Origin of the sequence: Amycolatopsis sp. NBRC 101858, assembly GCF_030269325.1 — a bacterium.
Lineage (GTDB): Bacteria > Actinomycetota > Actinomycetes > Mycobacteriales > Pseudonocardiaceae > Amycolatopsis > Amycolatopsis ponsaeliensis.
Genome location: NZ_BSTD01000002.1, coordinates 507,553 through 619,272 on the forward strand (window position 1 = coordinate 507,553; position 111,720 = coordinate 619,272).

Here is a 111,720-nt window from a genome sequence, read left to right on the forward strand (position 1 = left end):
CTCGGCCGGCAGTAGATCCGGGTGGTCAGGACCGCGCAGTAGAACCACCCGTCGAACCGGGCGTCCTTCGCCTGCACGGCCCGCACGCACCGTTCGAAGTCCTCGTACACGCCCCCAGCATCGCCGACCCCGCGGGCCGCGGCTAGCGGAAATGCGACATCGCCGTGCTCAGCCGAGCAGGGCGGCCAACGCCGGCACGTCGATGCCGACGAGGGAGTCGCGGAACACGCGCCGCTCCCCCGGCTCGACCGGGACGTCGTTGGGGATCACCAGCACCGTGCAGCCCGCCGCGACCGCCGATTCCGTGCCCGGCGGCGAGTCCTCCACCGCGACGCACCGCGCCGGGTCGACGCCGAGCAGCTCCGCGCCCTTGAGGTACGGCCGCGGGTGCGGCTTGTTGAAGCCGTCCACCTCGTCGCCGCACACCGTGACGTCGAAGAACTCGCGGCCGATGGTGTTCAGGGCGAGTTCGGTGAGGTCCCGCTCGGTGGAGGTGACCAGGGCCGAGCGCAAGCCCGCTTCGCGCACGGCGGTCAGTGCCTCGCGGGCGCCCGGGCGCCACGGCAGCGCGTCGTCGAACAGCCCGGCCGTGCGCCGGCGGATCTGGTCGCCGGTCGCGGCGATCGCCTCGGCCGTCGCCGCGCGGCCCACGACCTCCAGCAGGTACGCCGACGTGTCGTCCATGTTGGACCCGACGAGCGTCATCCGCTGTTCCTCGGACAGGGTGCCGCCGAGGGCTTCCGCCGTCTCGTAAAGCGCGACGTCCCACAGCTTCTCGGAATCGACCAGCGTGCCGTCCATGTCCCACAACACGGCGTCGAGACCGTCCACAGTGGATTCCCCCTCCAGGGTCAGGTGTTGAAGTACTTCGCTTCCGGGTGGTGGCAGACGATCGCGTCGGTCGACTGCTCGGGGTGCAGCTGGTACTCCTCGGACAGCTTCACGCCGATGCGGCCCGGCTCGAGGAGCGCGACGATCTTCGCCCGGTCCTCGAGATCGGGACAGGCGCCGTAGCCCAGTGAGAACCTCGCTCCACGGTAGCCGAGCTTGAAGAAGTCCTCGACGTCGTCCGGGTCCTCTGAGGCGACCGCCACACCGCCGGGGAAGGTCAGTTCCTGGCGGATGCGGCAGTGCCAGTACTCGGCCAGCGCCTCGGTGAGCTGGACGCCGAGGCCGTGCACCTCGAGGTAGTCGCGGTAGGCGTCGGCGGCGAAGAGCTCGTTCGCGTAGTCGGCGATCGGCTGGCCCATCGTGACGACGGTGAAGGGCACGACGTCGACCTCGCCCGCCTCCCGCGGCCGGTAGAAGTCGGCCAGGCAGAGCCGCCGGTCGCGGCGCTGCCGCGGGAACGTGAAGCGCAGCCGCTCGGGCGCGGCCGACTCGGGCTCGGTGAGCACGACCAGGTCGTCGCCCTCGGCGACGCACGGGAAGTAGCCGTAGACGACGGCCGCGTGGGCCAGGACGCCGTCGGCGGTCAGCCGGTCGAGCCAGTACCGCAGCCGCGGCCGGCCCTCGGACTCGACGAGTTCGCCGTACGTCGGGCCGGCGCCGCCGCGGGCACCCTTGAGGCCCCACTGCCCCATGAAGGTCGCGCGCTCGTCGAGCATCGCGGCGTAGCCGGCGAGCGGGACTCCCTTGACCACGCGCGAACCCCAGAACGGCGGGACCGGCAGCGGGACGTCGGTGGCGACGTCCGAGCGCGCGGACGGCAGCCCTTCGAGGGCTTCTTCGTCCGCCTTGCGGGCTTTGCGCGCCTCGGCGATCCGCAGCGAGCGTTCGCGGCGTTCCTTGCGCTCCCGGCGCTTCTCGTCCGCGTCGGCGTCCGCCGGCGGCGATTCGCCGCGCTTGGCGGCCATGATCGCGTCCATCAGCCGCAGGCCCTCGAACGCGTCGCGCGCGTAGCGGACGTCGCCGGTGTAGAGCTCGCTCAGGTCGTTCTCGACGTAGGACCGCGTGAGCGCGGCGCCGCCGAGCAGCACCGGCCAGCGCGCGGAGACGCCCCGGGAGTTCATCTCCTGGAGGTTCTCCTTCATGATCACCGTGGACTTGACCAGCAGCCCGGACATCCCGATCGCGTCGGCGCCGTTCTCCGCAGCCGCGTCGAGGATGGTCGTGATCGGCTGCTTGATGCCGAGGTTGACCACCTCGTAGCCGTTGTTGGACAGGATGATGTCGACGAGGTTCTTGCCGATGTCGTGCACGTCGCCGCGGACGGTGGCCAGCACGATCCGGCCCTTGCCGGCGTCGTCCTCCTTCTCCATGTGCGGCTCGAGGTGGGCGACGGCGGCCTTCATCACCTCGGCGGACTGCAGCACGAACGGCAGCTGCATCTGCCCGGAGCCGAACAGCTCGCCGACGGTCTTCATGCCGGACAGCAGGGTGTCGTTGATGATCTGCAGGGCGGGGCGTTGCTCCAGGGCCGCGTCGAGGTCGTCGGTGAGGCCGTTTCGCTCGCCGTCGACGATCCGGCGTTCCAGGCGTTCGAACAGCGGGAGCGCGGCCAGCTCCTCCGCGCGGGACGCCTTCGTGGAGGCCGCGCTGACCCCCTCGAACAGGGCCATCAGCTCCTGCAGCGGGTCGTACCCTTCGCGGCGGCGGTCGTACACGAGGTCGAGGGCCACCGCGCGCCGGTCGTCCGGGATCCGGGCCATCGGCAGGATCTTCGACGCGTGCACGATCGCGGTGTCGAGCCCGGCCTGGACGCACTCGTGCAGGAACACCGAGTTCAGCACCTGCCGCGCGGCCGGGTTGAGACCGAAGGAGATGTTGGACAGGCCGAGCGTGGTCTGGACCTCGGGGTGGCGCCGTTTGATCTCGCGGATGGCCTCGATCGTCTCGACGCCGTCGCGGCGCGACTCCTCCTGGCCGGTGGCGATGGTGAAGGTCAGGGCGTCGATGATGATGTCGGACGTCCGCAGCCCCCATTTCCCGGTGATGTCGGCGATGAGCCGGGACGCGATGTCGGCCTTCTTCCGCGCGGTCCGCGCCTGGCCTTCTTCGTCGATGGTGAGCGCGACGACGGCCGCGCCGTACTCGCTTACCAGCTCCATGACCTGGGTGAACCGCGATTCCGGCCCGTCGCCGTCCTCGTAGTTGACGGAGTTGACCGCGCACCGGCCGCCCAGGCGCTGCAGCCCGGCGCGCAGCACCGGGACCTCGGTGGAGTCGAGCATGATCGGCAGGGTCGACGCGGTGGCGAGGCGGCCGGCGAGCTCGGCCATGTCGGCGGTGCCGTCGCGGCCGACGTAGTCGACGCACAGATCCAGGAGGTGGGCGCCGTCGCGGGTCTGCTCGCGGGCGATCTCGACGCAGTCGTCCCAGCGGCCCTCGAGCATCGCGGTGCGGAACGCCTTCGAGCCGTTGGCGTTGGTCCGCTCGCCGATCATGAGCACGCTGGCGTCCTGTTTGAACGGGACCGCCTGGTACAGCGACGACACGCCGGGCTCGGGCCGCGGGCGCCGCGGGACCGGGGCGGTGTCCGCGACGGCGGCGGCGAGCTGCCGGATGTGCTCGTCGGTGGTGCCGCAGCAGCCGCCGACCAGGCCGACGCCGAACTCGCGCACGAACCCGGTGAGCGCCTCGACCAGCGCTTCCGGGCCGAGCGGGTAGACGGCACCGGCCGGGCCCAGCTCCGGCAGGCCGGCGTTCGGCATCACCGACAGCGGCACCCGGGCGTGCTTGGCCAGCTGCCGCAGGTGCTCGCTCATCTCGGCGGGCCCGGTGGCGCAGTTGAGCCCGATCACGTCGATGCCCAGCGGTTCCAAGGCGGCCAGTGCGGCGCCGACCTCGGTGCCGAGCAGCATGGTCCCGGTCGTTTCGACGGTGATCGAAGCGAGGATCGGCACAGACCGGCCCTCGGCCGCCATCGCCCGCTTCGCGCCGAGGATCGACGCCTTGGTCTGGAGGATGTCCTGGGTGGTCTCGACGATCACGGCGTCGACGCCGCCGGCCAGCAGGCCGCGGACTTCCTCCTGGTAGGCGTCCCGCAGGGTGGTGAACGGCGCGTGGCCGAGCGTCGGCAGCTTCGTGCCGGGGCCGGCCGAACCGAGCACGAACCGCGGGCGGTCCGGCGTCGCGAACTCGTCGGCGGTCTCCCGGGCCAGCCGCGCGCCGGCTTCGGCGAGCTCGAAGATCCGCCCGGTGATGTCGTACTCGGCGAAGTTCGCGAAATTGGCCCCGAAAGTGTTGGTTTCGACGGCGTCCGCGCCCGCCTCGAGGTAGCCGCGGTGGACCGAGCGGACGACGTCCGGCCGGGTGACGTTGAGGATCTCGTTGCAGCCTTCGAGGCCGTCGAAGTCGGCCAGGCTCAGGTCGTGGGCCTGCAGCGCGGTGCCCATCGCCCCGTCGGCCACCAGCACGCGCGAGCGAAGCGCTTCGAGGAACGGCGACGACACCCGGTCGGACATGCTGAACAGGGTAAGGCCGGTGGTCGTAGGCTGGGTTGGTGAGTGAGCCCGTCGACGAGACCCCGCGGCCGCCCGGCGACCGCACCGAACCCTCCCGGCCGCTGATGGTGGTCGCCTTCGAAGGCTGGAACGACGCAGGTGACGCGGCCAGCCGGGCGGTCGAGCACCTGCAGCTGAACTGGGACGCCACGCCCCTGGCCGAACTGGAGCCCGACGACTACTACGACTTCCAGGTCAGCCGCCCGACCGTCCGGATGGTGGACGGCGTCACTCGACGGGTGGACTGGCCGACGACAACGCTGTCGGTGTGCCGCCCGGACGGGTTCGACCGCGACGTGGTGCTGGTGCAGGGCCCCGAGCCGAACATGCGCTGGCGCGCCTTCTGCGCCGAGCTGCTGGAGCACATCAAGCAGCTCGACATCGCGACCGTGGTGACGCTCGGCGCGCTGCTCGCCGACACCGCGCACACGCGGCCGGTCCCGGTCACCGGGACGGCGTACGACAAGGACACCGCGTCGCTCTACGGGCTCGAGATGAACAACTACCAGGGCCCGACCGGCATCGTCGGGATCCTGCAGGACTACTGCGTGCAGGCGGGCATCCCGGCCGTGTCGATCTGGGCCGCGGTGCCGCACTACGTGTCGCACCCGCCGTCCCCGAAGGCGACGCTGGCGCTGCTGCACAAGCTGGAGGACATCCTCGACGTCGAGATCCCGCTGGGCGCGCTGCCCGAGCAGTCCGAGGAGTGGCAGCGCACGGTCAGCGAGATGGCCGACGAGGACGAAGAGATCAGCGAGTACGTCCGCAGCCTCGAAGAGCGTGGTGACGCGCAGACCGAGGTCGCGGAGCAGGACGTCAGCGGCGACAAGATCGCCGCGGAGTTCGAGCGCTACCTGCGCCGCCGCGGCCGAGGCGGCGGACAGGAAGGCTTCGGCCTGCGCTGAGGCGTTACTTCGGCCGGCTGGTGGCGAACGCCCGTGCGGGGTTCGCCACCAGCATGGCCGTCACGACGTCGCCGCCGAGCAGCTTCGTCAGCCGCGGCGCCAGGGTCGTGAGCAGGTAGGACGCGCCGGGCTGGTGGCGGGCGGCCGCGGTCGTCGTGTCGCCGCCCAGCAGGATCCGGCCGCCGTGGCCCGCGTCGACGAGTGCTTCGAGCCCGTCGAAGAGCCGCCAGTCGGTGGCGTGGTTGGCCCGGGACGGGCCGTCGAAGCCGAGGAACACGCCGGTTTCGGCGACCGCCCGCTGGATCCGCGGGTCCGGGTTGCGGTTCAGGTGCCCGAGAATCACCCGGTCGGGCGGGACATCGAGCTTTGCGCAGAGCAGCTCGGCCACTTCGAGGGCCGCGGTGCCGAGTTCGAGGTGCACCGCGATCGGCGCGCCGGTCTCCTGGTGCGCGACCGCGGCGGCGGTCAGCGTCAGCCGGGCGTGCGGATCGACGGTGTGGAACGCGCCGGCCACCTTGACCAGCCCGGCGCGCGGGCCGGTCCGCGGCTCGTCCGGGTCGTCGGTGGGCTGGGTGCCTTCGGTCAGGTCGGCGACGAAGACGCGGACCAGGTCGTCGACCACCCGGCTCACCGCGGCCGGCGCGTAGTGCTCGGCCCGGTGCAGGCCGGTCGCCGCGACGAGGTGCACGCCCAGCTCTTCGGAGAGCCGGACGAGGTCCCGCGTGCGGCGGCCCAGCCCGAACGGCGTCCACTGCACGAGCGCGGAGCCGCCCGCCATCTTGAAGTGGGCGAGCGCCTCCTTCGCGGCCATCACGTCGTCGAGCTCCTGGCCGGGCAGCAGCTCGGAGGCGAAGAACAGGTGGTCGTGCGCGTCGGTCACGCCGAGCTCGGCCGGGTCGATGTCGCCCAGCACGGTGCGGACCTTGGGTTCCCCAGTCACGAACGCGAGTGTAACGGTTGAGCCGTTACGATGGCGAGGTGTCCGATGACTTCCGCCTCGACATGGGGGCGCCCTGGCTGAACCTGCTCGCCACCCGCGGCCGCCACTTCGGCCCGCGGCCGGTCGAGCGGATCCCGACGGTGGAGCGGCTGCGCGACTGGCTCGCGCTCGCGGAGCTGACCCCGCTCGCCCCGGTCACCGGCCCGGACCTCGACGCGGCCCACCGGCTCCGCGAAACGCTGCGGCCGCTGGCCCTGGGCGCGGTCGACGGCGTCGCGCCAGAGCCGGACCAGGTGCGTGCGCTCACGGCTTTCCTCGCGCCGGAGCCGGTGCACCTGGCCGCATTCGACCGGCTGCACCGCAGCGCCCCGCCAACAGCGTCGGACGCGTGGGCGCGGCTGGCCCACCAGGCGGCCGACTGGCTCACCGGCCCCTTGCGCGGTGACCTGCGCGCGTGCCCGGAGCAGGACTGCCGGGGCGTGTTCGCCGACCCGGGCGGGCGCCGCCGCTGGTGTCCCTCCCCCGCCTGCGCCAGCCGCGGCCGGGTCCGCGCACTCAGGGAACGACGACGCGCGGAATCATGACGACCGGCGAGGAATCCCAGGGCCGTTCCGGCTCGCGCTACCGCAGTCGGCCCGCGGAATCATGACGGCCACAGGATGCGGCGCATCGGCACCGCGCCCCGGGCCCGCTTCCGCCACTCGCGCGGGTAGCCGAGGGACACCTCTTCGAACCGGACGCCGTCGGCCTCGGTCGTGCGGGGGATGTGCAGGTGGCCGTAGACTGCGATCTCCGCGCGGTAGCGGATGTGCCAGTCCTCGGTCTTCGTGGTGCCGCACCACAGGGCGAACTCCGGCCAGTACAGCGGCGCCGTCGGGTGGCGGTGCAGCGGCCAGTGCGACATCAGGATCGTGCCGTGGTCCTCGGGGATCGCGTCGAGGCGCTCGGTGCTGATCTTGAGCCGGTCCGCGCACCACGCCTGGCGGCTCGGGTACGGGTCGGGGTGCAGGAAGTACTCGTCCGTGCAGACCACCCCGGCCGTCCGGGCCTGGCTCAGCGCCTCCTCCAGGGACTTGCCCTCGGCCTCGGGCGTCCGCCAGCTGTAGTCGTAGAGCAGGAAGAGCGGCGCGATCGTGAGCGGCCGCCCGCCCTGGTCCCACACCGGGAACTCGTCCTCGGGCGTGAGCACGTCGATCGCCCGGCACTGCTCGACGAGGTACTCGTAGCGGGCCTGGCCGCGAAGCTGGCATTCGTCGTTCTTCGTGGTCCACAGCTCGTGGTTGCCCGGCACCCAAACGACTTTCGCGAACCGCTCGCGCAGGGTCTTCAGGGTCCCGATGGTGGCCTCGGCCCGCTCGGCGACGTCCCCGGCGACGAGCAGCCAGTCACCGGGGCTCTCCGGGACGACGTCGTCGAGGATCGGGCCGTTGCCCTCGTGGGTCACGTGGAGGTCGCTGGTGGCGAAGAGGTGCGGCACCCCTCCACCGTAACCATCGAAGACGGGGAAGTTCCGCGAATCCCGCGCTTCCGCACCAGCATGAGCACTCCGGCGAAGACGTACACCCCGGCCTGGATGTTCAGCAGCAGGGCCGGCCCGGTCGTCGCGACCAGCGTGCCCGCCAGCAGCGCCCCCACCGTCGTGAACGTCGCGATCGCGGCGAACGCCGTGCTCAGCACCCGGCCCGCGCGCTCCGGCGCCACCGCGCTCTGGATCTCCGACAGCACCCCCGCACCCGCCGCCACGCCCGGCGCGCCGACCAGGACGAACAGCCCCACGTACAGCCCGAGCGCCGTCGTCACCAGCCACAGGTTCCAGATCACCGCCGACACCAGGCCCAGCGCGATCGACCCCCAGCCGAGCAGTGCCGCCGGGGCCACCCGCCGCGCCACCGTGGCCAGCGCGAAGCCGGCCGCCAGCCCGCCGATCGCCTGTACCCCGCGCAGCAGGCCCGCGTCGGCTTCGCTGCCGCCCAGCACGTCCAGGACGTACACCACGAACAACACCAGGAACATGCCCTGCGCCAGGGAGGTGAACACGACCGCGAGCCCGGTGCGCCACAGCCGGCGGTTGTGGGTGAGCTCGCGAAGGCCGTCGAGCCAGGCCCGCACCACCGGTTCGGGCGCGGCGGCCGGCACCGGCGCGCTCACCCGGCGGAACGGCTTCGCCAGCAGCGCGGCCGCCACCACCAGCACCGCCAGGTAGCCGGTGATGACGTGCCCGAGCCCGCCGAAGCCGAGCAGCGCACCGCCCGCCCAGCCGCCGGCCAGGCGCGCGACGCTGCCGTTCACGCTCATCAGCCCGTTCGCGCCGGTCACCTCCTCGACGCCGACCAGCTCCGGCACCAGGGCGTTGCGCGCCGGTTCGAACACCGACGCCAGCGCCGCCTGGGCGGCCATCACGGCGTACACGACGGTCACCCCTGGCGAAGCGAGCAGCGGCAGCGCGACGACGGCCAGCCCGCAGCAGACGCCGAACAGCACCGCCCGCCGGTTCCAGCGGTCGGCCACCACACCGGCGACCGGGCTCAGCAGCACCGCGGGGAGCAGGCCGAGCACGATGCTCAGCGCCGTCGTCGCGGCGGAGCCGGTGCGCTGGAAGACGTACACCGGCAACGCCACCTGCAGCATCCACTCGGCCGTCTCGCCGAAGAAGGCGGCCACCCACAGCCGCGCGAACCCCGGAACCCCCAGCAGCTGCTTCATTCCTCCGCCTTCCCCGAGTGTTCGATGCGCGGGAACGCCCGCAGGCCGACGTGCACCGGGCGGGCGTCCGCCGGCGCGTCGGTCCGGATGGCCCCGACGTAGGGCCGGACCAGGGCGTCGATCGCGTCGGTCAGCCGGGTCAGCTCAGCCGGCGTGACGCGCAGCGAGTAGGAGATGAGCCCGGCCGCCGCCCGCCAGGCCGGGTCCAGGTCGTCCATCGAGTCGAGGTACCGCTGGGTCAGCTCCTGCTCGTTGGCCAGGCTCGCGCCCACCACCCCGAGCTGGGCCGCGCGGCGGACCGGGTCGTCGTCGATGTCGCCCAGGTCGAGCCCGACCTGCCGGGCGCGCCACGGCCGCTCCCGGCCGTCGTCCCCCTCGGTCCGCTCGACCAGGCCGAACTGCGCGAGCTGACGCAGGTGCCAGCTGCAGTTCGAGGCCGTCGAACCGACCGCCTCCGCGCACTCGCTGGCGGTGCGCGGGCCGACGGAGGTCAGGTGGTGCAGCAGCGCCGAGCGCAGCGGGTGGGACAGCGCGCGCAGCAGCTCGACGTCCTCGATCCGCTTGCGCGGTGGCAGCTCGGCCATCGATCGTCCTTATCTGAAAGAGTCATTTCGAAAGTTCTCTTTCATACTTGGTCCCGCCTGCGGGTTTGTCAAGCGGCTCCGCTATCGTTCGCGGGGCAGTCACTGCGCAAGGCAGTGACTGCTCAGTTACCCGACCTTGGATGGACGTTGCCCGACCAGCGCGAACTCGCCACCTCCGCCGCCCTCGCCCTCCCCCGTTTCGTGGGGTCGACCGCGCTCTTCCACGCCGCAGTCGCCGAGCGGATGGCCGTCACCCCCACCGAGCTGCACTGCCTGCACCTGCTCCACGGCGGGGTCAGCGACTCGCCGTCCGAGCTCGCCCGGCTGCTCGGGATGTCCACCGGCGCGTTCACGCGCCTGCTCGACCGGATGGCGCAGCACCGGCTCGCCGAGCGCGCCCCGGACCCGGCCGACCGGCGCCGGCTCGTCGTCCGGCCCCTGCCCGACCGGATGGCCGAGCTCGCCGAGCTGTACGCGCCGATGGCCCGGTTCGTCGGCGAGCGGCTGGCGCGCCTGGACCGCCGGCAGCTGACCGCCCTCGTCGGCTTCCTCACCGACGGCACCGCCGCCGCCGAACAGGCGTCGGGAAACCTGCCGGATGTGACCCAGGCCATAACCAGTTGACTAACTCTACGGATGTTGCGTTAACCTGGCTTCACTATGAGGAACTGAACCGCGCCCATCCCGCTTCCGAGGCGGCACCCGGTCGAGCCTGACGCTCCCGCGTGCCACGACGCCCGGCGGGATTTCCGCTTCTTCTCATCCGGGCCCGGTGATCGCACATGTCTACCCTTTTTCCCTTGCAGGCCAAGGACGTCGTCTTCGGTTACGGCACCCGCGTCGTCCTCGACGGCGTCACGCTGACCGCGTCGGCCGGGCAGCGGCTCGGCCTGGTCGGCGAGAACGGCACCGGCAAGTCCACGCTGCTGCGGCTGCTCGCCGGGCTCGAGGAACCCCGCTCCGGCGAGGTCCGCCGCGGCCCGGACGTCGGGTTCCTGCTGCAGGAGCTGCCGTTCGCCATGGACGCGACCTTCGCCGACGTCCTCGACGACGCGCTCGCCGAGATCCGCGCGGCCACCGCCCGGCTCGACGAGCTGACCGCGGCGATGACCGACCGGCCCGACGACCCGGCGATCCTCGACGAGTACGGCCGGGTCCTGGAGTGGGCCCAGGCCCACGACCTCTGGGACGCCGACCGCCGCGCGAAGCTCGTCTGCGACGGGCTCGGCCTCGGCGGCGTCGAACCGCACCGGCGGCTCGGGACGCTGTCCGGCGGCCAGCGGTCGCGACTCGGGCTGGCGGCGCTCCTGGTCCGGCGGCCGGAAACCCTGCTGCTGGACGAGCCGACCAACCACCTCGACGACGCCGCGATGGACTTCCTGGAACGCCACCTCACCGAGCTGACCGGGATCGTCGTGCTGTCGTCGCACGACCGGGTGTTCCTCGACGCCGTCTGCACGGACATCGTCGACCTCGACCCGGCCGCGGCCGACCGCCAGGCCGGCGGGGCGGTCCGGTACGGCGGCAGCTATTCGGACTACCTCGGGCACAAGAAGGCCGAGCGGGCGCGGTGGGAGCAGCGCTTCGCCGAAGAACAGGAGGAGCTGAAGGAGCTGCGGGAGACAGTCGCGGTCACCGCGCGCAACGTCGCCTACGGCCGCGCCCCGCGCGACAACGACAAGTTCATCCACCACTTCAAGGGCGCCCGCGTCCAGAAGACGATCTCGCGGCGGGTCCGCGACGCCGAGCAGCGGCTGGAGAACCTCGAACGCGACCAGGTGCGCAAACCCCCGGCGCCACTGCGGTTCCAGGCGTCGCTCACCGGCCACGCTTCGGGTGACGGGCCGGCGATCTCGGTGCGCTCACTGGAAGTCCCGGGACGGTTGAGCCTGCCTCGGCTGGACGTCGACGCCTCGGCCCGGCTGCTCGTCACGGGCGGGAACGGCGCCGGGAAGTCGACGCTGCTGTCCGTGCTGGCGGGCCGGCTCAGCCCGGCCGACGGCGCTGTCCACTTCGGACACGGCGTGCGCGTCGGCTTGCTGGAGCAGGACGTCGTGTTCGCCGCCCCGGAACGGACGGCGGCCCGGGTGTACCGGGACGCGCTCGGCGAGGACGCTCCCCCGCTGAGCCGGCTCGGCCTGCTGGCATCTCGGGATCTCCGACAGCCGGTGGGGGCGCTGTCGGTGGGCCAGCGCCGGCGGCTCGCGCTGGCGGTACTGCTCGCCGAACCGCCGGACGTGCTCCTGCTCGACGAGCCGACGAACCACATTTCGCTGACCCTGGCGGAAGAACTGTTCCAGGCCCTCGAAACGGCGCCGGGCGCGGTCGTCATCGCGTCCCACGACCGGTGGCTGCGCCGCGACTGGGCGGGTGACCACCTGGAGCTGGCCGCCGGCCGACCCGCGGCGGTATAGGTCGTTATACACAGGGAGGGCTCGGCATGGCGCCGGGCCCTCCCTGTGGTCGTCAGAGGGTGATGCCGAGGAGGGCGTCGACCGCGATGCGGATCAGGCCGGGCGCGGCCGGGTCGGTGCCGTCGCGGCGCAGGGCCTCGCTCGCCCACGCGTCGATCGCCGCCAGGGCCTTCGGCGTGTCGAGGTCGTCGGAGAGGTGGTCACGCAGCCGGGAGATCGTGTCCTCGGCGGACGGACCGGTCGGCAGCGAAACCGCCTCGCGCCAGCGGGCCAGCCGGGCTTCGGCCTCGGCGAGCAGTGAGTCCGTCCAGGGACGGTCGGCGCGATAGTGGCCGGCGAACAACGCCAGCCGGATCGCGCCCGGGTCGACCTGGTCGGCCCGCAGCCGGGAGACGAACACCAGGTTCCCGCGCGACTTCGACATCTTCTCGCCGTCGAGGCCGATCATCCCGGCGTGGACGTAGTGGCGGGCGAACTGGCCGTCCTTGGCGACGGCCTCGGCGTGGGCCGCGCTGTACTCGTGGTGCGGGAAGATCAGGTCCGAGCCGCCGCCCTGGAGGTCGAACCCGAGGCCGAGCCGGTTGACCGCGATCGCGCTGCACTCGATGTGCCAGCCCGGGCGGCCCGCGCCCAGCTCCGACTCCCACGACGGCTCGCCCTCGCGGGCCACGCGCCACAGCAGCGCGTCCAGCGGGTGGCGCTTGCCGGCGCGGTCGGGGTCACCGCCGCGCTCGGCGAAGAACTTCGTCATGGTCGGCTCGTCGTAGTTCGACTCGTAGCCGAACTTGCCGGTCGCGGTGTGGTCGAAGTAGACGTCGGGGAACTCCGGGTCGTCCGCGCGGTAGGCCGCGCCGTTCGCGAGCAGCTTCGCGATGACCTCGACGATCTCCGGGATGCTCTCCACCGCGCCGACGAACTGCTTCGGCGGGAGGACCCGCAGCGCGACCATGTCCTCGCGGAACAGCGCCGTCTCGCGCATGCCCAGCACGACCCAGTCGTCCTGGTCGCGCTGGGCGCGCTCGAGCAGCGGCTCGTCGATGTCGGTCACGTTCTGCACGTAGTGGACGTCGTGCCCGTTGTCCCGCCACACGCGGTTCACCAGGTCGAAGGCCAGGTACGTCGCGGCGTGCCCCAGATGCGTCGCGTCGTAGGGCGTGATGCCGCAGACGTACATCCGGGCGGTGGCGCCGGGCGCGGTCGGGCGGATCTGCCCGGTGGCCGTGTCGTGGAGCCGCAGCGGGCGGGGGGTGCCGGGGATGCGGGGCACGTCGACCGATGACCAAGTCTGCATACCCTCGACTGTAAGCGTTCGCTCCGCCACCCTCCCGCCCGGTGGGACTCCTCCCCCACGTGGAGCAGCGGCTACTGCCGGCGTGCGACGTTCGCCACGATGGCGTCGCGGACGAACTCCCCGACGCCCGGCCGCTGCTCGTCCTCGCGGATCAGGAACCCGAGCTGCACCGGTTCGGTGACGTACAGCTCACCGATCCGCCGCTGCGTCTCGTACGAGCACTCACCCATGACGCGGGCGAGCATCGCCCGGTGCTCCTCGGCGAGGTCCGTCGCCTCGGTCCCGTCCGGCGCGCCGCCCGCGTCCAGGACGGCCTGCAGGCGGCGGACCCAGTCCTGGCGGGCCGCCTCCCCGGCCGCCAGGTCCTCCTTGGACGGTGCTGCCGCGCCCTGCCACTCGGGTGTGTCACCCCAGCGCCGCGCGGCCTCTTCCGCGTAGCCGTCGGGCTCGCGGAACCCGCCGAACACTTCGAACTTCTCCTCGGGCGTCAGTGCGCTGCCCATGGCTCTCGCCTCCATCACGCGATCGACGGCCGCGACCATCCGCCCCAGCTCGCCCATCCGCGCCACCAGCAGCTCGCGCTGCTTCTTCAGGTGCGCTTCGGCGTCGATACCGGGGTCGTCGACGAGGGTCGCGATCGTCTCGAGGGGGAACCCGAGCTCCCGGTAGAACAGGATGCGCTGCAACCGGTCGAGATCTTCGTCGTCGTAGCTGCGGTACCCCGAGCTCGTCCGCCCGCTCGGGCTGAGCAGGCCGATCTCGTCGTAGTGGTGCAGCGTCCGGACGGTGATCCCGGCCAGTGCGGCGACCTTGCCCACGGGATGCCCCATCGGTTTCCCCTCCTCTCCGGCCGGTGTGGCCCTTGCGGTGATCACGGTGGCGCCTCACGCGGCGTGAGGGTCAAGCGTCACCCTTCCGTAGCCGTCGTCCCCGGGCGAGCGCGGTTAGCCTGGCTCGATGAGCACCGAGGTCGTGGTGGGCATCGCGGGTGCGGTGATCGCCCTGGTCGCGGCGGTCATCGCGTACCTGCAGCTGCGCCGGACCCCGGCGGCCGGGGCGGCGCGGCCGCCGGCCCGGCTCACCCTCGGCGACGTCCCGCGCGAGCCGCTTTCGGCCGTCCACCGCGGATCGCTCCTCACCCGGGTCGACGAAACGTTCGCCGCCGGCCGGTTCTGCGTGCTGCTCGGCGGCCGTGGCGTCGGCAAGACCCACCTCGCGGCCGCGTTCGCCCGGGCGGCGGCCGCGAAGTCGACCGTGGTGTGGGTGGCGGCCGAGGACCCGGCGAACACCGTCCAGGCCTACGCCGAGCTGGCCCGCCGGGCGGGGGTGGCCGACGTCGTCGCCGACGCGGAAGCGGCCGCCCGCACCGGCCTGGCGTGGCTGGACGGCCTCGACCGCCCGCTGGTGGTGTTCGACAACGCGACCGACCCGGACGCCCTCAACCGGTGGCTGCCCGCCCGCGCCCGGGTGCTCGTCACGACGACCGTGCAGGACTTCGAAATCCTGGGCGGCACGGTACCGGTGACCGGGTTCGGCGAGCAGGAAGCGGTCCGGTTCCTCGCCGCCCGCTCGGGCCTGGCCGCCGACGACGCGGCGAACGGCGTCGCCCGCGAACTGGGCTGCCTGCCACTGGCGCTGGCCCAGGCGGGCGGCGTGATCCGGCGCCAGCGGCTGACGTTCGCGACCTACCTCGACCGGCTCCCGCACACGCCGCTGCAGGCACTGCTCGAACGCGTCCCGGGCGAGGGTTACCCGGCGTGCGTCGAGGACACGACGCTGGAGTCGCTGCGCGCGGTGACGGCCCGCGACGGGCGGGCCCAGCCCCTCGCCGAGCTGCTGGCGGTGCTGTCGGCCCGGGGCGTCCGCCGCGAGCTGGCCCACCGGGCGGGCCCGGACCCGGTGGCGGTCGACGCGGCACTGGGCGGCCTCGCGGGCGCGTCCCTGGTCGGCTTCGACGTCACGGGCGAGGTGGTGACGATGCACCGCCTGACCCAGCGCGCGCTGCTGGGCCGGCTGCACGCGGAGGAGCGGCTGGCGGAGGCCCTGGACCGGGCGTTCGCCGTGGTGGAGACGGACGATCCGGCACCGGACTTCGTCGACCACGTCGCCGCGCTGTGGCGGCACTTCCGCGCGTTGCCGTCGGCCGAGCTCGCGCCGAGGCTGGAGCGCATCCTGCGGCTGCGGCGCCGGACAGTCGACCTCCTGGTAGACGCGAGCGCGTTCGCCCAGGCCCGCGGCCTCGGCCGGGAGGTGCTCGCGGACCACGACGCGTACCTGCCCACCGACCACGACGACACCGACGAAGCCGCGCGATCGCTGCGCCGGGCATGCATGGCGAGCGAGTGGATGACGGAGGCGGTCACGCTGTCGGAGCGGATCTTCGACCGCCGGTCCCGGGTGCTCGGAGCCCGCTCGGACGGCACGATCGGTGCCCGGAACACCTTCGGCTACTGCTGCGAGTGCGCGGGCCAGCTCGACCGGGCCCTGAAGCTGCACCGGGAGAACCTCGACGAGTCACTGGCGGTGCTCGGCCCGGACCACCAGACCACGCTGTACGCGCGCATCAACGTCGCGAGCACGCTTCGCTCGGCCGGTCGGCTCGACGAGGCGGTCGCCGTGTTCGAAGAAGACCTGCGGGAGAACCTGCGGGTGCACGGACCGGACCACGCCTCGACGATCAACGCTCGCGGTGAGCTGGCCCGCACCTACGTGCGGACCGGCCGCGTGGCCGAAGGCATCGCGCTGCACGAGGCGAACGCCCGCCTCGGCGGCGAGCTTGCGACCTCGATGTGGTGGTCGCAGTACCGGGCGGCGGCATACCAGGCCGCGGGACGGCACAAAGAAGCCCTCGACCTCCTCCGCACACTGCGCGCCGACACCGAACGTGAACAACCGGCCGACAGCCTCGACGCGGTGCGAGTCCGGCTGTTCCTGGCGCGGGCGCTCCTGGACGCCGAACGCACCGCCGAGGCGCTGGAGCTGTTCGAACGGACCGTCGCCGACCGCGCCCGGATCCTCGGGCCCGACCACACCGGCACCCTCAACGCCCGTCGCAACCTCGGCCTCGCCCAGCTCCGCGCGGGCGAACCCGAGGCCGCCCGGGAAGCCCTCACCGCCGTCACGGCCGACTACCGGCGGGTGCTCGGGCCCGGGCACCCCTACAGCCGGCAGGTCGAGAGCGATCTCGCCGGCCTGCCGGCGCCGGCTCAGCGCCGCCGGGTGCGGAGGTAGTCCCCCACCACCGCGGCGCCCAGGCCGTCCAGGTCCGGTGCGACCACCCGGCCACCCGAACGTCGGGCGATGACGTCCACGAACGCCGTCAGCCGCGGGTCGTCGCCGAGGCGGAACACCGTCACCGACGCTCCCAGCTTCGCCAGCCTGTCCACTTCGGACAGTGTCTTGTGGAGGGTCCGCGGCTGGGGCGGGTAGTCGAAGACCGCTTCGCCGTCCGGCTCCAGGTGCGCCGTCGGCTCGCCGTCGGTGACCATCAGGACCACCGGCTGGGCGTCCGGGTGGCGGCGCAGGTGCTGCCCGGCCAGCAGCAGCGCGTGGTGGGCGTTGGTGCCCTGCTCCCACGCGCCCTCCAGCCCGATCAGCTCCGGCAGCTCGACGGACATCGCGTGGCGCCCGAACGTGATCAGCTGCAGCGCGTCGTTGCGGAAGCGCGTGCTGATCAGCTGGTGCAGGGCGAGCGCCGTGCGCTTCATCGGCAGCCAGCGGCCCTCCTGGACCATCGACCACGACGTGTCGACCAGCAGCGCCACCGCCGCCCGCGACCGGTGCTCGGTCTCCACCACTTCGACGTCCTCGACGTCGAGGCGGACCGCGCTCTCCCCCACCGACACCGACCGCAGCACGGCGTTGCGGATCGTCCGCGGCACGTCCCAGGGCTGCATGTCCCCGAACCGCCACGGCCGTGACGCACCCGTCGGCTCGCCCGCCGCACCCGCCGACTCGGTTTCGCGGTCGCCGGCCTTGCCGCGCAACGCGTTCACGATGTCGGACAGCGCCGTCTCGCCCAGGCGCCGCAACGCCTTGGGCGACAACCTGAGCGTCCCGTCGGCGGCCCGTTCGAACAGGCCCTGGCGGCGCAGCTCACGCTCCAGTTCGGACAGTCGCCGCGCGTCGACGCCGGCGTCCTTGCCCAGCTGGCGTTCGAGCGCCTCCAGGTCGATGTCCTCCAGGCGCGCGCCGGGGTAGGACTGGCCGAGCTGCTCGGCCAAGGCGTCCAGTTCGGCGAGATCCGCCATCGCCTGGGCGCCTTCGCCCATGCCCAGCGGGTTCTTGCCGCGGAAGCGCTCGGAACCCGTCCAGTCCTCGCCCGGCCGCGCGGCCCGCAGCTGACTGTCCAACTGGGACAGCTGCTGCGCGAGCCGCGGGTCGCCGAACGCCTGCTGGGTCAGCTCGGCGAGCTCGGCCCGCTGCTCGGCCGACATCGAGTTGAGCATCCGCTGCGCCGCCGCGGACCGCTCGGCGAGCGCGTCGATCAGCTCCTCGGCGGTGCGCGGGTTCTCCGGGAAGAACTCGCCGTGCTTGGCCATGAAGTCGTCGAAGCGCTCCTGGATGTCCTCCGCGCCCTGGGCGTGGGCGGACAGGAGGTCGTTGAGGTCGGAGAGCATCTCGTTGATCCGCTCGACGTCCTCGGGCCCGGCGTTCTGCAGTGCCTGCTTCATGCCCTGGAAGCGGGACTCCATCAGTTCCTGGCCGAGCAGGTCCCGGATTTTCTGGTAGTTCTCCCGGCCCTGCTCGGAGCGCCAGTCGTACTCGGAAAGCTCGTTGACGGCTGCGGCCGTGCCCGGCGGCAGCGCGTCGAGCTGGGCCTCCCGGAAGCGGGCGTCGTCGTCCGGGTCCGGGAAGAGCTCCCGGCGCTCGGCGTCGAGCGCTTCCTGCAGCAGCCGCTGGACCTCCTGGAGGGTGCCGTCGAGGTTGTTGCGGCGCTGGATCTGCGACCGGCGCTGCCACAGGCGCCGGGTGAGCTCGTCCAGGCCCGACGTGCGTTCGGTGCCGCGCCGGAGCAGTTCCTCCAGCGCGGACCGCGGCGACGACCCGGCCATGACCTCGCGGCCGATCTCGTCGAGCGCGTCCCGCAGGTCGGCCGGGGGCGCGAGCGGGTCCGGCCCGTCGTGCCACGGGCCGTAGGAGTAGCCGTCGGGAAGCGGGACCGCGGTCATCGGCCGTAGACGGTCGTCGTGTCGTCGGAGTCCTTGGCGAGCCGCCGGGCCAGGAACAGCGATTCGAGGGCGAGTTCGACGGCGGCCGCGATCCGGCCGGCGGGTTCGTCGGCTTCGACGCCGGCGCGCCGGGCGACCTCGTGCAGCACCGGGAGCTCCGGCAGGGCTTCGAGGACGTCCTTGCCCGGCACGCGCTCGCCGGTGGCGACGAGGTGCCCCTCGGCGACGGCGTCGGCCAGCGGCCGCAGGTCGAGGCCGGCGAACCGCTCGCGGGCGGTCTCGGCGATCGCGCGGCGCAGCAGGTGCACGAGGTGCTCGATCTCACGGCCTTCTTCGCCGGGCTCGAACTCGATCTTGCCGCGCAGCACCGACGGGACGGCGTCGAGGTCGACCGGGCGGGCCACCGCGGGCTCTTCCCCGGTCAGCGCCGAACGCCGCAGGGCCGCGGCCGCGACGGTTTCCGCCGCGGCGACGGCGAACCGCGCCGACACGCCGGAGCGCTGGTCGATGACCGGCGATTCGCGGAGGTTCCGGACGAACCGGGCGATGACCTCCAGCAGCGGCTCGCCGACCTCGGCGACCAGGTTCGCCTCCTGCCGGACGACGGCGACCTCGGACTCGACGTCCAGGGGGTAGTGCGTGCGGATCTCGGCGCCGAAGCGGTCCTTGAGCGGGGTGATGATCCGGCCGCGGTTGGTGTAGTCCTCCGGGTTCGCGGTCGCGACGAGCAGGACGTCCAGGGGCAGCCGCAGCGTGTAGCCGCGGACCTGGATGTCGCGCTCCTCCATCACGTTGAGCAGGGCGACCTGGATGCGCTCGGCGAGGTCGGGCAGCTCGTTGATGGCGACGATGCCGCGGTGGGCGCGCGGGACCAGGCCGAAGTGGATGGTCTCGGGGTCGCCCAGGCTGCGGCCTTCGGCGACCTTCACCGGGTCGACGTCGCCGATCAGGTCGCCGACGGAGGTGTCCGGTGTGGCGAGCTTCTCCGTGTAGCGCTCGGAGCGGTGCCGCCAGGCGACCGGCAGCTCGTCACCGAGCTCGGCGGCGCGCCGGATCGACGCGGGCGTGATCGGCTGGAGCGGGTGTTCGCCCAGCTCGGAGCCCTCGATGACGGGCGTCCACTCGTCGAGGAGGCCGGCGAGGGTGCGCAGCAGGCGGGTCTTGCCCTGGCCGCGTTCGCCGAGCAGGACGACGTCGTGCCCGGCCAGCAGCGCGCGCTCGAGCTGCGGCAGCACGGTGCGGGAGAACCCGACGATGCCGGGCCAGGCGTCTTCGCCGTTCTTGAGGGCGGTCAGCAGGTTGTCGTGGATCTCTTGCGCGATCGGGCGGGGCTCGTACCCGGCCGCGCGCAGGGCCCCGGCGGTGCGGGGAAGAGCGTCTGGAACTGCGTTCACCCGTTCGACGCTACTGCGCGATCGGCGGTGCGTCGATGTGGAGCGACTCCAGCGTGGGCGCGCTGCCGGAGTGCGGGACGGCCCGGTAAAATAGGGCGTCGTGTGCCGTCCCAGTGCGACTTTCGCCGTCTGGTCGTCCGCGTGGCTGAACGGAGCCGCGGCGTCCGACGATGTCCTCGACGCCCTGCTCGCGTGGGGTGAAGCCCACGACGTCGTGGCGGCCGACGCGGCCGCGGCGGAGGCGTTCGCGCTGCCGCTGGCCTTCAACCGCGCGGCCACCCCGGTCCAGCTGCTGATGGCGTTGCGTTCGCAGGGAGCGAAAAGCATGCGGCTGGTCCTCCCGGTCCCGGGCGACGTCCGCGGCCTCGGTGGCGGCGGGCCGTTCACGGAGGCGGCGTTGCGCGCGGGTGACGCCGTGGTGCTCCCGGAGCTCGGGTTCGGGCTGGTCCCGCAGCCGATCGCCGAGGGCCTGGTGCGCTGGACGGTGTATTCGCTGGCGTCGAATTCGGCGCCTGAGTACGTCGGGCTGGGCGAAGCCGAGCACGGGCTGACGGACGCGATCCGCAACAGCGCGGGGGCGTTGCAGGCCTTGGACGTGGCCTCGGACCGGCCGGGGGTGCGGGCGGAGCTGTCGGCGCACCTGCGCGCGCGACCGGACGTGGACTGGCCGGCGGGAACGCCCGGGCGGGCGTTGCGGGTGCTGCAGCGGGCGGAGGAGATCGCGGCGATCTTGGTGATCGCGTCCTCCGACGACCCTGGCGGGGCACTGTCGGCTTCGGCGTCGTCGTTGCGGGCCCAGGCTTTGCGGCCGTTGTCGGACGCGGTCCGGACAGCGCAGTGCGCGGCGGTCAACGAGGCGGTCCGGGTGTTCGCGGAGCAGACGGCCCGCGAGGGCTGAGGTTTCGAGAGCGCCCCAGTGTGAGCTTCGGTGCAATCAAGGCGGCCCAGGGTGCGGTGAACGCACCCCAAGGCCGCCTTGGGACGCCGGTCAGCGAGCCGGGCGCTTCGCCGGCTCGCAGCAGCCCACCGCGCATGGTGCGCCGTTGATCGTGCAGCCCGCCGAGGGGAACGGGGACAGCTTCCGCGGCGCCACCCCGTGTGTGTGCTCGCGGACCAGCTCCACCACCAGCTCCGCGAACCGCGGGTCCGAACCCGCCGTTGCCGCGCGGGCGAAGGCCATTCCGTGCTCCGCCGCTCGCTCCGCCGCCTCGTTGTCCAGGTCCCAAATCACCTCCAGGTGATCCGACACGAACCCGATCGGCGACACGACGACCCCGGTGACCCCCGACTCGTGCAGTGCGTCGATGTGGTCGACGATGTCCGGCTCCAGCCACGGCACCTGCGGCGGCCCCGACCGCGACTGCCAGACGACGTCGTATTCCGCAATGCCCGCCTCGGCCGCCACCAGGCGGGCCGCCTCCGCGATCTGGCGCGAATACCGGCCGCCGCCTTCGGACGGGGGGCCCGACGCCCGGTCCGCGCTCGACGGGACCGAGTGGGCCGTGAACACCGTGCGGATCCCCGGTGCGTCGCCCAGGGACGCGTGCGCCGCGCGGACGCCGTCCGCCACCGCCGAGACGAACAGCGGGTGGTCGAAGAACTGCCGCAGTTTCACCAGTTCGGGTGCTTCGGGGCCGACCGCGGCGCGGGCGCGCTCGATGTCCTCGTCGTACTGGCGGCACGCCGAGTAGCCGCCGTACGCGCTCGTGGGGAACACCAGGATCCGCTTCGCGCCGGCCGACGTCAGCGATTCGAGGGTGTCCTCGACCATCGGGTGCCAGTTGCGGTTGCCGAAGTGCACCGGCAGGTCGATGCCGGCGGCCGCGAGCTGCTTCTCCACCGCGGCCATCGCGTCGCGGTTCAGCTTGTTGATCGGCGAGACACCGCCGAAGTGCCGGTAGTGCTCGGCGACCTCGAGCAGCCGCTCCCGCGGCACGCCCCGGCCCCTGGTGACGTTCTCGAGGAACGGCATGACGTCGTCAGGCCCTTCCGGACCGCCGAACGAAAGCCACAGCAACGCGTCGTATCCCACCCCGTCATCTTGCCGATGTGGCGGCCCGCACGCTGACGCGGGCCCGTTATGAATCGACCAGTCCAAAACTCTGCTACAGTGCTCCCATGGCCAGGCCACGGGAGTTCGACGAAACCGCCGCCGTCGAGAAGGCGATGCACGCCTTCTGGAAACACGGCTACGAAGCGACCTCGACGCAGGACCTGTGCGAGGCCACCGGGCTCGGCCGCAGCAGCGTCTACAACACCTTCACCAGCAAGCGAGCCCTCTTCCGGCGCTCGCTCGCGCACTACACCAGCACCCAGCTCGACAAGCGGCAGGCGGTCCTCGACGGCCCCGGAACCGCGGCCGAACGACTCGCCGCGGTCCTCGACCAGACCATCGAAGACGACGTCGAGGAGCGCCGGCGCGGCTGCCTCGTGGTCAACACCCTGGCCGAACTCGGCCTGCCCGACGACGAAGTGGGCGCCGCGCTGCGCCACGACACCGACCGGAACCTGACCATGTTCGCCGAGTGCGTGCGGGAAGGCGTGCTCGACGGCAGCCTCCGAGACGGCCTCGACCCCGCCGACGTGGCGGAATTCCTGCTCAGCACCACTTCGGGCCTGCGCGTGATGGCCCGCCGAGGCACGAGCCGCGACAGCATGCACGCCGTCGCGGACCTCGCGCTTGCGTCGATCACGCGCTGAGCGCCGCACACCGCGGGCCAAGCGCGGGTTGATTTTGTACTGAACGATACACAACCGGGAGGAACCCCATGCCGTTGGCCGTCTTCGTCCTCGGGCTCAGCGTGTTCGCGCTGGGCACGTCCGAGTTCATGATCACCGGCCTGCTCCCCGGGATGGCCGCCGACCTCGGGGTGAGCATCCCCGACGCCGGCCTGCTGATCTCCGCCTTCGCGATCGGGATGGTCGTCGGCGCACCGCTGCTGGCGATCGGCACCCTGCGCCTCCCCCGCCGCCGGACGCTCATGACGCTGCTCGTGGTCTTCCTCGCCGCGCACGTCGTCGGCGCGCTCGCGACCGGGTACGCGGTGTTGTTCGCGACCCGGATCGTGGCGGCGCTCGCCTGCGCCGGGTTCTGGGCCGTCGCCCTGGCGACGACGATCGCCCTCGTGCCCGTCGACCGGCGGGGACGCGCGATGGCGGTGCTGGTCGGCGGGCTGACCGTCGCCAACATCGCCGGGGTGCCCGCCGGCACGTTCCTCGGCCAGCACGCGGGCTGGCGGACGGCGTTCTGGGCGGTGGCGGCGGTGACGCTGCTCGCGGTCGCCGGCGTGGCGCTGCTGGTGCCGGAGACGACCGCCGCCGCGGTGAGCGTCCGCGGCGAACTGCGGCTGTACCGCCGGCGCCGGGTGTGGCTCGCGCTCGGCGTGATCGCCTTGTGCCAGGCCATGATCTTCGCCGCGTTCAGCTACCTGGCACCGCTGCTGACCGAGACCGACGGCCTGTCCGCCGAGTGGGTGCCGGGCGTGCTGGCACTGTTCGGCGTCGGCGCGCTGATCGGGATCAGCGTCGGTGGCCGGCTGGCCGACCGGCGGCCGTTCGCCACGCTCTACGGCTGTCTCGCCTTGGCGCTGGCCGCCTTGCTGGTGCTCGCGCTGACCACCGACGCGCTCGTCGCCGTCGCGGCCGTGCTCGCGTTCGGCGTGGCCGGCTTCGGCGCCAATCCGGCGCTGAACCTGCGCGCCTACCAGGCCGCCGGGGACGCGCCGACGCTCGTCGGCGCCAGCACCACAGCCGCGTTCAACGTCGGCAACACGATCGGGCCGTGGCTCGGCGGGGTCGCGATCGGGGCCGGTCTGGGCTTCCCGAGCGTGGCGTGGACGGGCATCGTCCTCGGCGCCGCGACCCTGGCCGCGCTCACGGTCGCGGTCGCCGTCCAGCGGAACGACGACCGCGAGCCGGTCACGGTGTGAGGCTCAGACGCCGAGGAAGTGGACCCCGCCGTCGACCATGATCATCGAGCCGGTGGTGGCGGGGAGCCAGTCCGAGAGCACCGCGCAGACGCTCTTCGCCACCGGGTCCGGGTCCGTGCTGTCCCAGCCGAGCGGCGCGCGCTCGCCCCAGCCGTCCTCCAGGTCGACGAAGCCCGGGATGGACTTGGCCGCCATCGTCTTCATCGGGCCCGCGCTGACCAGGTTGACGCGGATGCCCTGCGGCCCCAGCTCCTTGGCCAGGTACCGGTTGACCGACTCGAGCCCGGCCTTCGCGACGCCCATCCAGTTGTAGACCGGCCACGCGACGCGCGCGTCGAAGTCCATCCCGACGTACGACGAACCGCGGCCCATCAGCGGCAGGCACGCCTTCGCCAGCGACATGTACGAGTACGTCGAGATCTCGATCGCGGTCTTGACGTCCTCGGCCGGCGCGTCGAGGAACGGCGCGCCGAGGCAGGTCTGCGGGGCGAACCCGATCGAGTGCAGCACGCCGTCGAGGCCGTCGACGTGCTCGCGGACCTTGTCGGCGAGGCCGTCGAGGTGCTCCTGGTTGGTGACGTCCAGCTCGATCACCGGCGCCTCTTCGGGGAGCCGCTTGGCGATGCGCTCGACCAGCGACATGCGGCCGAAGCCGGTCAGCACCACCTTCGCGCCCTCCTGCTGCGCGATCTTGGCCGCGTGGAAGGCGAGCGACGCGTCGGTGATGATGCCGGTGATCAGCAGGCGCTTGCCTTCGAGCAGTCCGGGCACGGGTCCTCCAAGTCTCGGTTCGGGAAAAAGGGGAAAGGTCAGTGGCCGAGGCCGAGGCCGCCGTCGACCGGCAGCACCGCGCCGTTGACGTAGCCGGCCTCGTCAGAAGCCAGGTAGCGCACCGCGGCGGCGATCTCCGACGGCTCGGCGTAGCGGCCGGTCGGCACCTGCTCGAGGATCTGCTTCTTGCGCTCCTCGGGCAGCTCGTCGGTCATGTCGGTGCGCACGAACCCGGGCGCGATGACGTTCGAGGTGATGTTGCGGGAGCCGAGCTCGCGCGCCAGTGAACGCGCGAAGCCGACCAGGCCCGCCTTCGACGCCGCGTAGTTCGCCTGGCCGGCCGAGCCGGAGAGCCCGACGACCGACGAGATGAAGACGAACCGGCCCCACTTGCCGCGCAGCATGCCGCGGGAGGCCCGCTTCGCGACCCGGAAGGCACCGGTGAGGTTCGCGTCGACGACGCGCTCGAACTGCTCGTCGCTCATCCGCATCAGCAGCGTGTCGTCGGTCAGCCCGGCGTTGGACACCAGCACCTCGACCGCGCCCTGGTGCTCCTCGACGAGCTTGAACGCCGCGTCGACCTGCTCGGTGTCGGTGACGTCCGCCTGGACCCCGAAGAGGCCCTCGGGCGCCCCCGAACCACGGTGCGTGACGGCCACCCGGTGTCCCTGCTCCGCCAGGTCCCGGGCGATCGCCAGACCGATGCCCCGGTTGCCCCCGGTGACCAGAACCGACCGTCCCACAGTGTTCTCCCTCTTCGTCGACCGTGCGCTGATGTCGGGCACGAGGCTATCGGCAGCGCCGCCGCGTCGCGCACCCGCGCCCGGAGTGTCCGCGACCGTCCTAAGCACGTGTTAGGAACTGCCCTCCGACCTTGCTGGTTACCCGCTGGTTGGTCACCGTGAGTCGCAACACAGGAGGTCGACGATGACAACCCGGATCAGCTCCGCGACCACGGGGACCGTGAGCGAAAAGCGCGTGATCGGCAACGTGCTGCGCGGCTCCATCGGCAATCTGGTCGAGTGGTACGACTGGTACGCCTACGCGGCGTTCACCACGTACTTCGCCAAGTCCTTCTTCCCGACGACCGACACGACGGCGGCCTTCCTCGGCACCGCCGCGGTGTTCGCGGTCGGGTTCCTCATGCGCCCGCTCGGCGGCTGGATGCTCGGCCGGTTCGCCGACCGCTTCGGCCGCCGCAGCGCGCTGGTGCTTTCGGTCACGCTCATGGCGGGTGGCTCGCTGCTCATCGCCGTCACGCCGAGCTACGGCACGATCGGCCTCGCCGCGCCGATCCTGCTGCTGGTCGCCCGGCTGATCCAGGGCCTGTCGGTCGGCGGCGAGTACTCCACGTCGGCGACCTATCTGTCCGAAGTGGCCACTCCCGGCAAGCGCGGCTTCTACTCGAGCTTCCAGTACGTGACGCTCTACGGCGGCCAGCTGCTGGCCCTGGGCCTCCAGCTGATCCTGCAGGGCCTGCTCACCGAACAGCAGCTGACGGCGTGGGGCTGGCGGATCGCGTTCGGCGTCGGCACGGTGGCCGCGCTCAGCGTCATGTGGCTGCGCCGCGGCATGGACGAGTCCGAGAGCTACACGCGCGAAGCGGACGAGGCCAAGACGACCGGGGAACGCGGCACGCTGCGCGCGCTCGCCAAGTACCCCAAGGAAATCGCGCTCGTCGTGGGGCTGACCCTCGGCGGCACGGTGGCCTTCTACACCTTCGCCACCTACAGCCAGAAGTTCCTCGAGAACACCGCCCACATCCCGCGGCGCACGGTCACGATCATCCTGTTCTCGGCGATCCTCCTCGCGGCGATCCTGCAGCCGCTGGCGGGCAAGCTGTCCGACCGGATCGGCCGCCGCCCGCTGCTGCTGTTCTTCGGCATCGCGGGCACGCTGCTGACCGTCCCGATCATGACGGTCATGGGCTCGACGCGAAACCCGGTCGGCGCGTTCTTCCTGGTCTTGGCCGGGCTCGTGGTCGTGGCGGGCTACACGTCGATCAACGCGATCGTGAAGGCCGAGCTGTTCCCGACGAAGATCCGCGCCATCGGCGTCGGCCTGCCGTACGCGCTCACCGTCGCGATCTTCGGCGGCACCGCGGAGCTCATCGCGCAGGCGCTGAAGAGCGCCGGGCACGAGTCGGTGTTCTTCTGGTACGTCGCGGGCTGCGTCCTGGTTTCCCTGATCGTCTACGGCACAATGCGGGAAACTTCGAAGACCTCCGAGCTGGAAGAGCGCTGAGAAGGGGATGGCCGTGCGCGTGCTCCTCGTCGAAGACGACGCGGGCGTCGCGGGCGCGCTCGCGGAGTCGCTGCACGCGCGCGGTCATCCCGTCACCAGCGTCGGCCGCGGGGCCGACGCCCTGCACCGCCACCGCGACGCCGACCTGGTCCTGCTGGACCTGGGACTCCCGGACATCGACGGGCTGGACGTCCTGCGCAAGATCCGGGCGGTCTCGCCGGTTCCGGTGATCGTGCTGACCGCCCGCGGGGACGAACGCTCGATCGTGCGCGGCCTGCGCCTCGGCGCGGACGACTACCTGACCAAGCCGGTCCGGCTGGCCGAACTGCTCGCGCGGATGGACGCCGTCGTCCGGCGCGCGGTCGCCCGCGAAGCGCCGGCCGGTGACGTCGTGCGCGTCGAGGACGTCGAGATCGACCTCGGCGCCCGCCGGGTCCTCGTCGCCGGGCACGACATCGGGCTCACCACCAAGGAGTTCGAGATCCTCGCCGTGCTCGCCGCCCGCCCGGGTACCGCGGTCAGCCGCCAGCAGCTGATGGACGAGGTGTGGGGCGACGCCTACCTCGCGGTGTCGCGCTCGCTCGACGTCCACCTGACCGGGCTGCGCGCGAAGCTGGACCGGCCGGGGCTGCTCGCCACCATCCGCGGCTTCGGCTACCGGCTCGGCCGGGACTGAACCGTGCGCACCCGGCTGCTGGTGGTTCTGGTCGCCCTCGCGCTCGCGGTGGTCGCCGCGTTCGCCGTGCCGCTGCTGGCGTCCACCGCCGAGCAGCGCACCCAGCAGCTGGTCATCTCCCGCACCGCGGACGTCGACCGGTTCGTCGTGCTGGCCCAGCAGGCCGTCGACACGCGCGACCCGGCCGCGCTCGCCGCCGACGCGGCCCGCTACGCCGGGCTGTACGGCGAAGGCGTCGTGATCGTCGACGCCCGGCGCGCGCCGCTGGTGCAGGCCGGCGGGCTGACCGCGGCCGACCCGGCGGTGCACGCGCTGGTCGAGGCGACCATGCGCAACGAGCCCGCGCCGCAGGTCGACCGGCTCGGCCCCTGGTCGGCCGGACCGGCGTACTTCGCGCGGCCGGTCGGCACCGGCACCCGGGTGTCCGGCGTGGTCGTGCTGCGGGCGTCGGTGACGGCGGCGGCCGCGGACGTCGCCGCCCGCTGGGGCACCATCGGCGCCGGGGCGCTGCTGGTCGCGGTGGTGTTCGTGCTGCTCGCCGTGGTGCTGGCCCGGTGGATGGTGCGGCCGTTGCACGAGCTGGAGACCGGCGTCCTCGCCGTCGCCGCCGGGCACCGCGCGCACGTCCCCGAACGCACCGGGCCGCGCGAGCTGCGGGTGCTGGCCGGCGAGGTCAACCGGATGTCCGAGGCCGTGCTCGAAGCGGCCGACCAGCAGCACCGGCTGGTCGCCGACGCCTCCCACCAGCTGCGCAACCCCATGGCGGCGCTGCGGCTGCGCGTGGACTCGCTCGCCGGCCGGGTCGAGGGCGACGAGGCCACCTACCGGGCAACCGTGGCCGAGGTGGAACGCCTCGAGAAGCTGCTCGACGGGCTGCTGGCCCTCGCGCTGGCCGAGAGCACCGCGACGCGGGTCGCGGCCGGCGGCGCGGACGAGGCGTGCGACCTCGCGTCCGTGCTCGCCGAACGCGTCGACGCCTGGCGCCCGTCCGCCGACGACGCCGGTGCGACGCTCGTGCCGCCGCCCGGGCACGCCGAGCCGGTCACCGTGCGCTGCCCGGAAGGCGAACTCGCGCAGATCCTCGACGTGCTGCTGGACAACGCCGTCCACTACGCCGGCCGCGGCGCGAAGATCACCACCGATTGGGAAAGCGGCGTCTCGACGGCGACCCTCGTCGTCCGCGACGACGGACCCGGACTGTCCACTGAGGACCGCGCGCGGGCGACCGAGCGATTCTGGCGAGCCGGCGGCGAAGGCGCTCCCCGCGGGACCGGGCTCGGGCTGGCCATCGCGCACCAGCAGGTGCGCACCCGTGGCGGCACGCTCGAACTGCGGCAGGCACTCCCCCACGGTCTGGAAGTCCGCGTCACGCTGCCCCTCGTGGCGGCGCCATGACGATCACGCGGCGCACCGCCCTGCTCGGCGGTCTCGGACTGGCGCTGGCCGGCTGCTCGGCCTCCGGCTACGACGGTCCCGAACGGACGGTCACCATCGCGGCCGGCGAGCGCGGCGGCTTCTACCTGGCCTTCGCCGAACTGCTGGCGGCCGAGCTGAGCCACGCCGAGCCGCGGCTGCACGCCACCGCCGTGCCGACCGAGGCGAGCGTCGCCAACGTCGAGCTGGTGCGGCGCGGGCAGGCCGACCTCGGGCTGGTGCTCGCCGACGTCGCCCAGACGGCGCTGCTCGGGAACGCGCCGTTCGCCGGGAAGGTGCCGCTGCTCGCGCTCGGCCGCGTCTACGAGAACTACCTGCAGCTCGTGGTGCGGGCGGACGGCCCGGTGCGCCGCCTCGCCGACCTCGCGGGACGCCCGGTGTCGCTCGGCGCGGGCGGGTCGGGCGCGGCCCAGCTCGGCGAGCGGCTGTTCGCCAAGGCCGGGGTCGCGGTCGACGCCCGGCACCTGCTCTTCGACGACGCGGTCCAGGCACTGGCCGGCCGGCGGGTCGACGCGATGCTGTGGTCCGGCGGGGTGCCGACGCCGAAGCTCGCGGACCTCACCCGCACGACGCCGATCTCACTCCTGCCCCTGGACGCGGTGGTGCCCGCGCTGCGGGCCGCGTACGGGCCGGTGTACGACCAGGTCCAGGTGCCCGACGGCGCGTACCGCGGGGTCGGGCAGCTGGGCACGATCGGCGTGGCGAACCTGCTGGTCTGCTCCCCCGCGCTGCCCGACGACGTCGCCGCGGCGATCGTCCGGCTGCTCGTCGAGCGGGCGACCGACCTCGTGCCCGCCGAGGCGGTCGGCACGCAGTTCCTCGACGTCCGGACGCTGATCGGCACGCAGCCGGTGCCACTGCAGCCGGGCGCGGCGGCCGCGTACCGGGCGCTGCACGGCTGAGCGCTAGATTGGGCCGGTGACCGGACCCCGCCCCCCGATCGTCGAGATGCCGCTGCGCGTGCGCTACCACGAATGCGACGGCCAGGGCATCGTCTTCAACGCCCACTACCTGGCCTATGTGGACATGTGCGCCTTCGAGGCGGAGAAGGCGCTGTTCGGTTCGCACGACGAGTTCCTGGCCCACCGCGTCGACGTCGTGGTGGCCGAGGCGAACGTGAAGTTCCGCGCACCGGCCCGGTACGACGAGGAACTGGTCGTCTCGCAGTACCTGAACCACCTCGGCACGACGTCGCTGATCTTCGACTTCGAGATCCACCGCGGTGAAGCCCTCGTCGCGGCGGCGACCCTCCGGTACGTGTTCATCGACCCGGCCACCCTGCGCCCGGCGGCGCCGCCCGAGGCGGTCCGCAAGGTGTACGCGGCGCTGCTCGAGGGCTGAGCCGTGTTCCGCATTCTCTTCTACCAGCCCGAAATCCCGCCGAACACGGGCAACGCGATCCGGCTGACGGCGAACACGGGGTGCGAGCTGCACCTGGTCGAGCCGCTGGGGTTCACGCTGGAGGACAAGCAGCTGCGCCGGGCCGGGCTCGACTACCACGACCTGGCGCGGGTCCAGGTGCACGCGTCGCTGGCGGAAGCGTGGGAAGTGTTGCTGCCGGCCAAGGTCTACGCGTTCAGCGCGTCGGCGACGCGGATCTACACGGACGTTTCGTACGCGCCCGGGGACGTGCTGCTGTTCGGGCCGGAGTCGGCCGGCCTGCCCGCGGCGGTCCAGCAGGCACCGGAGGTGACCGACCGCGTGCGGCTGCCGATGCTGCCGACCAGCCGGTCGCTCAACCTGGCCAACACGGCGGCGATCACGGTCTACGAGGCGTGGCGCCAGAACGGCTTCGCGGCCGGGTGATCACCGTCCGGTAGGTTCGCCGGATGCGACAGCAGTTCCTGGGGGCGCTCATCGGCGCCGCGTTCGGCACCGTGTTCGTCCTCGTCAACTCCGGCGCCCCGCTGCCGACGGCGATCGCCTGGGTGCTGCGCGCCCTCGCGGTGGTCGCGCTGGCGGCGGTGGTGGTCCTCGGCGTCCGCGCCGGCGGCCGGCCGACCCTCGAGGGCCGGCCGATGTTCGGGCCGAGCTACCGGGTGATCGTCATCGGCGAAGTGGTGCTGCTCGTCGCCGGGTTCTTCGTGCTGAGCCTGCTGGACGCGCCGGTGCAGGCGAACGTCGCGTGGATCGCCACCATCGTCGGGCTCCACTTCGTGGCGCTGGCCTCGGCGTGGAAGGCACGCTCGATCCTGGTGGTCGGCGTGCTCCTGACCGTGCTGGGTGTGGTCGGCCTGGCCCTGCTCGGCACCGCGGCGCAGTGGGTCCCGTTCACCAGCGGGGTCCTCTCCGGAGTCACCCTCCTCGGCGGCAGCCTGTACGGCGTCCGCCGCGCCTGAGTCGGGTCAAGGCGCGCTGCACGACCGGTCCAAGCGCTCCGGTTTGGACACCTTGGTGATCAGTCGAATCCTCGACGACCGCGACCGGCCGGTCCTCCGCGAGGCGGAAGCCATCAGCATGGATCTCAGCCGGCAAGAGAGAGCGTGGGACTGAGGATCCCACCGCGCGCGGCGCAGTGGGTCCCGTTCGTCAGCGGCGTCCTCTCCGGAGTCACCCTCCTCGGCGGCAGCCTGTACGGCGTCCGCCGGGAAGGGTGAGCCTCACGGGAGTCTCTGGCCGTAGAACAGGCTGGCCGCCGCGCCCAGCATGAGGATCAGGGTCCCCACCACGACCCACGGCTTGCTCGCGTCCGCGTCCTTCAGCTCGTAGCCGATCTGCTCGCCGAGGTCGCCGTACACCTTCTTCAGCTCTTCGGCGCTGGCCGCCTTGTAGAAGTCGCCGCCGGACAGGCGGGCGATCTCGCGCAGGGACTCGTCGTCCACGCTGACCGGCTGGGCCTTGCCGTCGATGTCGACCGACCCGTGGGTCGTGCCGAACGAGATCGACGAGATCGGCACGCCGGCCTGCTTCGCCGCCTGGGCCGCCGTGTAGCCGCCGCGGGCCGCGTACAGGTCTTCCGGCACCGTCTGCTTGCCGTCGGACATCAGCACTATCCGCGCCGGTGGCGGGCCGTCGGCTCCGCCCACGACGCTCGAGAAGCTCTCCACCGACTGCAGCGCCGCGAAGATGCCCTCGCCGGTCGCCGTCGACTGGGCCAGCTTGAGGTTCTCGATCGCCTTGATCACGCCGTTGCGGTCGGTGGTCGGGTTGACCAGCACGGTCGCCGTGCCCGCGAACGAGATCAGGCCCAGGTTGATCCCCGGGGTCATGTTCCGCGCGAACTGCGTCGCCGCGTCCTGCGCCGCCTTCAGCCGCGTCGGCGCGACGTCGGTGGCCTCCATCGACAGCGACACGTCGATCACCAGCATCACCGTCGCCCGGTTGCGCGGGACCTTCTGCTCGGCCGTCGGACCGGCCAGCGCCACGGTGAGGATCAGCAGCGACAGCACGATCAGCACCGCCGGCAGGTGCCGCACCCAGCCCTGGCTCTTCGGCGCGACCTTCTCCAGCAGGGCCAGGTTCGCGAACCGCATGGTCCGCTTCCGGCGGGCCCGCTGAGCCAGGACGTACCCGATCGCGACGGCGGCGACCGCGATCAGCAGCAGGAACCACCAAGGCGCGCTGAAGCCCGTCAAGCTCACGCGACACCCCCGGACCAGCGCCGCTTGCGGGCCACGACGAACCGCACCATGTCGGCGATCCAGTCGGCGTCGGTGCGCAGCGTCAGGTGCGCCGCACCCGCGCGCCGCAGGCCGGCCGCCACCGTCTGCCGGTGGGCGTGGGCCGCGGCCCCGAACTCCTTGCGCAGCAAGGCCGACGCATGCACTTCGCGCTGTTTCCCTGTCTCCGGGTCGGCCAGCACGACGGTGCCCACCTCGGGCAGGTCGACGTCGCGCGGGTCGAGGATTTCGATCGCGATCAGTTCGTGGCGCCCGCCCAGCGCCCGCAGCGGCCGCTCCCAGGACGCGTCGCCCAGGAAGTCGGAGATCACCACGGCCAGGCCCCGACGGCGCGGCGGCCGGCGCAGCGCCTCCAGTGCCTGGGCGAAGTCACCGCGCGTGCCCTCGGCCGCCCGGGGCGTCTCGGCCAGCCGCCGCACCAGCCCGCGGGCGTGCGCCAGGCCGCCACGCGCCGGGATGCGGGTCGTCTCGGCGCCGGTGGAGATCAAGCCGCCGATCCGGTTGCCGCCGCCCCCGGTCAGGTGGGCGACCGCCGCGACCGCGCAGACCACCAGGTCGCGCTTCTCGCACAGCGCCGTCCCGAAGTCGAGGCTCGCCGAGAGGTCGGCGACGACCCACGTCTCCAGCTCGCGGTCGGCCACGGTCTCGCGGATGTGCGGGGTCGTGGTCCGGGCGGTGACCGCCCAGTCCATCCGGCGGACGTCGTCGCCGGGCTGGTAGGGACGCGCCTCGCCGGGCTCGGACCCCGGCCCCGGCACCAGGCCGAGGTGGTTGCCCTGCAGCAGCCCGTCGAGCCGGCGGCGGACGTCGAGCTCCAGGGTCCGGAGCCCGGCCTCCAGCCGTTCGCCGCGCAGCACCGGCGGCGCCCACGAAGGGCGGGTGCCCTTCTCGTTCTTCGCCATCGCCGGTTACCTGACCGGCGCGCCCGCCGGGACCGGGCCGCCCTGGCCGGCCCCGCCCTGCGGCCGGGCCGAGACCTGCGGCAACGGCACGGTCTGCAGCACGCGCGTGATGATGTGGTCGATCGGGACGCCGTCGGCGAGGGCGTCGTAGGACAGCACGAGCCGGTGGCGCAGCACGTCCGGCACGACGTCGACGACGTCCTGCGGCAGCACGTAGTCGCGGCCGCGGACCAGGGCCAGCGCCCGGGCGGCGGCGATGATGCCGAGGCTCGCGCGCGGCGAGGCGCCGTAGGACACCCAGCCGGCGACGTCGGCGAGGCCGTGCTCGTTCGGCGTCCGGGTGGTCAGCACGAGCCGCACCACGTAGTCGACGAGGGCGTGGTGCACGAACACCTGCGCCGCGACGCCCTGCAGCCGGACCAGCTCGCCCGGGCTGAGGACCTCGTGCGGGGTCGGCGGGGTGACGCCCATCCGGTAGATGATCTCGCGCTCCTCCTCGGCGGAGGGGTACTCGACGAGGATCTTGAACAGGAAGCGGTCGCGCTGCGCCTCGGGCAGCGGGTACACGCCCTCGTTCTCGATCGGGTTCTGGGTGGCCAGGACGAGGAACGGGTCGGGCATCGGGAACGTCTGCCCGCCGATCGACACGTGCCGCTCGGCCATCACCTCGAGCATCGCCGACTGCACCTTCGCCGGCGCGCGGTTGATCTCGTCGGCGAGCACGAAGTTCGCCACGACCGGGCCGAGCTCGACGTCGAACCGCTCGGCGCCCTGGCGGTAGATCCGGGTGCCGAGGATGTCCGCGGGCACCAGGTCCGGGGTGAACTGGACGCGGGAGAACGAGCCGCCGACGACCCTCGCGAACGTCTCCACGGCCAGGGTCTTCGCCACGCCGGGCACGCCTTCGAGCAGCAGGTGGCCCTTGGCCAGCAGGCCGACCAGCATCCGCTCGACCAGGCGGTCCTGGCCGACGATGATCCGCTTGACCTCGAACACGGTCCGCTCCAGCAACTGGGCGTCCCGGGCCGGCGTCCCGGGCTGCTGCCCGTTCCCGCCCTCGGCGTAGCCGGGCTCGGTCACTCTGCCTCCTCGAAAGTTCGTGCGCCGCCCCCGCGACGGTGATCACGCGGTGCGACCGTACTGCGTCCCCCGGTCGTTCGTCCGTCCGGCACGCGGACGCGCGGGTTGCCCCGTGAGTAGCCAACACCTCCCCCGGTGTGACATCTGTGAAGCAGCCCCTCAGCGGTGGCGCTCGAGGTCCTCGGGGGTGTCGATGTCGTCCGCTTCGCCCCGTTCCGCCGGCACGTCGGCGATGCGCAGGCCGCTCAGGGTCCGGCGCAGGCCGGCGCTCTCCGGTTCCGCCGGCAGCGCGTCCTTCAGCGCGGTTACCCGCCACGCGCCGAGCAGCCATTGCCGGGCCCCGGTGGCGTCGACGAGCACGGCGCCGTCACCGGCACCGATCGCGGCGACCAGGCGGTCCACTGTGGACCGGCGGACGCCCGGGAGGTCGGCGGCCAGCACCGCCACGGCCTCGACGTCGTCCGGGACGAACGCGAGCCCGGCGGCCAGCGCCGCCACCGGCCCGCTGCCGGGCACCGGTTCCCGGGTCCACACGACGTCGAACCCGGGCCGCCGCGGGCCGACGGCGACCACCCGCTCGGCGCCTTCGAGCGCGTGGATCGCGCGGGCGAGCAAGGGTTTCCCGCCCACCGACAGGGCCGGCTTGTCCACGCCGGACAGTCTGCGGGCCGCACCTCCGGCCACCACGATCCCCGCGTAGCGCATCCGGGGAGGCTAGCGGCCCGGCACGAGGTAAGTGAAGCTCGCGGCTTCAGCGCTCCAGCACGAGGTAGGTGAAGCCCAGCACGCCCCGGTAGTCGCGGACGTATTCGCGCAACCGCCGGTCGAGCCACTCCCGGACCTCGCCGGCGCGCGGGTCGTCCGGGTGCGCCGCCAGCCACTCCGCCCAGCCGGCGCGCGAGGTCGACTCGAAGTCGTCCCATTCGAGCTGGTCGGCGGTGCTGAAGTGGAGCACCCGCCAGCCGGCGGCGGCCGCCGCGTCGAGCAGGTCCGGCAGGGTCAGCATGTCCGGGCCGAAGATCTCCTGCGCCGCGGGGTTCGGCGGCGCCGCCCAGAAGCCGTCCCCGTAGAGGAGCCGGCCGGACGGAACCTTCCGCGCGAGGCCGTCGAGCGCGGCCTTCGTCGAGCCGAAGATGTGGGCGGAACCGATGCAGAACGCGCGGTCGGCGCGGCCTTCCCAAGCGGCCGCATCGGCTTCGACGAACTCCACGGCGCGGTCCCCGGCCGCCGCCCGCCCGCGCTCGAGGCCGGTCACATCGGTGTCGACGCCGGTTCCGCGCAGGCCCGGCGTCCGGGCGACGGCCCGCAGCAGCAGCTCACCCCAGCCGCAGCCGAGGTCCACGAGGTCGTGGCCGGCGTCGAGGGCCATCCGGTCGAGCAGCAGCTCCGCGTGAGGCTCGGACAAGGGTGTGTTCCAGCGCATCCGGGTGCGCCGCAGCGCGTTCAGTTCGTCGTCCACCGGGCGATCTTGTAGCCCGGACGGCGAGGAGTCGAACGGATTTCCGGCATACTCGGCGCATGACCTACCCCGCCGAGCCCCGCGTCGACGCCTACATCGACGCCCTGCCCGAGTGGCAGCAGGCGATCTGCCGGGAGGTCCGCGAGCTCGTCCACGCGGCGGACCCCGAGGTGGCCGAGACGATCAAGCGCACCCGGCAGCCGTACTTCGTGCTCGAGGGCAACATCTGCGCGCTGCTGGCGGCGAAGGACCACGTCAACGTCTTCGTCTACGACGGCGGCATCGTCCCCGACCCCGAGGGCATCATCACCGCCGGGCACGGCAACAAGACCGCGCGCACCGTCGCCTTCCGCCGGGGCGAGGTGATCAACGCGCCGGCGCTCACCGAGATGTTCCGGCGGATCATCGCGAACAACCGGGCCGGTGGCTGGCGCAAGATCAAGCGCGAGCAGGCGGACGCCTGACGCCGCTCAGCCGATCAGGCGGGTCGCGTACGGCATGATCCCGCCGTAGCGCACCGGCGCGACCCGGACCCGCAGGCCGGACTGCGGTGCCTCGACCATCTGCCCGCCGCCGAGGTACAGCGCGACGTGGTGGATGCCGCCCGCGCCGCCCCAGAACAGCATGTCGCCGCGGCGCATCTGCGAGAGCGGCACCCGCCGCCCGGCCGTGTACTGGTAGCCGCTGTAGTGCGGCAGGCCCCGGACCCCGGCGAACGCGTAGATCATCAGGCCGGAGCAGTCGAACCCGATCTTGTTGTAGTCGCCGTAGCGGTCGGCGACGCCGCCGTCGCGGATGCCGCGGGTCGGGCCGCTCGCGTTGCCGCCGCCCCAGGCGTACGGCAGGCCGATCTTCGACAGCGCCCGGGCGATGACCGCCTCGATCGACGAACCGGCCGGGCCCGCCGGCGGCCGGCTCGTGGGACGGCCACCGCCGCCGGACGAGCCGAGCGCGGCCTGGCGGGCGCGCTCGTCGTCCTCGCGCTGCTTCTGGGCGAGCCAGTCCTGGTAGCGCTGCCGCTGCCCCTGCAGGCCGTCGACCTTGGACTGGGCGGCGTAGAGCTGCTGCTCGACGTCGGACTTGTTCTTCTCGAGCTGGGTGTTCTGCGTGGCCTGGCTGTCCTGCGCCCGGATCGCGGCGGACTGCGCGGAGTCCGCGCTGGTCTTCGCCTCGCGCGCGGCGTCCTGCTTCTGCTGGGCGATCTCGGCGGCCTTGCGGGCCGCGGAGTCCTTGTTCGCCTTCTCGGTCTGCGCCTGCTGGAGCCGGTCGAGGGCGTTGAGCCGGTCGCCGCCGACGGCGTCGAGCAGCTGCGCGCGGGCCAGCATGTCCTTGGGGCTGTCGGCGCTGAGGTACGCCGAGAGCGAGCCGACCGTGCTGCCCTGCTGGAAGCTGGCGGCGGCGAACGTCTTCAGGTCGTTGCGAGCCTTTTCGATGGCGGCGTCCGCGGCGTCGGCTTCGGTCCGGGCAGCCTTCGCGTCGTTCTCCGCCTGCGCCGCGGCGTCCTGCGCGGACTGCAGGTCGACCAGGGCCTTGTTGGCCTCTTCCTGCTTGAGCTCGACGTCGTCCTGCAGCTGCGACAGCTTCTGCTCGGCCTGGGCCAGCTGGTTGGTCAGCCGGCCGACTTCACCGGCCTTCGCGTTGGCGTCGGCCTTGCTGTTGTTCAGCTCCGAGTCGCTCGGGTTGGGCGGCGGCGGGGGCGCGGCGAGGCCCGTGCCGCCCGCGCCGAACAAGATCACCAGGACCAGGGTGCTCACGGTGAGTCCACGGCGCCCGCCCGGCACACACCAGCCCCTGCGCCGTTCCGGCACGACCGCCACCTCCGCTCACCTGCGCACACCGCGCGTCACTGCAGTCACACCACTATCACAAGCATCACCGGAAACTTACACACCGTAGGCACCAATTCCCCTTATTGAGGGACCCCCGCCGCGGATGGCGCAGCCCACACCGCGTGTCGTCTTGTCCGCCAAACAGGACGCGCGTACTGTTTGAAGCACCGCGAGGTGTGCCATCCCGATTCCGGTCCTACGGTGGGGGTGCGCAAGACTCGCGTCCGCCTCGTGCGGACCGCACGAAACCCGAACTGACCGCACTGACCCGGGACTCGACCGCCGCACCGGCGCGGAAGTCCATGCCACTGGAGTTAGACGTGACCGCACCTGCCAGCAAGGACAGCTTCGGCGCCAAAGACACGCTGAAGGTCGGAGACGCCTCGTACGAGGTGTTCCGCCTGAACAAGGTCGAGGGCGCCGAGCGCCTGCCGTACAGCCTGAAGATCCTGCTCGAGAACCTGCTGCGCACCGAGGACGGCGCGAACATCACCGCCGACCACATCCGCGCGCTGAGCTCGTGGGACCCGAAGGCCGACCCGTCGATCGAGATCCAGTTCACGCCGGCCCGCGTGATCATGCAGGACTTCACCGGCGTCCCCTGCGTCGTCGACCTGGCCACCATGCGCGAAGCGGTCACCGACCTCGGCGGCGACCCGGACAAGGTCAACCCGCTCGCCCCGGCCGAGCTGGTCATCGACCACTCGGTGATCATCGACATCTTCGGCCGCCCCGACGCCTTCGAGCGCAACGTCGAGATCGAGTACGAGCGCAACCGCGAGCGCTACCAGTTCCTGCGCTGGGGCCAGGGCGCCTTCGACGAGTTCAAGGTCGTCCCGCCGGGCACCGGCATCGTCCACCAGGTCAACATCGAGCACCTCGCGCGCACGGTCATGTCACGCAACGGCCAGGCCTACCCCGACTCCTGCGTCGGCACCGACTCGCACACCACCATGGTCAACGGCCTGGGCGTGCTGGGCTGGGGCGTCGGCGGCATCGAGGCCGAGGCCGCCATGCTGGGCCAGCCGGTGTCGATGCTCATCCCGCGCGTCGTCGGCTTCAAGCTGACCGGGGAGATCCCGGCCGGCGTCACCGCCACCGACGTCGTCCTCACGATCACCGAGATGCTGCGCCGCCACGGCGTGGTCGGCAAGTTCGTCGAGTTCTACGGCGAGAGCGTCGCCGCGGTGCCGCTGGCCAACCGCGCCACCATCGGCAACATGAGCCCGGAGTTCGGCTCCACCGCGGCGATCTTCCCGATCGACGAGGAGACCGTCCGCTACCTGAAGCTGACCGGCCGCTCGCCCGAGCAGGTCGCGCTGGTCGAGTCCTACGCCAAGGAGCAGGGCCTCTGGCACGACCCGTCGCACGAAGCGTCCTACTCCGAGTACCTCGAGCTGGACCTCTCGACGGTCGTCCCGTCGATCGCCGGCCCGAAGCGCCCGCAGGACCGCATCGAGCTGACGGACGCGAAGTCGTCGTTCCGCAAGTCCATCCACGACTACGTGGACGGCGAGGACGTCACGCCGCACACCAAGATGGACGAGGCCTCCGAGGAGTCCTTCCCGGCCAGCGACTCCCCGTCGCTGTCGTTCGCCGAGGACGACGCCGCGCCGGTCACTTCCTCGGCCGCCAACGGCGCGTCGGGCCGCCCGAGCAAGCCGGTCAAGGTCTCGACTTCGGACCGCGGCGAGTTCGTGCTCGACCACGGCGCCGTGGTGATCGCCTCGATCACCTCGTGCACCAACACCTCGAACCCGTCGGTCATGCTCGGTGCCGCGCTGCTCGCGCGCAACGCCGTGGACAAGGGCCTCGCGGTCAAGCCGTGGGTCAAGACGTCGATGGCGCCGGGCTCGCAGGTCGTCACCGACTACTACACCAAGGCCAACCTGTGGCCGTACCTGGAGAAGCTGGGTTACCACCTGGTCGGCTACGGCTGCACCACCTGCATCGGCAACTCGGGCCCGCTGTCGGACGAGATCTCCGCGGCGATCCAGGAGAACGACCTCACCGCGGTCTCGGTGCTCTCGGGCAACCGGAACTTCGAAGGCCGGATCAACCCCGACGTGAAGATGAACTACCTCGCGTCGCCGCCGCTGGTCATCGCCTACGCGCTGGCCGGCACGATGGACTTCGACTTCGCGAACCAGCCGCTGGGCCAGGACAGCGACGGCACCGACGTCTTCCTGAAGGACATCTGGCCGACGGCCAAGGAGATCCAGGAGACCATCGACTACGCGATCACGCAGGAGATGTTCACCAAGGACTACGCCGACGTCTTCGACGGCGGCGAGCGCTGGAAGGCGCTGCCCACCCCGGAGGGCAAGACCTTCGAGTGGGACGCCGAGTCCACCTACGTCCGCAAGCCCCCGTACTTCGAGGGCATGACGCCGGAGCCGGCGGCGGTCACCGACATCTCCGGCGCGCGCGTGCTCGCGAAGCTGGGCGACTCGGTCACCACCGACCACATCTCCCCCGCCGGCGCGATCAAGCCGGGCACCCCGGCCGCGCAGTACCTCACCGAGCACGGCGTGGAGAAGAAGGACTTCAACTCCTACGGCTCGCGGCGCGGCAACCACGAGGTGATGATCCGCGGCACCTTCGCGAACATCCGGCTGCGCAACCAGCTGCTGGACGACGTGCAGGGCGGCTACACCCGCGACTTCACCCAGGACGACGCCCCGCAGGCGTTCATCTACGACGCGGCGCAGAACTACGCGGCGGCGGGCACCCCGCTGGTCGTGCTGGGCGGCAAGGAGTACGGCTCGGGCTCGTCGCGCGACTGGGCGGCCAAGGGCACCTCGCTGCTGGGCGTGCGCGCGGTGATCACCGAGTCGTTCGAGCGCATCCACCGCTCGAACCTGATCGGCATGGGCGTCATCCCGCTGCAGTTCCCGCAGGGCGAGTCGGCGGCGTCGCTGAAGCTGGACGGCACCGAGACGTTCGACATCTCGGGCATCACCAAGCTGAACGACGGCGAGACCCCGCGCACCGTGCACGTCACCGCGACCAAGCAGGACGGCAGCAAGGTGGAGTTCGAGGCGGACGTCCGCATCGACACCCCGGGTGAGGCGGACTACTACCGCAACGGCGGCATCCTGCAGTACGTGCTGCGGAAGATGACCCAGGCGTAAGGGTTGCGCTGTTCGGAGGCCTCCCCGTCGATTCCGGCGGGGAGGCCTTTCGTTTCCCGGTACGGTGTCCGGCATGGGGGCACACAGCGGCACGGTCGACCTCGGCGACGGAACCCTGTCCTACGAAGAACGCGGCCGCGGGCGGCCGGTCGTCTTCCTGCACGCGGGCGGCATGACCCGCGCGATGTGGGACGAGCAGTTCGCCCGCTTCGCCCGCGACCACCGGGTGATCCGGTACGACGCCCGCGGCAGCGGCGACTCGTCGAACCCGCCGTCCCCACCCGGCCTCTATTCCCACTACGAGGACCTGAAGAAGCTCCTCGAGACCCTCGACGTCGAGGACCCGGTGCTGGTCGGCTGTTCGTTCGGCAGCCGCGTGTTCCTCGACTTCGCGATCGCCTACCCCGGCCGGGCCGCCGGGCTGTTCCTCGCCTCGCCGGGGATCAGCGGGATGGAGTTCCACGACCCGTACATCCTGGCGCTGCTGGCCGAACAAGCCGAGGCAGCCCAGGCCGGTGACGGCGCGCGCGTGCTGGAGTGCCTGCTGCGGATGTGGGTCGACGGCCCGCACCGCTCGCCCGCCGACGTCGGCCCGGGAGTCCGGAAGTTCTGCCACGACATGGTGGTCGAGAACTTCGTGAAGGGACACGCGGCGCCGGACCTCGGCGTCGAATTGGGCGCGATCCGCCGGGTGGCGGAGGTCCGCGACCCGGCGCTGGTGGTCACGGGCGACTTGGACTCGAGCGACATCTTCGCCGTCGCCGACCTCGTGGACCGGCGAGCCGCGCACGCGCGCCGGGCGAAGGTGCCCGGCGCCGCGCACATGGTGAACCTGGAGCAGCCCGCCCGGTTCGACGAGCTGCTCCGGAAGTTCCTCCGCACCTGCTAGGCCGGCACGGCTTCCCAGCGCACGCTGGAAACCGAGGGCTCCAGCGAAAGCCGTGACACCGCCGACTCCATCTGCGCGTCGTCGCGCTGGTCCGCGGCCAGCTCGGCGCGGACCTCGACCGTGCGGTTCTCCGGCCGGTCGGTGCTCAGCACCGAGAGCAGCCGGAAGTCCGTGCGCGCCAGCGCTTGGACGAGCAGAGCCCGGACGTGGGCTTCGGAGTCGTCGCGGGTCACCGCCTGGAACTCGTAGCGGGCCGGGGTTTCCCCGCCCGAGTCGGGACGGCGGTCGACGACCCGGCCCAGCGGCCGCAGCACCACGTTCACCCCGACCACGACGGTGGTCCCGGCCGCCGCGACGGCGTACAACCCGGCGCCCGCAAGGGAACCCACGGCCGCCGAGCACCAGAGCGTTGCCGCCGTGTTGAGGCCGCGGACGTTGAGGCCGTCCCGCATGATGACCCCGGCGCCGAGGAACCCGATGCCCGAGACGATCTGCGCGGCCACCCGCGTCGGGTCGGCGTCGGCGCTCGAGGCGAGCCCGCCGAACCCGTGGGCGGACAGCAGCACGAACAGCGTCGCGCCGACCGCGACGAGGGCGTTGGTGCGCAGCCCGGCCATCCGGGCGCGGAACTGGCGCTCGAACCCGATGACGGCACCCAGGCCGACGCCGGCGCCGACGCGCAGCAGCATTTCGAAGATGGTCATGATCCGACTCGTTTCCGGCGTGCGCGCACTGCCGGACAGGAAGGAGACCGGACGGGTTCAGCCCAGCCGGAAGCCTCCGGTGAGCGCACGCCCGGTCGTCGCAGGACTGTCCGCTGGCATGTGCCGCTCACCTCGCTTCCGTTGCTCGTGGTTGATCACCGGCACCCACCTTAGCCGAGGCAGGCGGGCCCCGGTTGTGATGATCACTACGCCCAGTGCCGGCGCAGGTGCGGGACGAGGTCTTCGGGGCGCTCGTCCGGGAAGAACAACTTCGCGCCGGGCACCTCGACGACTTCGGTGACGCCCGGGACGGCGGCGGCGAACCGGTGTGCCCACTCGATCCCGAAGTTCGGGTCGCCGGTGCCCCAGACCAGCAGCGTCGGCACGCGGAACTCCTTGAGCAGCGGCTCGATGGCGTCCAGTTCCTCGCCGCGGACCGACGTCAGCAGGCGCTCGAACTGCCGGGCCGCGTCGAGGGTGCCGAACACCGGGCGGACGAACGCGTTCAGGACCTCGTCCGGTACGCGGTCCGGCTGCTCGTAGCCACCGGCCAGCACCCCGGTGCGCGCCTGCTGCGGGTCGGCGGCGAGCCGGACCGACAGCGGCGCGAGCTGCCCGCGTTCGGCCAGCTCGACGACCGGGCGGAACGCCTCGGGCGGCAGGTTGCCCTGGGTGTCGCAGTTGGTCAGGGTGAGCGTCCGGAGCCGGTCGGCGTGGTGCACGGCGAAGACCTGCGCGACGGCGCCGCCGGTGTCGTTGCCGACGACGTCGAGGTCGCCCAGTTCCAGCGACTCGCAGAAGTCGCCGAGCAGCCGCGCCAGGCCGTTCAGGCTCAGGTCCTGATCGGCGGTCACCGGCGAGGCGCCGTGGCCCGGCAGGTCGGGTGCGAGGCACCTCCGCTCCCCCGCCAGTTCGCCGATCGCCTTGCGCCACAACAGGTTGTTCGTCCCCGCGCCGTGCACGAAGAGCGCGACCGGTCCCTCGCCGACGTCGGTGTAGCTCACGTCGCCGGACGCCGTCGACACGCGCCCGCGGTGGTTCTCCCAGGTTCGCAGCTCCATCGGTACAGTCCCTCCAGAAGTAAACCGACTGACGGTCTAGTATGAACAGACCGTCAGTCGGTTTGTCAACGACGGAGGCTGCCGACCCGCATGAACAAGAAGATCGACCGCGGCCAGGCGACCCGCGAGCACCTCGTCGCGGTCGCCACCGGCCTGTTCACCGAACACGGCTACGACGGCACCTCGATCGAGGCCGTCCTGCGGGCCGCCGACGTGAGCCGGGGCGCGCTCTACCACCACTTCCCCGGCAAGGACGCGCTGTTCGCCGCGGTCCTGGACACCGTCTACGACCGCGTCGAAGCGGAAGGCGTCAAGGCCGTCGAAGGCCTGGACGACCCGGCGACGGCGTTGCGCACCGCCTGCCTGACGTGGATCCGGAGCGCCGCGGATCCCGTGGTGCGGCAAGTGATGCTCATCGACGCGCCGGCCGTGCTCGGCTGGCAGCGCTGGCGCGAAGGCGACGAAGCACGCACGCTCGGCAAGCTCAAGGTCGCGTTGCGGCTCGCGGCCGCCGAGGGCCGGCTGGCTCCGGTGCGCGTCGACTACTTCGCGCACGTGCTGCTCGCCGGGCTGAACGAGATCGCCATGCTGGTCGCCCGGTCGGACGACCGGGCGAGCGCCGCGGTGGAGGCCGAAGCGGCCGCCGCGGACCTGCTCGACCGGCTGCTCCGGGCGTGAGAACGGGCCGGGGCGACAGCTTCACCCCGGCCCGTCGGTCGTGCGTCGTTACGCGGTCTCGAACGGCTGGACGTTCGGCTGGAACACCTGCCCGTTGGCCGGGACCTTGAGGTCGGTCAGGTAGTCCGCCACGGCCTTGTCGACGCCCAGGGCGTCGCCGAGGATGCAGTGGCCGAACGCGTCGACCGACAGCAGCCGCGAGTTGCCGAGCTCGGCCGCCATCCGCTGGCCGAACTTGTACTGCGTCGCCGGGTCGTAGTAGTTGCTCACCACGACCACCGGGACGTCGGTCTTGGCCCGCCACGGGCCGCGGTAGACGTCCGGCTTCTTCGCCGGCCACACCGGGCAGCCCGCCGTGTCGGCGAACGCCTGGTAGCGGCCGAAGGTGCGCGACTCGCGCTCCCACTTCGCGGCGATGTCCGGCACCTGCTCCTGCTTGATCTTGAACGGCTTGTCGGAGCAGTTGACGGCGAAGTACGAGTCGTCACTGGTGTAGGGGCTGTCCGGGTTCTGGTCGGCCAGGCCCTGCTTGCCGCCGGTGAGCACCTTCAGCGACCTGGCCTGCAGCGTCTGCGCCTGCGCACCCGCCGGGTGGATCGCGGTGTAGAGCGCCTGCAGGTCCTCGGCCAGGCCGGGGAACGCCGACGGCGAGTACAGGACGCTCGAAACCCCGCCGGTGAACGCGTTGATGTCCACCGTGCCGCCACCCGGGAGGGTGATCGGCTGCTTGCGGAGGTACTCGCGCAGTTCGTCGAACTTGGCCCGCGGGGTACCGTCGCTGAACGCGCACTTGGCGCCGGCCTGGTCGCAGCGCTTGAGGAACCCGTCGAGCGAGATCTCGAAGCCCTGCGCGCGTTCCCGGTCGTACTGCACGCCGTCACTGGTGCGCAGCGCCGGGTCGACGTTGCCGTCGATGACGATCGCGCGCGACTGCTTCGGGAACATCGACGTGTAGGTCGAGCCGATGAGCGTCCCGTAGGAGAAGCCGACGTAGGTCAGCTTCTGGTCGCCGACCGCCGCGCGCAGCGTGTCGAGGTCGCGCACGACGTCCTTGGTGGACATGTGGTTCAGCAGCGAACCGGCGTTGTTCTTGCAGAACTTGCCGTAGTCGCGGTAGCTGGCGAGGGTGCCGGAGATCTCGGCGCGGCTCAGCGGCACCGGGATCTGGGCGCCGAAGACCTCGTCGGCGTCTTCCTGGGTGGTGAAGCAGCGCAGCGGGTTGCTCTGGCCGACCCCGCGCGGGTCGAACCCGACGAGGTCGAAGCGGTCGAGCACCTGCGGCTGGAAGTAGAACTGGCCGCTGATCGGCATCCGCAGGCCCGAGCCACCGGGGCCGCCGGGGTTGAGGAACAGCGAGCCGACGCGGGTGGCCGGGGTGCGGGCGGCACGCTTGAGCAGCGCGATGTCGATGGTGCCCAGCGAGGCGTTGTCGTGGTCGATCGGCACGCGGTAGCGGGCGCAGCTGTAGAACTTGACCTGGTCCGCGGGCACGCCGGCGAGGGTGTCGCTCGAGCAGGTGCCCCAGTTGACGGCGGCGGTCGCGCCGACGACGGCCGGCTTGGCCACCGCGTCTTCGGCCGCCGCTGCGGTCCCGGCCGTCCCGGCCAGTCCCACGCCGGCCACGAGCGCCCCCACCAGCGCGAACGACCGCACCCGGCCCTGTGTGGATCTCGGCAAGAGATCTCCTCCCTAGGTCACGCACATCCCGTGGACGTGCACAGCGCCGCGCGGTCGAGACGTCACGGCGCGTTACCCGGGAGACCCTGGCACAAACCGGTGAATCCCGGCACCGGCCAAAAGGATGGTGGGAACCTATCGAGCAGGCCGTTTGAGTACGAAAACGGGCAACGGCCGCCCGGCTTCCTCCTGCTCCATCGCGTAGCCCGGCCAGAACTCCAGCAGCTCCGCCCACATCGCCGCGTACTCCTCGCCGGTCAGCTCGCGGGCCGCCACCTCGGCCGCCCGCCCGCCGATGGCCACCTCCGCCCGCGGGTTCGCGCGGAGGTTCAACGCCCACGCCGGGTCGTTCGGGCGGCCCCAGTTGGACGCCGTCAGCACCAAGTCGTCGCCGTGCGGGAAGTAGAGCAGGTTCGTGCTCCGGGGCAGCCCGCTCTTGCGGCCGGTCGTCGTGAGGCGCAGCGACGGCAGCCCGGCGAGCGCCACGAGGCTCACCCGGCCGCCGAACGCCTTGTGCAGTTTCTTGTCCGCCCACACGACGAACCCGGCCGTGCGCATCAGCCACGGCTTGGTGCCGACGGCCCGGGCGAGTGCCCGGAGAGGATTAGCCACGCACAGATCTTGCCAGGCTCACCCCGAACCGCTGCTGCGAGTCGGTCCACCAGCGGTCGAGCACGAACCCGGCCGCGGCCAGCTCCGCTTCGACGCCACTCGGGCGGAACTTCGCCGAGATCTCCGTGCGGACGTGCTCCCCCTCGGCGAACTCCACCGTGAGGTCCGCGCCCGGGATCCGGACCGTGAGCGCGCGCCGAGCGCGCAGCCGCATCTCGATCCACTCGTTCTCCGCGTCCCAGTGCGAGACGTGCTCGAACTCGTCGAGGTCGAAGTTCGCGCCGAGCCGCGCGTTGATCACCCGCAGCACGTTCTTGTTGAACTCGCCCGTGACGCCGGCCGCGTCGTCGTAGGCGCGCTCCAGGATGCCCGGGTCCTTGACCAGGTCGGTGCCGAGCAGCAGCCACTCCCCCTCGTCGAGCACTTCCCGCACCGACCGCAGGAAGACCGCGCGCTCGGCGGGCAGGAAGTTGCCGATCGTGCCGCCGAGGAACGCCACCACCCGCGGCTGGCCGCCGGGCAGCAGGTCGAGGTGCTGGGTGAAGTCGCCGACGACCCCGCGCACGGTGAGTCCCGGGTAGTCCTTCGAGATCGCCTCGGCGGCCTCGGCGAGCGCGGACTCGGACACGTCCAGCGGCACGAACGCCTCCAGCGTCCCGTGCCCGGTGAGCGCGTCGAGCAGCAGCCGGGTCTTCTCGCTCGACCCGGACCCGAGCTCGACGAGCGTGTGCGCGCCGGTCAGCTCCGCGACGTCACCGGCGTGCCCGGCCAGCACCTCGCGCTCGCTGCGGGTCGGGTAGTACTCCGGCAGCTGGGTGATCTTCTCGAAGAGCTCACTGCCTTCGGCGTCGTAGAACCACTTGGGCGGCAGCCACTTCCGCTCGGCAGTCAGCCCGGCGACGACGTCCGCGCGCAGTTCCGCGGTGACGGCGTCGCCGGAACGGTGGTGGTCCAGATCGACTTCGGTCATGACAGGGTGCCTTCCAGGGTCAGGGGAAGCAGGTCGACGCCGGCCGCGGTGGCGCGCACGGCGTGGTGGTCCGGGACGGGTTTCCAGCGCGGATCGCCGTCCAGGGGTTCGGACGCCAGCAGCACGCCCGCCGGGGTCTCCAGCAGGGACAGCGCGTGCGTCCAGGCGGTACCGATCAGCGTTTCGCCGTCGGTGAGCAGGAAGTTGAGCCGGGAGCCGGGCGCGGCCGCCTCGACGGCGGCGCTCAGCTCCGCCACCGCCGTCAGCGGGTCCTCCCCCGCCGCCAGGCGGGCCCGCAGCAGGGCCCAGAGCACCGCCGAGTCCGTCGGCGCCTCCAGGGTCAGCAGTTCGGTGACGGGCAGGGTCTTGGCCGCTTCGGCCAGCGAGTCCGGCCAGCCGCGGACGACGCCGTTGTGGCTGAACAGCCAGCGCCCCGCGGTGAACGGCGCCGCGGCCGCTTCGGTCACCGGCATGCCGGTGGTGCCGTTGCGGACCGCGGCGACGAACGCGCCCGAGGTCACCGACGCGGCCAGCGGCGGCAGCGTCTCATCTGTCCACAGTGGAGTGGACCGCCGGTGCCGGAGCGGCTCGGAGCCCGGGCCGGGGTACCACCCCAGCCCGAACCCGTCGGCGTTGACCGAGCCGCCCCCGCGCATGTCCGCCGGCGCGTAGGACTGCACCAGCAGGGAATGCGGCGCGCGAAAGACCGCCTCGGCGGGCGAAAGCGGCTCGCCGAGGTAGGCGATGTGCCTGCACATGGCGCCTAGCCCACCTCGCCGGGTGCCGCGTCGCGGGCGGTGCGGAAGCCGGCGAAGATCTGCCGCCGGATCGGGTAGTCCCAGTTGCGGAACGTGCCCCGGATCGCCGCCGAGTCGGTGCCGAACGAGCCGCCGCGCAGCACCTTGTACTCCGGGCCGAAGAACACCTCGGAGTACTCCCGGTACGGGAACGGCGCGAAGCCCGGGTAGCCGTGGAAGTCCGTGCTCGTCCACTCCCAGACGTCGCCGATCAGCTGGTGCACGCCGGTCGGCGACGCGCCGGCCGGGTACGCCCCCGCGGGCGCCGGACGCAGGTGGCGCTGGCCGAGGTTGGCGTGCTCGGCCGACGGCTCCTCGTCACCCCACGGGAACCGCCGCGAGCGGCCGGTGGCCGGGTCGAACCGGGCGGCCTTCTCCCACTCGGCCTCGGTCGGCAGCCGCCGCCCGGCCCAGGCCGCGTACGCCTCGGCTTCGTAGTAGGAGACGTGCACGACCGGCTCGTCGGCCGTGATGCGCTCGTGGACGCCGAACCGGGTCCGCCACCAGCCGTCCTGCTCCCGGTTCCAGAAGCGCGGTGCGCTGATGCCGTTCTCGGTCCGGTAGGCCCAGCCGCCCGGGCTCCACCACTGCTCGTCGTCGTAGCCGCCACTGTCGAGGAACTCGGCGTAGGCCCCGCACGTCACCGGGGTCGTGTCCAGCCAGAACGCCTCGACGGCGAGCTCGTGCGCCGGGCGCTCGTTGTCCAGCGCCCACGGCTCGGCCGAGGTGCCCATCGTGAACGCGCCGCCCGGCACGAGGACCTCCGCCGGGAGGGCACCCGACCGGGCGGGCGGCGGCTCGGGCGCGTGCAGCACCGGGTCGCCCTTGCGCAGCTGGTGGGTGGCCAGCATGGTTTCGTCGTGCTGCTGCTCGTGCTGGGTGATCATGCCGAACGCGAAGGCCTGCTCGGTCAGCCGCCGGCCCTCCATCGGCGCGTGTTCCAGCACGTCGAACGCCTTTTCGCGGACCTGCTTGACGTACGCACGCGCCTCGGCCGGGCCGAGCAGCGGCAGCTCCGGCCGGTCGGCGCGGGCGTGCTGGAACGCGTCGTAGATGTCGTCGATGTCCGGCCGCAGCGGCTCCCGGCCGCCGACGTCGCGGACCAGCCACAGCTCCTCCTGGACGCCGATGTGCGCCAGGTCCCAGACCAGCGGCGACATCAGCTTGGAGTGCTGGCGGACCAGGTCTTCGTCGTCGACCGCGTCGGTCAGCGCGACACTGCGCGCGCGGGCCCGGGTCAGGGCTTCGGCGGCCCGGGCGCGCAGGTCCTGCGCGCTCAGGTCACCCAGTGCTTCCGTGCTCATGCTCGGCTCCTCGATCGGTACGCGCGCCCCTGCACGCTCTTGCTGATCTCGGCGATCGACTCCTCCGCCAGCCCGGTGGCACCCAGCTCGGCACAGCCGAGGTCGGCCAGTGCCGCCGCGGCCGCCGCCAGCTCCGGATCCGCCAGGCCACGCCGCGCCGCCGTGGTCCAGCGGTCGGCGACCGGTGCGCAGAGGTCGCGCACCTGCTCCACAGTGGACGGACGGGCGAGCAGCGCGGCGACCAGGGCCACCGGTGCCAGCCATTCGCCGGGCGGCTGCGCGTCGAGGTACCGGATCTCCAGGTACCCCTGCGGGCGGACCGGGGTGAACATCGTGGTGAGGTGGTAGTCGAGGTCCGCCACCGTCGGCCTCGGCAGCAGGGACGCCGCGCCCCGGCCGTCGATCCAGTCGGCGAACGTCAGCCCCTCCGGCGCGTCCCACGGCCGGTCCGGCCGGGGCAGGACCATCAGCGGGGTGTCCATCATCCGCGTGGCCCACTCCGCCGCCGGCTCGCCCGCCACGGCCGCCGTGCGCGTGCGCACCGGCTCCGTGTCGTGCACCGCGAGCCAGCGGGCGGACGCCAGCCCCGTGTCGCGCCCGGCGTGGACGCGGGAGTTGGCGAAGAGGGCGAGCAGCGGCGGGCCCATGGCGTGCGCGGCCGACCACCGGGCGGCGTGGTGCTCGGCCTCCCCGGCGTCGAGGCACACCTGCAGGCCGGCGGTGCTGCACATCATGGTGATGCCGCCGGGCCCGATCGGCGCGAACCGGCTCTCCATCGCCGCGTAGCGCGGCGTGTGCAGGATCCGCCGGGGCGGCCGGTGGGCGTCGATGCCCGATTCGCCCAGCACGAGGCCGTGCCGGGCGAGGCGGTCACGCAGGTGGTGGAGGTCGGCCGTGACCACTGCGTCGAGGTCGCGCAGGGAGGCCTGGGGAAGAGCGGAGATTTCGACCTGGCACCCGGGCTCGAGGCTCACTGGTGAACCTGCCGGGAGCGGTGCAGCGGGGCTGTCGGGGCGGAGGGTCCGCGGGGTGTGCGGGCCCAGCGCCGTGGCGAGGAGGTCGGGATCGAGCGATCTGGCCGGGTCGTCGGCGTGGTGCACGGTGAACTCCAGCTCGACGCCGATCAGGCGCGGTGGGCCGTGCTTGAAGCACACCGATGCCACGTACGCCTCCCCCGCCGCGCGGTCCGCCAGGACCCGCGCGGTGCGGTTCGACGCACTTCCCGACTTCTCGGGAAAGTCGTGCACCGTAGACGCTTCTGTCATGTCCGTCCTTGTTCCGGGTGGTGGAACTTCTTGACTTCGGACGCTACACGCGGGGTACGACAAAATCAGGCCGGATCTTGCGCAGCGGGACCGGTTCACCACTCCGTAAGAAGTCCCGGATCAGGGCAAAGCGGATTCGGTGCCCAGCCCCAGCTCGGCCGCCGAGGCCCGGACGGCGTCGATCACCAGGTGCAGCGCCGGCCGCCGGAACGCGGTGCGCCGGTAGGCGATCGACACCGTCCGCAGCAGGGGCGTGGTGAGCGCGACGACGTCGATCCCGGGCGGCCGCAGCAGCCGCAGGCCCAGGTCGGAAACCAGGGTGACGCCGAGCCCGGCCCCCACCATCGCCATCGCCGTGGACTGCTCTTCGACCTCGTGGTTGATCTTCGGGGAGAAGCCGTGGCGCCGGCAGGCCGTGCGCATCGCCCGGCCGAAGTGCGACTTCGGGCTGGCCAGGATCCACGGGTGCTCGGCGAGGTCGTCCAGGGAGGCCGACCCCGACGGGACCGCGCCCCGCGGCACGGCGGCGTGCAGCCGCTCGACGGCGACGACCGCGCGTTCCAGCCCGGCGTCCCACGCCGTCGGCGTGTCGGAGTAGTCGATGACGAACGAAAGGTCGAGCGTGCCGTCGCGGACGGCTTCGGCGGTGTCCTCCGGCGCCAGCTCGCGGGTGCGCACCTCGATGCCGGGGTGCTCGCCGGCCAGGGCGGTCAGCGCCGTCGGGAGCAGCCCGGAGGCCACTGACGCCCACACGCCGGCCACCAGCCGGACCGTGCGGGCCTCCTGGGCCTCCTCCAGGGCGAGCGTCGCGCGCTCCACCGAGCCGAGGATCTCCTCCGCGTGCTCGGTCAGCAGCTTGCCCAGCTCGGTCAGCTGGACGCGCCGCCCGAGCCGTTCGAACAGCTTGGCTCCCACGTCCCGTTCCAGCTGCGCAAGCTGCTGCGACACCGCCGAAGCGGTGTAGTGCAGGGCCGCCGCGGCTGCGGTGACGGTGCCTCGGCGCTGCAGCTCGCGGAGCATCCTCAACCGATGCAACGAAAGCTCCATGCACCAAACCTAAACGAGATCGTGCAGCAGCGTTAAATGGACGCGAGGGCCACCCGGGGCGCACGCTCGGTGGGGCGGTCGCCGGACCGCCCCGGACTTCCCTGGAGGTGAGTGGCCCTGATGACCCCGCGCAATGCCGAGCCGCTGATGCGACTGACCTGGACCGACCCCATCACCGGCGCCAACGGCTACCTGGTCGTGCACAGCCTGGTCTCCGGCGTCGCCACCGGCGGCACCCGGATGCGGGCGGGCTGCACGATGAGCGAGGTAGAAGACCTCGCCCGGGGCATGGCCAACAAGACCGCGACCTTCAACCTGCCGGTCGGCGGGGCGAAGGGCGGCATCGACTTCGACCCGAAGGACCCGCGGGCGTTCGGCGTGCTGAAGCGGTTCTGCGCGTTCCTGCGGCCCTGGCTCGACGCGCACTGGGTGACCGCCGAGGACCTCGGCGTGCCCCAGCACCTGATCGACGAGGTGTTCGCCGAGCTCGGGCTCGAGCAGTCGTACCACGCGGCGATCGCCCGTTCGGCCGATCCGGCGCGCACCCTGCGCCGGGTGCAGGCGGGCCTCAACGCGCCGGTGCCCGGCGGGCTGCTGCTCGGCGACGTCGTCGGCGGCTACGGCGTGGCGCAGGCGTGCCTCGGCGTCGCGGCGGCGTGGGACTGGGACGTGCGCGAGACGACCGTGGCGATCCAGGGCATCGGCACCATGGGCGGCGGCGCGGCCTGGTACCTGCACGAAGCCGGGATGAAGGTGGTCGCAGTGGCCGACGCCGCGGGCACGCTGTACGACCCGGTGGGCCTCGACGTCCCGGCGCTGCTGGAGCTGCGCGACCGCTTCGGCGAGGTCGATCGCACCCGGCTGCCGGAAGGCGTGCGGTCGCTGCCGCGCGAGGCGGTCGTCGGGATCGACGCGGACATCTTCGTGCCGGCCGCGATCTCCTACGCGCTGCGGCCGGACAACGAGAACCTGGTCAAGGCGTCCGTGGTCGTCGAGGCGGCCAACGCGGCGACGACGCCGGAAGCGGAAGCCGCGCTCTCGGCCCGCGGTGTCGCGGTCGTGCCGGACTTCGTCGCCAACGCGGGCGCGGCGGCGTGGGCGTGGTGGCTGCTGCTGGGCGAGGTCGGCGCGGACCCGGCCGACTCGTTCCTGCGGCTGCGCACCGAGATGCAGGCGAAGGTCGCGCTCCTGCTGGCCGAGTGGAACATGGACCGGCTGCCGCTGCGCATCACCGGGCTGCGGCTCGCCGAGACGACCCGGGCCCAGCGTGCCGAGGCGGCGCTCGCCCCGGAAGGTGAGCCGGCACTGCTCATCCCGTGAACCGGGGGTCCGCGCGGCGCCCGTCGGGCCGGCGCCGCGCGGAATCCCTCAGCCCGCGAACCGGTCGGTGGCCCCGACCAGGACGTCCTGCATCGGCGTGTCCTGCGTGGAATGCCCGATGTTCTCCAGCAGCACCAGCTCGCTGCCCGGCCAGCCGTGGTGCAGCAGCCAGGGCGTGCCGACGATGTTGCTCGTGTCGAGCACGCCTTGCGCCAGCACCGCGGGGACGCCGGCGAGCTTGCCGAGGTTCCGCAGGATCTCGCCGTCGGGCAGGAACGCCCGGTTGCTGAAGTAGTGCGTGACTAGCCGCGCGAAGCAGAGCCGGTAGGCCGGGTCCTCGAAGCTCTTGTGCGGGGGCACGCCCGGGAGCATCGCGTCCTCCCAGGCGCACCAGTCGTCGGCCGCCTTGTGGTGGACCGCCGGGTCGGGATCCATCAGCAGCCGGTGGTAGGCGGCGGACAGGTCGCCGTCGCGGTCGTGCTCCGGCACTCCCTCGCGGAACTTCGCGAAGCCCTCCGGGAAGTACGCGCCGAGACCGCGGATGAGCATCTCGATCTCGATGAAGCGGTCGGTCGCCAGGCCCATCAGCACCAGCTCGCTGACGCGGCCGGGGTGGCGCAGCGCGTACGTCAGGCTCAGCACGCACCCCCAGGAACCGCCGAACAGCAGCCACTTCTCGACGCCCAGCCGGGTGCGCAGCAGCTCGAAGTCGGCGACCAGGTGGTCGGTGGTGTTGGCGGAGAGGTCGGCGACCGGGGCGCCGGCGTGCGGGGTGCTGCGGCCGCAGCCGCGCTGGTCGACGAGCACGACCCGGTACTTCGCCGGGTCGAAGTACCGGCGGAGGTTCGTCGAGCAGCCCGAGCCCGGGCCCCCGTGCACGACGAGCGCCGGCTTCCCGTCCGGGTTCCCGCAGGTCTCCCAGTAGATCTCGTGCCCGTCGCCGACGTCGAGCAGACCGTGCTCGTAGGGTTCGATCTCGGGGTACAGCCCAGCCATCAGCGCGTCCTTCCACCGGATACAACAGCGCTGTCACATTACCGCCGGAAGACACCCGCCGCGGCCCCTTTTTCGCCGGGGCCGCGGCTCAGACGAGGTCGACGGCCAGTTCCATGAGCGTGTCGGCCAGATCGCGCGGGCCCGCCGGGCCGATGTGGATGACGGCGTCCTCGCCCGCGCCCGAGGTGTAGCTGAGGTAGCGGCCCCAGTCCGTGTCGGCGTAGTGCAGCGGCTGCCGCAGGCAGGTGTGGCGCCCGACGTCGTCCCGGCGGCCGACGTAGAGCTCCCCGCTGCCCGAGACCGGGCGCTGCACGAGGCTGACGACGTCGGCGACCGCCGGGTCGAGCGGGTAGGCGTCCTGGCCACGGCGCGCTGCCTCGGTCAGGTCCGCCACCCGGACGCTGCGCGGGCGCCCGCCGCCCGCGCCCATCGGCGGCAGCTGCTCGACGAGCGACTCGGCGAGCCGGTTCCGGTCGATCTCCTGGACACCGACCCGCGTCCCGTCGGAGACGGCCAGGACCGCCTGCAGTCCTTTCGCGGCGGCGAGCACACCGTAGGTGCGGCCGTCGACCCCGACCCAGCCGTAGCACTCCCGCGCCGGGCTCACCAGCAGCGGGAGCCAGTCGAGGAAGTCGACGGTCGACCGGCCGCGCGCGTCGATCAGCCCGGCTTCGGCCAGGGCGGCGTCGATGCGCTTGCCGGCCTCTTCGCGCTCCTCGTCCGAGAGCCACAGCGGCTCCGGGCGCAGCGTGATGTGCAGCTGACCGACCTGCTCGCGCTCGGCCAGTGCGGCCAGCGCCTCGACCGGAACGTCCACCCGGCCTGTTGCCACGTCCACCCGTTTGCTCGCTCTACTCGCCGATGACCGGCGGGCTGGTCCGCTGGTCGGTACCGAAGATGGCGTCCGGGTCCGCCTCGATCAGGAAGTCCGGCCGCTGGTGTTCATCATCTTCCTCACCCTCGCCCCGGCGGCCCCCGGCCCCCATGGGTCCCATCTGCCCGGACCGCCCGGCGGCCGACCGCGCGGCGGCGGCCTCCGCGGCGGCGGCGTTGCCGAGACTGCCCATGCCGGAGCCACGGCCACTGCCGAGCCCGCGCTCCCCCGCGGCGCCGGACCCGGTACCGCGACCGGCGCCGCTCCCGGATTCGCTGCCGCTGCTGCTGCCGCTTCCGCTGATGGGCCGGCCGTTGGAGTCGAGCAGCCGGCTGCCGGCGTTCCCGCTGTTCGGCCCGCGACCACCGGTGCTCGAGTTGGGGTCGTTGCCGAAGGTGTTCGAGTAGTTCTGGCCGCCGCCCCCGCCGGTGTTGGTGGGGTAGAAGTCGATCCCGTCGGTGCCGATCGGCGTCTTGCCGGGGCGGTCGGTACCGGTCTGGCCGGGCCGGGTGGTCGTCGTGGTCGGACGGCCGGTGCCGGTCGTGTGGGTGGTGTCGTCGCCACCGGTGCCGCCCGTTCCCCCGGTGCCGCCCGTTCCCCCGGTGCCGCCCGTTCCGCCGGTGCTCCCGGTACCGCCGGTGCCACCCGTGCCGCCCGGCTTGTCGGGGCCACCGGTGTGCGTGGTGTCGACGCTGGTGGTCGAGGTGTGGTCGCCGCCGCCGGGGTCGCCGCCGCCGTTCTCGGGGTACCACTTGTTCTTGTCGGTGCCCTCGATGTGCCCGGGAGTCTCCGGCTTGTTCACGGAGATCGCGGCACCGTCGGATTCGAGAACCCCGTAGTCCGTCGGCAGCACTGCCCTGGTGCCGCTGGTGACGCTGCTGTACTGGTCCATGACACGGACGTTGGTCTCGTTGGCGGCGTTGTACTTGGCGATGCCCGCTTGGTAGTCGTCGATGTCGTCCTTGGCCATGAAGGGCCCGGCGATCGGGATGGCGGCCTTGAGCCCGGTGGTCCAGGGATTGGGCTTCTCGGGCTTCGGCGGGATTTCGACCACGGAGTTGCTCGAGTGGTCGAATGCGGCGGCCTGCGAATCGACCGAAGCCTTGGTGACGTCGAGGGGCGCGGCAGTCTGCGCGAAGGCCTGTTCGAGCGGACCGGCCCCGGCGTTCGCGGCGTCGGCCGCGTCCCCGCTCCACGAGCTGACCATCCGCGACTGCAGCGCCTTGATGCTCGCCCCTCGCTCCATGTAGGCGTCGGACAGCGACTGGACCGTCTCCGCCGTCTGCCGCAGGCCGGACGTATCGCCCTGCCTGAAGTTGTCGAAGATCTGCTTTCCGTCCACTCGTCATGCCCCCTTGAGTGTCTTGACGACCCCGGCCGCGACCTGGTTCGCCACGGCGCAGGAGTCGTCCTGGCCTTGGTATCCCTGCGCCTGCACGCTGAACGAGAGGTCGTCGGCGATACCGACGACCAGGGTGCAGGTGCCCATCGGGCGCTCGTCCTGGATGTCGGCGTACACGGCCGGGTAACCCTCGATGTCCGGAGCGTGCTCGAGGAACCTCACGAACTTCCCGTCGCGATACGCGGCGTACGTGCCGGCCAATCCGCCCGTGCCGTGCTCACGGTTCCCGGTGCCGAGGATGACCTGCAGGCCGATTCCCTCGCCGCTGATCTTCCACGCACAGGACGGTCCCGCCGCGGTCAACGGCGTGTCGCCGGCGGCCTGGTATTTGCCGGCGTCGGTGTACTTCAGGGACGCGAGGAGGTCGGCGGGCAGGACCCCGCAGGTGTCGGACGCGTACTTGCCGGCGTCGAGGGGCTGCTGGGTCACCTTGGGCACATCGGGATCCGAGGCGGGGGCACTCGTCGAGGCCGACGTGCTCGGCGCGGGAGACGCGGCACCCCCGGTCGTCGAGGTGCAAGCCACCGCGAGTCCCGCGGAGACGACCAGTATCGCGGCCAGGCCGCGGATTTCGCTTCGCACGAGGTTGGTTCGCCTATGCCTTGAAGGTGCCGGACATGTCCTGGTCGGTCGCCACGGTCTTCGTCTGCGCCGCCTTGAGCTTCTTGATGTACTCCTGCGCGTACTTGCGCATGGAGTCGTTCTGCCGCTGCAGAGCGGCGATCGAGTCCGCGGTCGTCGAGGCGTAGCTCCCGCTGACCGCATCACCGCCCGGCGCCAGCTTGGGCGCATACACCAGGCTCTGGATCTTGGTGCCGTCCTCGACGATCTTGTCGAGCACGTCCTCCCACTGGCCGATCACCGTGTTGAGCTCTTCGGGGTCCATCTTGAACTGGCCGCCCTTGCCGCCGCCGTACACGCGGCCCGGGGTGTTCAAGACGTCACCCCAGAGCGCCTGCGCCGCCTGACCGGCTTCGCCGATGATCACGACCCGCCCCTTCCCCTCAGTTCACCCACCGTGATGGTGCAAAGATTAGCCAACTGTCTCACGCCGTGTCAGCGAATCGCCGCAACGTTCCGACGATGGGGTCTCGGGTTCGGTTCCCGGGCACTCCGGGTCACAGTACGTACGTACGGATTGCGAGATCCCGGTCCGCGGTGCCAGGATTTCAGGATGCCACGCGTAAGCCAGGATCACCTCGACGCACGCCGGCGCCAGATCCTCGACGGCTCGCGCGTGTGCTTCGCACGTTACGGCTACGAAGGTGCCACAGTCCGGCGCCTGGAGGAAGCCACCGGGCTGTCGCGCGGGGCCATCTTCCACCACTTCCGCGACAAGGAGTCGCTCTTCCTCGCCCTCGCCGAGGACGACGCCATCCGGATGGCCGACGTCGTCGCCGAACAGGGCCTGGTCCAGGTGATGCGGGACCTCCTCGCCGGCGGTGACCACCCCGCCGACTGGCTCGGCACCCGCCTCGAGGTCTCGCGGCGGCTGCGCACCGACCCGGAATTCCGCGCCCGGTGGGCCGAACGCTCCGAGCAGCTGACCACCGCCACCCGCCTGCGCCTGCTGCGCCAGCGGGAGGCCGGGATCCTGCGCGACGACGTCGACGTGGACGTCCTCACCGCGTTCCTCGAGCTCGTCCTCGAAGGCCTGGTCTCGCACCTGGCGATGGGCCTGCCGGCCGCCGGCCTCGGGCCGGTGCTCGACCTCGTCGAGGAAACCGTGCGGCGGCACCGGCCGGGCACCGCCTGATCCTTCGTGGTCAAATGGCCCGCGTGGATCTCCTCGAGGCGCACGGCCACGCGTTGCGGGCCTTCGGCGGCGCGGTGCACGCGGCCGGCGAAGCCGATTGGGGCCGCCGCACGCCGTGTACCGAGTGGACCGTCCGCGACCTGGTGAACCACCTCGTCGCCGAGCAGCTCTGGGCACCTTCCCTGCTGGCCGGCGCCACTTTGGACGACGTGGGCGACCGCTTCGACGGCGATGTCCTCGGCACCGACCCGGTGTCCGCCTGGGATTCGGCCGCGGAAGCCGCCCGCGAAGCCTTCCTCGACGACGGCGTGCTGGAACGCGCGGTGCACGTGTCGACGGGGCTGCTGCCCGCCCGCGAGTACGGCTGGCAGATGACGATCGACGCGGCCGTCCACGCGTGGGACCTCGCGACGGCGCTGGGACTCCCCAGCCCGGTGACCGACGATCTGGCCGAGCGCCTGCTCGACGTCGTCCGGCCGTGGGTGGACGAGTGGCAGGGGCTGGGCATCTTCGACCCACCGGTCCCGGTCCCCCGCGGCGCGGGCCCCGCCGCGCGGCTCGTGGGCCTGCTCGGGCGCGCACCCCGCTGAATCAGCCAACTCGCTGAGGCTCCACACCACCGGGCGCACGCGACCCCCGGGCCGAACGAGCGGCTCGATACCGAACCGCCGACCTCGAGCAGGCCCCGCCGCGCGCCTCATGGGCCTGCTCGGGCGCGCACCCCCCTGAACCACCCGACTCGCTGAGTCTCCACACCGCCGGGCGCACGCACAGCCCGTCACCCCCGGATCGAGCGAGCGGCTCGGCACCGAACGGCCGACCTGGCGCGGGCCCCGCCGCGCGGCTCGTGGGCCTGCTCGGGCGCGCACCGCGGTGAATCACCCGCCGAGGTGAGCGCGCCGACACACCGATATCCGCGCGGGCCGGGGTGCGGACACGTTAAACTCGTCCGCATATTCGCAGTACACGCCCCTTCACTGCTAGGAGTGACCGTTTCGTGCGCGCAGCGCAGTCACCTGGTGACAGTACCGAGCCGGGTGACCGACCCGGCTGTCCGATAGGTTCATCCCCCGCCGTCCGGGCGGGTGCGGAATGATGCAGATCCTCTTCGCCGTGCTCGGCGTCCTCCTCTTCGTGCTGCTGACCGTCGGCACCGGGCTCGCGGTCGCCGCCGAGTTCTCGCTGACCGCGCTCGAGCGCAGCACCGTGGACGCCAACGTCCGCCAAGTCGGCGACCGGCGCGCCCTGACCGTCCAAAAAGCCCACCGGACGCTGTCCTTCCAGCTCTCCGGCGCCCAGGTCGCGATCACGCTCACCACGCTGATCACCGGGTACCTGGCCGAGCCGCTCATCGGCGAGCTCGTCCGGCCGCTGCTCACCGGCGTCGGGCTCCCCGAGGGGTTCGCGGCCGGGGCGTCGATCGTGCTCGCCCTGATCATCGCCACCTCGCTGTCGATGATCCTCGGCGAAATGGTGCCGAAGAACCTCGCCATCGCCCGGCCGCTGCCGACCGCGCGCGCCGTCGCCGGCTACCACTCGCGGTTCTCCGCGCTGTTCCGCTGGCTCATCACGATCATGAACAACAGCGCGAACTTCCTCGTGCGCAAGTTCGGCGTCGAACCCCAGGAGGAGCTGCGGTCCGCGCGCTCGCCGCAGGAGCTGGGCTCGATCGTGCGCTCCAGCGCCGAAAGCGGCACGCTCGACACGTCGACCGCGGAACTGCTGGACCGCTCGCTGCGGTTCGGCGAGCGCACCGCGGAGGAGCTCATGACCCCGCGGGTGCAGCTCGAATCGCTCGCGATCGACGACACCATCGAGGACCTCATCGACATCTCGCGCCGCACCGGCTTTTCGCGGTTCCCGGTGCACGCAGAGGACCTCGACGACGTCCGCGGCGCCGTGCACGTCAAGCAGGCCTTCGCGGTGCCCGCCACCGACCGCGCCGCCGTGCCGATCGGCTCGGTCATGCGGCCGGTGCCGACCGTGCCCGAGTCGCTGCCCGGCGACGACCTGCTCAACCGGCTGCGCGACTCCCGCTTCCAGCTGGCGATCGTCGTCGACGAGTACGGCGGCACGGCCGGGCTGGTGACGCTGGAGGACGTCGTCGAGGAGATCATCGGCGACGTCCGCGACGAGCACGACGACCGCGAAGCGCCGGCGTCCCAGCAGGTCGGCACCGACAGCTGGCTGGTGTCCGGGCAGCTGCGCGCCGACGAGGTCACCGACGTCACCGGCTTCCGGATGCCGGACGGCGACTACGAGACCATCGCCGGGCTGATCCTCGAACGGCTGGGCAAGATCCCCGCCGAGGGTGACGCCGCCGAGGTCGACGGCTGGCGGCTCACCGTCACCACGATGGACAAGCGCCGCGTCGCCGAGGTCGAAGTGGCCCCGGTGCGGACCCCCGCCGAAGCCCCCGAAGCCGAGGTGGTCTCGTGAGCGACTGGCTGAACATCGCCCTCGTGGTGCTCCTGCTGCTGCTCAACGCCTTCTTCGTCGGCGCCGAGTTCACGCTGATCTCCTCGCGGCGGGACAGGCTCGAAGCGCTGCTGGAACAGGGCAAGACGCGCGCGAAGATCGTGATCAACGCGAGCAAGCACGTGTCGCTGATGCTGGCGGGCGCGCAGCTGGGCATCACCATCTGCTCGCTGCTGCTCGGCCGCCTCGGCGAGCCCGCGATCGCGCACCGGCTCTCGGCGTTCTTCGACCTGCTGGGCCTGCCCGAGACGCTGCTGCACGCGGTCTCGTTCGCCATCGCGCTGGCGTTCATCACCGTGCTGCACGTCCTGATCGGCGAGATGGTGCCGAAGAACCTCGCGATCGCCGAGCCCGAGCGGCTCGCGCTGTGGCTGGTGCCGGTGCACGTCGGGTGGGTCAAGCTCGCCAACCCGTTCATCTGGCTGCTGAACTTCGTCGCGAACTCGCTGCTGCGCGCGGTGAAGGTCGAGCCGAAGGACGAGCTGGAGACGGCGTACACGTCCGACGAGCTGGCCGAGCTGCTCAGCGAGTCGCGGCGCGAAGGCCTGATCGACCAGTCCGAGCACCGGCGGCTCACCCAGACGCTGTCGTCGGTGCAGAAGACGGTGGCCGACGTGCTGGTGCCGACGGCCGAGCTGACGACCCTGCCCTGCGGGCCGACGGTCGGCGACGTCGAGCGGGCGGTGTCGTCCACCGGCTTCTCGCGGTTCCCGGTGTGCACCGACGACGGGCGGCTGACCGGCTACATCCACGTGAAGGACGTCCTCGACCTGGCCGGGCAGGACCCGGCGACGATCGTGCCGACGGCGAAGACGCGCGCGCTCACCGAGCTGCGGGCCGACGCCCGCCTCGACGTCGCGCTGTCGGCCATGCGCAAGGAAGGCAGCCACCTGGCGCGGGCGCTCGACGTCGACGGGAAGGCCGTCGGGGTCGTCGCGCTGGAGGATCTCGTCGAGGAGTACGTGGGCACCGTGCGCGACGGAACCCACGTGGGCGCATGACCGCCGTCGACGTGCTCGCCGAACCGGACTGGCTGGCCCGGGAGGCGGCGCACGTCGAGCGGATGCGGCGGTGGACGGTCCCGCACCAGGAGCGGCGCTCGCGCGGCGAGAAGCACCCGGTGCTGGACTTCCTGTTCACCTACTACTCGTTCCGGCCGTCGCACCTGCAGCGGTGGCAGCCCGGGCCCGGCGTCGCGCTCGCCGGGCCCGCGGCGCGGCGTTTCCTGGATCGCAAGGGCTACCTCGAGACCCCCGATGGGGTGACACTCGATCCGGTGGCGTTCACGGAAGGCAAGAGGCGGACCGCGGAGTTCGTCCTCGGCCTGCTGACCGCGACGGCGTCGCGCGCGCCGCGGCTGAGCTGCTTCGGGCTGCACGAGTGGGCGATGGTCTACCGCGAGCCGGCGGACTCGGTGCGGCACAACCAGGTCCCGCTCCGGCTCGGCTCGGCGGGCACCGACGAGGTCGTCGAGTCCCTGGACATCCGGTGCGGGCACTTCGACGCGTTCCGGTTCTTCACCGCCGACGCCCGGCCGCGCAACGAGCTGACGCCGTCGCGGGAGACGCAGGTCGCACTCGAGCAGCCGGGGTGCCTGCACGCGAACATGGACCTGTTCAAATGGGCGTACAAGCTCGATCCGTTCGTGCCGGCGGAGCTGGTGGCGGACGGGTTCGAGCTGGCCGTCGAGATCCGGACGCTGGACATGCGGGCGAGCCCGTACGACCTGGCCGGGCTCGGCTATCCGCCGGTGCGGATCGAGACGGCCGAGGGACGCGCCGAATACGCCAGGGCCCAGGCCGGTTTCGCCCGGCGGGCGGCGCCGGTGCGTGCTCGCCTGATCGCGCACTGCCATCGCCTGGTCAGCGCAGCACCCTGAGTACGCGCCACTGTGAGTCAGATTATTCTCTCACTGATACTCACCTGTTAGGGTGATAACGGTTTCATTGCATCGCAGCGCGTACTTGACATGCGCCGACGCCGAAAGGACGACCATGGGGCGACACGCCCGGGACGACGAGCCCGTGCCGCACCCTCAGGACCGTGCCGGGGCGCCGGGCGGACGCCGCCCGGACGAGCCGCGCGCCACGGGCCGCGGCGAGGCGTCCGGCGCGTACCCGGTCGCGGGCACCCCGAAGCGCAGCTCCATCTCGGACGCTTTCGGGATCGCCGGTCGTGGTGCCGCGCGCGGTGATTCGTCGGGCTACTTCGTCTCCGGTGGCGGCGAGCCCACCGCTGCCCGCCGCGGCGAGGCTTCCGGTTCGTACCCGGTGACCGGGCGTGGCGAGGCTTCGGGTTCTTACCCTGTCCAGGGTCGCGGTGAAGCTCCTGCCGGCCGCCGTGGTGAGGCTTCTGGTTCTTATCCCGTCGCGAGTCGCGGTGAAGCTCCCGCAGGCCGCCGCGGTGAAGTGTCTGGCTCCTACCCTGTCGTCGGCCACGGTGAGGCTCCCGCAGGCCGCCGCGGGGAAACCACCGGCTCCCACCCCGCCGCCAGTCGCGGTAAGACTCCCGCCGACCGCCGTGGCGAGGTGTCCGGCTCATACCCTGTCGTCGGCCATGGTGAGGCTCCCGCCGGCCGTCGCGGTGAAGCTTCCGGTTCCTATCCTGTTGCCGAGCGCGGCGAATCCTCCCGCGCCACTCGCCGTGGCGAGGCTTCCGACTCCCACCCCGCCCCCAGCCGCAGTGAAGCTCCCGCCGGCCGCCGTGGCGAGGTTTCTGGCTCCTACCCTGCCGCCGGCCGCGGTGAGGCTCCCGCAGGCCGCCGGGGCGAAACCACCGGCTCTCACCCCACCGCCGAACGCGGCGAATCGTCTCGCGCTGCCCGCCGGGGCGAAACCACCGGCTCCCACCCCGTCGCCGAATCGTCCCGCGCCGCTCGCCGCGGCGAAGCCACCGGCGCCAACCCCGTTGCCGGCCGCAGTGACGCCACCGGTGCCCACCCGGCCCGCCGGGGCGAAGGCGGCCGCCGCCGGGGGAAAGCCGCGCCCGCTGAGTCGGCCGCCGAGCGGACCGAGGTCATCACCCGGCACGGTGAGACCTCCGGCGACTACCCGATCACCGCCCGGACCGCCGCCAAGAGCGAAGACACCGGCTCCCACCGCACCCTCGACCGCGAAGAAACCACCGAAGGCACCGCGCGCCGCGGCCGCCGGCGCCGTGAAGCCGCCGAGGACGAGACTCCCGGCCGGCTTCGCTCGCCCGGCCGCACCGATGCCACCGCTCCCTCGGGCAAGAGCGAGAACACCGGCTCGCACCGCACCCTCGGCAAGGGCGAGGCCACCGGGTCGCACCGGATCGTCGGCAAGAAGGCGCCGCGGCGCCGGATCGCCACCTGGCCGATCGCCTGCGCCGTGCTCGCCGCCCTGATCGGGCTCGGCGTCATCGGCTGGAACTGGGCCGACAGCGAGCTCAACAGCCGCGCCGAGGCGCAGGCCGCCAGCTGTTCCGGCGGCACCTCCCACATGCGGATCCTCGTCACGCCGAGCGTGCAGAAACCCCTCACCGCCGCGGCCGACCGCTGGAACCAGGCCGCCACCGTCGTCCACGGGCAGTGCGTGCACGTGATGATCGAGGCCAAGCCCTCCGCGCAAGTGCTCGACGCGCTGGTCGGCCGGACCAACCTCGACGCGATCGGCGGGCTCCCGGCCGCCTGGCTGCCGGAGTCGTCGTACTGGGTCAGCGAGCTCACCACCAAGAAGCCCGAGCTGATCGGCTCGCCCGCGCAGTCGGTGGCGAACGCGCGGTCGGCGGACTACCCGTTCATCGGGCTCACCGGCCAGGGCATCGACGACACCGTGCTCCGCGCCGCCCAGACCTTCCGCGAGTACCTCGAACAGCCGGCTCAGCAGGCCGACTTCGCCGCCGCCGGGATCAAGTCGACCTAGACGCGCGTGCCGTTGTCGAGCTCGGCCACCACGGCGAGGTCGTCGTCGGCCAGCTCGAAGTCGAAGATCCCGAAGTTCTCGCGCGTCCGGGTCGTCGTGGCCGAAGCCGCCACGGCGACCGTGCCCTCCTGCAGGTGCCACCGCAGCACGATCTGGGCGGGCGTCTTGCCGTACTTCGCCGCGAGCGCGGTGACCGTCTCGTCGGCCAGCAGGCCGGCGTTGGCGGCCGGGCTCGACGCCGCGGTCACGATGCCGCGCTCGGCGTGGAACTCGCGCAGCGGGAGCTGCTGCAGCCACGGGTGCAGCTCGATCTGGTTGAGCACCGGGACCGCGCCGGTGGCGTCGATCAGCCGGCGCAGCTCCGCGACGCCGAACCCGGCGACCCCGACCGCGCGGACGCGGCCGTCGGCACGCAGGCGGCTCAGGGCGCGCCAGGTGTCGGTGAACGCGCCTTTCGTGCCGTCCAGCAGGCACAGGTCGGCTTGCTCGAGCTGGAGCGCGGCCAGTGCCTGGTCGGCGGCGCGGCGGGCGACGTCGTAGCCCTGCGCGGGCACCTTGACGCTGACGAACAGCTCTTCGCGGGGCACTCCGGCGAGCGCGTCGCCCACCGCGGCCTCGGTCCCCGGCGCCGTGTCGAAGCCCCGGTAGCCGATGTCGAGGGCGATGCGGACGGCGCGGCCGGTTTCGGCGGCGGTCAGGCCCGCGACGCCGAACACCAGCTGGGGGATGCGGACTCCGTCGGACAGGGCGAGCGAAGGCGGGACGGCCATCTGCCGGTGATCCTCACGTCGGATGCTGCGCGGGTGCGTCCCATCATTCCACCGACGCCGCCCGCTCGCGCAGGTATGCGGCCGTCGCCGGGTCGGCCGGGAAGAACGACTCGATGACCAGTTCCGCGACCGTGACGTCCAGCGGTGTGCCGAAGGTGGCCACCGTGCTGAAGAACGTCAGGTCGGTGCCTTCGTGGCGGAACTTGAGCGGCACGAAGATGTCACCCGGTCCAGGGACCTCCACCTCGGGCACGGGCTGGTCGCAGGGGTAGCCGCGCAGCTCGTCCAGGAGATCGGCCAGCCCGGGGTCCGCGGTCTGGCCCACCTGGCGCCGCAGCCGGCCGAGCAGGTGGGCGCGCCACTCCCCCAGGTTCCGGACGTGCGGGGCCATGCCGTCGGGGTGCAGGGTCGCGCGCAGGACGTTGGTGGTCAGCTCGGGCGGGATCCCGGCGACGAACAAGCCGGTGGCGGCGTTGGCGTCGACGAGGTTCCAGCCCCGGTCGACGACGGCGGCGGGGTAGGGCTCGTGGCTCGCGAGCAGCTGCCGGACGGCCTGGCGGACGGCGGACATCTCCGGGTCCCCCAGCGCGCTTTCGGTGTAGGCGGGCGCGAACCCGGCGGCGAGCAGCAGCCGGTTGCGCTCGCGCAGCGGCACGTCGAGGTGTTCGCCGAGGCGCAGCACCATGTCCCGGCTCGGCCGGGAGCGTCCGGTTTCCACGAAGCTGAGGTGGCGGGTGGAGATGTCCGCCGAGATCGCCAGGTCGAGCTGGCTGATCCGGCGCCGGTCCCGCCATTCCCGCAGCAGCTCCCCGACGGGCCGCTGCCGCGTCGCCTGCACCGTAGTCGTCACGCGAGCGACGCTACGGCGATCACGGGGTCGCTGCCATTACTTCCGGGGTAATGCGCGGGCATTACCCCGCGCGTAATCGACGGGCCGCGGCGCGTCCGCCACAGTCGGTCCCAGCACCGGACGACGACAACCCGTTGTCCCCCAACGAAAGGAACCCGCCATGACCGACGTCCGCGGCATCGTCGAGCAGTACATCGCCGTCTGGAACGAGACCGACGGCGACAAGCGCCGGGCCCTCATCGGTGACCTCTTCACCGAGGGCGCCGGCTACACCGATCCGCTCGGCGCCGTCACCGGGCACGACGGGATCGACCAGTTCGTCGGCGGGGCGCAGCAGCAGTTCGCCGGGCTGACCTTCAGCCTGCCCGCCGAGCCCGACGCGCACCACGACCTCGCCCGGTTCCAGTGGTACCTCGGCACGCCCGGGGCCGAGCCGGTCGCCATCGGGTTCGACGTCGTCGAGCTCGAAGGCGGGAAGATCGCCCAGGTGCACGGCTTCCTGGACAAGATCCCGGGCTGAAACAGGAGCGTGCGGGCTCCCGGGCAGGGGAGCCCGCACGCCCTCCGCACCGCTAGCCCTTCAGCGCGCCCCGCCAGCGCACCGTCGGGCGCAGCTTCTCGGGGTTCACCCGGTGCTTGTTGGCGCCCACGATGTCGAACATCGACTCGATCAGCGTGTCCGAGAGCAGGTGCGGCTCGAGCCCCAGCCCGACCAGCCCCGTGTGCTGCACGTTGTAGTAGTGCTCCGGCGCCTCGGTGCGCGGGTTCTCCAGCTGCTCGATCTGCACCGGCCCGGGGAACCGCTCGGCGACGAGGTCGGCGATCGCGGCCACGGACATGCTCTCGGTCATCTGGTTGAAGACGCGGAACTCCCCCGCCTCGGCCGGGTTCTCCACGGCGAGCCGGATGCATTCGACGGTGTCGCGGATGTCGATCAGGCCACGCGTCTGGGCGCCCTGGCCGTACACGGTCAGCGGCTGGCCCAGCACCGCCTGGATGACGAACCGGTTCAGCACCGTGCCGAACACGGCGTCGTAGTCGAAGCGGGTCGCCAGCCGCGGGTCGAGTGCCGTCTGCGGCGTCTGCTGGCCGTACACGATGCCCTGGTTGAGATCCGTCGCGCGCAGCCCCCACGCGCGGCACGTGAATTCGATGTTGTGCGAATCGTGCACCTTGGTCAGGTGGTAGAAAGACCCGGGCCGCTTCGGGAACAGCACCCGGTCCTTGCGCCCCTTGTGTTCGAGGTCCAGCCAGCCTTCTTCGATGTCGACGTTAGGCGTGCCGTATTCGCCCATCGTGCCCAGTTTGACCAGGTGGATCGCCGGGTCGATCTCGGCGATCGCGTACAGGAGATTCAGGTTGCCGATCACGTTGTTGTGCTGGGTGTACACCGCGTGCTCGCGGTCGATCATCGAGTACGGCGCGGACCGCTGCTCGGCGTAGTGGACGATCGCGTCGGGCCGGAAGTCGCGCAGCGCCTCGAACAGGAACTCCGCGTCCAGCAGGTCACCCTCGTAGCTGCCGATCGCCGCCCCGGAGACCTCGTGCCACGCGGCGATCCGGTCGGCGAGCGATTCGATCGGGACGAGGCTTTCGACGCCCAGTTCGGCGTCGTACCCGCGCCGGGCGAAATTGTCGAGAACGGCTACCTCGTGGCCTTTGTCCGATAAGTGCAGCGCGGTCGGCCAGCCCAGATATCCGTCACCGCCGAGAACCAGCACACGCATTGTGCCGCCTTTCCTGCTCGTTTACGCCCCCCGACGTTATCGATCACCTGCTGATGAGGACCTGGCAATGAGCTGTGAATCTCCTATGCGTAGGGGACCCGGACGGCGGCGCGACGGGCCCGCGGGGAGGATGGGGGCATGACGACCGTAACCAACGGCGTGCGGCCCCGCACGACGGAGAAGACCCGCCGCCGCGGCTGGGCCCGGCTGGCGCGTGCCGCGGCGACGTCGGTCGCGGCCACGGTCGTCAGCCAGGTGGTGCTGCTGGCGGTGCTCGCGACCGGCGGCGCCGCCGCGTGGGCGAGCACGCTGGCCTGGGCGGCCGGCGCGGTGCTGAACTTCGTCGTCACCCGCCGCTGGGTGTGGGGCCGGACCGGGCGCCCGCGCGTGCGTCGCGAACTGCTGCCCTACCTGGTCGTGATCGGCCTCGGCGGCCTCGCGTCCATCGGCCTGACGACGCTGGCCGGCTCGCTGCTGACGCCGCTGAACCTGCCGCACTTCTGGTGGGTCGTGCTCGTCGACGGCGCATACGTGGCCAGCTACGCGCTGGTGTTCGTCGTCAAGTTCACCCTGCTCGACCGGCTCGTGTTCGGCCGCGGCGCAGCACGTACCCCCGCCACCACGTCCCCGTCATGACCCGGGCGTAGTTGGCGCCGTAGACGAGGCTGCCGCCCTTCTTGCTCTTGCCCGCCTTGCGCAGCCGCATGCTCATCGGCAGCTCGACGACGCGGGCACCGCGCGCGGTCACCCCGAGCATCAGCTCCGACGACTGGTACTGCGGCTCGTTGAGCGGCACCGCGCACGCCAGGTCCGCCCGCATCGCGCGGAAGCCGAACGACGTGTCGGTGATCCGCCGGGCCGTCAGCACCGACGCCAGCACGGCGAACACGCGCACGCCCAGCCACCGGACGCGGCTGTCGGCCTCTTCGTGCCCCAGCCGACGCGAGCCGGTGACGAAGTCCGCGGTGCCGTCGACGACCGGGCCGACCAGGGCTTCGAGCTCGCTGTTGTCGTACTGGCCGTCGGCGTCGGTCGTCACGACGTACTCCGCGCCGGCCTCCGCCGCGAGGTGGTAGCCCAGGCGCAGCGCCGCCCCCTGGCCGCGATTGCGGGGCGCGACGCAGACGTACGCGCCGTGCTCCTCGGCGATCGTCGCCGTGTCGTCGGTGCCGCCGTCGACCACGACGAGCACGTCGACCCGCATGCCGAGGCACTCGTCCGGCATCTTCTCCAGGACTTCGCCGATGCCGCCTGCCTCGTTGTAGGCCGCGATGACGACCGTCAGCGGGGCCAGTTCGAGGTCCGGGCGACGGCCGCGGAAGTCGTCGAGGGCGCCCTGGTCGACGTCGTCGGGGAACGCGGTGAGGCGTTTCCGGCTGGCCGACGTCAGCGTCGTGAAGCCCAGCGCGCCGGCCAGCGGCAGCAGCACGAGGGCGGGGATCTGGTAGCGCCAGGAGAACTGGAACACCGCCGAGGCGAAGAGCAGGATCAGCCCGCTCGACGCCGCGAGCAGCGCGCCCGCCCGGGCCCGGTCCAGGGGCTTCCTGCGGCGGAACACCGTGAGCAGGCCCAGGATCGCGCCGATGCCGAGCACCGCGCCCGGGACGTAGCCACCGCCGAGCTGGTAGTCGCGCAGGATCTTCGCCAGGGGCTGGTCGACACTCGCGTTGACGCCGTCGTTCTGCTGCGTGACCAGGTCGATCAGCGACTGGTCGGCCCACTGCGGGTAGGTGAGCTGGAACTGCCACCGGTCCAGCGGCACGTCGGTCGGGTCCTGCTCGCGGGTCCAGGCGAAGCTCTTGGCGAAGTCGTCCAGGATGGCTTCCGCGACGTCGCCGGGCTGTTCCTTGAGCACGTCGATCGCGAACTCGTGCGCCAGCGCGGCCTTGTCCGCGCCCGGCGGCAGCGGGCCCGGCCAGTTCGGGTCGAGGTCGGCGTGGGTGTAGTTGTCCACCAGCCGGGTCTCGCGCGGCTCGGTCGGGCAGAAGACCTGCAGCGTCGGGTCGAGGTGGAGGTTCGCGCAGTCGGCGACCGCGGCGGTGCGGCCGTAGAGCATGTTCCCGGACGGCCCGGTCAGCCCCCACTTGCCCGTCTCCGAGTGCACCCGCGCCGAATAGGGCACGAGCACGACGAGCAGGCCCAGCAGGCCGACGCCCGCCCGGCGCCAGCCCGCCCAATGCCGCCACGCTCCCCCGGCGACGACCAGGCAGACCAGCACCGGCAGGGCCAGGGAGATGCCGATCAGCCGCGTCAGCACGGCGAACCCGACCAGCAGGCCGGCGGCACCCGCGCGCTTCCAGCCCGGTTCGCCCCGGCCCACCAGCAGCCAGAGGAGCCCGAGCAGCACCGCCTCGAAGACGACCTCCGACATGATGTTCTGCTCGATCTGCAGCTGGTAGGCGTCGAGCAGGACGGGCACGGCGGCGAGCGCGGCGACCCACGGCCGGCCGCCGAGGCGCAGCACCAGGGCGTACAGGCCGATCGCGATCAGGATCCCGCCCGCGTGCTGCACCGCCGTGACCCAGGCCAGCCCGCCGACCGCCAGCAGCGGGCGCAGCACGAGGTCGTAGCCGATCGGGTCGAGCTGGTCGGCGCGCAGCGCGTGCAGGTTGTCGATGTAGCGGAACGAATCGATGTACAGCAGCGCCGGCCGGTAGGCCAGCCAGGTCAGCACCCGGAGGACGATCGCCGGGACGAGGAGCAGGAGCAGCAGCCAGTGCCGCCGGAAGAACCCACTCACGGTGTCGCGTTTGGACGGTCGAGGCCGGAGAAGTACTTCCACGCCGTCGCGAGGCCGTCGGTCAGCGAGACGGACGGCGCGTAGCCGATCGTCTCCGCGCTGGCCGAGACATCGACGACGACCGCGGGCATCTCCCCCGCCGGCGCTTCGATGTGCTCGACCGGCAGCTCGGCGCCGGTCACCTCGCGCACGGCCTCGACCATCTCCAGCACGGAGACCGAACGCCCGGCGCCGACGATCGCGCGGCCGGTGTGGCCGCTGTCGAGGGCCGAGAGGATCGCGCGGACGACGTCGTCGACGTGCACGAGGTCGCGGCGCTGGCGGCCGTCGCCGTAGATCTTGACCCCGGTGCCGGTCAGCGCGGCTCGCATCATGCGCGGCACGAAACTGTCCTTGTGGGACATTCCCGGGCCGTAGACGTTGGTGAACCGCAACGCACACGTCGTCATGCCGTACGCGCCGGCGTAGCCCGAGAGCAGCATTTCGCACGCGGCTTTGGTGGCGCCGTAGGGCGTCAGCGGCCGCAGCGGCAGGTCGGGCGTGATCGTCGCGGTGCCGACGTTGCCGATCACCGCGTTGGTCGAGGCGAGCAGGAACTTCGGCACCTCGCGGCGGCGCGCGAGCTCCAGGAGCTCCTGGGTCACCAGGACGTTGTCGGCGAAGGTGTCCTCGGGCAGCTCGACCGACTTCAGCACCGACGTCAGCGCGGCGAGGTGCACGATCCCGGCGGTCTCCGGCCTCACGGCTTCTTCGCGGACGGCGGCGTCACGGAGGTCGCCGGTCACCACGCGGACGTCGTCGCCGTCGTCCGGGAACGGGACCCGGTCCACGACGGTGACCGGGACACCCCGGTCGCGGAGGGCGCGCACGACGGCCCGGCCGATGAAGCCGCTGCCGCCGGTCACGACCACGGACGTCCGATCAGGACCGTGCGCACTCGCCATGGCGTCAACCTACCTCCCGTTCCTGTGCGGGCCCGGCCCGGCGTACGCACTAGTGCGTATGGCCGCCGCGGGGTCGTGGTTGGTGTTCTTGAGGGGTCAGAAAGCACTGGGGAGGAAGGCTCACCATGAAACGACTCTTCACCGTTCCGGCACTGCTGCTGGCCTCGCTCGCCGGGGTCCTCACCGTGTCGGCCGCGCCGGCCCAGGCGGCCACGACCGACGTCGGGGTCATCCCGGCGAGCCGGTCGTGCCCGGCCGGGACCGAGGCGATCGTCATCCGGATGGACGACGAGGACTCCGGCAACGCGAACTCGCGCGGCGGGTTCATCGGGGCGGTCAGCAGCACGAGCAACACGGAGATGTTCTTCTGCCGGGTCGACGGCGCCGCGTTCCGCGGGGTCACACAGTCCGGTTCGTTCCGGCCGTACGCCGTGCTGAAGCTCGGCGCGAACTGCCCGAACGGCTCGCAGGAGTTCTCGCGCCGGTTCGACAACGAGGACGACAGCAACAACAACTCGTTCTCGGGCAACATCTTCCCGAACGTGAGCGACAGCAACACGCTGCTGCGGTTCTGCCTGTTCGCGCCCGGGGTGGCCACGACGACGGCGTTCCCGAACGTCGGCTTCGGCTACCTGGTGTTCTCGGGAGTGGACTCGTCGGGCTTCTTCCACACCGATGACGAGGACGACAGCAACAACAACCAGTACAGCGCACCGGCCGGGATCAGCAGCATCGCGCAGTCGATGGTGAGCGCCGGGGCGAACACCACGCTGAACGTCCGGATCGCCCGGTAACGTCCGGTTCGTATCTCCCTCGGCTTCTCCGGGTCTTTCTTGACCGGAGGAGCCGAGGGGGATCCGGAGTGAGCAGTGAACTGACCGCGCGGTGCGTGCACCGCGCTCTCGAAGTGGTGCGGGAGCTGAAGGCGGGGCCGGGCGAGGGGCTGGCGGAGCTGGGCCGCCTGGTCGGCTGCGACGTCGTCTCGTGCACGAGCACCGAGCACACGACCCGCCGGCTGACCGGCACGGTGACCGACCGGCCGGAGCAGAACCTGCTCCGCCATCCGGAGTTCCGGGCGCACGCGCACCAGCACCCGGGGTTCGCGGCCTACCGCACGGGTGCGCTGCGGCTGGGCGCGGCGGCCGCGTTGAGCGACCTCGCCGACCAGCGGACGCTGCGCGGGCTGCCGTTGTACACGGATTTCTACCGCCCGCGCGGGACGGTCGACCAGCTGCTGTGCGTGGTCCAGGTCGACGACCGCCACGGCCGCGTGCTGACGCTCAGCCGGTCCCGGCCCGGGTTCTCGGCGCGCGACCACGAGCTGGTCGAGCTGCTGGCACCGCACCTGGCCCAGGCGTTCGCCAGGGAAGAGCGGCCGGCGATCCGGCCGGCCGCGGTGACGGCGCCCGAGCTGACGGCCCGCGAGCAGGAGGTGGCCCATCTGGTGAGCCGGGCGGCAACGGACCGCGCCATCGCCCGGCGGCTGGGGGTCAGCCCGCGGACGGTGCAGAAGCACCTGCAGCAGATCTACCGCAAGCTCGGGTTGGCGAGCCGGACGGAGCTGATGGTCCACCTCCACGACCGCTAGGCGGCTGGGGTGGGCAGACCGTCGATGCGGCGGCCCCGGCTCGACAGGGCGGCGGCCGACGGTCCTGCTAGTCGATGGTGCCCGCACCACCGGCGGTCATGCGCCGGACGGCCCGCAGCGGCCGTGGCCTTCCCTCGAACCGCGCCTCAGGCGAAGGCCTCCGGGGGCGGGCACGAACACACCAGGTTGCGGTCCCCCGCCGCGCCGTCGATGCGGCGGACCGGGGGCCAGATCTTCGCCGCTGTCGGGCCTGCCGGGAACACCGCCGTCTCGCGGCTGTACGGCCGGTCCCACTCGCCCGCGATGCAGCGGGCCGTGTGCGGGGCCTGCCGCAGCGGGGACTCCGCCAGCTCCCACTCCCCCGCCGCCACGCGGTCGATCTCCGTGCGGATCGCGATCATCGCCGCGCAGAACCGGTCCAGCTCGGCCAGGTCCTCGCTCTCCGTCGGCTCCACCATGAGCGTGCCCGCCACCGGGAACGACATCGTCGGCGCGTGGAGGCCGTAGTCCGCCAGCCGCTTCGCGACGTCGTCGACCGTCACGCCGGTCGCCTTCGTCAAGGGCCGCAGGTCCAGGATGCATTCGTGCGCCACGAAGCCCGACCGGCCCGCGTACAGCACCGGGAAGTGCTCCCCGAGGCGGCGGGCGACGTAGTTGGCGTTGGCCACCGCCACGAGCGTCGCCCGGCGCAGGCCGTCCGCGCCCATCATCCGGACGTACGCCCACGAAATCGGCAGGATCGACGCGCTCCCCCACGGCGCCGCGCTGACCGGCCCGACCCCGGTCGCCGGGCCGGCCGCCGGCTGCAGCGGGTGGTTCGGCAGGAACGGCGCCAGGTGCGCCCGGACCCCGATCGGCCCGACGCCGGGTCCGCCGCCGCCGTGCGGGATGCAGAACGTCTTGTGCAGGTTGAGGTGCGAGACGTCGGCGCCGAACCGGCCGTACTGCGCCACGCCGATGAGCGCGTTCAGGTTGGCGCCGTCGACGTACACCTGCCCGCCCGCGTCGTGCACCAGCGCACACACCTCGCCGACGGTGTCCTCGTAGACCCCGTGCGTCGACGGGTACGTGATCATGATCGCGGCCAGGTCGGCGCGGTGGTCGTCCACAGTGGACCGCAGGTGCGCGAGGTCGATGTTGCCGTCGTCGTCGCAGCGGACGACGACCACCCGCATGCCGGCCATCACGGCGCTCGCCGCGTTCGTGCCGTGGGCGCTCGCCGGGATCAGGCAGACGTCGCGCTCGCCTTCACCGCGCGAACGGTGGTAGGCGCGGATGGCCAGCAGCCCGGCGAACTCGCCCTGGCTGCCCGCGTTGGGTTGCAGGGAAACCGTGTCGTAGCCGGTGATCCGCGCGAGCCACGCGCCGAGGTCGGCGACCACTTCCAGCAGTCCGGCGGCATCTTCCGCGGGCGCGAACGGGTGCAGCCCGGCGAACTCCGGCCAGGTCACCGGCTCCATCTCGGCGGTGGCGTTGAGCTTCATGGTGCACGAGCCGAGCGGGATCATGCTGCGGTCGAGCGCGACGTCCTTGTCCGCCAGCTGCCGCAGGTAGCGCAGCAGCGCGGTTTCCGAGCGGTGGGCGTGGAACACCGGATGGGTGAGGAACGCGCTGGTGCGCCGCAGCGGCGCCGGGAGCGCGTCCGCCGTGTCCGCGTCGAGGCCGTCCACATCGGACACCGAGACGCCGAACGCTTTCCACACGCAGGAAAGCCGTTCGCGGGTGGTCGTCTCGTCGCAGGAGACGCCGACGTGGTCGTCGTCGACGAGCCGCAGGTTCACGCCGAGGTCGCGGGCCGCCGCGACGACCTCGCCCGCCCGGCCCGGCACCGCCGCGGTGATCGTGTCGAAGAACTCGCCGTGCACGACTTCGACCCCGCCCTCGCAGAGGCCGGCCGCGAGCACGGTCGCCATCCGGTGGGCGCGCAGCGCGATCCCGCGCAGGCCGTCGGGCCCGTGGTAGACCGCGTACATCGAGGCCATCACCGCGAGCAGGACCTGCGCGGTGCAGATGTTCGAGGTCGCCTTCTCGCGGCGGATGTGCTGTTCCCGTGTCTGGAGGGCGAGCCGGTAGGCGGGTGCGCCGTCGGCGTCCTTCGAGACGCCGACCAGGCGTCCCGGCAACTGCCGCTCCAGGCCTTTGCGGACAGCGAGGTAGGCGGCGTGCGGGCCGCCGAAGCCGAGCGGGACGCCGAACCGCTGCGTCGACCCGACGGCGACGTCGGCGCCGAGTTCTCCCGGCGGCCGCATCAGGGTCAGGGCCAGCGGGTCGGCGGCAACGATCACGGCCGCGCCGTGCTTCTTGGCGTCGGCGATCGTCAGGTCCAGCTCCCACACCGCACCCGACGCGCCCGGGTAGGACAACAGGATCCCGAAGAAGTCACCGCCGAGGCCGAGCCCGGTCAGCCCCTGGGAAAGGTCTTCGACGACCAGTTCGATGCCGAGGGGTTCGGCCCGCGTCCGGAGCACGGCGAGGGTCTGCGGCAGGGTGTCCTGGTCGACGACGAACCGGGTGGACGCGGACTTCCCGGCCCGCCGCACGAGCGTCATCGCTTCGGCGGCCGCGGTGGCCTCGTCGAGCATGGACGCGTTGGCGACGGGCAAGCCGGTCAGGTCGGCGACCATGGTCTGGAAGTTGAGCAGCGCCTCGAGCCGGCCCTGGGAGATCTCGGGCTGGTAGGGCGTGTAGGCGGTGTACCAGGCGGGGTTCTCGAGGACGTTGCGCCGGATGACGGGCGGGGTGACGGTGTCGTGGTAGCCGAGCCCGATCATCTGGGCCATGGGCCGGTTCCGCGCGGCGAGCACCCGCAGTTCGGCGAGAGCCTGCGCTTCGGTGGCGGCCGGGGGAAGTTCGAGCGCCCCGGCGGAGGCGCGCAGGGAGTCGGGAACAGCACGCTCGGAGAGCTCGTCGAGAGACGCGACACCGATGACGTCGAGGATCCGGCGAAGTTCATCGGGTCCGGGCCCGATGTGCCGGTCGGCGAAAGGGATCCCTTGCTCGAGAGAGGCAAGCGACAGGTCCACGATGGCCTCCTCCGAACGGCAGCGTCTACCCAACCCGACTGTAAACGCGAAGGTGACCACGGCGGGGGTCCGGGGGCGGAGCCCGCCGGGCGGGGTGTGGGGGTTGCGCACCCCCACAAAACACCAGGAAGGCAAAGGGCGAGCCTGCGAGCCCTGTGCCGGACCCTCCCCACTCTGTCCGTACCCGCGAGGGGCGCCTGAGAGTTTCGCCCGAGGTTGAGCCGGGCTTGCACCGTCGGCGGGGCCATCAGGCTGTGTCCTGACGACCCGCTTTCCAGAGGCGTCTCGTCCGCGCGGTCCAGGGTGCCTGAGAGGTTCCGGGGAGGACTTGCTCCTTCGGCGCCGAGCTCAAGGTGTGGCTCGGACTCTCCCGCGCGGATTCGTCGACCGCACGGGGAACCTTACTCGCATGCCCGCGGCGATGATCACCCGGTCTTGCGTGCGTTGCGGCGCTGGGTGAGCTCGTCCGGCTCGTGCGTCTCGACGATGCCGCCGTCGGCGCGTTCGGCCGGGAACTCGTGGATGGTGCCGCTGATCTCCTGCATGGCGCCGCTGACCGCGATGCCGAAGACACCCTGGCCGCCCTGGAGCAGGTCGACGATCTCCTCCGGCGAGGTGCACTCGTAGACCGTGGTGCCGTCGGAGAAGAGGGTGACGCGCGCGAGGTCGCGGACTCCGCGGACGCGCAGGTGGTCGACGGCGACCCGGATGTTCTGGAGGGAGACCCCGGTGTCCAGGAGCCGCTTGACGACCTTGAGGACCAGGATGTCCTTGAACGAGTACAGCCGCTGCGAGCCGGAGCCGTGCGCCGTGCGGATGCTGGGTGCGACCAGCTTCGTCCGGGCCCAGTAGTCGAGCTGGCGGTAGGTGATCCCGGCGATCTGGCACGCGGCCGGGCCGCGGTAGCCCACCAGCTCGTCCGGCAGCGAATCGTCGGGGAACAGTTCACCCTGTTCGCCCGCCGCGACCTGAACAGGCTGCTTCTCGGAACCAGCCTCGACCACGCATGCCTCCCCTCGCCCGACCTGACGGCCGGCGAATGACAGCCGGACGGTCCCAGGAGCGGGACCCGCCGGAGATCAATCACCACGATCCGGCCCCAGACCGTGAATCACATCGTGGCGATTTACCTCCTTCGACGGTAAGCGCCCGGGGAACACCGGTCAACGCGACGCGCGGCAAGCCTCAACGGTCGGATGAGCCTTTGAGCCGTTCGCCGTACCCCGGACGCGGTGATTCAAACCTCTTGACGTGATTTACTCAGCCAAGTAACTTTTTACTCATGCGAGTAAACACCGACCTCCTGGCCGAGATGGGGCTCAGCGCCGCCGAGGCGGCCCGCCGCGCCCAGATCATCGGCGCGACCATCGGCGTCATCGCCGACCTCGGCTACCGGAAAGCCACGTTCGCCAAGATCAAGGAGCGCGCCGGGCTGAGCAGCACGCGGATGATCTCGTACCACTTCACGAACAAGGCCGGCCTGATGCAGTCCGTGCTGAGCACGGTCGTCGAGACGAAGAACGAGTTCCTGAAGGAACGCACCGGCGGCGGGGTCGACCCGGCGGACCGGCCCGGGTACCTGCGGGCCCACATCGAGACGTCGATCGCGTTCCTGCGCGCGTACCCGGAGTGCGTCCGGGTGCTGACCGAGCTGGCGGCCAACGCCGACGACGCCGAGGGCTGGGTGATGACGAAGATCCTGGTCGACGACATGCGGGTGCACGGCCTCGCGCGGCAGCTCAAGCAGGGTCAGGCGGAAGGGCGCTTCGGCACCTTCACGCCCGAAGTGATGGCGATGTCGATCGCGCAGGCCATCGACGGGGTGGCCGCGGCCTACGCGGCCGACCCGGCGCTGGACCTGGAGCAGTACGGCCGCGAGGTGGCGGACACCTTCGTCAAAGCGACGGCGCCTTGAGCACCCGGTCGAGCCGCTCTTCGATGCGGGCCTTCGGGAACGCGCCGACGATCGTCTCGACCGGCTCGCCGTTCCGGAACAGGATCATCGTCGGCAGGGACATGACCTGGTAGGACCGGGTCGTTTCCGGGTTCTCGTCGGCGTTGATCTTACGGACGGCGAGCTCCCCGGCCCGTTCGGCGGCCAGCTGCGCCAGCACCGGGCCGACCATCCGGCACGGGCCGCACCAGGTGGCCCAGAACTCGACGAGCACGGGGACGTCGCTGCCGAGGACCTCGGGGAACGTGGTGTCGGTGACTTCGGCGACCTCGGACATGACAGGCTCCTTCACAGGCGCGGGGATTCGGGCACGACGCACGGATCGGGCGCCTGCCGGGCCAAGGCGCCGGCGAGCTTCGCGGCCAGCTCGCCGCGGATGCCGCCGAGGCGGGCCAGCAACGCGTCGGCTTCTTCGAGCTTGCGGCGGTAGACCTCGATCGAGCTCGAGCAGGAGTCGCCGGTCTCGTGACCGCTGCGCAGGCAGTCGACGAACGGGCGGGTCTCGTCGAGGGTCAGGCCGACCGTCTGCAGGGTCTGGATCTCCCGGACCAGGTTCAGGTCGTCCTCGTCGTATTCGCGGTAGCCGTTCGCCGAGCGACGGGCCGGCAGCAGGCCCTGGGCTTCATAAAAACGCAGCGCACGGGTGGTGACACCCGTGCGCTGCGCAAGCTCTCCGATCCGCATGCCTTCGACGCTAGACGTTGACGTCCGCGTCAAGGCAAGGTCTTCAGGTGTCGGCTCCCCGGAAATCCTCGGGCGACACGGAGTCGAGGAACTCGCGGAACTTCTCGACCTCGTCCTCCTGCTCGTCCGGGATGATCAGGCCCGCCTCTTCCAGCACCGCGTCCACGGCGTGGATGGGGACGCCGATCCGCAGGGCCAGCGCGACCGAGTCGCTCGGCCGGGCGGACACCCGGATGTCGCCGTCGAAGACGAGCTCGGCGAAGAACGTGCCTTCCTTGAGGTCGGTGATCACGACCTGCTCGAGCTCGCGGCCCAACGCTCCGATGACCTCTTTCAGCAGGTCATGGGTGAGCGGGCGGGCTGGGCGGACCCCCTGCTGCTCCAACGCGATGGCGGTCGCTTCGACCGAGCCGATCCAGATCGGCAGGTACCGTTCGCCCTCGGTCTCCCGCAGCAACAAGATCGGCTGATTCGCGGGCAGCTCGACCCGCACACCGACGACGCGCATTTCGCTCATCGGGCTTCGCCTCCCTCTCGTGCACACGGGCTTCAGCGCTGGAACCGCCTCGCGCCGTTCACTCCCGACGCTACCCGTCATCCGTGCGCTGTGCTCGCTGTCGGACACTCTCGGCTCGCCTACCGCAAACCGTTGTTCTCACGGTACGGCATGAGGTGCCGAACATTCAGTCATTGACATGGGACCGCAAAGAGGATCTCACCGGCCCGTTACGCCTCAACAACCCGCGGCGCCACGGATTCCCGCCTTCACGAGGAGCGTGTGCAGGGTCACGGACAGTGCCGCGAGCTCCCGCACCACTTCGTCGGCCCTCGACTTGGCCTCCGGGTCACGGTGCCGATACACCGGCGTCACGATCTGCTCCAGCAACCCGACCTCGCGGTCGGCCGCAGCGCGGAAGGCGCGCAGATGTCTCGGCTCGATACCGAATTCGGTCATCGCCTTCACCGTCCGCGCGACCAGCACCGCGTCCGGGTCGAAGAACCCCGCGGGACCGGGGCGGACCAGGCCGTACTGCTGGAGCTCGGCGAGGGCCGCCGCGTCGATGCCGGCCTGTTCCAGGAGCTCCTCCTGGGTCAGGCGCAGCTCCTTGCCGGTGGTGAAGTCGGCCGCCACCGGCAGGCCGACGTTCTCCGCCGGGGCGTCGATCGGCACCAGCCGGCGCGGCGGGCGGGGCAGGGCCACGACGGGCCCGGCACCCGAGTCCGCCGCGTCCAGCTGCTCCTTGATGACCTTCAACGGGAGGTAGTGGTCCCGCTGGGCGGCCAGGACGAACCGCAGTCGCTCCACGTCCGCCGCGGCGAACTGCCGGTACCCCGAAGCCGTCCGGCCCGGTTGGACCAGGCCTTCCGCTTCCAGGAACCGGATCTTGGAGATGGTGACATCGGGAAAGTCCTGGCGCAGCTGCGCCAGGACGGCCCCGATGCTCAGTCCGTGACTCTGTGGCCGCCCGGCCGCCGTCACTGCGCCCCCTGGCCCCCGTGACCCGGGCCGGTCAGGAAGACCAGGCGGAACTTCCCGATCTGCACCTCGTCGCCCCCCGCGAGGACGGCCTGGTCGACCGGCTCGCGGTTGACGTAGGTGCCGTTGAGGCTGCCGACGTCGATGACGACGAACTCGCCGCCCTCACGCCGGAACTCGGCGTGCCGGCGCGAGACCGTGACGTCGTCCAGGAAGATGTCGCTGTCCGGGTGGCGCCCGGCGCTGGTCGTGTCGCGATCGAGCAGGAACCGCGAACCCGCGTTCGGGCCGCGCTTCACGACCAGCAGCGCCGAACCCGCGGGCAGGGCGTCGACGCCCTGGACCGGCGCCTCCGCGGCCGGGGCGGACTCGTGGCCTTCGGCTTCGGCCAGGAAGTCGGCCCGGAAGACAGAGGTCCGCTCCGGAGACTGCTCCGGGGGAACGCCGCCGGGCCCGTCGTTCGTGCTCACCTGAGCTCTCCTCCACACATGCTGTGTTGCCTAGTACTCAAGAACGTGTAGCTGCCAACGTACCGTGCCTGATCGATTCTCCGAGCCCCGGCTCCCCGAACCGGCGCAGTGCCGGTCCGGGCGGCCCGGAGTGGAGCTCAGCCCTTGGTCAGGGCGTCGTACGCCTCGGCTTCCAGCAGGGCTTCGAGCCCCGCCGGGTCGTCGAGCCGGATCTCGATCAGCCAGCCCTCGCCGTAGGGGTCGCTGTTGATCAGCTCCGGCGACTCGGCGACGGCGTCGTTGATCGAGACGACCTCGCCGTCGACCGGCGCGAACAGCTCGGACACGCTCTTCGTCGACTCGACCTCGCCGAAGACGTCGCCCGCGCTCACCTGGCGGCCGACCTCCGGCAGGTCGACGAACACGACGTCGCCGAGCTGGTCCTGCGCGTACTCGGTGATGCCGATGCGGACGAGGGTGTCCTCGCCGCGGGTGGCCACCCACTCGTGTTCCTCGGTGTAGCGAAGCTCTTCAGGAGCGGACACCGCCGGTCCCCTTTCATGCCCTCACTGGCGAAAACGTGCTGGGCGAAGTCTTACACCCACACGGCCCAGCGCCGGGCCCGGCCCGGGCAAAATGTCGCGCTCAGTCGTCGCCGGCGCCGCGCAGCGCGTTACGCGCCTGCACGACGTAGAGGACGCCGGACCAGACGTAGAGGACCCCGCCCCAGATGGTGAAGGCGTAGCCGATCGGCCGGGCGACCGCGGCGACGTCCGAGCCACCCTGCGCGAGCAGCAGGAACGGGAAGGCGTACATCAGCACGAAGGTCGCGCCCTTGCCGAGGTAGGTCACCTCCGGCGGGGCGAAGCCGCGGCGGCGCAGGGTCAGCACGCAGACGCCGAGGACGGCCTCGCGCAGCACCAGCGGCACCACGACCCACCACGGGATGATGCCGCGGACCAGGAACGCGATGAGCGTCGCGAGGATGTAGAGCCGGTCGGCCGCCGGGTCGAGCAGCTGGCCCAGCCGGGACATCTGGTTGAGCCAGCGGGCCAGCTTGCCGTCGAGCCAGTCGGTCAGCGCGCTGAAGACCAGCAGCGCGAGCGCCCAGCCGTCCTCTTCCGGCCCCAGCAGCAGCCACAGGAACACCGGCACACCGGCGAGCCGCAGCAGCGACAGCATGTTGGGGACGTTGAGGGCCTGCCTCAGCAGGGACGGCTCGGCGGCGCTCGCCGGAGCGGCGGGTTCGGGTGCGGCGGTGCTCACCCGCTCAGCGTAGTCAGCTCGCGCGGCGGCTGCTCCAGCCGCGTCGCTGCAGTTCGGCGCTGCTCAGCGCCTCGGGGCGGCCGCGGAGGTCGGTGCCCATCCAGCGGGCGCGGCCGGGGCGCGCCTCGAGGACGTAGGGGCGTCCGCAGCACCAGACGACGCTGCTGGGGACGGTCGGCGGGCCGGCCGGGCCGGTGGTCTCGTCGGTGCTGGTTTCGGGGCTGGTCACAGCGTCGGCGTTCATCGCTCTCACGGGCTCGGGGAGGGTCGGGGGACGGGAAGCTCTTCGGCCTCCACCAAGATCTTCGGCTCCCGGGGCCGGGATGTTAACCGGCGCGGCCGGAATTAGACCGATCGATTCTTGATGGCAGCGTGAGGTTTCGGAGCGTGAACGGAATGTTAATTGTCCATTGTGGACGGTCTGGTGACGGCCACCGGATCGGCCCGCCACCCGGCTGGAGTAATCTGCCGCACACCTGTGGGCGAGTCGGTTCACGGGGCCCCGGCCCGGATGGGCCAGAATGACCGGGCCAGCCTGACCGGGGAGGAACGATCGCGGTGCACCACCCGACCACCACGAGGATGTGGCGGCCGCTGCTCGCCGCCTGCCTCGCCGTGCCCGTGCTCGCGGCCTGCTCGGCCGAGCAGGCCGCCCAGGCACCGCCGTCGACGGCTCCCCCGCCGACCTCGTCGTCCGCGCCGGCGACCACCGGCACGCCGCCCCCGCCGCCCGCCGACGGCAGCTCGCCGGTGCCCGCGCCGGTGACGAAGCCGTCCGGCGCGCCGCCGTCGGTGCCCGGGTCGTGCGGCACCGTGACCGCCGCCAGCGGGCTGACGCTCTACGTCTTCGACAGCGGGTCGGCCGGCGTCACCTGCGTCGCGGCGACGAAGCTCGTCGGCGACTTCCACCGCAAGATCGCCGGCCGCCAGGGCGCCGGCTCGAACGACGCGGTGAACGAGACCGTCGACGGCTGGCTGTGCACGTCCGGGCCACCCGCCGCGCAAGGCGGCACCACCTGCACGAAGGGCGAGCAGACGGTGTTCGCCGCCGTCGTGCCGTCCGAGTGACCTCCCCCGATCCGTATCCGTTCCTGAAGGGCCCATGAAGACACTCGCCTACCCCCTGCTGCTCGTCGCCGCCTCCGCCGTGCTGGCCGGCTGCGGCGGCGACCCGGCGCCCGCCGCGCCGTCCGCTTCCGCTCCCGTGCCGGCCGCGGCCGCGGCGGCCGAGTCGACGGCGCCGGGCGTGCCCTGCGGCGACCTCACCGGCTCGGGCGGCGCGAAGACGGCGGTCGTCGCACACGGCCAGGTCGACTGCGCCGCGGCGACGAAGCTGCTGAAGGACTACTTCGCCAAGCTGACGCCGGCCGAGGCGGCCTCCGCCGACGGCCCGGGCCCGGTCGTCCTCGACGAGTGGACGTGCGGCAGCGGCCCGAACGACCCGGTGACGGCGTGCTCGACCGAGGACGGCCGTCAGGTCGAGGGCACCCGGAGCTGACGGAGCCGCCCCGAGGCCGATCGACCTCGGGGCGCTCGCGTCAGGACTTGAGGTCCGGGAAGTCCTCTTCGCGGAACTCCGTGCCGGCGCCGCGGGCCGGATCGTTCTCGCGGCCGCGCAGCTCGACCCGGCGGATCTTGCCGGAGATCGTCTTGGGCAGCTCCGCGAACTCGATCCGCCGGATCCGCTTGTATGGCGCCAAGTTCTCCCGGCAGTACGCGAGGATCGCCTTCGCCGTGTCCGCGGTCGGCTCGTGGCCGGCGGCCAGCACGACGTACGCCTTCGGCACCGCGAGCCGGATCGGGTCCGGGGCCGGGACGACCGCCGCCTCGGCGACCGCCTCGTGCTCGATCAGGACGCTCTCCAGCTCGAACGGCGAGATCCGGTAGTCCGACGCCTTGAACACGTCGTCCGTGCGCCCGACGTAGGTGATGTAGCCGCGGTCGTCGACCGAACCGACGTCACCGGTGTGGTAGAAGCCGCCGCCGAAGGCCGCCGACGTGCGCTCGTCGTCGCCGGCGTAGCCCGTCATCAGGCCCACCGGGCGGTACTCCAGGTCGAGGCAGATCTCGCCCTCCGACGCCCGTTCGCCGCTGACCGGGTCGACCAGTGCCACCACGAACCCGGGCAGCGGGCGGCCCATCGAGCCGGGCACGACGTCCTGGCCGGGCGTGTTCGCGATCTGGACGCTGCTCTCGGTCTGGCCGAAGCCGTCGCGGATCGTGACGCCCCACGACTTCTGGACCTGCTCGATCACCTCGGGGTTGAGCGGCTCCCCTGCCCCGACGACCTTCTTCGGCGGGGTCTTCAGCGCCGTCAGGTCCGCTTGGATCAGCATCCGCCACACCGTCGGCGGCGCGCAGAAGCTCGTGACGCCGCACCGGTCCATCTGGGCCATCAGCGCGTTGGCGTCGAACCGGTTGTAGTTGTAGAGGAACACCGTCGCCTCGGCGTTGAACGGGGCGAAGAAGTTGCTCCACGCGTGCTTCGCCCAGCCGGGCGAGGAGATGTTCAGGTGGACGTCACCGGGCTCCAGCCCGATCCAGTACATCGTGGACAGATGACCCACCGGGTACGAAACGTGCGTGTGCTGCACCAGTTTCGGCTTCGCCGTCGTGCCGGAGGTGAAGTAGAGCAGCAGCGGGTCGCCGGCCTTCGTCGGGCCGTCCGGGGCGAACTCGGGCGACTGGGCGAACGCGTTCGAGTACGGCTGCCAGCCCTCGACCGGCTCCCCCACCGCGATCCGCGTGTACTCGCCCTCGATGCCGGCGAACTTCTCCGCGTCCACCGACCGGACCACGACGTGCTTGGCCGCGCCCCGCTCCACGCGGTCGGTCAGGTCGGCCGGCCCGAGCAGGGTGGACGCCGGGATGATCACGGCGCCGAGCTTGATCGCGGCGAGGATCGTCTCCCACAGCTCGCCCTGGTTGCCCAGCATGAGGATCAGCCGGTCGCCGCGGCGGACGCCGAGGCTCCGCAGCCAGTTCGCCACCTGGTTGGACCGGCCGGACAGCTCCGGGTAGGTCCACTGGTTCTCGGTGCCGTCCTCCTCGACGATCCACAGGGCGAACCGCTCGGCGTTGTCCGGGTCGTGCGCGACGACGTCGAACCAGTCGATCGCCCAGTTGAACTCGTCGAACTCCGGCCAGGCGAAGGCGCGGTAGGCCGTGTCGTAGTCCTCGCGGTGGGTCTGCAGGTAGTCCCGCGCCACGCGGAACGCGTGGTGGACTTCCGAAGCGCCGTTGCTCACCCTGCTGCCTCCTGCTCTATTCGCCCGTGAACTCCGGCTTCCGGCGCTCCATGAACGCCTGGACCGCCTCGCCGAGGTCCTTGCTGGGCAGGAACGCCGAGTTCCACGCCGCGACGTACCGGAGGCCGTCGGCGACCTGGCGCTCGGTGTTCGTCGCCAGTACCTGCTTCGTACCCTGCACCACGAGCGGCGGGTTCGCAGCGATCTCCCCGGCGAGTTCGCGCGCGGCCTTCAGCAGGGCGTCCTGGTCGGCGTGGACATCGTTGACGAGGCCGATCTTCTCGGCGCGCGCGGCGTCGATGTCCTTGCCGGTCAGGGCGAGCTCGCGCAGGTGGCCTTCGCCAACGATGCTCGCGAGCCGCTGGAGGCTGCCCAGGTCGGCCACGATGGCGACGCGCACCTCGCGGACGCTGAACTTCGCGTCGGCGCTGGCCAGCCGGATGTCCGCGGCGGCGACGACGTCGACCCCGCCGCCGATGCACCAGCCCGAAACGGCCGCGATGACCGGTTTGCGGCATTCCGCGATCGAGCTGACCGCCGCCTGCAGCGACTTGACCTGGTCGAGGAACGCCGTCCGCGGCCCGGCCAGGTTGTCCCCGCCGAGCATCGGCGCCCAGTCGCCCATCATGGCCGGCAGGTCGAGACCGTAGGAGAAGTGCTTGCCGCTGCCGGTCAGCACCACGGCCCTGACCTGCGGGTCGGCGTCCAGCGCGCGGAAGACCAGCGGCAGCTCGCGCCAGAAGTCCGGCCCCATCGCGTTGCCCTTCGACGGGCCGAGGAGCGTCACTTCGGCCACGGGGCCGTCGACGTCGACCTTGAGGGAGACGAGGTCGGGCAGACTGTCAGCAGTAGCGGTCATGGGGTCATCTTGACCCATGCCCGCGACGAGCCGCCATTGGCACGATGTCAATTGATGCCATGGTCACTGTGCCAACGTGGTCATGGGATGTTTTCCTGGACGTAGGTGACCACGACGCGGGGAGGACGGTGGGAGATGAGCCCGGCCGGCAGCGCGACCCTGATCGAACCGGAGCCGCCGGCTGCGCCCGCCCGGCGCGAGTCCCGCCCGATCGAGCTGACCGGCTCGTTCGACCACGAGGGCCACCGGCTCTGGTACACCGAGTTCGGCAGCGGCGACAAGGTCGTGGTGCTGACGCACGGCATCATGCTGACCCGCCGGATGCACGCCCCGCTCGCGCGCCGGCTGGCCCGCGCCGGGTTCCGGGTGGTCACGCTCGACCTCCTCGGCCACGGCGACTCCGACCGGCCGACCGAGTCGTGGCTCTACTCGATGCCCTCGTTCGCCGAGCAGACGCTGGCCCTGCTCGACCACCTCGAGGTTTCCTCGGCGGTGATCGGCGGGACGTCGCTCGGGGCGAACGTCTCGCTGGAGGTGGCGGTGTCGGCGCCTTCGCGGGCGCGCGGGCTGATCGTCGAGATGCCGGTGCTGGACAACGCGATCGTCGCCGGGCTGTTCACGTTCGCCCCGCTGCTGATGGCGGCCCGGTTCCTGCCGGTGACGGTCCAGGCGGTGGCGCTGGCGGCGTCCCTCGTCCCGCACGGCAACCAGTGGGTCGACGTCGTCACGGACACGCTGTCCCAGCGGCCGGCCCCGATGGCGGCGCTGCTGCACGGGGTCCTGTTCGGCCGGATCGCGCCCCCGAAGTCGGTCCGCCGCAAGATCACGACGCGGGCACTGGTGATCGGCCACCAGGGCGACCCGATCCACCCGTTCGGCGACGCGGACACGTTGGCGGTGGACATGCCGGAGGCGGAGTTCGTCCAGGCCCGCAGCCCGGTCGAGCTGAGGCTGGACCCGACCCGCCTGTCGGACGCGATCCGGGACTTCGCGGCGAGCTGTTACGAGGACTGAACCGGTGCCGGTGGTGTGGCTGACCGGCAATTCGGGCGCCGGCAAGTCGGCGGTCTGCGAGCTCTTGAAGAGCCGGGGAGAGCTCGCGGTCGACGCGGACTGGGAGGGCTACAGCCACTTCGTGGACCGGACGAGCGGTGAGGTCGTCACCGATCCCCCCTATCCGGTGCCGGCGGGCTGGCTCGATCACTTCGGGTGGCGGAGCGACCGCGCGAAGGTCGAGGCACTCGCCGCGACGGCCCGCGACGAGGTCGCCTTCCTGTGCGGATCCGCCGAGAACGAAGAAGAGGTGCGGCACCTCTTCGACGTCGTGATCTGCTTGGTGATCGACGAAGACACGCTCCGGGAGCGGCTCGCGTCCCGCACCGGCAACGCCTTCGGCAAGCACCCGGAGGAACTGGCGGCGGCGGTCGGAGCCAATGCCGGCGCCGAGCCCGCTTACCGGCGACTCGGCGCGAAGATCATCGACGGCCGAGCGCCGCTGCCCGAAGTCGCCGACGCGGTCCTCGCCGCCGGCCGCTACGAGGACTGAACCGGGGCCAGGCCGGCCACCGGGCCGATCACGATGATCGCCGGGGGGCGGACGCCCGAGGCCGTCGCGTCCGTCACCACCGTGTCCAAAGTGGACCGCAGGGTTCGCTGGGTGCGCATCGTGCCGTCCTCGATGATCGCCACCGGGGTGTCGGACGGGCGGCCGCCGTCCAGCAGGGCCTTTGCGAACTGCGGGAGGCGCTCGACCCCCATCATCAGCACGATCGTCCCGCGCATCCGCGCCAGCAGGTCCCAGTCGACCAGGGACCGGTCGTCGCCCGGGGCGACGTGGCCGGAGACCACCACCACCTCGTGCGCGACGCCGCGGTGGGTCACCGGGACGTCCGCCACCGCCGGGACCGCGAACGCGCTCGTGATGCCCGGGACCATCGTCACCGGGACGCCCGCCTCGGCGCAGGCCAGCACCTCTTCGAAGCCGCGGCCGAACAGGTACGGGTCACCGCCCTTGAGGCGGACGACGAACTTGCCCTCCTTGGCCCGCTCGATCAGCGTGCGGTTGATGACGTCCTGGCTGGCCGCGCGGCCGTACGGGATCTTCGCCGCGTCGACGATCTCGACCTCCGGCGCCAGCTCGTCGAGCAGCTCGCGCGGCGCCAGCCGGTCGACCACCACGACGTCCGCCCGCGAGAGCAGCCGGCGGCCGCGGACCGTGATCAGCTCCGGGTCGCCCGGGCCCCCGCCGACCAGCGCGACGCCGGGCAGGCTGCCCTCCGGGTGCGGCTGACGGCCGTCCTCGATCGTGCCGTTGTGCAGGCCGTCGAGCATCGAGTCGCGGACCGCGGCCGAGCGCAGCGGCTCGCCGCCGGAGAGGACGCCGAACAGGAGGCCCCCGTGGCGGCCGGACGCCGGGGTCACCGCGGACCCCGACTCGCCTTCGTCGGCGCGGACGCAGAAGACCCGCTCGCGCTCGGCCTCGGCGCAGATCTCCGCGTTCACCGCGGGGTCGTCGGTGCAGGCCAGCGCGTACCAAGCATCGCGAAGGTCACCGGCGGCGTAGCGGCGTTCGTGCCAGACCAGCTCGCCCGCGTCCACCATCCCCTGCACCGACGGCGTCGTGTGCGGCGACACCAGTTCGACGCGGGCACCCGCGCTGATCAGCCGGGGCAGCCGCCGCTGAGCGACCGAGCCGCCGCCGAACAGCACGACGCGGCGGCCGGTCAGCTGGAGGCCGGAGAGGTAGTGCGGGTCGTCCATGCAGGGAAGATACAGCGGCGCGAAGCGCCTCCGTTGAGGGTGGTGGAGGGGAGGAAGGCGGAGGTTTATTGACGGTTCACCCGTGCGCCAGCCCAGCGTGGGTCACGCCACGCGGAACACCGGTCCGCGCGCCACGAACGGCAGCCGAGCGCCCCTCGGCACCAGGTACGCGTGCTCGCGACGGGGCCGGACGTGATCGCACTGAGCGTCCGTGATGATCAGGATCGGGCCGTCGGCCGGAAAGTCGTCGGCGCGCTGCAGCAGGTCGACGCCCGGCTGCAGGATCGTGCCTCCGCGACCCCGCACCTTGACGCGGCCGGCGATGTCCTCCACCGCGAGGTACCCGGCGTCGTAGGCGACCGCGTCGCAGAAGACCACCCGCGCCGCCGGGACGTCGCGGGCCAGCGCGTACGACGCGATCGCGCCCAGTGCCTTGCCCAGCAGCTCCGCGTTCATCGAGCCGGACGTGTCGAGCACGACGCCGAAGGTGGCGCGCCGGTCGAGGTGCTCCGGGCGCACGCGACCCGGCCGCGGGATGTCCGGCGTCGCCGACTGGCGGCGTGACGCTCGGGCATAGCTGCGCACCGGCAGCTCCGCCCGGACGTGCTCGTCGAACCAGCGCGCGAGCTGGGCGTCCCAGGGCAGCGGCGGGTGGTCCAAGGCCCGGATCTCCTGCTCCAGCCCGAGCGGCAGCAGCCCGCGGCCGCGCGCGTGGTGGTACTCGAGGCCCTGGGTGAGCGCGCGGCGGTAGAACTCGTCGAGGTCGACGCCGCCGACACGGTCGTCCCACGGCCGCGGCCGGCGCTGGGACGACCGGCGGTGCGCCGCGTCGGGTTCGGACAGCCAGTCGCCCAGGACGTCACCGGCGGCGCGGCCGCCCAGAGTCATCAACTTCCGCGCTCGCCGGATGTCGGTGGTCAGCGTGTCGTACACCGACTCCGCGGACATGCCGGTGAGCTGCTGGTCGTGCAGGCTGCCGTCGGGCAGCTCGCCGACGCCCATCGAGATCAGCCAGCCGTTGATGACGTAGTCGCAGGCGACGTTCCAGAGGTACGGGTCGCGGCCGTGCGCGCGGCGGTCGTGCCGCAACGCGGCGTGCAGCATCTCGTGCGCCAGCACGAACCGCCACTCTTCGGCGGTCAGCGCGGCGCCCGGGTTGACGTAGATCTCGCCGTGTTCGGCGTCGACCGCCGCCAGCGAGATGTCCCAGGCGCGGACGACCTCGGCGTCCACGACCAGGGTGAACCCGGCGGCGACCGCGCCGAGCAGCGGGAACGACGAGACGAACCACGCCAGCGCGCGGTCCCACTCCCCCATCGCCCGGTGGTGCCGGGTCTGCCCGCGCGCGTCCGCGGCGCGTTCCATCGCGTCGGTCGCCGAGGCGATCAGCCCGCGGGCGAAGCGCTCGGTCCACGGCTCCGGCTTCCCGCGGTAGGCCAGCTGCCAGCGCGACAGCGGCGGCGCGAGCGCCAGGCACGGCCGCGCGCCACCGGTCCCGAGGGCCTTGAACGGCTCCGGCACGCCCGTCTCGCGCCACGCGCGAGTCAGCGCCTCTTCGTCGGTGCCCGGCAGGTCCGGCGGCTCCAGGACGGGCGTGCCGACCCGGACCGCCTCGGCGAACCGGTGCACGGACACGCAACAGGCGGCGCTGTAGGCCTCGTCGAGGACCGGCTCGGCGTCGAGGTGGCCGAGGCCGAGGTGCAGCAGCAGGTGCGCGAACACCCACGCCCATTCGCCCGGCTCGGCGTCGCGCGTGCGATTGGGGGTGATGGACCCGCGATCGTTGACGACGCCCCAGCCGCCGACACTCTCGGTGCTCAGGCTCGCGCCCCGGGCGAGGTGCTCGAGGACGGTGTGCGAGCGGACCTGGGCCCAGCCGTCCTCGATCGCCTTGGCCCGGCGCTCGCGGCGCTTGACCTCCGCCTTGGCGTTCATCCCCGCGCCGCGACCAGCCGCGGCAGGTCGCGGGCCGCTTCGACCAGGAACCACGACGGCAGCCGCGGGTGACCGGCCTCGTCGTCGGCGATGACCAGCTGCGCCATCTCCAGGGAGATTTCGGCCAGCTCGACGAGCAGGCCCTTGGCGCGGAAGGCGAACTGGCGGACGGCCGCCGACGCGTGCCGCTTGTCCGCGGGCAGGTCCTTGACCAGCCGGGCGCGGAACGTCTCGGCGAGGAAGTACAGCAGGTCGCGGTCGCCCGGCTCGGCGGGCCAGCGCGCGTCGCCCTTGAGGATCGCCTCCAGGTCGAACGCGTGCCGCGCCACCTTGAGGTACGCGCGGAAGGCACCCGCGTGCGCCGGCGTGAGCGTGGCGTACGCGAGCAGGGCGATCGTCTCGTCGCCGGCCGGGTCGCCGTAGGAATGCAGGAGGTCCGAGAGCATGTGCCAGGACCGCGGCGTCGAGAACGGCTCTTCGGTCTTGGGCGGCGGGCTCCACAGGTGGTCCGGCCGCTGGGTCAGGTACTCGACCACCCACGGGTGGATGCCGTGCCCGGCCGCCCACGCGAGCCAGTCGCCCGCCGCGGCCCGCAGGTGGACGTGCACCAGGCGGTTGACCAGCGCGGACGCCATCGGGCGGGCGAGCGCCTGGTCGGTGGCGCGGTTGCCGGCGCCGATCACGACCGAACCCGCCGGCAGCTCGTACGACCCGATCCGGCGGTCGAGGATGAGCGAGTAGAACGCCTTCTGGACGTCGGGCGCGGCGGCGTTCAGCTCGTCGAGGAACAGGCAGTACGGCTCGTCGCGCGCGATCTGCTCGGGCGGGCAGAACCGGCTGCGGCCGTCGACGATCTGCGGGACGCCGATGAGGTCTTCCGGCGCGAGCTGGGTCCCGAGCAGCGAGACGCACTCGAGACCCAGCGATGCCGCGAATTCCCTTACCAGGGAAGACTTCCCGATGCCGGGCGCGCCCCAGAGGAACACCGGCCGGACGACGGCGGTGTTCAGCAGGACTTCGGGCAGCTGGGCGGGCGTGACCGTGAGCTGGGCGTGCAAGCGTGGACCTCCTGAGTCAGGACATCCTGCTGCGACGCCCCCTTTCGTGCACCCATGATCGCGCGCCCGCCCGGCGGCCGCATCCGATTTAGCTCGCGCGCCCCGATGCCGGGTACGGCAGCAGGGCCATCTCGCGCGCGTTCTTGATCGCCGTGGCGACCTGTTTCTGTTGCTGCGGCGTCAATCCCGTGACGCGACGGGCGCGGATCTTGCCGCGGTCGGAGATGAACTTCCGCAGCAGGTCGACGTCCTTCCAGTCGACGTGGGTGATCCGGTTGGCGTGCAACAGGTTCACCTTGCGCTTGCCGGGACGGTCGCGGGTCGGCTTCGGCATCCGGCTCACCAGCTCGACTTCGCGACGCCGGGCAGCTCGCCGTTGTGCGCGGCCTGGCGCATCTTCACCCGCGACAGCCCGAACTTGCGCAGGTACCCGCGCGGGCGCCCGTCGGCGGTGTCGCGGTTGCGGATGCGCGTCGGGCTCGCGTCGCGCGGCAGCTTCTGCAGCGCGACGACCGCTTCGCCCTTCTCCTCCGGAGACGACGACGGCGAGGCGATGACGGCCTTGAGCGCGCGACGGCGTTCGACGTACCGCGCCGCGATCACCTTCCGCTGCTCGTTCTTCGCGATCTTGGACTTCTTGGCCATCAGCGCTCTTCCTTGAACTCGACGTGCTTGCGCGCGACCGGGTCGTACTTGCGCAGGACCATCCGGTCCGGGTCGTTCCGCCGGTTCTTCTTCGTGACGTACGTGTAGCCCGTGCCCGCGGTGGACCGCAGCTTGATGATCGGGCGGACGTCGGTGCTCTTCGCCATTACAGCTTCACTCCCCTTGCCTTCAGTTCGGCCACGACGGCCTCGATGCCGCGCTTGTCGATCGTCTTCATGCCCTTGGCGGAGACGCGCAGCCGCACCCAGCGCCCTTCACTGGGCACGAAGTAGCGACGGTTCTGCAGGTTCGGCTCCCACCGCCGGGACGTGCGGCGATGCGAGTGCGAGACCTGCTTGCCGTAGCCCGGCTTGCGGCCGGTGACCTGGCACACGGCGGACACGGACCCTCCCGAGTTGATAGTGCGTGGTTGAATGTGATTGTCGTTTTCATCTACTCTACGCACCGTACCCCGCCCGTATTCCTGGAGCCGCCGTGACCCCCGAGCAGACCCCTGACCCCCGCATCCCGCTGGTTCTCGTGAGCGGCCTCGCGCCGGGACCGAACGCCACGCTCGCCGAGTTGCTGCGGGTCGCCGAGCCCGGCACCGCCGTCGTCCACCACGACCTGCGTGAGATCCACTCCGGCGTCGTCCGCCGCCGGCTGCGGCTGGAGCAGCGCGACCAGCTGACCGTCCTCGAACTGGCCCACGGCTGCGTGTCGTGCACCCTGCGCGAGGACCTGCTCCCGCTGCTGCGCCACCTGGCGCGGATGCCGCAGGTGCGCCGGATCGTCGTCCGGCTCGACGAGGCCATGGAGCCGGAGCCGGTCAGCTGGGCGATCCGGAACGTCCTGGTCGGCGACCACCCGGTGAGCGACGACGTCGACCTGCGCGCGGTGCTCACCGTCGTGGACTGCGCGACCTTCCTCGCCGACGCGACCGGCGACGACGTCCTCGCCGAGCGGAACCTGCAGGCCAGCCCGGAGGACGAGCGCACGGTCGCGCAGGTCGCGCTGTCGCAGGCCGAGTTCGCCGACGTCCTCGTGCTGGCCGGCGCGGCCGGCGACGCGTGGACCGCCGCGAAGGCGTCCGCGGTCCTCGACCGCGTCGCGCCGTCGGTCCCCCGCGTGGAGCTGTCGCGGATCGACGGGCACAGCGTGCTCGACGCCGTGCCGAAGGACGCGCGCCGCGGCGAGGTCACCGACATGCACGGCGCGCTGCTGCGCGGCCAGCCGCCGGTGCACGTCGACTGCGGCATCGGCCTGGTCACGTTCACCGCGCAGCGGCCGTTCCACCCCGAACGCCTCCACGACGCGCTCGACGTCCTGCTCGACGGCGTCGTCCGGACCCGCGGGAGGGCCTGGGTGGCCAGCCAGCCGGACGTCGCGTTCTGGATCGAGTCGGCCGGCGGCGGGCTCGGCATCGGCCACGCCGGGCCGTGGCTCGCGGCGCCGGGCGGTCCGGAGTGGACGGACGTCTCCCCCGAGCGCCGCACGCTGGCGTCCCTGCGCTGGGACCCGGTGCACGGCGACCGGGCGCAGGAGCTCGTCGTGGTGACGGACCAGACAACGCCCGACGAGATCGACGCGGCCCTCCGCGGCGCTCTACTCACTGAAGAAGAACTGGCCGCCGGCCCGGAGGTGTGGCAGCACTACCCCGACCCGTTCGGGGACTGGCACGAAGAGCCGTGCGAGGACACCGAAACCGACCCGGCGCGCCACGACGCGACCGCGGCGAACCGAAAGGAAGACCAGTGAAGACAGGCATCCACCCCGACTACCACCCCGTGGTGTTCAAGGACTCGTCCACCGGTGACGCGTTCCTGACCCGTTCCACCATCACGTCCGAAAAGACCATCGAGTGGACCGACGGGCAGACCTACCCGCTCGTCGTGGTCGACATCAGCTCGTGGTCGCACCCGTTCTGGACCGGCACCCAGCGCATCATGGACAGCGCCGGGCAGGTCGAGAAGTTCCACCGCCGCTACGGGAAGCGGGGGACGCGCTGATGGCCGTCCCGAAGCGCAAGAAGTCGCGCAGCAACACCCGCGCCCGGCGGTCCCAGTGGAAGACCGCGGTCCCGGACCTGGTCCCGATCAAGGTCGACGGCGAAGTTCAGCTGGTCCCGCGCCGGCTGATGCGGCACTTCCACTCGTGACCGTCCCGGTCACGGTGCTGTCCGGCTTCCTCGGCGCCGGCAAGACGACACTGCTCAACCGCATCCTCGCCACCTCGTCGGGGATGCGGGTGGCGGTGATCGTCAACGACATGAGCGAGGTCAACATCGACGCGGCCCTCGTGCGCTCGCAGGAGCGTCTCGTCGAGCTGACCAACGGGTGCATCTGCTGCACCCTGCGGGAAGACCTCCTGGAGGAGGTGTCCCGGCTCTGCGCCGAGGGCCGGTTCGACCACGTGCTGATCGAGTCGAGCGGGATCTCCGAGCCGATGCCGGTGGCGGCGACGTTCACGTTCCTGGACTCGGTCGCCCACCTCGACACGATGGTGACGGTGGTGGACGCGGCGAACTTCGCCCGCGAACTCGCCGCCGGCGACTCCCTCGTGGAGCGCCGGCTGGACCAGTACGAGAACGACGAGCGGACGGTCAGCGACCTCCTCGTGGACCAGGTCGAGTTCGCCGACGTCCTGCTGCTGAACAAGACCGACCTGGTCTCCGGGCCCGAGGTGGACCGCCTGGTGGCGACGCTGCGGCGGCTCAACCCGGCGGCGGACGTCGTCACGGGCAGCTTCGGGGAGGTACCCCTCGACCGGGTCTTCGGCACCGGCCGGTACGACGTCGTGCGCGCGCAGGAGGCGCCCGGCTGGGTGGCCGAGCTGAACGGCGACCACGTGCCGGAGACCGAGGAGTACGGCATCTCGAGCGTGGTCTTCCGCGCCTCACGCGCGTTCGATCCGGAGCGCCTGTGGGACTTCGTGACGCGGCGGCTGGACTCCGGCGAGTTCGGGACGGTGTTGCGGTCCAAGGGGTTCTTCGCGCTGGCGTCCCGGCCCGGGGTGACCGGGCTGTGGTCGCAGGCGGGGGCGGTGGCACGGTTCGAGCCCCAGGGGGTGGCCGACGAGCCGCGGCAGGAGCTGGTGTTCATCGGCGTCGACCTCGCCGGAGACGCACTGCTGGACGCATTACGTGGCTGCCTCGGCGAGGCAACCGGGCCGGACCCGTTCCCGGAGTGGGACGAGGTCCACGTCCACTAGTGGTCGTCGTAGTGGTCCTCGTGGGCCGCGTGGCGGTGGCCGTCGTGCACGTAGTCGACGTGCTCGCCGTGGGGCACCGCCACGTGGCCGCAGCCCTCGCCGTGGGTGTGGTCGTGCCCGGTGTGCGGCACGTGGCCGGTCATCTCGCACTCGTCGAAGTGCCCGTCGTGCGCCCGGTGCAGGTGGCCCTCGTGCACGTAGTCGACGTGGTCGCCGTGCGGGACCGCGGCGTGGCCGCACCCCTCGCGGTGGACGTGGTCGTGACCGGCGTGCTCGACGTGCGCGATCGTCATCGGCTCTTCCTCTCGGTGCGGGCGTGTGTCCACTTCGGACGCTAACACCCGGTGACCGCCGCGGGCCGGGCGAAAGCTCCCGGCTCACCCGATAGCGGCCGGTCCGTCCGAGTTGATCAACCCAGATTTATCAGTCTAGGTTGACGAATGTGACGGACGAGGAACTCCTCCAGGCGAGCGCCGATCTGCGCGTCGCCCTCGGCAGGCTGGTCCGGCGGCTGCGGCAGGGCTACGTCGTCGGCGAACTGACCCTGCCCGAACGGTCGGTGCTCTCCCGGCTCGACCGGGAAGGCCCGGCCACGCCCGGGTGTCTGGCCGACCTCGAGCGCGTCAAACCGCAGGCCATGGGCGTCACGCTCGCCGGGCTCGTCGACCGCGGGCTCGTCGAGCGGCGCAAGGACGACTCCGACGGCCGCAAGGTGCTCATGTCGGTCACCGGCGCCGGCGTCCAGCTGCTCACCGACCGCCGGTCGGAGACCACCCGGAAGATGGCGACCGCGCTGGCCGAGAAGTTCACGGCGGCCGAGCAGCGGGACCTCGTCGCCGCCATCCCGCTGATCGAGCGGCTGGCGGACGAGCTGTGACCGCGACGCAGACCACGAGCAGCCGCTACAAGTGGGTCGCGCTCTCCAACACCACGCTCGGCGTGCTGATGTCCGCGCTCGACGGCTCGATCGTCATCATCTCGCTGCCGGCGATCTTCCGCGGCATCGGCCTCGACCCCCTGGCCCCGGGCAACATCGGCTACCTGCTCTGGATGATCCTCGGCTACCTGCTGGTGCAGGCCGTGCTGGTGGTCACGCTCGGGCGGCTCGGCGACATGTTCGGCCGGGTCAAGATGTACAACCTCGGCTTCGTCGTGTTCAGCGTCGCGTCGGTGGCGCTGTCGTTCGACCCGTTCCACGCCGGCGGCGGCGCGCTGTGGCTGATCGGCTGGCGGATCGTGCAGGCCGTCGGCGGGTCGATGCTGACCGCGAACTCGGCCGCCATCCTCACCGACGCCTTCCCCACCGAGCAACGCGGGATGGCGCTCGGCGTCAACCAGATCACCGCGCTGGCCGGGCAGTTCCTCGGCCTGGTCGTCGGCGGGCTGCTGGCCGAGATCGACTGGCGCGCGGTGTTCTGGGTCAGCGTCCCGTTCGGGCTGCTCGGCACGATCTGGTCGATCCGCAGCCTCCGCGAGGTCGGCACGCCGAAGCGCGCGAAGGTCGACTGGGGCGGCAACATCACCTTCGCCGCAGGGACCGCGTTGTTGCTGGCCGCGATCACCTACGGCATCCAGCCCTACGGCGGCGCCGCGACCGGCTGGGGCAGCCCGTGGGTGCTCGGCGGGATCGGGGCCGGCGTGCTGCTGCTCCTGCTGTTCGGCCTCATCGAGACGCGGGTCGCGGCGCCGATGTTCCAGCTGAGCCTGTTCAAGATCCGCGCGTTCGCCGCGGGCAACATCGCCGCCCTGCTGACGTCGGTCGCCCGTGGTGGCATGCAGTTCATGCTCATCATCTGGCTGCAGGGGATCTGGCTGCCCCTGCACGGCTTCGACTACGAGCGGACGCCGTTGTGGGCGGGCATCTACATGCTGCCGCTGACCGTCGGGTTCCTGCTCGCGGGGCCGGTGTCGGGCTACCTGTCCGACCGGTTCGGGGCGCGGCTGTTCTCCACCGGCGGGCTGCTGCTGGTCGCGGCGGCGTTCCTCGGGCTCCTGGCACTGCCGGTGGACTTCCCCTACCCGGCGTTCGCGGCGCTGCTCGTGGTCAGTGGGATCGGCCAGGGCATGTTCTCCGCGCCCAACACCTCGGCGATCATGAGCAGCGTGCCGACCGAGCAGCGCGGGGTGGCCTCCGGGATGCGGGCGACGTTCCAGAACTCCGGGACGTCGCTGTCGATCGGTGTGTTCTTCTCGCTGATGATCGCCGGGCTGGCTTCCTCGCTGCCGCAGACGCTGACCAGCGGGTTGCAGGCGCACGGCGTCCCGGCGTCCGTCGCCGACGGCGTCGCCCAGCTGCCGCCGGTGAGCACGCTGTTCGCGGCGTTCCTCGGCAGCAACCCGGTCGGGCACCTGCTCGGCCCGGACGTCCTGGCCGGGCTCTCCCCGGCCGACCGCTCGGCCCTGACCGGCGGGGAGTTCTTCCCGCAGCTGGTCTCCGGCCCGTTCCACCACGGCCTGGTGGTCGTGTTCACGGCGGCCGCGGTGATGGCCGTCGTCGCCGCGGTGGCTTCCGCTTCGCGCGGCGCGCGTTACTTCCACACCCCCGAGGGATCGAAGGAGAACCGATGACCGACGAGATCGTCGCCGGGACCGTCACCATCACCGGCCACGGCGGTGACGAGCTCGAGGCCTACCTGGCCAAGCCGACCGACGCGACCCCGCGCGGCGGCGTCGTGGTGATCCACCACATGCCCGGCTACGACGCGGCGACGAAGGAGATGGTGCGCCGCTTCGCCGTCGAGGGCTACAACGCGCTCTGCCCCAACCTGTACACGCGCGAAGCGCCCGGCGCGGACCCGGACGACGCGGCCGCCACGGTCCGCGCGGCCGGCGGTGTCCCGGACGACCGGCTGGTCGGCGACGTCTCCGGCGCGGCGGACTACCTTCGCGCCCTCGAGAACGCGAACGGCCGGATCGGCGTCATCGGGCACTGCTCGGGCGGCCGCCAGGCGTTCCTGTCCGGCTGTTCGCTCGACCTCGACGCGGCGGTCGACTGCTACGGCGCGTTCGTCGTCGCCGAGCCGCCGGAGGCCATGAAGCAGATGAAGCCGCTGCTCGGCCTGGCGCCGCAGCTGTCGTGCCCGCTGCTGGGCCTCTTCGGCGCCGACGACAAGTTCCCCGGCCCGGACGAGGTCGCGGTCCTGGCGGCCGAGCTGGAGAAGCTGGGCAAGGAGCACGAGTTCCACACGTACGCGGACGCCGGCCACTCGTTCTTCGCCGTCGACCGCCCCAGCTACCGGCCGGAAGCCGCGAAGGACGGCTGGGAACGCATCTTCGACTTCTACTCCCGCACGCTCACGGCCTGAGAGGACCCGCTCATGTGCACTTACCTGACCGAGAAGTTCGCGCTCGAAGGCAGCGGCAAGGGCGCCCGCGGCTGGTTCCGCCTGAATGAGGGCACGGTGTACGTGGACCACCCGGTCCACGCACCGTACGGGCACACCGTGAACATCGACTTCCGCAACCCGGGGCTGGGCGCTTCGGCCCGCGTCGCGCTGGAGCTCACCGAGGAGGACGCGCTGGCCTTGGCGGACGCGATCCACGCGGCCGTCAAGTCCGCCCCGGCGGGGTTGGCTTCCCGCGACCAGTGAGATTCGATTGTTCGACTCGGCCGGACCGGGCAGATTACGGCTGTCACCCCGTCCGGCCGAGCCGACGCTTCTCATCAGCGTCCAGGGTCGAGCCCGATTTATTGCGAGACCTTTCAGTATTGCGCTCACGATCACTCACCCTGTGAAGCAGCTTGCTACGCTCGTCGCGTGAACAAGAAATGGTCCCGAGAGCGCCTGGAGACCTACCTCAGTGCTGTGCGGCACTACCAGTCCATGCTTCGAAGTAGCCAAGGCTTTGACCAAGACGCCTACGAAGAGGTCATCAGGCTCGAGCCTGCCGCAAAAGCGATCATGAAGCGGGTCAACCCGGATTACCGAGACTATCAGTTCGTCCAGAGCGCCCATGACCAAGCCTTTACCCTGACAATCCAAAGCCTCGCATTACTGAACGAAGCCGAAGAGATTGAAGCCAACCTCGGTATGCCTGGACCTCAGTTGGCTGCAGGTGAATTTCACCCTTGGGTGTGGGACGCGGCTCGCAGTCTTTGGGAGACACGCCACTATCGCGAAGCCGTCCAGGCGGCTGCCACGAGCATCAACGCGCATCTACAAGACAGAGCCGGCCGCCGTGATATATCCGACTACAAGCTCGCTGCAGAACTCTTCTCCGAGAAGCCACCAGAGGCGAGAAAGCCACGTCTTCGATGGAGTGGCGCCCCCGAGTACGAGGAATTCAAAAGCATGCAGGCCGGCCTCCGAGGGTTCAGCGCCGGCGTCTTCCAGTGCATTCGAAATCCAGCAACCCACGACCTCTCAGAACTCAGTGAGCAAGCTGCTCTCGAACGCCTTGCCGCAATGAGCCTGTACTGTCGGCTGGTTGACGAGTGCTCGCTCGACGAGGTCGACACCTGATCCGCGCTGGGTCAAGCCATCGGACTGCGACTCATCGCCTCAGTGGCTCTTGAAGCGAACCGTCAGGGCGTGTAGAGCGCGCCCAGGAACTCGAGCAGCAGACGCTCCCGCAACGGCGCCGGTGCCGTTGCGAGGAGCGCGTTGATCGGGGCCATCCGGTCCGGCAGTCCCGAAGCGCCGCCGAGGCCGGCCGCGGCCAGCAAGCCCGCGAACTGTTCCGACGTCAGCGTCGCGGGGTCCAGGGCCTCGACGAACTCCGCCACCGCCGGGTCGACGACCACCGGGCCCGAGGCGCGCGCGGCGTCCAGGGAAGCCGCCAGGTCCGCCAGGAACTCCTTCTCGGTGCCGTGGTTGGCCGCCGTCACCGTCAGGTGCAGGTTCACCGGGGACGCTTCGAACGCGAACTGCGGCTGGACGTACCAGCCGCGCGCCTTCATCTCGTCCGCCACCGTGAACAGGTCGAAGCCGTCGTCGCCGGTGAACGCGATCAGCGTCGACACCGGGTCGCCGAGCACGCGCAGACCCGGCAGTTCCCCGATGCCGGCCCGGATCCGGGAAACCGCTTCCCGCGTGGACGTCGCCAGGCGGAGGTAGCCGTCCTCGCCGAGGTGGCGAACCACCGCCCACGCGCCCGCCAGCGGACCGCCCGAACGGGTGCTCTGGATCGTCGTGTTCAGCATCGTGTAGCCCGGCCAGGCCGCGCTCGCGAAGTAGTGCGAGCGCCGCAGCTCCGCCGACGCGTGCAACAGCACCGACGTGCCCTTCGGGCAGTACGCGTACTTGTGCAGGTCCACCGAAATGCTCGTGACGCCCGGCACGCGGAAGTCGAACGGCGCGACGTCGGCGCCGAGGCGGGCGAAGTACGGCAGCACCCAGCCGCCGATGCAGGCGTCGACGTGCATCCGGACTCCGCGTGCCGACGCCGCCGCGGCGATCTCGGGAATCGGGTCGAGCACGCCGTGCGCGTACGACGGCGCGCTCGCCACCACCAGCACCGTCGAGTCGTCGATCGCCGCCGCCATCGCGGCCGGGTCGGCGCGGAACGTCACCGGGTCGACCGGGACGTCGATCCGCCGCAGCCCGAACAGGTGCGCCGCCTTGTGGAACGCCGCGTGCGCGGTGGTCGGCAGCACGATGGACGGCGCCGTGATCGAAGGGTGCGCGTCCCGGGCGGCCAGCACGGCCAGCAGGCACGACTCCGTGCCGCCGGAAGTCACCGAGCCGACCACACCCGGCACTGAGCCGAGCAGCGCGGAAGCCGCGGCGACGAGGTCGTTCTCCATCCGCAGCAGGCTGGGGAACGCCGTCGGGTCGAGGCCGTTGGCCGACGACGCCAGCGCGTGCGCGGCGGCCCCGAGGGTGTCCACTTCGGACAGTCCGCTGTCGTAGACGTACGCCAGGGTCCGGCCGCCGTGCGTCGGCAGGTCACCCGCGCGCAGGTCCCGCAGCGCCGCGAGGACGTCCTCAGGCGGGTTCATGGCGGGGCTCCAGGACCTTGCGCCGCAGCAGCGGCAGCGCCAGCGCGATCAGCACGCCGGGGATGATCGACGCCCCGATCAGGATCGCCACGATCGCGCTGTGCGGCTGGGCGGTCGTCGCGTCCGTGCTGGACACGTACCCGCCGAACGCGAGGATGAGCGCCCACAGCCCGCCGCCGAAGGCCAGCCCGAGCGTCTCCCCCGCGGTCCACACGCCGGCCGCGATCCCCGCCCGGGTCTCCCCCGTGCGCTCCTCTTCGGCGGTGATCAGGTCGGGCAGGATCGCCAGCGGGAACACCGAGATCCCCGCGTATCCAACGCCGCACAGCGCCACGAACACGAACGACACGAACAGCGGGATCTCCTGGGCGAACACCAGGCCGAGCAGGCCGATCGCGAACGTCGCCGTCGCCAGGCGGAAGCCGTTGAGCTTGCCGACCCGGTCGCCCAGCCGCGGCCACAGCGGCATGGTGACCAGCGCCGGGCCGACGAAGATGACGAACAGGATCGTGCCGTAGCCGTCGTCGCCGAGGATGCGCTGGGCGAAGAACGGGATCGCGGCGAGCACCGTGCCGATGCCCAGCGCCTGGATGAAGTAGGTGCCCAGCAGCCAGCGGAACGGCCGCCAGCCGGCGAGGGTGCTGATGAGCTCCTTCAGGTTCACGGTGTTCGGCCGCAGCGAGCCGACCGGCGCGTCCTTGAGCCCGAAGTACACCAGCAGCGTCGCGGCCAGCACGATCAGCCCGATCACCACGGCCATCACGCGGTAGCCGGCGACGCCCTCGATCGCGGAGGTGATCGCCGGGGCGCCGCCGCCGCAGATCAGGATCGTCACGGCCAGCACGCCGATCCGGACGCTGGTGAGCTTCGTCCGCTCGGTCGCCGACTCGGTCAGCTCGGCGGGCAGCGCGTTGAACGGCACCTGGAACAGCGCGTACGCCGTGGCGCAAAGGGCGAACGTGATCGCCACGTACAGCGCGTCCGGCAGCGGGGTGCCGAACCCGGGGTGGGCGAACATCGCGGCGAACAGGATCGCCACCCCGATGCCGCCGATGAGCAGGAAGCGGCGGCGGCTGCCGGTCTTGAGCAGGTCGGCGTCGGACATCCGCCCGGCGACCGGGTTGAACAGCACGTCCCAGGCCTTGGGCACGAACACGATCGCGGCGGCCCACCCGGCCGGCACGGCCATCGTGTCGGTCAGGTACTTGACCAGGACCAGGCCGGGGACCGTGCCGAAGGACCCGGTGACGAACGAGCCGAGCGAATACCTGAACCGCGTCCGGCCGGACAGCGTCGTCATGGTCCTCCTCGCAGAGCGGATTCCGACATCCAACACTGAGGGGATCAGTAGTGGATCTCGGCCCGCACCGGGTAGTGGTCGGGGGGAATCGTGCCACCGTCGTAATGCGCCGGCAGTACCGGGCCGACCTCGGCGCGTCGCGAGCCGCCGTGGTCCGCACGCGGGTCCGCTCCGGGTCAGGAGACGACGAAGGCGCGGGAGGTCCCGCCGAGCTGGGCGACGGCGCCGGTGAGGCCGTGCTTCCACGCTCCGAAGTGGACGACGCGGTACTTCCCGACCGGCGTGTTCGCGGGGATGTCCCAGGTGACCTCGGCCCGGGACTCGGCCACGAACGTCCGCGTCCACCGGAACTTCGTGGCCCAGTCGCCGTCGTCGGCATAACGCACCCAGCGGCCGTCCACGTACTGCTGGATCTCCAGGAACGTGCCGTCGCGCCGCAGGTCGTTCTTCGGGTGCCCGGTCACGAACGCCACCGCCACCTGCTCGCCGCGCCGGTAGCTGCTCTTCGCGTCGGTGACGACGTCCCCGAAGCTCTTCAGCAGCGGTGCGCTGTCGAAGACGACGCCCGGCTGGAAGTTGACCAGCTTGCCGCGCAGGTCGCGCGGCACCGGCCCGTGGGGCACCGAAGTCCCGGCCTTCATCGCGGCGGCGAGCTTCCCGAACTCCTGCTGGTACGCGGGCAGCGTGTAGCGGCCGAAGAGCGTCGACGCGCCTTCGTACTGCTGCGAGTCGTACTCCTCCGGCGTCGTGACGTACTGGCTGTAGGCGTTGGAGTAGCCCTGCACGAGGACGTTCTCCAGCGGCACGCCCAGCGCCGCCGCGACGGTCTTCCGGATCCGCAGCCCGGCGACGATCGTGTACTCCGCGGGCCCGGCGACCAGGTGCAGCTGGCCGATCCGGACGATCTGCAGCGGCAGCACCTCCGGCGCCCACGGATACGGCTTCATCGCACCGAACGGCACGGCGACGACCTTCGGCGCCTGCGCGTCCGCGAGGGCCTGCGGGATCGGCGCGTCGATGCCGCCGAGCCAGTCGATGAACGGGTTCTTGACGCCTTCGGGCAGCGGCAGGCCGGGGCCGTCCTCAGTGCTGCCGGCCAGCATCGAGACGCCGATCGCGGCGGTGCAGGTGCGGTGCGGGCGGCCGTCCGGCGTGAACTCCGGGCCGACGTCGACGGCGGACATGTCCACGTAGGTCATGCGGTGGTCGACGCCGCCGGTGACCGGCTCGGCCGCCGCGTCGAAGGCGCGTTTCGCCGCCTGGAACTGGAGGTCGCCGATGCGCCGGGTGTTCTCGAACTCGGTCTCCGGCGTGCCCGGCTGCAGGTTCAGGTTCGGCGTCATGTCACCGGAGTTCGTCTGCGCGAACGCGGCGACGAAGCCGGGCGGGCCGTCGAGGTAGCGGACGCCGGCGTGGTCGTGCTCCCACGTGTAGGCGGCGTAGCCCTTGTTGTCGCTGCTGATCAGGTGGTTGCCGTTGCTCATCGACGTGCCGTGCGTGGCGAACCACGTGATCGCGCCGACGTCCTTCCCGCCTTGGCGGAACCGCAGCACCGTCACGGCGGGGTCGATCGAGAGCGGGAAGTGGTCCTTGTCCGGGTTGCGCTCGAACGCGACGCGGGACCGGTTGGCGCTGGCCTCGGTCAGCTCGGTGCGGCCGAGGGTGAGCTCGCCGGGCTTGAGGTCGTCGTGCGCCCGGCTGACCGCGTCGACGATCCCGGCGACGACGGCGTCGTAGGTCTGCTGCTGGAAGCCGAGGATCGACAGGTCGTAGGCGGCGTAGTGCGAGTCGCCGCCGCACGCGGAGTGCGTGTGGGTGGCGTTGAGCAGGACGTTCTGCTCGGTGTAGCGGTCGCCGTACTTCCGGGTCAGCTCACGCAGGACGCCTTGGTGGACGGACTGGAACAGGGCACCCAGCTCGGCGGTGACGAAGACGATCCGCTTGGTCCCGTCGTCGACGACGTACGCGCGGGCCCGGGTGCGCAGGTGGATGCCGGCGGTCTGCTGCTGCGGCATCGAGTAGCCCATCATGCCGTTCTCGGCGGCGGGCCCGGTGACGTCGCCGATCCCGACGCCGACCTTGAGCGCGGAGGCGGCCGTTGCGGGCCCGGCCACGGCGGCGGCGAACGGGAGCGCGGCGGCTCCGGCCAGGACGGTACGACGACTCACCCGCATACGGTCTCCCGACTAACGTGAACGACTTTCGCGTTAATCGGGGACCGTACGTGAGCCCCGCCACCCCGGCAACCCGACAAAAGTGCCGTCAAGCCGCCCGGGCGCCGTCGATTCGCGGGTCAGCCGAGCGCTTCGGCGATCTTCGTCAGCGTCGCCGCGTCCCCCCGCAGCAGCAGCTGGGTGACCACCGTTTCCTCCCAGGCCTGCAGCTCGTCGCGGATCTTCGCCGCCGGTCCGATCAGCGACGTGTCCTCCACCAGCGACGTCGGGATCGCGGCGGTCGCCTCGTCCTTGCGCCCCGCCAGGTACAGCTCCTGGACCTTGTCCGCGACGTCCTCGTAGCCGAGCCGGGCGAAGACGTCGTGGTGGAAGTTGACGCTCTTCGCGCCCATCCCGCCGATGTAGAGCGCCAGCGACGGCTTGATCCACGAAGCCGCCTCCTCGACGTCGTCGTGCACGATCACCGGGATCGAGCAGGGCACCTCGAACGTCTCCAGGGTGTGCCGCGCGCCCGGCCGCGCGAAGCCCTCTTCCAGCGCGGCCTTGTAGAAGGCGTTGCTCTTGGGCGAGAAGAACAGCGGCAGCCAGCCGTCGCCGATCTCGGCGGAGAGGGCGACGTTCTTCGGACCCTCCGCGGCCAGGTGGATCGGGATCTCCTTGCGCAGCGGGTGGACCGTCGGCTTCAGCGCCTTGCCGAGCCCGGTCCCACCCTTCAGAGGCAGCTGGAAGTGCTGGCCGTCCAGCGTCACCGGGGCTTCGCGGGCGATCACCTGCCGGACGATGTCCACGTACTCCCGGGTCCGCGCGAGGGGCTTGGGGTACGGCTGGCCGTACCAGCCCTCGACGACCTGCGGGCCGGACGCGCCGAGCCCGAGCACCATCCGGCCGCCGGAGAGGTGGTCGAGGGTCATCGCGCTCATCGCGGTCGCCGTCGGGGTGCGCGCCGCCATCTGCACGATGTTCGTCCCGAGCCGGATCCGGCTGGTCGACGCGCCGTACCAGGCCAGCGGCGTGAACGCGTCCGAGCCGTACGCCTCCGCCGTCCACACCGAGTCGAAGCCGAGCTCCTCGGCCTTGAGCACGGCTTCGAGTGCACCCGGGGTGGGCCCGCTGCCCCAGTACCCGACGTGGAATCCCAGCTTCACGAATGCCTCCTAGACGTTCGGCGCGTAGTGCTCGGGCTTGCCCCGCTCCGACAGCGGCGGCAGGTTCCTCCGTGGAGTCTCGACCAAGGCGGCGTCCGGAGCCACCTCGCCGCGCGCCCGGCGCCAGCCGGCCCGGGCCCGCGGGTGGTAGCGGCGGTCGTGCGGGACGAGCTTGAACACGGCGTCGATCAGCTTCCCCACCCGCCGGTGCCGCCGCGCGTCCCGCTCGGACCAGCGCAACCCCAGCAGGTCGCGGATCTCGCGGTCGTACAGCCCGGTCGTCAGCCAGACGAAATTGCGGGCGATCAGGACGCTGACCGGGCGCCACAGCACGTCCGGCAGCCAGGGCAGGAACGGCGGTTTCGCGATGCCGCGCAGGTCGAGGACGTCGCGGGTGGCCTTGTTGTCCTCCAGGACCTCGGTGCACATGTGCTTCCAGTAGCGCTGGAAGTCCTCCCAGCTCTCCGGCACCGGCCGCAGGGTCATGTCGTACATCCGCCACCAGGTGACGTGCTCGTCGAACAGCCGCCGCTTCTCCGCCTCGCCGATGCCGCCCATGAAGTGGTCGGCGATGAGGATCGTGCTGACGAAGAAGGTCGAGTGCGCCCAGTAGTAGGTGTCGGGATCCAGCGCGTGGTACCGCCGTCCCTTCGCGTCGACGCCCTTGATGCGGTCGTGGTAGCCGCGGACTTCGAGGGCCGTCCGGTGGGCGCGCGGACCGTCGTAGACGACCCCGCCGATGGGGTAGAGCGAGCGGAACAGCCGCTGCCAGCGCTCCTCGAAGAACCGCGAGTGCTGCTCGACGCCGGCGCCGAGACCCGGGTGCATGTTCTGCATCGAGCCCGCCCACAACGCGATGAGCAGGCCGCGCCAGTCGCCGAAGTACTTCCAGGTCAGCGAGTCGGGACCGAGCGGTTGCGGGGTCATCGGGCGGCTCCTCGTCGAGTCTCGAACTGACTACGGCTGTTGTCAGGCTAGGATCTGACAACACACGTAGTCAACCGAGGAGCGATCATGCCGGGCCGCACGTGGGCGGGCACGACCCTGGACGACCGGAAGGCGCAGCGGCGCGCGCAGCTCGTGTCCGCGGGCCTCGAGCTGCTGGGCACCGAAGGCTCGGCCGCGACCAGCGTGCGCGCGGTCTGCCGGCACGCGAAGCTCACCGAGCGGTACTTCTACGAGAGCTTCGCCGACCGGGAAGAGCTCGTCGCGGCGGTCTACGAGCACGTCGGAGAGCGGGCCCGACAGGCGCTCGTCGATGCGGTGCGGGACGCGCCGACCCCGGTGCTGCGGGCCGAGCACGCCGTGCGCGCGTTCGTCGAGCTGATCGTCGACGACCCCCGCCGGGGCCGGATCCTGCTGCTCGCGCCGCTCACCGACCCCGCGCTCACCCGCCGGGGCCTGCACCTGCTGCCGGTGTTCGCCGCGCTCGTCGGCGAGCAGCTGTCGCACGGCGACGAGACCGAGCGCCAGATGGTCGCGGTCGGGCTGGTGGGGGCGCTGAGCAACGTCTTCATCGCCTACCTCGACGGCTCGCTCAAGGTCTCCCGTGAGCGGCTCGTCGCCCACTGCGTGCGGCTCGTGCTCGGCGCCGACGACCACTGACCTCACCTCCGCTGCCCTGGTGACAGTGACGGGGAAGATCAGGCACACTCAACCCATGCGTACCGCTGGGCGGAACGACGGCGCGAGCGGCGACGGTCTCGTCGCGGCCCGGCTCGCCGCGCTCCTGGAAGCTTTCCGGCCGGGCGACGACGCCCTCGGCGTCTCCGAGCTGGCCCGCCGGACCGGGCTGGCGAAGACGACCGTGCACCGGCTGGTGGGACACCTCGCCGGAACCGGCCTGCTCACCCGCGAGGACGGCGCGGTGCGGCTCGGGCTGCGGCTGTTCGAAATCGGCCAACTCGCTTCGCCCCGCCGTGGACTGGTCGAAGCGGCGCGCCCGTACCTCGCCGACCTCCGCGAAGCCACGCGCAACACCGTCCACCTCGCCATCCTCGAAGGCACCGAAGTCGTCTACCTCGACGTGCTCCGCGGCCCGGACGCGCCGACGCTGCCGTCGCGCATCGGCGGCCGGTTCCCCGCGCACGCCACGGGGGTTGGGAAGGCGATCCTCGCGTTTTCTCCGGAATCCGTGGTGAAGCAGGTCATCGACGCCGGATTACCCAGGATGAGTCCCAAGACGATCACCGTGCCCGGCCTGTTGCGCCGGCAGCTCACCCGGGTCCGGGAGGAGGGAATCGCCTTGGAACGCGAGGAATCCGGCGTCGGCGTCGTGTGCGCGGCCAGCCCGCTGCTCGATTCCCGCGGTGTCGCGGTGGCCGCGGTGTCGATCTCCGGCTGGGCCAACCGGATGCGGACCGAACGGGTTGCCCCCGCCGTCCGCACGGTCGCACTGGCGTTGACCCGGACACTCTCCGGATCCACTCGAGACAGTCGGAAATAATCTTGCGAGACAAGGCTTTTCGGATCTCTAGGCCGTCCGGCTGACGTGACCGTCCCGAGCTGGACGGGTGATCGTGAGCGGCTACGATCCGTCGAATGGCCCAGCACAGCTGGGGGACGACGTTCTCGGGCCGCTCCCCCGCGACGTTATCCGAACCGGCGGCCGGACACCGGCTGCTGTCGCTCGACATCGTGCTCGCGCTGCTGGCCCTCACCGGCGGCCTGCGGGTGCTCTACCTCGCCGCCCCGGACCCGGCGCTGCCCGCCGAAGCCGCGAACGTCGCCCACGCCTACGCGCTCGGCCACCTGACGCCGTTCACCGACGCGGGCGGGGCCGGGGTCAGCCCGTTCGGCTGGTGGCAGCTGTCGGCCTACACGATGGTTTCGGACGCGTTCGGCCGCTCGGCCACGGCGCTGGCGGCGGTCCGCGAGACGACGCTCGTCGCCGCGCTGATCGGTGTCGTGCTGCTGTGGGTGCTCGCGCGCCGGCTCGGCCTGACGCGGTGGGCGGCGGCGGCCGCGGTGCTGCTGCTCGCGGCGTCGCCGCTCGCGCTGGGCCTGCAGCGGCTGGTCGTCGTCGAGCACCTGGCGGTGGTGTGGGCCCTGGGCGCGCTGGTGCTCGTGACCAGGCCCGACGCCCGGATCCGGCACGACATCCTGGCCGCGGTCTGCCTGCTGGCCGCGGTGCTCACCTCGCCGCTCGCGCTGTTCTTCCTGCCCGCGGCCGGCTGGCTGCTGGTGCGGCGCGCGCCCGTGCGGGCCGCGCTGGTGGCGGTGCTGCTCAACCTCGGGCTCGGCATCGCGTTCGGCCCGGCGGCGGGACTGCTCCGGCCGCACCTCGCGGCCGCGGGCCGCCCGGCGGTCGCCGACTGGGTCGCGCTCGACCCGGCGTGGGCGGTGCTCTCGACCGTCGCGCTGGTGGCCGCGCTCGCCGTGACGTCCCTGCGGCCGTTCGCCGTGTCCGGGCTGCTGCTCGCCGCCACCCTGGCCGTGCCGGGCGTGCCGGACACCGCCGTGCTCGCGCTGCTGCTGCCGGTGACCCCGCTGCTGCTGGCCGGGGTCGTGCAGGCGGTGACCCGGCAGCGCACCCCCGCCCACCGGTGGGAGGCGAAGCGGGGAACCGGCGTCGCGCTCGCGGCGGTCGTCCTCATCGCGATGGTCGCCGCCGGCTGGGTGTACGGCTACCCGGCGCTGCGGCCCTCGACCGACCGCGGCGGGCCGCTGGCCGACGCGCAGGAGTGGTTGCGGGCCAACGCTTCCGGCTCCCGCGTCCTCGTCGACGACGCCGCCTGGGCCGAGCTCGCCAAGGCCGGCTGGCCGACCGGCATGCTCGTCGCGCCCGCCGCGTGCGCGGCCGCGTGCCCGCCTGCCGAGTGGGCCGTCTTCGCCGATGACGCGACCGACCTCCGGCAGCGCTATCCGGCGCTCGAAGCCGCCTTCGACAACTCCGGCGCGACCGCCGTGTTCGGCACCGGCGACCGCCGCGTCACCGTCTCGCGCCTCGGCCTGCCGCCGGCCGACCCGGGCGCGCCGTCGGAGTCCTCGGCGCGCGCCCACGCCGGGGAGGCCCTCCAGGCGTCGGCTCGGATCACCTTCGCCCCGGACGCCGGCGCCGTGCTCCGCGCGGGCCGCGTCGACCCCCGGCTGATCGCGACGATTGCCGCGCTCGCGGCGCTCGGGCCGGTCCGGGTCGCGGCGTTCCCCGAGGTTCCCGGCGAAGACCCCGCCGGGCAACCGCGCCGCCGGGTCCTGCTGACCGGCGGCGAAGACGGCGCGGCCGCGTTCTACACCGGCCAGCGCGACCTGTTCCGCCCGTCGTCGGTCGTCCGGACCGGCGACGGCGTGCTCGTCACCTATCCGCTGTTCGCGCCCCCGGGACTGCTCGTCCCGTTCTCCTCCCCCTGACGGTGAAAGGCCTTCCGATGCGCACTCTGCCCCAGCGACTGCTCAGACCCGGCGGGCTGACCGCCGCGGCCCTCCTGCTCGTCGCGCTGACGCCGGTGACGGCCGAGGCGGCGACCGCCCCCGGCCCGGGCGTCGGCTGGATCCGGGTCGGGCACCTCTCCCCCAAGGTCCCGCCGGTGGACATCTACTTCGCGCCGTTCGGCCAGGCCGAAAAGGTCGTCATCCGCAAGGCGGGCTACGGCGCGGTCACCCCGTACTCCTCGCTCGACCCCGGCAAGTACACGCTGTCGATGCGGCCCGCCGACGCCGCGTCCAGCACCCCGCCGGCGCTGTCGGCGACGATCGACGTCGCCGAGCGCAGCGCCTATTCGCTGCTGGTCTTCGCGAACGGCCCGGACGGGACGCTCAAGGGCGACCTGGTCACCGACGACCTCACCGCGCCGGGCGCCGGCAAGGGCCGGGTCCGGGTGGTCGAAGGGTCGGCGGCGATCGCGCCGGTCAGCGTCGAGGGCCCGCAGGGCGTCTCGCTCGCCAAGGACGCCGCCTACGGCCAGACGTCGTCCTATGTGGACGTTCCGGAAGGACGCTGGCCGCTGCAGCTGTCCGGCGGCTCGGTGAAGTCCACCGCCGATGTCGACGTCAAGGCCGGGACGTCCACGACGCTGCTGGTCACCGAGAACGCCGGGGCGCTCAAGGCGAACCCGATCTCCGACGGCGGGTCGCTGCCCGAACCGCCGAAGCTCGGCGTCGAGACCGGGGGCGGCGGCACGGCGCCGTCGTCCGGGATGCCGTTGTGGCCGGCGTTCCTGCTCGCCGGATTGCTCGGCGCGTTCTTCATCCGGCGCTGGGCGGCGCGTGCGCGCTGAGCCGGTCGTGCTCCTGGTCGTGGCCGTGCTGGCCGCGGGCTGTGCCACGGCTCCGGCCCAGCCCGCGCCGCCGGCGTCGTCCTCGGTTCCGGCGACGCCGACGACCGTGGCGGGCGGG

At 71.9% G+C, this 111,720-nt stretch carries 113 protein-coding genes and 1 riboswitch (2 of these 114 cut by a window edge); of the genes, 49 read left to right on the top strand and 64 right to left on the bottom strand.

Features of this window, described 5'->3' with window-relative positions; genetic code table 11:
* The 3 genes in view from QSK39_RS15605 to metH are tightly spaced (at most 58 nt apart) and all read right to left on the bottom strand, a layout consistent with a single transcriptional unit that may run on beyond the window.
* Positions 1-110, bottom strand: partial view of an AlkA N-terminal domain-containing protein gene (locus QSK39_RS15605; RefSeq protein WP_285478456.1) — the start only. It extends 1,348 nt beyond the left edge of the window; 110 of the gene's 1,458 nt are visible here — the first part of the coding sequence; the start codon lies at positions 108-110; its stop codon lies beyond the left edge, outside the window.
* 58 nt (positions 111-168) lie between these two features.
* Complete coding sequence (locus QSK39_RS15610; protein ID WP_285478457.1) at positions 169-831, bottom strand: HAD family hydrolase; 663 nt, start codon at positions 829-831, stop codon at positions 169-171.
* Positions 832-851: 20 nt separating this feature from the next.
* Entirely contained in the window at positions 852-4,406 is a 3,555-nt protein-coding gene (gene metH, locus QSK39_RS15615) for a methionine synthase (RefSeq protein ID WP_285478458.1), read from the bottom strand.
* Positions 4,407-4,444: 38 nt separating this feature from the next.
* Between metH and QSK39_RS15620 the strand changes: the two genes are divergently transcribed.
* A complete protein-coding gene (locus tag QSK39_RS15620; RefSeq protein ID WP_285478459.1) occupies positions 4,445-5,350 on the top strand; it encodes a PAC2 family protein in 906 nt (301 codons plus the stop codon).
* A 4-nt stretch (positions 5,351-5,354) separates the two neighbouring features.
* Here the strand turns inward: QSK39_RS15620 and QSK39_RS15625 are convergent, their stop codons facing one another.
* A complete protein-coding gene (locus QSK39_RS15625; protein WP_285478460.1) occupies positions 5,355-6,290 on the bottom strand; it encodes a phosphotriesterase family protein in 936 nt (311 codons plus the stop codon).
* Between the two features lie 38 nt (positions 6,291-6,328).
* Here QSK39_RS15625 and QSK39_RS15630 point away from each other — a divergent pair, with 38 nt between their 5' ends.
* A complete protein-coding gene (locus QSK39_RS15630) occupies positions 6,329-6,874 on the top strand; it encodes a CGNR zinc finger domain-containing protein (RefSeq protein WP_285478461.1) in 546 nt (181 codons plus the stop codon).
* 59 nt (positions 6,875-6,933) lie between these two features.
* On the opposite strand, the gene QSK39_RS15635 is transcribed toward QSK39_RS15630, so the two are convergent.
* From QSK39_RS15635 to QSK39_RS15645, 3 genes are read right to left on the bottom strand one after another with little or no spacing between them, the layout of a single operon-like run.
* A complete protein-coding gene (locus QSK39_RS15635; protein WP_285478462.1) occupies positions 6,934-7,767 on the bottom strand; it encodes a metallophosphoesterase family protein in 834 nt (277 codons plus the stop codon).
* Positions 7,731-8,993 carry an MFS transporter gene (locus QSK39_RS15640; RefSeq protein WP_285478463.1) on the bottom strand — a complete coding sequence of 421 codons (1,263 nt, stop codon included), beginning with the start codon at positions 8,991-8,993 and terminating at the stop codon, positions 7,731-7,733. The genes QSK39_RS15635 and QSK39_RS15640 overlap by 37 nt, the downstream gene beginning before the upstream one ends.
* The gene (locus QSK39_RS15645) at positions 8,990-9,577 is read right to left on the bottom strand and encodes an ArsR/SmtB family transcription factor (RefSeq protein ID WP_285478464.1); all 588 of its coding nucleotides are present in this window, start codon (positions 9,575-9,577) and stop codon (positions 8,990-8,992) included. The genes QSK39_RS15640 and QSK39_RS15645 overlap by 4 nt, the downstream gene beginning before the upstream one ends.
* A 147-nt stretch (positions 9,578-9,724) precedes the next feature.
* Here QSK39_RS15645 and QSK39_RS15650 point away from each other — a divergent pair, with 147 nt between their 5' ends.
* Positions 9,725-10,201 (top strand): MarR family transcriptional regulator, encoded by a 477-nt coding sequence (locus QSK39_RS15650; RefSeq protein ID WP_285478465.1) that lies wholly within the window; start codon positions 9,725-9,727, stop codon positions 10,199-10,201.
* 158 nt (positions 10,202-10,359) lie between these two features.
* Positions 10,360-11,991, top strand: coding sequence for an ABC-F family ATP-binding cassette domain-containing protein (locus QSK39_RS15655; RefSeq protein WP_285478466.1), 1,632 nt, complete (start codon positions 10,360-10,362; stop codon positions 11,989-11,991).
* A 52-nt stretch (positions 11,992-12,043) separates the two neighbouring features.
* On the opposite strand, the gene mshC is transcribed toward QSK39_RS15655, so the two are convergent.
* Both mshC and QSK39_RS15665 read right to left on the bottom strand, forming a co-directional pair.
* On the bottom strand, positions 12,044-13,282 hold the full coding sequence (gene mshC, locus QSK39_RS15660) for a cysteine--1-D-myo-inosityl 2-amino-2-deoxy-alpha-D-glucopyranoside ligase (protein ID WP_285478467.1): 1,239 nt from the start codon (positions 13,280-13,282) through the stop codon (positions 12,044-12,046).
* Positions 13,283-13,353: 71 nt separating this feature from the next.
* Complete coding sequence (locus QSK39_RS15665) at positions 13,354-14,112, bottom strand: MerR family transcriptional regulator (protein ID WP_285478468.1); 759 nt, start codon at positions 14,110-14,112, stop codon at positions 13,354-13,356.
* A 127-nt stretch (positions 14,113-14,239) separates the two neighbouring features.
* On the opposite strand from QSK39_RS15665, the gene fxsT reads away from it, so the two are divergent.
* A complete protein-coding gene (gene fxsT, locus QSK39_RS15670) occupies positions 14,240-16,513 on the top strand; it encodes an FxSxx-COOH system tetratricopeptide repeat protein (RefSeq protein WP_285478469.1) in 2,274 nt (757 codons plus the stop codon).
* On the opposite strand, the gene QSK39_RS15675 is transcribed toward fxsT, so the two are convergent.
* The gene (locus QSK39_RS15675; protein WP_285478470.1) at positions 16,489-18,453 is read right to left on the bottom strand and encodes a vWA domain-containing protein; all 1,965 of its coding nucleotides are present in this window, start codon (positions 18,451-18,453) and stop codon (positions 16,489-16,491) included. The two genes, fxsT and QSK39_RS15675, sit on opposite strands and share 25 nt — an antisense overlap.
* Positions 18,450-19,847, bottom strand: a complete 1,398-nt coding sequence (locus QSK39_RS15680; RefSeq protein ID WP_285478471.1) for an ATP-binding protein — start codon at positions 19,845-19,847, stop codon at positions 18,450-18,452. Before QSK39_RS15680 ends, QSK39_RS15675 begins: the two co-directional genes overlap by 4 nt.
* A gap of 100 nt (positions 19,848-19,947) precedes the next feature.
* Between QSK39_RS15680 and QSK39_RS15685 the strand changes: the two genes are divergently transcribed.
* Entirely contained in the window at positions 19,948-20,745 is a 798-nt protein-coding gene (locus QSK39_RS15685) for an Rv1486c family protein (RefSeq protein WP_285478472.1), read from the top strand.
* A gap of 90 nt (positions 20,746-20,835) precedes the next feature.
* Here the strand turns inward: QSK39_RS15685 and QSK39_RS15690 are convergent, their stop codons facing one another.
* Complete coding sequence (locus tag QSK39_RS15690; RefSeq protein ID WP_285478473.1) at positions 20,836-21,879, bottom strand: ferrochelatase; 1,044 nt, start codon at positions 21,877-21,879, stop codon at positions 20,836-20,838.
* An 86-nt stretch (positions 21,880-21,965) separates the two neighbouring features.
* Between QSK39_RS15690 and QSK39_RS15695 the strand changes: the two genes are divergently transcribed.
* Positions 21,966-22,547: a TetR/AcrR family transcriptional regulator gene (locus tag QSK39_RS15695; RefSeq protein ID WP_285478474.1), complete on the top strand. Its 582-nt coding sequence runs from the start codon at positions 21,966-21,968 to the stop codon at positions 22,545-22,547.
* A 68-nt stretch (positions 22,548-22,615) separates the two neighbouring features.
* A complete protein-coding gene (locus tag QSK39_RS15700) occupies positions 22,616-23,776 on the top strand; it encodes a Cmx/CmrA family chloramphenicol efflux MFS transporter (protein WP_285478475.1) in 1,161 nt (386 codons plus the stop codon).
* A gap of 3 nt (positions 23,777-23,779) precedes the next feature.
* Here QSK39_RS15700 and fabI read toward each other — a convergent pair whose 3' ends face one another.
* On the bottom strand, positions 23,780-24,547 hold the full coding sequence (fabI, locus tag QSK39_RS15705) for an enoyl-ACP reductase FabI (RefSeq protein WP_285478476.1): 768 nt from the start codon (positions 24,545-24,547) through the stop codon (positions 23,780-23,782).
* A gap of 38 nt (positions 24,548-24,585) precedes the next feature.
* Positions 24,586-25,290 carry a beta-ketoacyl-ACP reductase gene (gene fabG, locus QSK39_RS15710; protein ID WP_285478477.1) on the bottom strand — a complete coding sequence of 235 codons (705 nt, stop codon included), beginning with the start codon at positions 25,288-25,290 and terminating at the stop codon, positions 24,586-24,588.
* 184 nt (positions 25,291-25,474) lie between these two features.
* Between fabG and QSK39_RS15715 the strand changes: the two genes are divergently transcribed.
* Genes QSK39_RS15715 through QSK39_RS15745 form a run of 7 tightly spaced genes read left to right on the top strand, consistent with a single transcriptional unit; the run spans position 25,475 to position 31,240 of the window.
* Complete coding sequence (locus QSK39_RS15715; protein WP_285478478.1) at positions 25,475-26,791, top strand: MFS transporter; 1,317 nt, start codon at positions 25,475-25,477, stop codon at positions 26,789-26,791.
* A gap of 7 nt (positions 26,792-26,798) precedes the next feature.
* Positions 26,799-27,467, top strand: coding sequence for a response regulator transcription factor (locus QSK39_RS15720; protein ID WP_285478479.1), 669 nt, complete (start codon positions 26,799-26,801; stop codon positions 27,465-27,467).
* 3 nt (positions 27,468-27,470) lie between these two features.
* Positions 27,471-28,862, top strand: coding sequence for a sensor histidine kinase (locus QSK39_RS15725; RefSeq protein WP_285478480.1), 1,392 nt, complete (start codon positions 27,471-27,473; stop codon positions 28,860-28,862).
* Entirely contained in the window at positions 28,859-29,803 is a 945-nt protein-coding gene (locus QSK39_RS15730) for a TAXI family TRAP transporter solute-binding subunit (RefSeq protein ID WP_285478481.1), read from the top strand. Before QSK39_RS15725 ends, QSK39_RS15730 begins: the two co-directional genes overlap by 4 nt.
* A 16-nt stretch (positions 29,804-29,819) precedes the next feature.
* Positions 29,820-30,242, top strand: coding sequence for an acyl-CoA thioesterase (locus QSK39_RS15735; protein WP_285478482.1), 423 nt, complete (start codon positions 29,820-29,822; stop codon positions 30,240-30,242).
* Positions 30,243-30,245: 3 nt separating this feature from the next.
* Positions 30,246-30,707: a tRNA (cytidine(34)-2'-O)-methyltransferase gene (locus tag QSK39_RS15740; RefSeq protein WP_285478483.1), complete on the top strand. Its 462-nt coding sequence runs from the start codon at positions 30,246-30,248 to the stop codon at positions 30,705-30,707.
* Positions 30,708-30,730: 23 nt separating this feature from the next.
* Positions 30,731-31,240, top strand: a complete 510-nt coding sequence (locus QSK39_RS15745; protein WP_285478484.1) for a hypothetical protein — start codon at positions 30,731-30,733, stop codon at positions 31,238-31,240.
* Between the two features lie 261 nt (positions 31,241-31,501).
* On the opposite strand, the gene QSK39_RS15750 is transcribed toward QSK39_RS15745, so the two are convergent.
* From QSK39_RS15750 to QSK39_RS15770, 5 genes are all read right to left on the bottom strand, one after another.
* Positions 31,502-32,482: a VWA domain-containing protein gene (locus QSK39_RS15750; RefSeq protein ID WP_284749326.1), complete on the bottom strand. Its 981-nt coding sequence runs from the start codon at positions 32,480-32,482 to the stop codon at positions 31,502-31,504.
* On the bottom strand, positions 32,479-33,423 hold the full coding sequence (locus QSK39_RS15755) for a DUF58 domain-containing protein (protein WP_285478485.1): 945 nt from the start codon (positions 33,421-33,423) through the stop codon (positions 32,479-32,481). Before QSK39_RS15755 ends, QSK39_RS15750 begins: the two co-directional genes overlap by 4 nt.
* A gap of 6 nt (positions 33,424-33,429) precedes the next feature.
* Positions 33,430-34,503 carry an AAA family ATPase gene (locus tag QSK39_RS15760; protein WP_284749328.1) on the bottom strand — a complete coding sequence of 358 codons (1,074 nt, stop codon included), beginning with the start codon at positions 34,501-34,503 and terminating at the stop codon, positions 33,430-33,432.
* A 159-nt stretch (positions 34,504-34,662) separates the two neighbouring features.
* Positions 34,663-35,208 (bottom strand): molybdenum cofactor guanylyltransferase, encoded by a 546-nt coding sequence (gene mobA / locus QSK39_RS15765; protein WP_285478486.1) that lies wholly within the window; start codon positions 35,206-35,208, stop codon positions 34,663-34,665.
* A 46-nt stretch (positions 35,209-35,254) separates the two neighbouring features.
* Complete coding sequence (locus QSK39_RS15770; protein WP_285478487.1) at positions 35,255-35,962, bottom strand: SAM-dependent methyltransferase; 708 nt, start codon at positions 35,960-35,962, stop codon at positions 35,255-35,257.
* Between the two features lie 59 nt (positions 35,963-36,021).
* Here QSK39_RS15770 and QSK39_RS15775 point away from each other — a divergent pair, with 59 nt between their 5' ends.
* Positions 36,022-36,426: a DUF1801 domain-containing protein gene (locus tag QSK39_RS15775; RefSeq protein WP_285478488.1), complete on the top strand. Its 405-nt coding sequence runs from the start codon at positions 36,022-36,024 to the stop codon at positions 36,424-36,426.
* Positions 36,427-36,432: 6 nt separating this feature from the next.
* Here QSK39_RS15775 and QSK39_RS15780 read toward each other — a convergent pair whose 3' ends face one another.
* A complete protein-coding gene (locus QSK39_RS15780) occupies positions 36,433-37,743 on the bottom strand; it encodes an NlpC/P60 family protein (RefSeq protein ID WP_285479910.1) in 1,311 nt (436 codons plus the stop codon).
* 350 nt (positions 37,744-38,093) lie between these two features.
* Here QSK39_RS15780 and acnA point away from each other — a divergent pair, with 350 nt between their 5' ends.
* Complete coding sequence (gene acnA, locus QSK39_RS15785; RefSeq protein ID WP_285478489.1) at positions 38,094-40,925, top strand: aconitate hydratase AcnA; 2,832 nt, start codon at positions 38,094-38,096, stop codon at positions 40,923-40,925.
* Between the two features lie 73 nt (positions 40,926-40,998).
* Positions 40,999-41,814: an alpha/beta fold hydrolase gene (locus QSK39_RS15790; RefSeq protein WP_285478490.1), complete on the top strand. Its 816-nt coding sequence runs from the start codon at positions 40,999-41,001 to the stop codon at positions 41,812-41,814.
* On the opposite strand, the gene QSK39_RS15795 is transcribed toward QSK39_RS15790, so the two are convergent.
* Positions 41,811-42,518 (bottom strand): MgtC/SapB family protein, encoded by a 708-nt coding sequence (locus QSK39_RS15795; protein ID WP_285478491.1) that lies wholly within the window; start codon positions 42,516-42,518, stop codon positions 41,811-41,813. The two genes, QSK39_RS15790 and QSK39_RS15795, sit on opposite strands and share 4 nt — an antisense overlap.
* Positions 42,519-42,724: 206 nt before the next feature.
* A complete protein-coding gene (locus tag QSK39_RS15800; protein ID WP_285478492.1) occupies positions 42,725-43,579 on the bottom strand; it encodes an alpha/beta fold hydrolase in 855 nt (284 codons plus the stop codon).
* A 90-nt stretch (positions 43,580-43,669) separates the two neighbouring features.
* Here QSK39_RS15800 and QSK39_RS15805 point away from each other — a divergent pair, with 90 nt between their 5' ends.
* A complete protein-coding gene (locus QSK39_RS15805; protein WP_285478493.1) occupies positions 43,670-44,257 on the top strand; it encodes a TetR/AcrR family transcriptional regulator in 588 nt (195 codons plus the stop codon).
* Between the two features lie 48 nt (positions 44,258-44,305).
* Here the strand turns inward: QSK39_RS15805 and QSK39_RS15810 are convergent, their stop codons facing one another.
* From QSK39_RS15810 to QSK39_RS15840, 7 genes are all read right to left on the bottom strand, one after another.
* Positions 44,306-45,910 carry an alpha/beta hydrolase gene (locus tag QSK39_RS15810; protein ID WP_285479911.1) on the bottom strand — a complete coding sequence of 535 codons (1,605 nt, stop codon included), beginning with the start codon at positions 45,908-45,910 and terminating at the stop codon, positions 44,306-44,308.
* Positions 45,911-46,069: 159 nt separating this feature from the next.
* Positions 46,070-46,492, bottom strand: coding sequence for a nitroreductase family deazaflavin-dependent oxidoreductase (locus QSK39_RS15815; protein ID WP_285479912.1), 423 nt, complete (start codon positions 46,490-46,492; stop codon positions 46,070-46,072).
* Between the two features lie 46 nt (positions 46,493-46,538).
* The gene (gene egtD / locus QSK39_RS15820; RefSeq protein ID WP_285478494.1) at positions 46,539-47,516 is read right to left on the bottom strand and encodes an L-histidine N(alpha)-methyltransferase; all 978 of its coding nucleotides are present in this window, start codon (positions 47,514-47,516) and stop codon (positions 46,539-46,541) included.
* On the bottom strand, positions 47,513-48,274 hold the full coding sequence (egtC, locus tag QSK39_RS15825; RefSeq protein WP_285478495.1) for an ergothioneine biosynthesis protein EgtC: 762 nt from the start codon (positions 48,272-48,274) through the stop codon (positions 47,513-47,515). The genes egtD and egtC overlap by 4 nt, the downstream gene beginning before the upstream one ends.
* A gap of 5 nt (positions 48,275-48,279) precedes the next feature.
* Positions 48,280-49,617 carry an ergothioneine biosynthesis protein EgtB gene (egtB, locus tag QSK39_RS15830; protein ID WP_285478496.1) on the bottom strand — a complete coding sequence of 446 codons (1,338 nt, stop codon included), beginning with the start codon at positions 49,615-49,617 and terminating at the stop codon, positions 48,280-48,282.
* Positions 49,614-50,882, bottom strand: a complete 1,269-nt coding sequence (locus tag QSK39_RS15835) for a glutamate-cysteine ligase family protein (protein WP_285478497.1) — start codon at positions 50,880-50,882, stop codon at positions 49,614-49,616. The genes egtB and QSK39_RS15835 overlap by 4 nt, the downstream gene beginning before the upstream one ends.
* 120 nt (positions 50,883-51,002) lie before the next feature.
* Positions 51,003-51,929, bottom strand: coding sequence for a LysR family transcriptional regulator (locus QSK39_RS15840; protein ID WP_285478498.1), 927 nt, complete (start codon positions 51,927-51,929; stop codon positions 51,003-51,005).
* Positions 51,930-52,049: 120 nt separating this feature from the next.
* Here QSK39_RS15840 and QSK39_RS15845 point away from each other — a divergent pair, with 120 nt between their 5' ends.
* Positions 52,050-53,249, top strand: coding sequence for a Glu/Leu/Phe/Val dehydrogenase dimerization domain-containing protein (locus QSK39_RS15845; RefSeq protein ID WP_285478499.1), 1,200 nt, complete (start codon positions 52,050-52,052; stop codon positions 53,247-53,249).
* Positions 53,250-53,297: 48 nt separating this feature from the next.
* Here QSK39_RS15845 and pip read toward each other — a convergent pair whose 3' ends face one another.
* From pip to QSK39_RS15870, 5 genes are all read right to left on the bottom strand, one after another.
* Positions 53,298-54,245, bottom strand: a complete 948-nt coding sequence (pip, locus tag QSK39_RS15850) for a prolyl aminopeptidase (RefSeq protein WP_285478500.1) — start codon at positions 54,243-54,245, stop codon at positions 53,298-53,300.
* 88 nt (positions 54,246-54,333) lie between these two features.
* Positions 54,334-55,062 (bottom strand): ESX secretion-associated protein EspG, encoded by a 729-nt coding sequence (locus tag QSK39_RS15855; RefSeq protein ID WP_285479913.1) that lies wholly within the window; start codon positions 55,060-55,062, stop codon positions 54,334-54,336.
* Positions 55,063-55,096: 34 nt separating this feature from the next.
* Positions 55,097-56,461: a WXG100 family type VII secretion target gene (locus tag QSK39_RS15860; RefSeq protein ID WP_285478501.1), complete on the bottom strand. Its 1,365-nt coding sequence runs from the start codon at positions 56,459-56,461 to the stop codon at positions 55,097-55,099.
* A 3-nt stretch (positions 56,462-56,464) separates the two neighbouring features.
* Positions 56,465-57,103, bottom strand: coding sequence for a DUF3558 domain-containing protein (locus QSK39_RS15865; protein ID WP_285478502.1), 639 nt, complete (start codon positions 57,101-57,103; stop codon positions 56,465-56,467).
* Between the two features lie 13 nt (positions 57,104-57,116).
* Positions 57,117-57,509, bottom strand: coding sequence for a hypothetical protein (locus QSK39_RS15870; RefSeq protein ID WP_285478503.1), 393 nt, complete (start codon positions 57,507-57,509; stop codon positions 57,117-57,119).
* A 186-nt stretch (positions 57,510-57,695) separates the two neighbouring features.
* Here QSK39_RS15870 and QSK39_RS15875 point away from each other — a divergent pair, with 186 nt between their 5' ends.
* The 6 genes from QSK39_RS15875 (at position 57,696) to QSK39_RS15900 (ending at position 64,639) form a co-directional block, all read left to right on the top strand.
* The gene (locus tag QSK39_RS15875; protein ID WP_284749347.1) at positions 57,696-58,277 is read left to right on the top strand and encodes a TetR/AcrR family transcriptional regulator; all 582 of its coding nucleotides are present in this window, start codon (positions 57,696-57,698) and stop codon (positions 58,275-58,277) included.
* Positions 58,278-58,300: 23 nt separating this feature from the next.
* Positions 58,301-58,867: a TIGR03086 family metal-binding protein gene (locus tag QSK39_RS15880; RefSeq protein ID WP_285478504.1), complete on the top strand. Its 567-nt coding sequence runs from the start codon at positions 58,301-58,303 to the stop codon at positions 58,865-58,867.
* Between the two features lie 502 nt (positions 58,868-59,369).
* The gene (locus QSK39_RS15885) at positions 59,370-60,716 is read left to right on the top strand and encodes a hemolysin family protein (protein WP_285478505.1); all 1,347 of its coding nucleotides are present in this window, start codon (positions 59,370-59,372) and stop codon (positions 60,714-60,716) included.
* Positions 60,713-61,756: a hemolysin family protein gene (locus tag QSK39_RS15890; RefSeq protein WP_285478506.1), complete on the top strand. Its 1,044-nt coding sequence runs from the start codon at positions 60,713-60,715 to the stop codon at positions 61,754-61,756. The genes QSK39_RS15885 and QSK39_RS15890 overlap by 4 nt, the downstream gene beginning before the upstream one ends.
* Positions 61,753-62,634 carry a 3-methyladenine DNA glycosylase gene (locus tag QSK39_RS15895; protein ID WP_285478507.1) on the top strand — a complete coding sequence of 294 codons (882 nt, stop codon included), beginning with the start codon at positions 61,753-61,755 and terminating at the stop codon, positions 62,632-62,634. Before QSK39_RS15890 ends, QSK39_RS15895 begins: the two co-directional genes overlap by 4 nt.
* A gap of 649 nt (positions 62,635-63,283) precedes the next feature.
* Positions 63,284-64,639 (top strand): collagen-like domain-containing protein, encoded by a 1,356-nt coding sequence (locus QSK39_RS15900; RefSeq protein WP_285478508.1) that lies wholly within the window; start codon positions 63,284-63,286, stop codon positions 64,637-64,639.
* On the opposite strand, the gene QSK39_RS15905 is transcribed toward QSK39_RS15900, so the two are convergent.
* Together QSK39_RS15905 and QSK39_RS15910 are read right to left on the bottom strand one after the other, a co-directional pair.
* Positions 64,636-65,409: an aldo/keto reductase gene (locus tag QSK39_RS15905; RefSeq protein ID WP_285478509.1), complete on the bottom strand. Its 774-nt coding sequence runs from the start codon at positions 65,407-65,409 to the stop codon at positions 64,636-64,638. The genes QSK39_RS15900 and QSK39_RS15905 overlap by 4 nt on opposite strands.
* 43 nt (positions 65,410-65,452) lie before the next feature.
* Positions 65,453-66,259, bottom strand: coding sequence for a helix-turn-helix domain-containing protein (locus QSK39_RS15910; protein WP_502873278.1), 807 nt, complete (start codon positions 66,257-66,259; stop codon positions 65,453-65,455).
* Between the two features lie 160 nt (positions 66,260-66,419).
* Here QSK39_RS15910 and QSK39_RS15915 point away from each other — a divergent pair, with 160 nt between their 5' ends.
* Positions 66,420-66,779 carry a nuclear transport factor 2 family protein gene (locus QSK39_RS15915; protein WP_285478510.1) on the top strand — a complete coding sequence of 120 codons (360 nt, stop codon included), beginning with the start codon at positions 66,420-66,422 and terminating at the stop codon, positions 66,777-66,779.
* A 52-nt stretch (positions 66,780-66,831) separates the two neighbouring features.
* Here the strand turns inward: QSK39_RS15915 and QSK39_RS15920 are convergent, their stop codons facing one another.
* On the bottom strand, positions 66,832-67,986 hold the full coding sequence (locus QSK39_RS15920) for an NAD-dependent epimerase/dehydratase family protein (RefSeq protein WP_285478511.1): 1,155 nt from the start codon (positions 67,984-67,986) through the stop codon (positions 66,832-66,834).
* A 138-nt stretch (positions 67,987-68,124) separates the two neighbouring features.
* Between QSK39_RS15920 and QSK39_RS15925 the strand changes: the two genes are divergently transcribed.
* A complete protein-coding gene (locus QSK39_RS15925) occupies positions 68,125-68,622 on the top strand; it encodes a GtrA family protein (RefSeq protein ID WP_285478512.1) in 498 nt (165 codons plus the stop codon).
* Here QSK39_RS15925 and QSK39_RS15930 read toward each other — a convergent pair.
* Positions 68,552-70,726 (bottom strand): glycosyltransferase family 2 protein, encoded by a 2,175-nt coding sequence (locus QSK39_RS15930; protein WP_285478513.1) that lies wholly within the window; start codon positions 70,724-70,726, stop codon positions 68,552-68,554. The two genes, QSK39_RS15925 and QSK39_RS15930, sit on opposite strands and share 71 nt — an antisense overlap.
* A complete protein-coding gene (locus QSK39_RS15935) occupies positions 70,723-71,670 on the bottom strand; it encodes an NAD-dependent epimerase/dehydratase family protein (protein WP_285478514.1) in 948 nt (315 codons plus the stop codon). Before QSK39_RS15935 ends, QSK39_RS15930 begins: the two co-directional genes overlap by 4 nt.
* 125 nt (positions 71,671-71,795) lie before the next feature.
* Between QSK39_RS15935 and QSK39_RS15940 the strand changes: the two genes are divergently transcribed.
* Positions 71,796-72,464 carry a hypothetical protein gene (locus tag QSK39_RS15940; RefSeq protein WP_285478515.1) on the top strand — a complete coding sequence of 223 codons (669 nt, stop codon included), beginning with the start codon at positions 71,796-71,798 and terminating at the stop codon, positions 72,462-72,464.
* 68 nt (positions 72,465-72,532) lie between these two features.
* Entirely contained in the window at positions 72,533-73,258 is a 726-nt protein-coding gene (locus QSK39_RS15945) for a response regulator transcription factor (RefSeq protein WP_285478516.1), read from the top strand.
* A 146-nt stretch (positions 73,259-73,404) separates the two neighbouring features.
* On the opposite strand, the gene gcvP is transcribed toward QSK39_RS15945, so the two are convergent.
* Positions 73,405-76,284, bottom strand: a complete 2,880-nt coding sequence (gene gcvP / locus QSK39_RS15950; protein ID WP_285479915.1) for an aminomethyl-transferring glycine dehydrogenase — start codon at positions 76,282-76,284, stop codon at positions 73,405-73,407.
* A gap of 281 nt (positions 76,285-76,565) precedes the next feature.
* Positions 76,566-76,664, bottom strand: a riboswitch (glycine riboswitch).
* A 42-nt stretch (positions 76,665-76,706) separates the two neighbouring features.
* A complete protein-coding gene (locus QSK39_RS15955) occupies positions 76,707-77,285 on the bottom strand; it encodes a MerR family transcriptional regulator (RefSeq protein ID WP_285478517.1) in 579 nt (192 codons plus the stop codon).
* A 278-nt stretch (positions 77,286-77,563) separates the two neighbouring features.
* Between QSK39_RS15955 and QSK39_RS15960 the strand changes: the two genes are divergently transcribed.
* A complete protein-coding gene (locus tag QSK39_RS15960; RefSeq protein WP_285478518.1) occupies positions 77,564-78,196 on the top strand; it encodes a TetR/AcrR family transcriptional regulator in 633 nt (210 codons plus the stop codon).
* Here QSK39_RS15960 and trxA read toward each other — a convergent pair.
* The 8 genes from trxA to QSK39_RS16000 all read right to left on the bottom strand — a co-directional run bounded on the left by trxA (position 78,177) and on the right by QSK39_RS16000 (position 82,355).
* Positions 78,177-78,512: a thioredoxin gene (trxA, locus tag QSK39_RS15965; protein ID WP_285478519.1), complete on the bottom strand. Its 336-nt coding sequence runs from the start codon at positions 78,510-78,512 to the stop codon at positions 78,177-78,179. The two genes, QSK39_RS15960 and trxA, sit on opposite strands and share 20 nt — an antisense overlap.
* Before the next feature lie 11 nt (positions 78,513-78,523).
* Positions 78,524-78,919: a MerR family transcriptional regulator gene (locus tag QSK39_RS15970; RefSeq protein ID WP_285478520.1), complete on the bottom strand. Its 396-nt coding sequence runs from the start codon at positions 78,917-78,919 to the stop codon at positions 78,524-78,526.
* Between the two features lie 43 nt (positions 78,920-78,962).
* Positions 78,963-79,436: a bifunctional nuclease family protein gene (locus QSK39_RS15975; protein WP_009078856.1), complete on the bottom strand. Its 474-nt coding sequence runs from the start codon at positions 79,434-79,436 to the stop codon at positions 78,963-78,965.
* A gap of 216 nt (positions 79,437-79,652) precedes the next feature.
* Positions 79,653-80,399 carry a transcriptional regulator FtsR gene (gene ftsR, locus QSK39_RS15980; protein ID WP_285478521.1) on the bottom strand — a complete coding sequence of 249 codons (747 nt, stop codon included), beginning with the start codon at positions 80,397-80,399 and terminating at the stop codon, positions 79,653-79,655.
* Positions 80,396-80,866 (bottom strand): glycogen accumulation regulator GarA, encoded by a 471-nt coding sequence (gene garA, locus QSK39_RS15985; RefSeq protein WP_284750621.1) that lies wholly within the window; start codon positions 80,864-80,866, stop codon positions 80,396-80,398. The genes ftsR and garA overlap by 4 nt, the downstream gene beginning before the upstream one ends.
* A 137-nt stretch (positions 80,867-81,003) precedes the next feature.
* Positions 81,004-81,390: a glycine cleavage system protein GcvH gene (gene gcvH, locus QSK39_RS15990; protein ID WP_284750620.1), complete on the bottom strand. Its 387-nt coding sequence runs from the start codon at positions 81,388-81,390 to the stop codon at positions 81,004-81,006.
* A 100-nt stretch (positions 81,391-81,490) separates the two neighbouring features.
* Entirely contained in the window at positions 81,491-82,111 is a 621-nt protein-coding gene (gene clsA, locus QSK39_RS15995; RefSeq protein WP_285478522.1) for a cardiolipin synthase ClsA, read from the bottom strand.
* Between the two features lie 13 nt (positions 82,112-82,124).
* Complete coding sequence (locus QSK39_RS16000; RefSeq protein ID WP_284750618.1) at positions 82,125-82,355, bottom strand: hypothetical protein; 231 nt, start codon at positions 82,353-82,355, stop codon at positions 82,125-82,127.
* 314 nt (positions 82,356-82,669) lie between these two features.
* Between QSK39_RS16000 and QSK39_RS16005 the strand changes: the two genes are divergently transcribed.
* Together QSK39_RS16005 and QSK39_RS16010 are read left to right on the top strand one after the other, a co-directional pair.
* Entirely contained in the window at positions 82,670-83,179 is a 510-nt protein-coding gene (locus QSK39_RS16005; protein ID WP_285478524.1) for a hypothetical protein, read from the top strand.
* A 34-nt stretch (positions 83,180-83,213) separates the two neighbouring features.
* Positions 83,214-83,609, top strand: a complete 396-nt coding sequence (locus QSK39_RS16010) for a hypothetical protein (RefSeq protein ID WP_285478525.1) — start codon at positions 83,214-83,216, stop codon at positions 83,607-83,609.
* 40 nt (positions 83,610-83,649) lie between these two features.
* Here the strand turns inward: QSK39_RS16010 and QSK39_RS16015 are convergent, their stop codons facing one another.
* Together QSK39_RS16015 and QSK39_RS16020 are read right to left on the bottom strand one after the other, a co-directional pair.
* Entirely contained in the window at positions 83,650-85,359 is a 1,710-nt protein-coding gene (locus tag QSK39_RS16015; RefSeq protein WP_285478526.1) for an AMP-binding protein, read from the bottom strand.
* Between the two features lie 16 nt (positions 85,360-85,375).
* The gene (locus QSK39_RS16020; protein ID WP_285478527.1) at positions 85,376-86,218 is read right to left on the bottom strand and encodes a crotonase/enoyl-CoA hydratase family protein; all 843 of its coding nucleotides are present in this window, start codon (positions 86,216-86,218) and stop codon (positions 85,376-85,378) included.
* Positions 86,219-86,353: 135 nt separating this feature from the next.
* On the opposite strand from QSK39_RS16020, the gene QSK39_RS16025 reads away from it, so the two are divergent.
* Together QSK39_RS16025 and QSK39_RS16030 are read left to right on the top strand one after the other, a co-directional pair.
* Positions 86,354-87,232, top strand: coding sequence for an alpha/beta fold hydrolase (locus QSK39_RS16025; RefSeq protein WP_285479916.1), 879 nt, complete (start codon positions 86,354-86,356; stop codon positions 87,230-87,232).
* A 4-nt stretch (positions 87,233-87,236) separates the two neighbouring features.
* A complete protein-coding gene (locus QSK39_RS16030) occupies positions 87,237-87,764 on the top strand; it encodes a DEAD/DEAH box helicase family protein (protein ID WP_285478528.1) in 528 nt (175 codons plus the stop codon).
* On the opposite strand, the gene cobA is transcribed toward QSK39_RS16030, so the two are convergent.
* From cobA to rpmB, 7 genes are all read right to left on the bottom strand, one after another.
* Positions 87,752-88,978: a uroporphyrinogen-III C-methyltransferase gene (gene cobA / locus QSK39_RS16035; RefSeq protein ID WP_285478529.1), complete on the bottom strand. Its 1,227-nt coding sequence runs from the start codon at positions 88,976-88,978 to the stop codon at positions 87,752-87,754. The genes QSK39_RS16030 and cobA overlap by 13 nt on opposite strands.
* Before the next feature lie 102 nt (positions 88,979-89,080).
* The gene (locus QSK39_RS16040) at positions 89,081-90,913 is read right to left on the bottom strand and encodes a vWA domain-containing protein (RefSeq protein WP_285478531.1); all 1,833 of its coding nucleotides are present in this window, start codon (positions 90,911-90,913) and stop codon (positions 89,081-89,083) included.
* Positions 90,910-91,971, bottom strand: coding sequence for an ATP-binding protein (locus QSK39_RS16045; protein ID WP_285478532.1), 1,062 nt, complete (start codon positions 91,969-91,971; stop codon positions 90,910-90,912). Before QSK39_RS16045 ends, QSK39_RS16040 begins: the two co-directional genes overlap by 4 nt.
* Positions 91,972-92,059: 88 nt before the next feature.
* Entirely contained in the window at positions 92,060-92,314 is a 255-nt protein-coding gene (gene rpsR, locus QSK39_RS16050) for a 30S ribosomal protein S18 (protein ID WP_285478533.1), read from the bottom strand.
* Entirely contained in the window at positions 92,311-92,616 is a 306-nt protein-coding gene (gene rpsN / locus QSK39_RS16055; RefSeq protein WP_285478534.1) for a 30S ribosomal protein S14, read from the bottom strand. The genes rpsR and rpsN overlap by 4 nt, the downstream gene beginning before the upstream one ends.
* Positions 92,616-92,783, bottom strand: a complete 168-nt coding sequence (gene rpmG / locus QSK39_RS16060; RefSeq protein WP_003091682.1) for a 50S ribosomal protein L33 — start codon at positions 92,781-92,783, stop codon at positions 92,616-92,618. Before rpmG ends, rpsN begins: the two co-directional genes overlap by 1 nt.
* Positions 92,783-93,019: a 50S ribosomal protein L28 gene (gene rpmB, locus QSK39_RS16065; protein ID WP_257918745.1), complete on the bottom strand. Its 237-nt coding sequence runs from the start codon at positions 93,017-93,019 to the stop codon at positions 92,783-92,785. Before rpmB ends, rpmG begins: the two co-directional genes overlap by 1 nt.
* Before the next feature lie 92 nt (positions 93,020-93,111).
* Between rpmB and mrf the strand changes: the two genes are divergently transcribed.
* From mrf to QSK39_RS16085, 4 genes are read left to right on the top strand one after another with little or no spacing between them, the layout of a single operon-like run.
* Complete coding sequence (gene mrf, locus QSK39_RS16070; protein WP_285478535.1) at positions 93,112-94,374, top strand: ribosome hibernation factor-recruiting GTPase MRF; 1,263 nt, start codon at positions 93,112-93,114, stop codon at positions 94,372-94,374.
* Positions 94,371-94,625: a type B 50S ribosomal protein L31 gene (locus tag QSK39_RS16075; protein ID WP_285478536.1), complete on the top strand. Its 255-nt coding sequence runs from the start codon at positions 94,371-94,373 to the stop codon at positions 94,623-94,625. The genes mrf and QSK39_RS16075 overlap by 4 nt, the downstream gene beginning before the upstream one ends.
* Positions 94,625-94,774, top strand: a complete 150-nt coding sequence (gene rpmF, locus QSK39_RS16080) for a 50S ribosomal protein L32 (protein WP_285478537.1) — start codon at positions 94,625-94,627, stop codon at positions 94,772-94,774. Before QSK39_RS16075 ends, rpmF begins: the two co-directional genes overlap by 1 nt.
* Positions 94,771-95,826 carry a GTP-binding protein gene (locus QSK39_RS16085; protein WP_285478538.1) on the top strand — a complete coding sequence of 352 codons (1,056 nt, stop codon included), beginning with the start codon at positions 94,771-94,773 and terminating at the stop codon, positions 95,824-95,826. Before rpmF ends, QSK39_RS16085 begins: the two co-directional genes overlap by 4 nt.
* Here the strand turns inward: QSK39_RS16085 and QSK39_RS16090 are convergent.
* Positions 95,823-96,119, bottom strand: coding sequence for a hypothetical protein (locus QSK39_RS16090; protein ID WP_285478539.1), 297 nt, complete (start codon positions 96,117-96,119; stop codon positions 95,823-95,825). The genes QSK39_RS16085 and QSK39_RS16090 overlap by 4 nt on opposite strands.
* Positions 96,120-96,268: 149 nt before the next feature.
* On the opposite strand from QSK39_RS16090, the gene QSK39_RS16095 reads away from it, so the two are divergent.
* From QSK39_RS16095 to QSK39_RS16115, 5 genes are all read left to right on the top strand, one after another.
* Complete coding sequence (locus tag QSK39_RS16095) at positions 96,269-96,703, top strand: MarR family winged helix-turn-helix transcriptional regulator (protein WP_285478540.1); 435 nt, start codon at positions 96,269-96,271, stop codon at positions 96,701-96,703.
* Positions 96,700-98,394, top strand: a complete 1,695-nt coding sequence (locus QSK39_RS16100) for an MFS transporter (RefSeq protein ID WP_285478541.1) — start codon at positions 96,700-96,702, stop codon at positions 98,392-98,394. The genes QSK39_RS16095 and QSK39_RS16100 overlap by 4 nt, the downstream gene beginning before the upstream one ends.
* The gene (locus QSK39_RS16105) at positions 98,391-99,131 is read left to right on the top strand and encodes a dienelactone hydrolase family protein (protein WP_285478542.1); all 741 of its coding nucleotides are present in this window, start codon (positions 98,391-98,393) and stop codon (positions 99,129-99,131) included. Before QSK39_RS16100 ends, QSK39_RS16105 begins: the two co-directional genes overlap by 4 nt.
* A gap of 12 nt (positions 99,132-99,143) precedes the next feature.
* Positions 99,144-99,416: a DUF6295 family protein gene (locus tag QSK39_RS16110; RefSeq protein ID WP_285478543.1), complete on the top strand. Its 273-nt coding sequence runs from the start codon at positions 99,144-99,146 to the stop codon at positions 99,414-99,416.
* 168 nt (positions 99,417-99,584) lie between these two features.
* Positions 99,585-100,289: a TIGR02391 family protein gene (locus tag QSK39_RS16115; protein ID WP_285478544.1), complete on the top strand. Its 705-nt coding sequence runs from the start codon at positions 99,585-99,587 to the stop codon at positions 100,287-100,289.
* Between the two features lie 62 nt (positions 100,290-100,351).
* On the opposite strand, the gene QSK39_RS16120 is transcribed toward QSK39_RS16115, so the two are convergent.
* From QSK39_RS16120 to QSK39_RS16140, 5 genes are all read right to left on the bottom strand, one after another.
* On the bottom strand, positions 100,352-101,767 hold the full coding sequence (locus QSK39_RS16120; RefSeq protein WP_285478545.1) for a pyridoxal phosphate-dependent decarboxylase family protein: 1,416 nt from the start codon (positions 101,765-101,767) through the stop codon (positions 100,352-100,354).
* Entirely contained in the window at positions 101,754-103,067 is a 1,314-nt protein-coding gene (locus QSK39_RS16125) for an MFS transporter (RefSeq protein WP_285478546.1), read from the bottom strand. The genes QSK39_RS16120 and QSK39_RS16125 overlap by 14 nt, the downstream gene beginning before the upstream one ends.
* 176 nt (positions 103,068-103,243) lie before the next feature.
* A complete protein-coding gene (locus tag QSK39_RS16130) occupies positions 103,244-105,241 on the bottom strand; it encodes a neutral/alkaline ceramidase (RefSeq protein WP_285478547.1) in 1,998 nt (665 codons plus the stop codon).
* 119 nt (positions 105,242-105,360) lie between these two features.
* Positions 105,361-106,386 carry an LLM class F420-dependent oxidoreductase gene (locus tag QSK39_RS16135; RefSeq protein WP_285478548.1) on the bottom strand — a complete coding sequence of 342 codons (1,026 nt, stop codon included), beginning with the start codon at positions 106,384-106,386 and terminating at the stop codon, positions 105,361-105,363.
* Positions 106,387-106,395: 9 nt separating this feature from the next.
* Positions 106,396-107,313 (bottom strand): oxygenase MpaB family protein, encoded by a 918-nt coding sequence (locus tag QSK39_RS16140; RefSeq protein WP_285478549.1) that lies wholly within the window; start codon positions 107,311-107,313, stop codon positions 106,396-106,398.
* Between the two features lie 87 nt (positions 107,314-107,400).
* Between QSK39_RS16140 and QSK39_RS16145 the strand changes: the two genes are divergently transcribed.
* From QSK39_RS16145 to QSK39_RS16165, 5 genes are all read left to right on the top strand, one after another.
* Positions 107,401-107,991: a TetR/AcrR family transcriptional regulator gene (locus QSK39_RS16145; protein WP_285478550.1), complete on the top strand. Its 591-nt coding sequence runs from the start codon at positions 107,401-107,403 to the stop codon at positions 107,989-107,991.
* A gap of 55 nt (positions 107,992-108,046) precedes the next feature.
* A complete protein-coding gene (locus QSK39_RS16150) occupies positions 108,047-108,832 on the top strand; it encodes an IclR family transcriptional regulator (protein ID WP_284746599.1) in 786 nt (261 codons plus the stop codon).
* Between the two features lie 95 nt (positions 108,833-108,927).
* Entirely contained in the window at positions 108,928-110,736 is a 1,809-nt protein-coding gene (locus QSK39_RS16155; protein ID WP_285478551.1) for a glycosyl transferase, read from the top strand.
* Between the two features lie 17 nt (positions 110,737-110,753).
* Positions 110,754-111,602, top strand: a complete 849-nt coding sequence (locus tag QSK39_RS16160; protein WP_285478552.1) for a DUF4397 domain-containing protein — start codon at positions 110,754-110,756, stop codon at positions 111,600-111,602.
* Positions 111,592-111,720: the 5' end (the start) of a class F sortase gene (locus QSK39_RS16165; RefSeq protein ID WP_285478553.1), read on the top strand. Its footprint extends 474 nt past the window's final position; only the first 129 of its 603 coding nucleotides appear in the window; its start codon is at positions 111,592-111,594; its stop codon lies off the right edge, out of view. Before QSK39_RS16160 ends, QSK39_RS16165 begins: the two co-directional genes overlap by 11 nt.

Excerpts from the sequence above, each read along its gene's own strand:
- metH (WP_285478458.1), bottom strand. The coding sequence starts at position 4,406 with ATGTCCGACCGGGTGTCGTCGCCGTTCCTCGAAGCGCTTCGCTCGCGC.
- QSK39_RS15640 (WP_285478463.1), bottom strand. The coding sequence starts at position 8,993 with ATGAAGCAGCTGCTGGGGGTTCCGGGGTTCGCGCGGCTGTGGGTGGCC.
- QSK39_RS15645 (WP_285478464.1), bottom strand. The coding sequence starts at position 9,577 with ATGGCCGAGCTGCCACCGCGCAAGCGGATCGAGGACGTCGAGCTGCTG.
- QSK39_RS15655 (WP_285478466.1), top strand. The coding sequence starts at position 10,360 with ATGTCTACCCTTTTTCCCTTGCAGGCCAAGGACGTCGTCTTCGGTTAC.
- mshC (WP_285478467.1), bottom strand. The coding sequence starts at position 13,282 with ATGCAGACTTGGTCATCGGTCGACGTGCCCCGCATCCCCGGCACCCCC.
- QSK39_RS15665 (WP_285478468.1), bottom strand. The coding sequence starts at position 14,112 with ATGGGGCATCCCGTGGGCAAGGTCGCCGCACTGGCCGGGATCACCGTC.
- fxsT (WP_285478469.1), top strand. The coding sequence starts at position 14,240 with ATGAGCACCGAGGTCGTGGTGGGCATCGCGGGTGCGGTGATCGCCCTG.
- QSK39_RS15675 (WP_285478470.1), bottom strand. The coding sequence starts at position 18,453 with ATGACCGCGGTCCCGCTTCCCGACGGCTACTCCTACGGCCCGTGGCAC.
- QSK39_RS15695 (WP_285478474.1), top strand. The coding sequence starts at position 21,966 with ATGGCCAGGCCACGGGAGTTCGACGAAACCGCCGCCGTCGAGAAGGCG.
- QSK39_RS15700 (WP_285478475.1), top strand. The coding sequence starts at position 22,616 with ATGCCGTTGGCCGTCTTCGTCCTCGGGCTCAGCGTGTTCGCGCTGGGC.
- QSK39_RS15715 (WP_285478478.1), top strand. The coding sequence starts at position 25,475 with ATGACAACCCGGATCAGCTCCGCGACCACGGGGACCGTGAGCGAAAAG.
- QSK39_RS15720 (WP_285478479.1), top strand. The coding sequence starts at position 26,799 with ATGGCCGTGCGCGTGCTCCTCGTCGAAGACGACGCGGGCGTCGCGGGC.
- QSK39_RS15730 (WP_285478481.1), top strand. The coding sequence starts at position 28,859 with ATGACGATCACGCGGCGCACCGCCCTGCTCGGCGGTCTCGGACTGGCG.
- QSK39_RS15745 (WP_285478484.1), top strand. The coding sequence starts at position 30,731 with ATGCGACAGCAGTTCCTGGGGGCGCTCATCGGCGCCGCGTTCGGCACC.
- QSK39_RS15755 (WP_285478485.1), bottom strand. The coding sequence starts at position 33,423 with ATGGCGAAGAACGAGAAGGGCACCCGCCCTTCGTGGGCGCCGCCGGTG.
- mobA (WP_285478486.1), bottom strand. The coding sequence starts at position 35,208 with ATGCGCTACGCGGGGATCGTGGTGGCCGGAGGTGCGGCCCGCAGACTG.
- QSK39_RS15775 (WP_285478488.1), top strand. The coding sequence starts at position 36,022 with ATGACCTACCCCGCCGAGCCCCGCGTCGACGCCTACATCGACGCCCTG.
- acnA (WP_285478489.1), top strand. The coding sequence starts at position 38,094 with ATGCCACTGGAGTTAGACGTGACCGCACCTGCCAGCAAGGACAGCTTC.
- QSK39_RS15790 (WP_285478490.1), top strand. The coding sequence starts at position 40,999 with ATGGGGGCACACAGCGGCACGGTCGACCTCGGCGACGGAACCCTGTCC.
- QSK39_RS15795 (WP_285478491.1), bottom strand. The coding sequence starts at position 42,518 with ATGACCATCTTCGAAATGCTGCTGCGCGTCGGCGCCGGCGTCGGCCTG.
- QSK39_RS15800 (WP_285478492.1), bottom strand. The coding sequence starts at position 43,579 with ATGGAGCTGCGAACCTGGGAGAACCACCGCGGGCGCGTGTCGACGGCG.
- QSK39_RS15805 (WP_285478493.1), top strand. The coding sequence starts at position 43,670 with ATGAACAAGAAGATCGACCGCGGCCAGGCGACCCGCGAGCACCTCGTC.
- QSK39_RS15815 (WP_285479912.1), bottom strand. The coding sequence starts at position 46,492 with ATGCGCACGGCCGGGTTCGTCGTGTGGGCGGACAAGAAACTGCACAAG.
- egtD (WP_285478494.1), bottom strand. The coding sequence starts at position 47,516 with ATGACCGAAGTCGATCTGGACCACCACCGTTCCGGCGACGCCGTCACC.
- egtC (WP_285478495.1), bottom strand. The coding sequence starts at position 48,274 with ATGTGCAGGCACATCGCCTACCTCGGCGAGCCGCTTTCGCCCGCCGAG.
- egtB (WP_285478496.1), bottom strand. The coding sequence starts at position 49,617 with ATGAGCACGGAAGCACTGGGTGACCTGAGCGCGCAGGACCTGCGCGCC.
- QSK39_RS15835 (WP_285478497.1), bottom strand. The coding sequence starts at position 50,882 with ATGACAGAAGCGTCTACGGTGCACGACTTTCCCGAGAAGTCGGGAAGT.
- QSK39_RS15840 (WP_285478498.1), bottom strand. The coding sequence starts at position 51,929 with ATGGAGCTTTCGTTGCATCGGTTGAGGATGCTCCGCGAGCTGCAGCGC.
- QSK39_RS15845 (WP_285478499.1), top strand. The coding sequence starts at position 52,050 with ATGACCCCGCGCAATGCCGAGCCGCTGATGCGACTGACCTGGACCGAC.
- pip (WP_285478500.1), bottom strand. The coding sequence starts at position 54,245 with ATGGCTGGGCTGTACCCCGAGATCGAACCCTACGAGCACGGTCTGCTC.
- QSK39_RS15875 (WP_284749347.1), top strand. The coding sequence starts at position 57,696 with ATGCCACGCGTAAGCCAGGATCACCTCGACGCACGCCGGCGCCAGATC.
- QSK39_RS15885 (WP_285478505.1), top strand. The coding sequence starts at position 59,370 with ATGATGCAGATCCTCTTCGCCGTGCTCGGCGTCCTCCTCTTCGTGCTG.
- QSK39_RS15895 (WP_285478507.1), top strand. The coding sequence starts at position 61,753 with ATGACCGCCGTCGACGTGCTCGCCGAACCGGACTGGCTGGCCCGGGAG.
- QSK39_RS15905 (WP_285478509.1), bottom strand. The coding sequence starts at position 65,409 with ATGGCCGTCCCGCCTTCGCTCGCCCTGTCCGACGGAGTCCGCATCCCC.
- QSK39_RS15915 (WP_285478510.1), top strand. The coding sequence starts at position 66,420 with ATGACCGACGTCCGCGGCATCGTCGAGCAGTACATCGCCGTCTGGAAC.
- QSK39_RS15920 (WP_285478511.1), bottom strand. The coding sequence starts at position 67,986 with ATGCGTGTGCTGGTTCTCGGCGGTGACGGATATCTGGGCTGGCCGACC.
- QSK39_RS15925 (WP_285478512.1), top strand. The coding sequence starts at position 68,125 with ATGACGACCGTAACCAACGGCGTGCGGCCCCGCACGACGGAGAAGACC.
- QSK39_RS15935 (WP_285478514.1), bottom strand. The coding sequence starts at position 71,670 with ATGGCGAGTGCGCACGGTCCTGATCGGACGTCCGTGGTCGTGACCGGC.
- QSK39_RS15940 (WP_285478515.1), top strand. The coding sequence starts at position 71,796 with ATGAAACGACTCTTCACCGTTCCGGCACTGCTGCTGGCCTCGCTCGCC.
- QSK39_RS15960 (WP_285478518.1), top strand. The coding sequence starts at position 77,564 with ATGCGAGTAAACACCGACCTCCTGGCCGAGATGGGGCTCAGCGCCGCC.
- trxA (WP_285478519.1), bottom strand. The coding sequence starts at position 78,512 with ATGTCCGAGGTCGCCGAAGTCACCGACACCACGTTCCCCGAGGTCCTC.
- QSK39_RS15970 (WP_285478520.1), bottom strand. The coding sequence starts at position 78,919 with ATGCGGATCGGAGAGCTTGCGCAGCGCACGGGTGTCACCACCCGTGCG.
- QSK39_RS15975 (WP_009078856.1), bottom strand. The coding sequence starts at position 79,436 with ATGAGCGAAATGCGCGTCGTCGGTGTGCGGGTCGAGCTGCCCGCGAAT.
- QSK39_RS16000 (WP_284750618.1), bottom strand. The coding sequence starts at position 82,355 with ATGAACGCCGACGCTGTGACCAGCCCCGAAACCAGCACCGACGAGACC.
- QSK39_RS16010 (WP_285478525.1), top strand. The coding sequence starts at position 83,214 with ATGAAGACACTCGCCTACCCCCTGCTGCTCGTCGCCGCCTCCGCCGTG.
- QSK39_RS16020 (WP_285478527.1), bottom strand. The coding sequence starts at position 86,218 with ATGACCGCTACTGCTGACAGTCTGCCCGACCTCGTCTCCCTCAAGGTC.
- QSK39_RS16025 (WP_285479916.1), top strand. The coding sequence starts at position 86,354 with ATGAGCCCGGCCGGCAGCGCGACCCTGATCGAACCGGAGCCGCCGGCT.
- cobA (WP_285478529.1), bottom strand. The coding sequence starts at position 88,978 with ATGGACGACCCGCACTACCTCTCCGGCCTCCAGCTGACCGGCCGCCGC.
- QSK39_RS16040 (WP_285478531.1), bottom strand. The coding sequence starts at position 90,913 with ATGAACGCCAAGGCGGAGGTCAAGCGCCGCGAGCGCCGGGCCAAGGCG.
- rpsN (WP_285478534.1), bottom strand. The coding sequence starts at position 92,616 with ATGGCCAAGAAGTCCAAGATCGCGAAGAACGAGCAGCGGAAGGTGATC.
- rpmG (WP_003091682.1), bottom strand. The coding sequence starts at position 92,783 with ATGGCGAAGAGCACCGACGTCCGCCCGATCATCAAGCTGCGGTCCACC.
- rpmF (WP_285478537.1), top strand. The coding sequence starts at position 94,625 with ATGGCCGTCCCGAAGCGCAAGAAGTCGCGCAGCAACACCCGCGCCCGG.
- QSK39_RS16090 (WP_285478539.1), bottom strand. The coding sequence starts at position 96,119 with ATGACGATCGCGCACGTCGAGCACGCCGGTCACGACCACGTCCACCGC.
- QSK39_RS16105 (WP_285478542.1), top strand. The coding sequence starts at position 98,391 with ATGACCGACGAGATCGTCGCCGGGACCGTCACCATCACCGGCCACGGC.
- QSK39_RS16110 (WP_285478543.1), top strand. The coding sequence starts at position 99,144 with ATGTGCACTTACCTGACCGAGAAGTTCGCGCTCGAAGGCAGCGGCAAG.
- QSK39_RS16120 (WP_285478545.1), bottom strand. The coding sequence starts at position 101,767 with ATGAACCCGCCTGAGGACGTCCTCGCGGCGCTGCGGGACCTGCGCGCG.
- QSK39_RS16125 (WP_285478546.1), bottom strand. The coding sequence starts at position 103,067 with ATGACGACGCTGTCCGGCCGGACGCGGTTCAGGTATTCGCTCGGCTCG.
- QSK39_RS16130 (WP_285478547.1), bottom strand. The coding sequence starts at position 105,241 with ATGCGGGTGAGTCGTCGTACCGTCCTGGCCGGAGCCGCCGCGCTCCCG.
- QSK39_RS16140 (WP_285478549.1), bottom strand. The coding sequence starts at position 107,313 with ATGACCCCGCAACCGCTCGGTCCCGACTCGCTGACCTGGAAGTACTTC.
- QSK39_RS16145 (WP_285478550.1), top strand. The coding sequence starts at position 107,401 with ATGCCGGGCCGCACGTGGGCGGGCACGACCCTGGACGACCGGAAGGCG.
- QSK39_RS16150 (WP_284746599.1), top strand. The coding sequence starts at position 108,047 with ATGCGTACCGCTGGGCGGAACGACGGCGCGAGCGGCGACGGTCTCGTC.
- QSK39_RS16155 (WP_285478551.1), top strand. The coding sequence starts at position 108,928 with ATGGCCCAGCACAGCTGGGGGACGACGTTCTCGGGCCGCTCCCCCGCG.
- QSK39_RS16160 (WP_285478552.1), top strand. The coding sequence starts at position 110,754 with ATGCGCACTCTGCCCCAGCGACTGCTCAGACCCGGCGGGCTGACCGCC.